The following is a 92,306-nucleotide window of genomic DNA, read 5'->3' as shown; positions in this document are numbered from 1 at the left end:
GAAAGACTATTTATAATGTCAAATACTGTTTCATAATCTAAATTAGACAAAATCAGGCTTTAAATATTGAAATGCTGAAATATTTTGCTATGTAATACTGCTGGTGCTTTAAATGCTAATATTAAGTTTGTTGATCTATAAATGACTTAACTTATTTAACTTAAGAAAGAAAAAGTTCCGTTAGAGATATCAATTTGAAAACTAAAATCCAACGAAAGTGCCTTTTCACTCATATAAGGAGTGAGGTTAAGTATAAAAACGCTAAAATATGATTTAGATCAATAATTGAGGTGATTTTCGTTAAGTGTCCGGTTTTGTTAACTGAGATAAAAAATAATAAAGGTAAGACAAAATATATTTTACCTTAAGGTAAATTAAATGCCCTATCCAAAATGGCACTTTACTCTTTAGTTAAATGGATGCTTTGTTAGAAAAATATACTGCTTTATAAATATTTGTCCGAAAAATTAGCGATCTTTTTATGATGCTCGTTTTGTTATCTTCATATTGTCATCGAGTGATGAATAGTTTCTTTTTGTTAGCACATATCAATTTTATTAAACAAAAAATCAAAAAATAATCTCATTTTTTTCTAGAAATAAAAGACTGGGAAGAAAATATGGATTAATTTTATACAATCAACGAGCTATAAGAGAAACAGATCTACGGAATGGGCTGATAAAAGCATCAGTAAAGGGCATGAAAAGGAAGAAAATAAAAGAATAAAGCCATTATCTTTCGTGTTTTTTCGATAAGATAATGGCTTTATATCAAATTAATTGAAGTAGGTGGATTATAATCCACCGACTTCTCTAGGCGTCGCTCGCATAGAACTGCGGATTGTATTACCCATCATGTCCACTCTTGCTTGGAATGGTGGGAATGGCAGTGGAATACCATGTTCTGCAAAGGCTAAAAGAATATTTTGATGAATTTCATGTCTTGCTGGCATTCTGTGTCCCATCTCAGCTGCATAAACACGCAATTCGAAAATTTGAATGCCTTGTTGTAAATCGACTAAATAAACCTCAGGTGCCGGGTTTTCTAAAATCATCGTAGAGCGTTTTGATGCTTCTAATAAGACATTGGTGACGTGTTCACTGTTGCAGTCTGCAGGGGCAGGAATGGTCATCACAATACGGGTAACGGAGTCTGATAGCGACCAGTTAATAAATTGTTCTGTAATAAAGGCTTTATTCGGTACGATAATTTCTTTTCTATCCCAGTCGGTCAACGTAGTCGCTCGTGTGTTGATCTTAGAAATATTCCCCGTCAAATTACGAATGGTTACGGTATCGCCAATACGGATTGGTTTTTCAAATAAGATCATCAGCCCTGAAATAATATTGGCAAAAATTTCTTGTAAACCAAAGCCTAGCCCAACACCCATTGCTGCTACTAACCATTGTAATTTTGACCATTCAATCCCTAATAAAGAGAAGCCTACGATGCTACCAATTAGAGTGATGCTGTATTTAGTCATGGTAGTAATGGCGTAGCCTGTCCCTGGTGTTAGATCTAAATGTTGTAAAATAGCCAGTTCAAGTAAAGCGGGTAAGTTTCTCACCAATTGCGTAGTGATAATAATCACCAGGATCGCCACTAAAATAGAGCCCATGGTAATGGGTTGTATGGTGTTAACGCCATTCACCGATGAGGTTACATCCCAAAGACGAATATTATCGACAAAGGAAAATGCGGTGTTTAATTCAGACCACAATAAGATCATCGATACTAATGCAATCATGGTCAGAATAGAGCGAACTAAACCAATAGATTGCGCACTGATTGCATCAAGATCTATTTCTTGAGCCTCAATTTCAAGCCCTACTGTACTCTCACCACTACTGCCTACTATGGTATTTTCATCTTCGCCTTTTGCACGTTGAGCGAGAATTTCAGCTCGTTTCTGTTTTGCGCGTTCAAAGGCTAATTTACGACGTTGAATAAGCATCCACCGCTGAATAATGTGATAGATAATCAGTAAAGCAAACCAAATTGCTACTGACATTTCTAAACGGCCAAGCAAAACAATCGAGGTAGAAAGGTAACCTAAAACAGCGGCTAAGCCTGCAATAACAGGGGCAAGAAGTAAGAACCACCATAAGATGGTGTTTATTGCATTATCACCAGATCCATGTTTATCAAGATAAAGGGGAACATGGGCTTTTTTAAGGCTCGAAGTTATAAAACTTAAGGCAATACAGAGTAATAAGAAGCAGAAGCGACCGACCGTCGGTGCAAATTCTCTATCACTATAATATTCAAAGGTAATTAATGACATCATCAGCGGAACGATGACAAAAATAGAAAGCTGGTAAAAGCGCATTGCTTTTTTGACTCTGCTTTCTTTCCATTTAAATTGAGCGATAAATAAACCGTTATGACGTGCGAAGGTTGCACTGATCATAAATAGCCACAATACGGGAGCTGCTGCAGTTACACCATAGCCAATTGCGCCGGCCATTGGATAACGCCATTCAACACTTTGTAAGCCATAACCGACTGCAGACCATAACAGAGGTAACGGTAACGCAATTAAAATAGACCAAAAAACGGTGCGTATTGTCAGTGAAAAATGATCTTGAGTGACTTTACCTATACGGTTACTGACTCTTTCAAGAAAGGCGTTGTAGTGTTTTCGAGTGCGAAGGCTAAAACCAACAATTGATAAGGTAACAAACAGGAATAGGAATGTATCTTGGTTTTTAAGCATGCTAACAGCAGCATGGCCTAATTGTGAAAAGGTATCTAGCGAAAGTAGTCGAGTGATATCTTTGACTAATAAAACCGGATAATTGAACTTAATAGGGCTAATATCGGCAACCCAGAACATATAACGGTTTGTTGCATCTTTTGTTTCTTTTAAAGCATCCGCTAATTGTGTTGTCGCAACTTTCAGTTTTGTTAATTCAAGAATTTGAGAATCATAGCCTGATAGCAATGAGTTCAGTAATTCATGGCGTGCTTGAATAAGTGAATCAAAGATATATTGTTGAGCCTCTGGCAATTTAGAACCATCGGCGGTCTCTGGTGGCTGGATCTTATTTAAGTTCTCCAGCATATCTTCATAACCTAAACGTTCAACACGTAATTGAATAATATCTCTATCAAGTTCTTGTGAACGAGGCATCTCAGGTAAACGAGAAAGTTGTGTTCTTAATGCTTCACCTAATGCTGTTGATCCACTTAACCATTGTGCCTGCTCTCGAATAGTTGTTAGTGTTTGGCGGACTTGTTGTGTTTGTTGGGTGGTGATGCGCTGTTTTTCTGATAGCTCACTCATTTCCTGAGTCTGCTTATTCAGGATTTGCGAAAGTTCACGATTAGTTTGGATCTGTTTTGTCAGAAACTCAGGCAATTCACCACCTTGTTCTGCCAACATCTCTGTTTTTTCTAACGCAAGATCAGCTACTTCTTGGCGTTTTATATTCAATAAACTACGTAATTGTTGTAGTTGTACATCAAGGCGTTGATAGCGTTTTTTAAATAACTCTAAGCGAAGACGTGCGATTTCTTGGCGATTATTAGCTGACAGCTGTGCCATTTCTAGCTCATTAACCATCGCCTTACGTGCTGTGACTTCCGCTTGAGTCAGCTTATTTTGAGCTTCTGTTAACGGTGTTGTTGATGCACTGACAGAGGCTAGTCTTGCTGTTGCATCACTCAATAAACGACGTGCTTCAGAGAGTTGTTGAGGCAATAAATTTAAAGATTCACTAATTTCACGGCTTTTGTCTTGTTCTTGTTGTTGAAGCCTTGCTTGTTCCATTAGTTGGCTACTGACTTGAATAATTTTCTGTTCTAAATCAGGAATGCTAATTTTTTCTGGGATAGTTGGAACTGTATGGCTTTCTTCAAGAAGCTTAGTTCTGAGTTCTTTTGTTATTTCTGGGTAATCATCAATGGTTTTTTGATAGTTATCAGCATTTGTTTGTGCTTTTTCACCATCATTAATCCAGTTGATAGTACCTTGTAGCGCCTGAATAGCCTCAATATCTTGAGGATTAGTACTTCCTTCAAGTTGTTTAATATCTTGACGTAATTTCTCCACATCTGCTGATATTGCGGACGTGCTTAACGAAAAAGTCAAAAAGAGCGAGAAGAAAAGACAGGTTATCAGGCGCACAAAGGTTACTCCGAATTACGTATTATTCACTGATGGCGTTAGCGTCATTGCCAGCAACATTGATGATGGAACCTAATTGTTCCCCCATTAATGTAACGGAGCCATTCATAAGATCTTTATTCAATTGAACGGTATTTTCAGGGAAAAGGTTGATGACTGTTGAGCCTAACTTAAATCGGCCCATCTCCTCACCTTTTTTCAAGAATATCGCGCCTGCTTTATCTGCTTGAGGATAAGTCCAACGCTTAATAATACCTTCACGAGGTGGTGTTACCATGCCACTCCAAATGGTTTCAATACTACCGACAATGGTTGCACCTACCAGAATTTGTATCATTGGACCAAATTGTGTTTCAAAAAGACAAATAATGCGTTCATTACGTGCAAATAAGTTAGGTACATTGGCAGCTGTTAATGGATTAACAGAGAAAAGATCACCAGGAACATAAATCATCTCTTTTAATAAACCATCGCAAGGCATGTGAACACGATGGTAATCGCGAGGCGAAAGATATGTCGTAATAAACTGACCATTACGGAACTTATCTGCCAACATAAAATTACCGGCAAGTAATGCTTCAAGCGTGTAGTGGTGTCCTTTGGCTTGCAGAATTTGATCATCTTGAATAAGACCAAGTTGGCTAACAGCACCGTCTGCGGGTAATGCAAGTGTGTCATTACCTTCAACAATAGGACGCACGCCGTCTTTTAAAGCCCGAATAAAGAACTCATTAAATGTTGAATAAGCTTGGAATTGGCTGTCTTTCGCTTCATTCATATCGACTTTGTAGGCTTTTGCGAAGGCTTTGATAACAAACTGGGTGATTGCGCCCGCTTTTTTGTTTGCAAACCAACCTGCTAGCTGTGTGAGCCATAATTTAGGCAATAAATACTGTAGTTTAATTTTTAGCTTGTCCAAAATGGCAACCTCTGGGATTAAACGATAAAAAATAGACAAAAGGGGTCTATTGTACCCACCCTTAATAGGGTTGTCAGTGAATCAATTATTAAGAGTCTAAATTAATGTTCTTACGAACTTTCACCTGACTCATACTTTCTAAAATACGATGGTAGTTTTCAAAGCGTGTTTCTGATATTTCACCATTCTTTACGGCTTCACTGATTAAGCAACCAGGATCGTCTAAGTGTTTACAATCGCGGAATTTACAACCCCCAAGGTACGGTCTAAATTCAACAAACCCTTTTGTCACTTGATCAGGCGTTAAATGCCATAAACCAAATTCACGCACACCCGGAGAATCAATGACATCCCCGCCTTGTGGGAAATGGTAAAGGCGCGATGCTGTTGTTGTATGTTGGCCTAAACCAGAGTTATCAGAGACTTGATTAACAACTATACTTTCTTCCATTGGTGGTAAGAGGGTGTTGAGTAAACTTGATTTACCCACACCAGATTGCCCTGCAAAAATAGAAATACGGCCGATAAGTTCTTGCGTGAGCGCTTCTAGCCCTTCTTTAGTATAGCTAGAGACTTCAAGAACACGATAACCAATATCTTTATAAGTCTGCATCCATTCGCTTACTGTTTTACGGTTTTGTGCATCTAACATATCGATTTTGTTGAGTACAATCAGTGGTTCAACATTTAGCGTTTCACAAGCGACGAGGTAACGGTCGATAATATTTAAAGAGAGTTCAGGCAAAATGGCAGAAACAATAATAATTTGGTCAATATTGGCCGCAATAGGTTTAATGCCATCATAATAGTCAGGGCGTGTTAGCACGGAGGTACGCTCATGCACCGCTTCAACAATACCATTCACACGGACATTTTCTTGTGTTTGTAGTGCAGGGCGCCACACAACTTTATCACCCGTAACTAGGGATGAAATTGTGCGTCGGATATTGCATCGGGTAATCGTACCATCAGTCGCTTCGATATCCGCATGTTGACCGAAACGGCTGATGACTAAACCTTCGGAAGCTTCGCCTAATTGCGTATCGTCTAATTCAACGTGGTTTTTTTTCTCTTTGCTCTGCAAACGCTTTTTATGGTTTTCTTGTACTCGACGCTGCTGGCCTTTAGATAATTTACGTTTTGTCACCGATCCTCACTTGTATTATTCGGTTAGATGTTCTTCTGTCGTGCTTATTGAGTAAACGCGCTATGATAAACGCTAAAATATCATGTCTCACACTTAGAAACAGCTAGGATATATTATGTCAAAAAGCGAGAACAATCTGATCTGGATAGATCTGGAAATGACCGGTCTTGATCCTGAATGTGACCGTATCATCGAAATTGCCACCATTGTGACAGATCCTCAACTTAATATTTTAGCCGAAGGTCCGGTAATTGCTGTACACCAATCTGATGAACAGCTGAGTTTAATGGATGAATGGAATACACGTACTCATACAGGTAGTGGTTTAGTTGAGCGTGTGAAAGCCAGTCAATATGATGATAATTCAGCACAAAAAGCGACAATTGAATTCCTAGAAAAATGGGTACCTAAAGGGGTATCACCTATTTGTGGCAATAGTGTGGGCCAAGACCGACGTTTTCTGTACCGTTATATGCCAGATCTAGAGCAATATTTTCACTACCGCTATCTTGATGTAAGTACATTAAAAGAGTTAGCGCGCCGTTGGAAGCCTGAAATTTTAGATGGCTTTGAGAAAAAAAATACTCATCAAGCATTAGATGATATTCGTGAATCTATTGCAGAGCTAGACTATTATCGTAAAACCTTTATTAAAGAGTAAAAAATATGCATTCATGATTGATATTGCATCATTGTGATGATTTTATCGGCATGCAATCAAAAAAACGCATTTTTTTGTTGATAAGGGCTTGCGGTTAAGCATTTTTCTCGTATAATGCGCTTCCCGTACCGATGAAGAATTTTATTTGTACGGGCGTAAGAAAGACGCGGGAATAGCTCAGTTGGTAGAGCACAACCTTGCCAAGGTTGGGGTCGCGAGTTCGAGTCTCGTTTCCCGCTCCAAACTTTCTTAGGCAATTATTAGTAGTGTTATGCGACGCGGGAATAGCTCAGTTGGTAGAGCACAACCTTGCCAAGGTTGGGGTCGCGAGTTCGAGTCTCGTTTCCCGCTCCAAATCTTTCACTAGTAATTGTCAAAACTTACCAAATGCGGGAATAGCTCAGTTGGTAGAGCACAACCTTGCCAAGGTTGGGGTCGCGAGTTCGAGTCTCGTTTCCCGCTCCAAGTTTTTCTCTTCTGTTTCACCAAATCTTATCTTTAATCTCCATAAAGAAAATTTTAAGTTTTTTCTCTCGCTTTTTTAAATATCGACTACACTATTTTAGGATCACAAATTAAGGAATTTTACTTAATACACGTAAAAAGAGTGTGGATGATTATTGCGCAAAAAAAGAAATGTCGTTAATACATGTAAGATCAAGCTATTTTTTTGTGATCTATCCATGATCTTTGCTTGCTTTTCTATTTTGACAGCACTAGAATGTGCGCCTTTCCTCATTTAAGGGGAAAATAAAAGGCGAGATCATTTTTTCTATTTTAGGCCTTTATTCTGTTAAACACGCACTGAATAGTATTTTAGAAAAAAGAAAGGTTTTTTAGCGCTTTTCTTTAAAAAAATGTAATAAATATTCTACTATTCTTAAAATCTTCCTAAATCGATTTATCCACAGTTAGATGCTAATAACCACCGCATCTAAGCACTATTTATTTTTTTACTGCACAGAGTTATCCACAGATACCTATCATTAAGAGATAAGGATATTGTTCTCTTTAATAAATTAATTGGATTTTATATCTAATTGATAATTAAGCCTATTTTAATTTTTTTAAATTTGAGTCTTAGTTCGCTTGAATTTTTTTTTCATGTTGATAGGCAAGGAGTTTTTATTTTATTCACAGATGAAATTAAAGATTACTCATTATATATTTATTCTGTTAAAAACTAAGCATCTCTCGGTAATCCTTTAGTTATTGCTCTTACTAGGCGTTTTTGTTGTGAAGTCTGTATTTTTACCTCTTTTTCATTTCGCTTTGCTGTCTGCTGGGCTATCGCCCAATTCAAATGTTCATCTAAAACATCACCTAATCCAACGCGTTCTTTTAAGGCAAGTATAATTTTATCTTGATAAGGTGCATTTCCTAATGCCACACTAATATTTCTAAGCCAACGTAAGTAACCGATACGACGGATCGGTGAACCTTCTGTTATACGAAGGAATTTTTCTTCACTCCATTTAAAAAGATCGAGTAATTCAGGTGTATGGAGTGCCCGACGGGGAGAGAAATCCTCTTCATCTGTTAACGATGAAAAACGATTCCAAGGACAAATAAGCTGACAGTCATCACAGCCATAGATACGGTTACCCATTAATGGGCGAAATTCTTCAGGGATCGCGCCATCAAGTTCAATAGTAAGATACGAAATACACCGCCGTGCATCGATAGTATAAGGATCGACAATGGCGCCAGTCGGGCACGTTGTCATGCAGGCGACACATTTACCACATTGTTCTTCGACAGGGTTATCTGTGGGTAAAGGTAAATCAATAAGTAATTCACCTAGAAAGAACCAAGAGCCAGCTTGATTGTTGATAACAAGTGAGTGTTTACCAACCCAACCAAGTCCAGCTTTAACAGCTAAAGGGCGTTCCATTATAGGCGCTGAATCAACGAAAGGGCGAAAATTGACGATCCCTTGATATTCATATTGTTGGCAATAATGTGTAATTTTTTCACCGAGCTTTTTAAGACGCTGTCTTAATACTTTGTGATAATCTCGGCCTAGCGCATAACGACTAATATAGCCTTGTTCTGGGTTATTTAATGTCCGTGCAAAAGCAGCATCTGTGGGAAGATAATTCATTCTCACGCTAATAACCCGTAATGTGCCGGGCACAAGTTCATGAGGTCTTGCGCGTGTCATACCATATTTGGCCATCCATGCCATTTCGCCATGATATTGCTTATCTAACCATGCTTGTAAACGAGGCTCTTCAAGTGATAAGTCAGTATCACATATCCCTGTTTGTTGAAAACCTAGCTCAGAACCCCATAATTTAATGTTTTGAGCAAGAAGATTAAGATCAAGTGATGACATGAATAAACCGAATCAATAGGTAAGAGGTGAGTCCTAAGAGCGCGCAGTGTATCATAGTGAGGCAATAGGAAAAATCCTCGCAATAAATAGATTTATGGTATGGTTATTTGGTAGTGATTTCGATAACTATTTGCCTTAAGAAAATATAAAAAGCTTAGCATTTGATGTTTTCCAATGATTTCACTTTACTAAGCCGTTATAACTTAACAATAGATTATATAAATATGAAAGAATGGGTTGTTAGATTAGAAGATGAAGCTGCAACAGTTGAACTTGGGCGCGCTGTTGCAATGGCGACTAACCAGAGTGGGTTGATCATTTATTTATATGGCGATCTGGGTGCTGGAAAAACAACCTTTAGTCGGGGTTTCTTGCAAGCTCTTGGCCATAAAGGTCATGTGAAAAGTCCAACATATACATTAGTTGAGCCTTATATGCTCTCACCAAATCCGGTTTATCATTTTGATCTCTATCGTTTAGCATCGGCTGAAGAGTTAGAATTTATGGGAATACGAGATTATTTTGAGCAAGACGCGTTATGCCTTATTGAATGGCCATCGCAAGGCGAAGGCTTTTTACCTAACGCCGATTTAGAACTTCATTTAAGCTATGAAGATGAAGGTCGAAAAGCGCGTTTTGTTCCCCTTTCACAACGAGGGAATACTGTTTTATCCCATATTCAGTCTGCATAAAGGAATATTGATTATGTCGAGTCTCATCACCATTGTGAGTCAAAGTCAGCGCTATGTTGTTGTCTTTCTGTTGGTTGTTTTATCTTTTTTCTTTGTGCAAATAGCGCAAGCTGCCACTGTGACAGAAGTAAAAGTAGAAAATGGCAGTTCAGTAACAACCCTCACATTCTCTTTTAGTGATGGGAAGCCTAGCTATCGATATTATTCATTAAAAAGTCCTGACCGTTTGGTGATGGATTTTAAACAGAGCACAAAAATAACAGGGTTACCTGCAATATTAGGCAACGGGCAGTTAGTTCATAAAATTCGTGCAACACAATCAAAAGATAACCAATACCAAAGTATGGTCTTGGAACTTGCCCAGCCAATTGTTGTGACTGAAAGTCTAATGAATATAAGTGGTAGTTATAAGTTAGTGCTCACTATCAAACCAATAAATGCACGACAAAATAATCACTCTCAACCCACAGTGAATGTGGTCGCTTTATCACCGACAACAATGGCAGCGTCAACTTCAAATACAAATAGGGAAATGGCACCTTTAACCATGACACCTAAAGCTGAGGTTGCCCCAATTGCTCCTATTGTGAAACCACGTACCACTCCATCAAAACCACAAGCGGGCTCTCGTCAGATTATTATTGCGATAGATGCGGGTCATGGTGGACAAGATCCCGGAGCGATCGGTCAGAAAGGTAATCGTGAAAAAGATGTCACTTTAAGTGTGGCAAGAAAATTAGAAGCTCGTTTACATAACGATCCGATGTTTAAACCTGTATTAACGCGTAATGGTGACTATTTTATTTCCGTTGCAGGGCGTTCGGAAGTTGCCCGCAAGCAAAATGCGAATATGTTAGTTTCTATCCATGCAGACTCTGCACCTAATCGCAGTGCAAGAGGAGCTTCTGTGTGGGTGCTTTCTAATCGTCGTGCAAACAGTGAATTAGGTAAATGGCTTGAACAAAGTGAAAAGCAATCTGAATTACTTGGTGGTGCAGGTGATGCTTTATCTGATGGGGCTGATCCTTATTTAAGTCAAACGGTACTTGATTTGCAGTTTGGTAATTCACAGCGTGTGGGGTATGACGTTGCTGTTGCTGTGTTATCTGAGTTGAGAAAAGTAGGTTCTTTGCATAAAAAGACACCAGAACATGCAAGTTTAGGCGTGTTACGTTCACCAGATATCCCTTCAATTTTAGTTGAAACGGGTTTTATTAGTCATGCAGCCGAAGAGCAATTACTGATTTCTGATGCTTATCAAGAGAAACTCGCGGCATCGATTCACGCGGGTTTAAAAAATTATTTTCTGGCTCACCCTTTACAAAATGCGCCTAATTGATTGAGTAAAATGGAATAAAGGTAATGGCGATAAATTTATTACCTCCTCAGCTTGCAAACCAAATTGCCGCAGGGGAAGTTGTTGAAAGACCAGCCTCTGTCGTTAAAGAGTTGCTGGAAAACAGTTTAGACGCAGGTGCGACCTCGATTGATATTGATATTGATAAAGGTGGCGCCAAACTCATCCGCATTCGTGATAATGGGTGTGGTATCAATCGTGATGATTTGAAGTTAGCACTTGCTCGTCATGCAACTAGTAAAATATCAAGTCTCGATGATCTCGAAGCCATAATAAGTATGGGATTTCGTGGAGAAGCATTGGCCAGTATTAGCTCTGTTTCTCGTCTAACGCTGACCTCACGTACCCAATCTCAAGATGAAGCGTGGCAAGCTTACGCTGAAGGCCGAGATATGGCCGTTATCGTTAAACCTGCAGCTCATCCTGTGGGTAGTACGGTTGAAGTTCTTGATCTGTTTTATAACACGCCGGCAAGACGTAAATTTTTACGCACTGAAAAAACAGAATTTGCACATATTGATGAGGTGGTTCGTAGAATTGCGTTATCGCGCTTTGATGTCTCTATTAATCTTACCCATAATGGCAAACGTGTTCGTCAATACCGCGCAGTAAAAGATGAAAGCCAGCAAAACCGTCGTTTGAGTACGATTTGCGGTAATAACTTTGTCAATCAATCAATGCATTTATCGTGGGAACACGGTGATTTAGCAATAAAAGGTTGGATAGAACACCCATTATCGCCAGTACAATGCAGTGACATTCAATATTGCTATGTGAATGGACGAATGATGCGTGATAGGTTGATTAATCATGCTATTCGTCAGGCTTATGATGGGTATCTGCAAGGAGAACAACAGCCTTCTTATATCCTCTATTTGAGCGTTGATCCTCATCAAGTGGACGTTAATGTTCATCCAGCTAAACATGAAGTCCGTTTTCATGAATCACGTTTGGTACATGATTTTATCTATCAAGGTGTGTTGAGCGTTTTACGACAAGCCACACAGGCGCCTTTATCACAGACTTTAGATAAAGACGAAGATAATGAAATCGCGTTGAGTTTTCCTGAAAATCGTCAGGTAGCAGGTGAAAACGTATTTTCACAGCCTTATCAAGCGCCAATTAGTCAAAGCTCCCCTAATAGAGTCCAGTCACATCAAGTTAATGAACGGGATATTCATCATCAAAAACAACCTCGTCAATTCGGTGAAAATCGTCAGTTTGGTGAAAGCTATCAACGTACACAAGGCATACTTTATCAAAAAATGATGCAAGAAAGTGCTTCTACATCAAACGATAAAGAAAAAATACCATTATTTCCTGAGCGTGCCCCATTGAATTTAGATGAAATCGTTCATACAACTAATAATGTTGAAGAAAATGTGATTTCGGTGATGCCTCGTTCTGTCAATGCGAAAGAAGGGCAAACTGATTATACTTTTGGGCGAGTATTGGCAATTTATCAGCAGAAATATGCGTTAATAGAATCTTCACAAGGTCTTGGGCTGTTATCATTGGAACAAGCTGATTTTCTGTTAAAATGTGCGCAATTATTGCCTAAAGATGAAACATTGAAGCCCCAACCTTTGTTAGTGCCTTTAAAATTAGCATTGAGTAAAGAAGAAATTAATGTATTCAATCAGTTTCACGCATTAATCAGTGATTTTGGTATTACTATTGAAATTTCACAGGGTAAAGCAACAATATACGCAGTCCCATTGCCTTTGCGTCAGCAAAATTTACCCGTGTTATTGACCGCTTTATTAGCGTATTTATCGATTGAAAAATCATGTACAAAACAACAAATTGGGCAGTGGTTTGCAAAACAGATAAGCGCAGAGCAACCAACATGGTCACAAGCTCAAGCGGTCGGGTTATTGGCAGATATTGAAAGACTTTGTCCTCAAAATGTCAGACAGCCAGCAAAAAACTTATTACAATTAATAGAATTACAACCGGTGGTAGCGGCATTAAATAATGAGCGATGTAAACACACAAATAAAACCTAAAGCTATTTTTTTAATGGGGCCTACAGCGTCAGGTAAAACAGCATTAGCAATAGCACTAAGACAAAAACTACCTGTAGATATTATTAGTGTGGATTCTGCTCTTATCTATCGTGGTATGGATATCGGAACAGCAAAGCCAGATGCGACAGAGCAATCGCTTGCGCCACATCGATTAATTGATATTCTAGACCCGGCATTACCTTACTCAGCAGCAGATTTTCGCCGAGATGCATTAAGTGCAATGGAAGAAATTACAGCTGCTGGGCGAATTCCACTATTAGTCGGTGGGACTATGCTATATTTTAAAGCGTTACTTGATGGTCTATCGCCTTTGCCTAGTGCCAATTCTGATGTTCGTGCTGAAATAGAGAAAAAAGCAACAGAGCAAGGATGGGAGGCGATACATAAAGAGCTTGCATTAGTTGATCCCGTTGCTGCGCAACGAATACATCCTAATGATCCTCAACGGCTTTCTCGTGCGCTAGAAGTTTACCTGATTTCAGGTAAGACAATGACCGAATTGACAAAAATATCAGGCGAATCTTTGCCCTATGATGTTTACCAATTTGCGATTGCTCCGAAAGACAGAAATGTTCTTCACCAACGCATTGAAGCACGTTTTAAACAGATGTTAACGTGTGGATTTGAAGATGAAGTAAAATCATTATATGAACGGGGTGATTTGCATGAAGATTTACCTTCTGTACGTTGTGTCGGTTATCGCCAGATGTGGTCATATTTATCAGGCGAAATAGATTATGATGAGATGGTTTATCGAGGGATCTGTGCTACCCGGCAATTAGCGAAGCGACAAATCACCTGGTTAAGAGGCTGGAATGATATTCACTGGCTTGATAGTGAAGATCCGAAACAATCTCTTGACACTGTTTTGCAGGTAGTTAGTGCATAGATGGTAGGTTTGTGTAAAATTGATAGTTGCCAAAGCGCAATTTTTGAGTAGTTCATTTTTCGAACCAATTGGGTTCTAATATAAAACAACAAAATAAGGAAAACATAGAATGGCTAAGGGGCAATCTTTGCAAGATCCTTTCCTGAACGCATTACGTCGTGAAAGGGTTCCCGTTTCTATCTATTTGGTAAACGGTATTAAATTGCAGGGTCAGATCGAATCTTTTGACCAATTTGTTATTTTGCTGAAAAACACAGTAAGCCAGATGGTATATAAACATGCTATCTCTACCGTGGTACCTTCACGTCCTGTTTCTCATCATAGCAACACAGGTACGAACCAAACTGGTACAGGCTATAGCGGTAGCGCTACTCAGCAGGATGATGTTGCAGAATAATTATCCATTATTATTCTTGATATAAGAAAAACATAGGTAGGGAGACTTTACCTATGTTTTTTCCTGTTTTTATAAAGTCCAAGAGGTTTCGCCTTTGTTTGATCGTTATGAAGGTGGCGAACTCGCCGTCTTAGTGCACGTCTTCTTTTCTCAAGAAAAGGATGTTGATGATTTGCAAGAATTTGAATCCTTGGTGACATCTGCGGGTGTTAAGCCAGTTCAAATTATTACAGGAAATCGTAAAGCGCCTCATCCCAAATATTATGTGGGTGAAGGTAAGGCAGAAGAAATTGCCGAGGCTGTAAAAGCAAGTGGTGCAGATGTTGTTTTATTTAATCATGCACTGACACCTGCACAAGAACGAAATCTGGAAAGACTTTGTGAATGTCGTGTGGTTGATCGCACGGGAGTTATTCTTGATATTTTTGCTCAAAGAGCAAGAACTCATGAAGGAAAGCTACAGGTAGAACTCGCCCAGTTACGTCACTTATCAACTCGTTTAGTCAGAGGGTGGACTCACCTTGAAAGACAAAAAGGGGGGATAGGGTTAAGAGGACCAGGTGAAACTCAGCTAGAAACAGACCGCCGCTTACTTCGAGGTAAAATTAGTCAAATTCTAATGCGATTGGGTAGGGTTGAGCGTCAGCGTGAACAAGGAAGACAAGCGCGGAGTAAAGCTGATATTCCAACATTATCCCTTGTTGGTTACACAAATGCAGGGAAATCGAGTTTATTTAATCATATTACCTGTTCTGATGTGTATGCGGCAGATCAGTTGTTTGCAACATTGGATCCTACACTAAGACGTATTCAAGTTGATGATGTAGGAACGGTTGTTTTGGCTGATACCGTTGGATTTATTCGACATTTACCTCATGATCTTGTTGCTGCTTTTAAAGCGACTTTGCAAGAAACACGAGAAGCAACCTTGCTTCTTCATGTTATTGATGCAGCAGATAGCCGTTTTGAGGATAATATTCATGCAGTTGAAAGTGTATTAGAAGAGATAGATGCTCAAGAAATACCGACACTGCATGTCATGAACAAAATTGATCTTCTTGAAGACTTCACTCCAAGAATTGATCGAAATGAAGAAAACTTACCCGTTAGGGTTTGGGTTTCGGCACAAACAGGCGAAGGTATTCCTCTGTTATATCAGGCGTTGACAGAACGTCTTTCAGGTGAGATCGCACACTTTGAATTACGTTTACCGCCAGAAGATACAGGGCGCTTGCGTAGTCGTTTTTATCAATTACAGTCAATAGAACGTGAATGGATTGAAAAAGACGGTAAAGTTGGGCTAATCATACGTATGCCTATGGTAGACTGGCGTCGCCTTTGCAAGCAGGAACCCAATTTATTGGATTACGTGGTCTGATATTCGGCCATAAAAAAGAACATTAACTGAGAGCTGGTGACGAAATCGGCTCTTAAGCCTGATAAATCTAATCATAATAATGGAGCTAGAACATGGCGTGGAATCAGCCCGGTAACAACGGACAAGACCGCGACCCGTGGGGTAACCGAAACAGCGGCAATAATAATGGCGATGGCAACGGTAACTCCAACGGTAATCAAGGAGGTCGGAATCGTGGAGCATCAGATCTCGATGATATGTTCCGTAAACTGAGTGAAAAACTTGGTGGTTTCGGCGGTAAAAAAGGTGGGAACTCCTCTTCTGGGCAAAATGGCGGGCCTCGTGGTAATGCTGGAAATCTTTTGATTTCTCTTGCATTAGGTGCGGTTATCGTAGTTTGGGCTGCAAGTGGTTTTTATACCATTAAAGAAGCAGAACAGGGTGTCGTGACTCGTTTTGGTAAATTTTACCAAATCGTTGAACCTGGCCTGAACTGGAAACCGACTTTTGTTGATGAGGTTCAGCCTGTTAACGTGAAAACTATCCGTGATTTAACTACGGGTGGCATGATGTTAACGTCAGATGAAAATATGGTTCAAGTTGAGATAAACGTGCAGTATGTTGTCTCTGATCCAGAAACATTTCTGTTTAACCTTACAACACCTATTAACAGCTTAGGTCAAGCAACTGACAGTGCTGTACGTGGTGTTATTGGTCGTTCAGAAATGGAAAAAATTCTGACTTCAAACCGTTCAGAAATTCGTGACCAGACGCGTCAAGAATTAGAAGAGACTATCCGCCCTTATAATATGGGTATCTCTATTGTGGACGTCAACTTCCAAGTTGCGCGCCCACCAGAAGCTGTAAAAGCGGCATTTGATGACGTAATTGCGGCTCGTGAAGAAGAACAAAAAACAATTCGTCAAGCTGAAGCTTATAAAAACGAAGTGTTACCGTTAGCTAAAGGTAATGCACAACGTATGATTGAAGAAGCAACAGCGTATAAAACCAGTGTGGTGATGAGAGCAGAGGGTGAGGTAGCTAGCTTTGCTAAAATCTTACCTGAGTACCGTGCAGCTCCTGATATTACTCGTGAACGTCTTTACATTGAAACGATGGAAAAAGTGCTATCGAAAACACGTAAAGTCATTGCAAATGATAAAGGTAACAGCATGTTAGTGCTACCTTTAGAGCAAATGCTACGTCAGCCATCTCAATCGGGAGTATCAAATACCCTTGAGGCGCCGACTCGTATGCCCGCACCTGCTCCAACTGTAAATCCAACACCGACACAAAAACCAGCAACAACGACTTATGGTAATGGTGGATATGGTAGTAATAATGGCGGTTATGGTCAGCCTTACGGCAATAATCAAGGAGGACAATAATCATGCGTAAAGTTATCGCTGTTGTTGCAGTTATTATTTTAGCGTTGTTGTACTCCTCTGTATTTGTCGTTCAACAATATGAGCGTGGTATCATTTTACGCTTCGCAAAAGTTGTGCGTGATGCTGAAAATAAACCTGTTGTTTATGAGCCGGGTCTTCATTTTAAAATCCCATTTATTGAGAATGTGAAAAAACTGGATGCGCGTATTCAAACTATGAATATCCAGCAAGACCGTTTTTTATCAGGTGAGAATAAAGACTTATTAGTCGACTCTTATCTAAAATGGCGTATCAGTGATTTTAGTACTTACTATCTGGCAACAGGTGGTGGTAATACAACGCAAGCTGAAACTTTACTGCGTCGTAAATTCAGTGACCGTTTACGTTCTGAAATTGGTCGTATGAGCGTAAATCAAATTATTACAGATTCTCGTGGTCGTTTAACCATTGATGTCCGTAATGCACTGAATGAAGGTACACCTTCTCGTGATACGAGTGCTGCTGATGATGCTATTGCCATTGCAGCGAAGAAAGTGGCTGAAGAAACTAAAGGCCAAGCTCCTGCTATCAATATGAACAGTATGGCGGCATTAGGTATTGAAGTGATTGACGTTCGAATCAAGCAAATCAACCTACCTATGGAAGTTTCTGAGGCGATTTATCAGCGTATGCGTGCAGAGCGTGAAGCGGTTGCTCGTCGTCACCGTTCACAAGGTCAAGAGCAAGCGGTGAAAATTCGTGCAGCAGCGGATAAGACAGTAACAGAAACATTAGCTGAATCTGAGCGTGAATCTTTACGTCTTCGCGGTGAAGGTGATGCACAAGCAACAAAACTATTTGCTGATGCATTCAACCAAGATCCTGACTTTTATGCATTCATTCGTAGCTTACGTGCTTATGAGAAGAGCTTTAATCAAGACGGCAATGACGTCATGGTGTTAAGCCCAGATAGCGATTTCTTACGCTATATGAAAGCACCAACAAAAGCGCGTGCGATTGAAGAGTAATTAAAACGCGTTAGGTTGAATAAATAATAAAAATCCTCCACCTTAATAAGTGGGGGATTTTTTTTGATATCAATAAGATAAAAAGAATTACTTAGTAGAAAAATAAATAATTGTGCTGATTAAGATGAAAAATTACCCTTAATGGTTTCCAAAATGGCTTTAGCTGGGATAGTATAAAGTGAAAATTGCATTTCAAGATTAACCTTCGGCAATTCCGAAGCGTCTTCTTCGCCATTTTCACTTTTATGTCACTCTGCTTCCTATTTTTGCGATCAAAACTGTTGATAAAAGTCACAATACTTTTGTGGTGCGGATTTTTCGGGCAAAAATATTGACAATGGCAAGATAATCTATTGCTTAAAAGCGGGGATGACATAATTAGATAAAATCTACTGTAACTCTTGATTTGAGATGGTAGAATCCTTTTTTAAGCAACCGAGTGTATTTTGAAATGAGTAATAACGTTGTCGTATTGGGCACCCAGTGGGGTGACGAAGGCAAAGGCAAGATAGTCGATTTGCTGACAGAACGCGCTAAATATGTTGTTCGCTACCAAGGTGGCCATAACGCGGGTCACACTCTAGTCATCGACGGTGAAAAAACCGTTCTTCATTTAATCCCATCAGGCATTCTCCGTGAAAATGTTGTTAGCATCATAGCAAACGGTGTCGTTTTATCGCCAGAAGCGCTGATGAAGGAAATGACCCAACTTGAAGATCGTGGTATTCCTGTTCGCTCTCGTTTACTTCTGTCTGAAGCTTGCCCATTAATCCTTCCTTATCATATCGCATTAGATAATGCGCGTGAGAAAGCGCGTGGCGAGAAAGCTATCGGTACAACAGGTCGCGGTATTGGTCCTGCTTACGAAGATAAAGTTGCTCGTCGTGGTTTACGTGTTGGCGATCTGTTTGATAAAAAAGCGTTTGCACAAAAACTCAAAGAAATCATCGAATACCATAACTTCCAACTGGTGAACTACTACAAAGTTGAACCGGTTGATTACCAAAAAACCTTAGACGATATCATGGCAATCGCTGATATTTTGACAGGTATGGTTGTTGATGTTTCTGACTTACTGTACAAAGCAACACAAAACGGTGAGTTAGTGATGTTTGAAGGTGCACAAGGTACTTTATTAGACATCGACCACGGTACTTATCCGTATGTAACCTCTTCAAACACCACAGCAGGTGGCGTGGCAACAGGTTCAGGTTTAGGCCCTCGCTATGTTGGCTACGTATTAGGGATCATCAAAGCATACTCTACTCGTGTCGGCGCAGGTCCATTCCCAACTGAACTGTTTGATGAAGTGGGTGACTTCCTACGTGAGAAAGGCCAAGAGTTTGGTGCAACCACGGGTCGTAGCCGTCGTACTGGTTGGTTAGATATCATCGCTATTCGTCGCGCTGTTCAAATCAACTCACTGTCTGGCTTCTGCATGACTAAACTGGATGTATTAGATGGTCTGAAAGAAGTGAAACTGTGCGTAGGTTATCGCTTACCAAACGGTGAAGTGATTGATACAACACCTTTAGCTGCTGATGATTGGGAAGGTATCGAGCCTATCTATGAATCAATGCCGGGTTGGAACGAAACGACATTTGGCGTGAAAGATCACGCTCAACTGCCACAAGCAGCACTAAACTACATCAAACGTGTAGAAGAGTTAACTGGTGTTCCTGTTGATATCGTTTCTACAGGTCCAGATCGCTCAGAGACTATTATTCTCCGTCATCCATTTGATGCTTAATTTGCATTAAATAGGCTTGATGTGAAAATCGTCCCTGAAAATGACAGGGGCGATTTTTTCGTATCTGTTTGTTGGTGAATTAAAGATAAAAATACTTGTTACACAATAAGATAAGACAGCTTTACACTCGGTTTTGCTTCTGTTTTATCAGTAATGAGTAAAAACAATAAGACAATGTTATTGTTGTAATGGCAGAAATAGAAAAGCGATCTGTTGAAAATCGACAGTATCGCTTTTTCTTTGCCTGTGATGTCGCTATTATTTTGTTAGTAGTCAAGTGAGGGACGGAAATAACCCACTTTTGAGCATATCTTTGCTAAATGTCCAAAAATTAAACATAATATTGCTTAATAAAATGATATTCTCATTACTAATTACTTATCCCTTAACAAATTTAATAGGGAAAACCACTTTTCAGAGGTCATTGTGCAATTAACCAGTTTTACAGATTATGGATTGCGAGCATTGATATATATGGCTTCACTGCCAGAAGGCAAAATGACGAGCATCACAGAAGTGACGCAAGTTTATGGTGTATCGCGTAACCATATGGTGAAAATTATTAATCAACTGAGCCATTTGGGGTTTGTTGAGGCTATTCGTGGTAAAAATGGAGGGATCCGTTTAGGCAAGCCTGCAACAGACATCATTGTTGGCGATGTTGTTCGTGCTTTAGAGCCACTTTCATTAGTAAACTGTAGTGCTGAGTTTTGCCACATTACCCCAGCTTGTCGATTAAAACTGGTTTTAAATCAGGCGATTGAGCAGTTTTTGAAAGAGTTAGACCGTCACACACTCGCAGAGCTAGTTGAAAACAATAGCTCCTTATATAAATTGTTATTAGAAGATGTTTGAGTCTACTATTTCATCAAATCTGATAGCTTGGAGGTCATAATGTCAAAAGATCCTTTTCAAGATAGAGAAGCAGAGAAATACGCCTCTCCAATTGCTAGTCGCGAATATATTTTAGAAGAAATGAAAAAGCGCACGGCCCCCATGAGCCGTGAAGATTTAGCGCAGGCGTTAAAAATTTCTGGAGAAGAAGACCTAGAAGCGTTACGCCGCCGTTTAAGAGCGATGGAGCGTGATGGTCAGTTAGTTTTTACCCGTCGCCAATGTTATGCGTTACCTGAGCGCCTTGATTTATGGAAAGGTAAGGTAATTGGTCACCGGGATGGTTATGGTTTTTTACGTGCAGAAGGTCAAAAAGATGATCTTTACCTTTCACAAGATGAAATGAAAAAAACTATGCATGGCGACGTTATTCTAGCCCAACCTTTGGGTATGGATAGAAAAGGTCGCCGTGAAGGTCGCGTAGTGCGTGTTATTGAGCCAAGAAATAACCAAATTGTAGGTCGCTATTTTATTGAAGCTGGTATGGGATTTGTTGTACCTGATGATAGCCGTTTAAGCTTTGATATTCTTATTCCTAAAGAAGATATCATGGGTGCGCGTATGGGTAATGTGGTAGTGGTTGAAGTCACTACAAGACCAACTCGACGAACTCAGGCTGTAGGTCGTATTGTCGAAATTTTAGGCGAAACAATGGGAACGGGTATTGCAGTAGAAATCGCATTACGTACTCATGAAATTCCTTATACTTGGCCTGCAAAAGTTACAAAAGAAGTCGCTGATTTAAAAGAAGAAGTGCCTGAATCTGCCAAAGAAGGCCGTGTTGATTTACGTGGCTTGCCTTTAATTACAATTGATGGTGAAGATGCGCGAGATTTCGATGACGCCGTGTACTGCCAACGTAAAAAAGGTGGTGGTTGGCGTTTATGGGTCGCAATTGCTGATGTTAGCTACTATGTGCGTCCACAAACGGCATTAGATACAGAAGCGCGTAGTCGAGGAAACTCCGTTTATTTCCCTTCTCAAGTTGTCCCTATGTTGCCAGAAGTTCTGTCTAATGGACTGTGTTCACTAAACCCACAAGTTGACCGTTTATGTATGGTCTGTGAGATGACCGTTTCTGAGCAAGGTCGTCTCTCTTCTTATAAATTCTATGAAGCGGTGATGAGTTCTCATGCACGAATGACCTACACCAAAGTGTGGAAGATTATTCAAGGCGATGAAGAGTTGCGTGAACACTATAAACCTATCGTTCAAGATATTGAGCATCTGTATGAGTTATACCAAGCTCTTGATAAAGCACGAGAGCAACGTGGTGCAATTGGGTTCGAATCTGAAGAAGCGAAATTTATCTTCAATGCAGAGCGTCGTATTGAACGTATCGAGCCTGTTGTTCGTAACGATGCACACAAATTAATTGAAGAGTGCATGATCTTAGCGAATATCGCCGCAGCTCGTTTTGTTGAGAAGAATGAAGAGCCTGCGTTATACCGTATTCATGATAAACCGAAAGAAGAAAGTGTCCTGAATTTACGTTCAGTCTTTAATGAATTAGGTTTAACATTGCCAGGTGGACTAACACCAGAGCCAGCAGATTATGCGCGTGTCATGAAAGAGGTTGAAGACAGACCTGATCGTGAAATGCTACAAACTATGATCTTGCGTTCCATGAAACAGGCGATTTACGATCCTGAAAATCGTGGACACTTTGGTTTAGCATTGAAGTCTTATGCACACTTTACCTCGCCAATTCGTCGTTATCCTGATTTAGCCTTACACCGAGCAATTAAATATCAAATTGCCAAACAAGAAGGTCATGGATCACAGCGTTGGACCCCAACAGGTGGTTACCATAGTGATATGGACACCATGTTGCAATTAGGTGAGCACTGTTCTTTGACGGAGCGCCGTGCTGATGAAGCAACCCGAGATGTGGCTGATTGGCTGAAATGTGACTTTATGCTGGATCAAATTGGTCAACAATTTACCGGCATTATCACCAGTGTAACGGGCTTTGGTTTCTTTGTTCGCTTAAATGATCTATTTATCGATGGTTTAGTGCATGTTTCTACATTAAATAATGATTACTATCAATATGATAATGTGGGGCAACGTTTAATTGGTGAGTCTTCAGGACAAGTCTATCGCCTTGGTGATGAAGTAGAAGTTAAAGTTGAAGCAGTCAGTATGGATGAACGTACTATCGACTTCTCCTTAATTTCAACAACACGCACAGCGCGTAACCCGGGTAAAACAGCACGAGTTCGTGGGTTAAAAGGTGAGAAAGATAAGAAAAATGCAAGTTCTAGTAAGTCTCGACGTCGTGATGCAAGCAAAGATAAAAACTTTGAGCCAGATAGTGCCTTTAAAAAAGGAAAATCAGCTAAAGGTAATGCAAACAAAGACAAAGCTGTAAAAGACCAAGTCGCTAAAGATAAAGCGAGCAGTAAACGTAAGAAAGCATCATCACAAACCAAAAAGATAGAAGCAAAGCTTAAAGCTAAGCGCGCAGCTAAACGCGATAAAGCATAAGATTTGTTTTCTCGTTCTTTTTTAAAAGACGGAGTCTCCGCCTTTTATCTGTTTTGTGCCTTTTATTTTTTAATGAGTAAGCACCGCTATGAGCGAAGAAATTATTTATGGTATTCACGCAGTAAAAGCATTGCTTGAGCGTGATCCTGCACGTTTTAAAGAAGTTTATGTATTAAAAGGGCGTGAAGATCGCCGTTTAACTCCCGTCATCCATGAATTAGAAGCTCAAGGTATTTTAGTTCAAGTGGCTAATCGTCAGTGGTTAGATAGTCAAACGGAAGGTGCTGTTCACCAAGGTATCATTGCAAAAGTGAAACCTGGCCGTCAGTACCAAGAACAAGATTTACCCGACTTATTAGCTAAAGTCGGTACACCTTTCTTATTAGTGTTAGATGGTGTAACAGATCCACATAATTTAGGCGCGTGTTTACGTAGCGCAGATGCAGCTGGTGTACATGCTGTTATCGTTCCCAAAGATCGTTCTGCACAATTAAATGCAACAGCAAAAAAAGTCGCATGTGGTGCGGCGGAAAGTGTTCCTTTAATTAAAGTGACTAACCTTGCTCGTACATTGCGCTTTTTGCAAGAAGAGAACGTTTGGATTGTCGGTACTGCAGGGGAAGCCGACCATACTTTATATCAAAGTAAGCTCACCGGTCCTATGGCTTTAGTGATGGGCGCTGAAGGTGAAGGAATGCGCCGTTTAACGCGTGAGCATTGTGATGAACTTATCAGTATCCCAATGGCGGGTACGGTGTCTTCATTAAATGTCTCCGTAGCAACAGGAGTCTGTTTATTTGAAGCAATGCGTCAGCGTATTATTGTGAAATAAGAGCGTAAAATAATCGCTTAGTTTATTTTATTCTCTGTACTCCCTTGAGTTTTATTGACTGCGGGGGTATAGTTACGCGTCAATTTTTTCAGTCACAACTTAAACAAGTTCCTTGCCTCCATGGGTGGTGACTGACCCTGACAGGAGGCTGATAAATCCGTAAGGAGCAATATCAAATGCGTCATTACGAAATCGTTTTTATGGTTCATCCTGACCAGAGCGAACAAGTTCCGGGCATGATCGAGCGTTATAAAACCGCTATCACTAATGCAAATGGTCAGATCCACCGTCTAGAAGACTGGGGTCGTCGTCAATTAGCTTATCCAATCAACAAACTGCATAAAGCACACTACGTTCTGATGAACGTTGAAGCTCCGCAGGAAGTGATTGATGAACTGGAAACTACTTTCCGTTTCAACGATGCCGTTCTCCGCAACATGATCATGCGTACTAAACACGCAGTAACTGAAGCTTCTCCAATGGTTAAAGCAAAAGACGAACGCCGTCGTGATATCGCTGATGACCTCGATGAAGAAGATGAAGTTGATGATGTAGCAGAGGATTCTGAAGAGTAATTAGTGCTGTGACGGCTAATAATCATTTGGTGCTAACTGGCACAGTGTGCAAGGCATTAATTCGAAAAGTTAGCCCCGCTGGGATCCCGCACTGTCAATTTGTTATTGAACATCGTTCAATGCAAGAAGAGGCGGGATTAAAAAGACAATCATGGTGTCGAATGCCCATTATTGCTAGCGGGAAAGCGTTACAAGCAGTTACTCACAGTATAACGGTCGGCAGCCAAATCACCGTTTCAGGATTCATTAGTAGCCATCAGGCGCGAAATGGATTGTTTAAATTGGTGCTTCATGCCGAGCAGATTGAATTGATAGATTCTGGAGACTAGCCATATGGCACGTTATTTCCGTCGTCGTAAGTTCTGCCGTTTCACAGCAGAAGGCGTACAAGAGATCGATTATAAAGATATCGCTACGCTGAAAAACTATATCACTGAAAGTGGTAAAATTGTACCAAGTCGTATCACCGGTACTCGTGCAAAATACCAGCGTCAGCTGGCTCGTGCTATCAAGCGCGCACGCTACCTGTCTTTATTACCTTATACTGATCGTCATCAGTAATAGGTATATAGTCCATTAATGACTTGTAGAGGATAAGGTAATGCAAATTATTCTGCTTGATAAAGTAGCGAATCTGGGTAGCCTGGGTGATCAGGTTAACGTAAAATCGGGCTATGCTCGTAACTATTTAATCCCACAGGGTAAAGCTGTTTCTGCGACTAAGAAAAACATCGAGTTTTTCGAAGCGCGTCGTGCTGAGTTAGAAGCTAAATTAGCTGAAACTTTAGCAGCAGCTGAAGCTCGTGCAGCGAAGATCAATGCACTGGGTTCTGTCACTATCAGCTCTAAAGCGGGTGACGAAGGTAAACTGTTTGGTTCAATCGGTACTCGTGACATCGCTGATGCAGTAACTGCAGCTGGCGTTGAAATGTGTAAGAGCGAAGTTCGCCTGCCAAATGGCGTTCTGCGTACTACTGGTGACCACGAAGTTCACTTCCAAGTTCACAGTGACGTATTCGCTGAACTGAATGTTATCATCGTTGCTGAATAATCTTTGATTAAACAGTTAATGTTGATAAAGAAAACGCCAGCTTAGCTGGCGTTTTTTTTGAATGAATTTAATCTTTTTACCTTAATTTCTATGGAGTGCGGTAATAACTTCCATCACTTAAGCGTGTGTAAGTAATGACAGTACCTGCACTGTTTGTCACTTCCAGCATACTAACATCGCCTTGTGGATTGCGTTGTAATCGAATTGCCTGCCCTGAACGTAGTTGGCTTAATGATTTTTGTTGATCTTCAGATTTTGCCATAGAGAAAGCATCATTTACTGGCAGTTGATTATCTCTAAAGAGTTGCGCTAAGGTTTGCCCTTCTTTAATAGTATATGTTTGCCATTTTTGTGCAGATGTTGAAGTGGGCTCTTGTGGTCGCGCTGTTTGATCAATGTCTTCATCTATGTTGTTTGTCGTTGATGAATTCTCAATAGAAAGCTCCGTTCCTTGATCGGCGTTTAAGCTATCCTGTGCTTGAGGGATCGGTGCTTGATAAATTGGATCTTCGTTAGTGACTGATGGTGCAATTGGTACAGGAAGATCTTGCGTCGATGATGACGGTTGAGGTGGCTCACTATTATTTTCACTTGTTGGCCAAAAAAATAAGACCAACAAAACCACGGCAATAACCAGTATTGCTCGACGATGTAAGCCAGGGAATTTGCCCATATTCACCTCGTTATTGATCTGTGAATCAGTATTATGAATTGCTGTAACATCTTTTTTATTCCTTGTAGCCATACTAGCACGAACCATGATCCTAACCTGCTCCCTGAATTCTTTTCAGAATTATCTATTCGCTCTAACCATTAATGTTCTTCATTTCCTTGATGGTTAACTAAAAATAGCTTTATACGTTGATAAGCATTTTTATCGGTTTCTATGGTTAAGGCTTGTGTTAATTCAGCATAAAGATCATGAGGCAATAATGTATCAGACCAAGTTGAAAGAACATTCAGCGCCATATTTCTATCACGCAATGTTGGGCTACGTAACTGCCGTTTGATGAGTGACCAGCCGATACCGGGAAAACCACCAAGATCTTGCATAATGTATTCAACGGCATGATGAGGCTGATATTCAGAGTCAGTAGCTATTAATGGATCATTTGTACTATTTAATTGTGTTAATTCAATTTGTTGTTCTGCAAGTTTGACTACTCTTTCTATTTTATGAGAAGCATCTGTTTGCATTAACTGATGCCACCAGTCTGCATTGGGATTATCTTTTTGCAGTGAAAACAGCAATTCCCAAATATCAAGACGAAGAGATTTTGCTACTAAACTTGCTTGGTAATTTTTTGAGCGAGAAGGATGTTGTAATGCTTCAATAATGAGTGTTGACCACTCTGGTTTTTGAATAATATTTTGTGAGACAGACATAATTTGCTGTTGACCATGGTCATTCCACCCTAACGTTTCGAGTAATAACCAATCTTCACCACTATTTTGTACAAAATCAGCGATTTCGCAGACACAATGAAGCAATCTTAGCTCTTTGGGTGGCAATGCATCGACTTGTGAAATAAATGCTTTGCAAACTTGAGCACCTTCAATGTAATCATAAATATCTTTTGCTGGGCCACCATTAAGCAATGCACGCAATAAATCACTACAACCTAGTAGCAGTGTGTTATCTAAAGGATGCGTATGTAGCATTTCTAATAATTTGCCTTTTGTTACACAGTCATAAGCGACATATTCTGTCATTACATTATTTTTATAGCCTTTAGTGAGTAACCAATAACGATTATTTACCGAAAGTGTTGTTGGCAGAAATTCAATAAATTGAATACGTCCCCAGCCCTTAGTACGTTGGCCAAGTGAATATAAAAAAGGCTCAAATTCTTCACAAGAAAGGCGTTTTTTTAGTGAACGAATAGCATAGAGTGTAAATTCAGGATGAAGAGCAAATAATAAAAGCAAACGCTGAGAAGTATTATCATGAAATGATCCTAACAATCCTAAAGCAATTTTAACGGGATTCTTATCAGGACTCAGTTTTAATATCCATAAGATCAATTGAAAATAGATCTCATTTTCAAACAATGCTTCATCTTGTTCTATTTGGTCAATCAAATGGGAAAGATAAGTTATCGGGGCGAGTTTATCCTGACAGGCTATTGCATAAAAAGAAGTGACATGATCTTTATCGGGTAAAAGCACAACATGTTTGATTGCGTTATAGAGTGATAGGACGAATTCCTCACACGATTGTTGTGACGGTTGTTGTTCAATCGCGCGGCCTATCCGTTGATGCAGAATAATGCCTTCGCGAGCTCCTGCTGACCAACTGAAAGGAATAGACTCATTGTTTGATTTATCTTTTAAATGGCTTTCTGACAATAGATTTAATTCATCAGGTAAAGGCATATCGCCTATTTCATAAGGAACTAACAGTGAAAAAAGCGAAGGGGCAGAAGCGGGAAAAACGTTAGGAAAGTCTATATTAAGATCGATAGACAGAGGTGACTTATTGAAAAGCTTATCACGCCAATTAGTCATAATATGTCCTATTTGTTTTGCCGTCTTAGTATAACTCTAGCGGAAAATAGAAAAATTGGATAAAAAAAGGCCAGAAAATCCACTTATATCACTTAAAAAGTACACACTTAAAACAGCCTCCTTTTTCTTAAGATAAAAAATAGACTAAAAAAAACTGGTCAATGAAATTAAAAAACGTTACATTACTGTGATTCAATATTGTTATATTATAACATTACATTATAGAGTTGGGGTTTTATATGAAACCAGGCATTCATCCACAATATCGAACTGTCATTTTTTATGACACAAGTGCAGATGCTTACTTTAAAGTAGGTTCAACCATCAAAACGGAAAAAACGATAGAGTATGAAGGGGCAACTTACCCTTATGTCACGTTAGATGTTTCTTCTCAATCTCATCCATTTTATACCGGTAAGCAAAAAACACATTCTCAAGAAGGTAATGTGGCGCGCTTTAATAAACGTTTTGGCCGTTTTGTTAAGTAAAAAGGAAAGAAAAATGCAGGTATTAAGTTCATTAAAAAGTGCAAAACAGCGTCATCCTGATTGTAAGATTGTGCGTCGCCGTGGTCGCCTTTATGTGATTTGTAAGTCAAATCCGCGTTTTAAAGCAGTTCAGGGGTAAAATCATGCAAAGACCGATACTTTCTTGTGTTTTGATTATGGGATTGTTGAGTAGCACGATGTCTGTTTTAGCTCATGGGCATCATCATGAAAAAGTACAAACACAAGCACAAAGAGATGCTGCTAATGGTATTTTTGAGGACAAGGATGTTCTCGATCGTCAACTTAGTGATTGGGAAGGAGTATGGCAATCCGTTGAACCTTATCTTCGTAGTGGCGAATTAGATGAGGTTTTACAGAAAAAAGCAGAAACTAAAAAAGATAAAACGATTGAAGAATATCGTGCTTATTATACTCAAGGGTATAAAACAGACATTGATATGATTGGTATTGAAAATAATATCATTGAATTTCATCAAGGTGAAAAAGTAGAGCGTTGTGAATATCACTATGATGGCTATCGTATTTTACATTATGGATCAGGTAAAAAAGGAGTGCGTTATCTTTTTCGCTGTGATGATGCCAAAAGCCAAGCACCAAAATTTATTCAATTTAGCGACCACATTATTGCGCCAGAAAAAGCGGAACACTTCCATTTATATATGGGTAATACATCGCAAGATGAATTACTTAAAGAGCTAAGTAACTGGCCAACTTACTATCCTTATTCTATGAAAGCAGATGATATTGTTCATGAAATGCTTTATCACTGATTTAAATAAAATAAATAGAAAATGAAATAATAAAAATCTTCAGCAAAGGAATGCTGGATTTTTTAAATTAATTACGTGATATAAAAAAATTGAAGATATATAAATCTGATTTCATATCTTTATATTAAATAAAGGATTTTTAATATTTTTTAATAATAAGAAAAAATAGCAAGGGAAAAAGCAGTAGCATCCATGCTGACTTACTTTTATGAGTGGAGTAAAGATTATTTATAATCCTTGGCAGAGATACTTCATCTCCATATAGTCTTCAATACCATGTTCGGAACCTTCACGGCCTAAACCTGACTGTTTAATACCACCGAATGGCGCCACTTCATTGGAAATTAATCCCGTATTAATCCCCACCATGCCGTATTCTAGATTTTCGGCAACGCGCCAAATACGCTGTGGATTTTCACTATAAAAATAAGCGGCTAAGCCATAAATGGTGTTATTGGCTAAATGCACCACTTCATCTTCATTTTCAAAAATAACTAAAGGTGCGACAGGGCCAAAGATCTCTTCTTCAAGAATATGGCTATCAGCGGGCACATTGCCGATAACAGTAGGTTGGAAAAAGTTTTCACCCGCTTTATCACTTTCTCCACCACAAAGCAGTGTTGCACCCCGTTTGAGTGTATCGGCAAGCAATGATTGTGATTTCTCAATAGCTTTACGGTTAATCAGAGGCCCAATAGTGACACCTTCTTCAAAACCGTTACCGACTTTAAGTTTTTTAACAGCGACGACAAAACGCTCACTAAATTGTTGGTAAACATCTTTATGGATATAGAAACGGTTAGCACAAACACAAGTTTGTCCTGCATTACGGAATTTAGCACCCATGGCACCTTCAACCGCTTTATCAATATCTGCGTCGTTAAATACGATAAATGGCGCATTACCGCCTAATTCTAAAGAGACTTTTTTTACGCTATCAGAACATTGACGCATTAATAAACGTCCAACACCCGTAGAGCCAGTAAAACTTAATTTGCGAACACGATTATCAGAGGTAAAGACCTCACCAATTTTAATAGCATCACCAGTGACAATATTAATAACACCAGCTGGAATACCCGCTTGAGTTGCTAATTCAGCTAAAGCTAGAGCGGTATAAGGTGTTTCATTGGCCGGTTTAATCACCATAGTACAACCCGCAGCTAATGCAGGTGCGGCTTTACGGGTGATCATTGCAGCAGGAAAGTTCCAGGGCGTGATGGCGGCACAAACACCAATACCTTGTTTAATCACCATCAAACGTTTATCAGCAGAAGGTGAGGGTATGATTTCACCGTTGGTTCTTTTACCTTGTTCAGCAAACCACTCAATAAAAGAAGCTGCATAAGTAATTTCGCCTTCAGCTTCAGCAACAGGTTTTCCTTGCTCAAATGTCATTAATTCAGCAAGTTTTCTCTTGTTTTCAGTGATTAATTTAAACCAATTTTGTAATAATACGCTACGTTGATGAGCTGTTAGTGCACGCCATTGGGGTAAGGCTTTTTGTGCAGCATCAACTGCCATTATTGCTTCTTGCGTTCCCATATTAGGAACAGTACCCAAAAGTGTGCCAGTTGCGGGATCAATGACATCAACCGTGTCGTTATTTTTAGCGTTACACCAAAGGCCATTAATATAGCCTTGTTCGCGGAAATAGGGGTTTGTCGTTATCTTCACTTAATACCTCTCTGAACACATCGATACTTGTCATACTTCAAGCCACAGGGGATTAACTATGCTTAGCGAGTCGAGTGACATCGCTTTATATGCCTCTCCGCCTGACTATAACTTGAATTATTTAGAGTATATATATTGATATTTATAGATTTAGACAGTTTTATGCCTACTTATAAGTATATGCTTGTGTTGCGATGTTGTGAAAATAAGTATGGCAAATCACACTAAAAAAGTGCTAAAAACAGGATAACTAGAGTCAATTGTTTAGGTTTTTAACGAATAATTCCCATTACTCAAGACAGAAGGTTTACGCTGTACCTTACCACTGTTATTCTTGGGATTAACTTTCATAAAAAACGGTATTTTTCATGTCAAAACCATCATTTGATTCTATCGAATCACAGGCAAGTTACGGTATTGGTCTGCAAGTCGGTCAACAGCTGACTGAATCAGGTCTTCAAGGATTAGAGCCCGCAGCACTGTTAGCTGGCTTGACCGATGCATTAGAAGGTAATGCGCCTTCTGTACCTGTTGAAACATTACACAATGCCTTACGTACTATGCATGAGCGTGCTGAAGCTGTTCGCCAAGAACGCCAAGCAGAACTGGCTGATGCAGGCAAAATTTTCTTAGAAAAAAACGTAAACAATGAAGGCGTTCAAGTTACTGAATCAGGTTTACAGTATAAAGTACTGACAGCGGGTGAAGGTGCTATCCCTGCACGTACTGATCATGTTCGTGTTCACTACACAGGTCGTTTAATTGATGGCACTGTATTTGATAGTTCTGTTCAACGCGGTCAGCCAGCGGAATTCCCTGTAAATGGCGTTATCGCAGGTTGGATTGAAGCATTAACATTAATGCCAGTAGGCTCTAAATGGGAATTATATATTCCTTATCAATTAGCTTATGGCGAACGCGGAGCAGGTGCGGCTATTCCTCCATTCGCAACATTAGTATTTGAAGTAGAATTATTAGAAATTTTATAATTTCTTATTCTGCGGTAAATAAGAGTAAAAAATAGCCGGTTTTGCCGGCTATTGTTGTCTCTATACTAAAATAACGAGATAGTAGGGTAATTGATTTTTATAAGAGAAGTGATCATGCTTATAGAAATAAGAGAGGTGCATTATGTTAGAACAAGTCAGCAAATTAGCCCGCCAAGCCGGTATGGCGATAATGCAGATTTATCAGCAATCCGAGCCGATCCAAGTGCAGGAAAAAAGTGATAATTCACCTGTTACAGAAGCAGATTTAGCCGCTCATCAAATTATCAAACAAGGACTTGCTTCTATTGCTCCTGATATACCTCAATTATCTGAAGAAGATCCACCTGAATGGGAAGTTCGCCGTCATTGGGATCGGTATTGGCTAATTGATCCATTAGATGGTACTAAAGAATTTATCAGTAAAAATGGTGAGTTTACGGTAAATATCGCCTTAATCGAAAAGGGTATTCCGGTTTTAGGGGTAGTTTATGCACCAGTGCAAAATGTGTTATATGCGGCTGCCAATAAAAAAGCGTGGAAAGAGGAGTGTGGCCAGCGATTACCCATTCATGCAAGTCGGGCAGAACCCCCTGTGATAGTGATCAGCCGTTCTCATCAAGATGATGAGTTAAAAGAGTATTTATCACAGCTAGGTGAACATCAAACGGTCGCCGTCGGCTCATCTCTAAAATTTTGTCTTGTTGCAGAAGGTAAAGCCCAGCTTTATCCTCGTTTTGGACCCACGCATACGTGGGATACGGCGGCAGGTCATGCCATAGCGATTGCTGCTGGCGCACATGTCACAGATTGGAAAGGGGTAACGCTAGATTATTCCCCAAAAGAGTCGCTGATAAATCCAGGATTTAGAGTATCTATATTTTAGCATGTAGAGAGGCGGTCGGAGCCTTTTGTTTAATAAAGGCTCCGATATCTCACATTATTCTTTAATTAAATCATTGATAAGATTGATAGCTGTGGTTATCTCAGCACCACTTAATACACCTTCTTTCACAAAACGTACTTTGCCTTGTTTATCAAGTACAACAATCGCTGAGTTCTCTTTTTCTAACCCCCAGCCTTTTAATGCTGCACCATCGGCATCAACAATAAATTGTGACCAAGGAAACTCTTTTTTACTGTCTTCAACACTGCCACGTACAAAGGGACCTGTACCAAATACTGCATCATCTGTATTAATGATTGTCGTTGTTTGATAACCCGCTTGCGGGAATTTGGCCAATTTAACGGCTTCAATAAACGGCGCATTCATCTCTTTTGCCTTACTACGTCCTGCTATATGCTGAACCGTACGTACTTTTCCACTAAGCTGACCACTGTTCCAATTTTGGTAGCTAAACTTATCTTTGGCTGTGTCATAAAGTAGTTCACCTTTGTCATTAATGGTGACGGCTGGAAGTACGGTATTTTCAGTGATGTTATGGGCAAATACCCATGTTGATGTGCTAAGTAAAAGTGCAGCTAAGGTGAGTTTGTGCATAGCCATAGTCCTATTATTGAGATGACGTTAGGTTCTATTTAAGCATAGAAGCTAGTGAAGAATAATACCGCATTTTTGATACATTTATTTAACATTGAGAGGGTAAGATATTGCTTACGTTATCTTGATTTACATTCTTTTCTGTCAATAAATGTAAAAATAGATAAGAAAATTAAATAAGTTGAACCTAGTACTTATTATTAGGTCTTTAAATTTGATATATAAAGATAAGTCTTTATGACTTATTAAACTCAACAACGAGCATGGGAGACTAACTGAAAGATGAAAATCTTCAATCGCTATAACCCTGAAAAAATTGCTCTCTACGTTAAGACATTATTTCGTGGACGGTTTTACATCAAAGGAATGGGTGCATTTGAATTTGATTACGGCAAAATTTTACTGCCAAAAATAAAAGACAAGCTACATTTTAATGTTATGAGTGAGGTAAACCAGCAGGTTATTTTACTTAAGGCTGAAATGGGTTAACTTTTATCTGATAGATAACTGAGTCTTTCTCTTTGAATTTTCAGATAAGACTCAGTTATTAATTTCGCTCAGTTACTAACTAATCAGCAATTTTATTCTCATCTTTTTTGATTTCGACTTCCGTAGTTGTTGTCTGTGTAACAGGAACATACTCCTGTAAGACAGGTTTAACGGGAGGAATATCATCAATCTTTGTCACAAGTAATTGATCAATTTTATAATTATCAATATCGACAACTTCAAACTTATACCCTGAAAACTTCACATAATCTGTGCGTTTGGGGATTTTGCGTAAGCGAAACATCATAAAACCAGCAATAGTTTCGTAGTTACTTGAATCAGGGAAATCATCAATATCAAGTGCACGCATCACATCATCAATTGGTGTACCACCTTCAACTAACCATGAATGCTCATCACGACTGACAATTTGCTCTTCTTGTCCTGGTCCAATCAAGTCGCCCATCAATGTTGTCATCACGTCATTTAGCGTAATAACACCCATTACCATGGCGTATTCATTGAGGATAATGGCAAAATCTTCACCTGATGTTTTAAAGCTTTCTAACATATCTGAGAGTGTTAATGTATCAGGAATAATGAGCACTTTGCGGATATGAACGCCTTCATTGAGGTTTAGGCTTTGTCCATTGATAACTCGATTAAGAAGCTCTTTAGAATCTACATAACCAATAATATGGTCGATATCACCTTCACAAACTAAAAATTTAGAGTGAGGCTGGGTGGCAATTTTTTCTTTAATATCGTTTTCAGTTTCTTCACGATCAAAATAAACCACATCTTCTCGAGGGGTCATTGCAGAAGGAACGGTGCGTGATTCTAATTCAAAGACATTTTCAATGAGTTCATGTTCTTGTTTACGTAAAACCCCGGCAACAGCCCCTGCTTCTACAATGGCGAAGATATCATCAGAAGTAATATCTTCATTTCTGACCATCGGGATTTTAAATAGTTTGAAGATGAGATCAGCCATGCCATTAAATAACCATACCAAAGGGCGGAAAAAGGCAAGGCAGAAACGCATTGGATTAACGATTCTTAATGCGATGGCTTCAGGCTTAATCATACCAATACGTTTTGGTGTTAAGTCAGCCAGTAAAATAAACATTGATGTGACAATAATAAAAGAGCAGATAGATCCAAGTTGCTGCGCTAGAGGCTCTTCAAAAAATTGTAGGTAGAAACTTTTTAGTGAAGGAGAGAATGCAGACTCGCCGACGATACCCGCCAAAATGGCAACAGCATTTAATCCAATTTGAACGACAGTAAAAAACATGCCTGGCATTTCTTGCATTTTTAAGACGCGGGCAGCGTTAATATTGCCTTCATCAACGAGTTGTTTGAGTTTAATTCGACGAGAAGCGGCAAGAGAAATTTCAGACAGCGAAAAAAAGGCGCTGATAGCACAAAGCAAAAGCACAATGAGTAAACTATTAAGCATATAAGGCTCACATCACCCCAAGTATTTAATCCAAAGGGCAATACTAGAGTGTTAAAAATAGAAGATAAATCAATATATTGTGATGGATTTGTTCACAAAAATAGATAAGAGGACGAAATTATATCATCGCCCTGCTATTTTCTGCTAGTGTTACTTTTCAGGAGGAAAACAGATACCTATCCCACCTAATCCACAATAGCCTTGTGGGTTTTTGTGTAAATATTGCTGGTGGTAATCTTCAGCAAAATAAAAAGGGCCAGCTGGCTGTATTTCTGTCGTAATTTCCGCTGTTGCGCCTTGAGCATTCATTGCTTGTTGATAACGTTTTTTTGACTCAATAGCTTGCTCATATTGCTCTGTGTTAACAGTATAAATGGCAGAACGATATTGGCTGCCAATATCATTACCTTGGCGCATACCTTGTGATGGATTATGATTTTCCCAAAAAAGAGCCAGAAGTTGTTGGTAGCTAATTATTGCAGGGTCAAAAACAACTCTCACCACTTCACTATGGCCAGTTAAACCTTGGCAAACTTGTTGGTAAGTTGGATTTTCTGTTACACCACCGCTGTAACCGGCGCTTGTTGAGTACACACCGGGTTGTTGCCAAAACAGACGTTCAGCGCCCCAAAAGCAACCCATGGCAAAATAAGCGATACTCATCTTTTCGGGAGTGTTATTAATGGAATGCCCATTTACTGCATGATTAGCAGATATTTCTAATGGTGTCGAGGTACCCCTTAAGGCATTCTCTGGTTGGTAAGCTTTATGTTGCAAGGTAGACTCCATTTTTTATATTTGTAAACGCTTTACTATGGTAAAGGCTTAATATTGTTATAAACTAAATCTACAATAAAGCTTAAAACAGTTTTTCGTCAATTCATCACATGGATTAAATCATATTGAGGAGAAAACGTGCCGAGATACTCCGTTATCTACGTTCTCTGTCTGTCTTTTATCGCGCCTGTTACCTATGGGGCAAGTTTGCGTTTAAAAGTAGAAGGTTTAGAAGGGCAACTCGAAAAAAATGCGCGAGTCCAGCTATCAAACATTACAACAGAAGAAGTTGCACCTGACGGGCGTTTTCGTGCGCGTGTTGAAAAAGCAATTCAAGAAGGACTTCGACCTTTAGGCTATTATCAGCCTAGTGTGACATTTTCTTACCAAGAAAATACACCGCCAACACGTTCTGTATTAACCGCTAAAGTTGAACCTGGTATTCCTATTTTACTCAAAGGGGTCGATATTGTTCTTGAAGGTGGTGCGAAAACCGACGAACAATATGCTAAGGTAATTAAAGAAAATACGCCCCCTCTTGATAGTGTTTTAAACCATGGTGATTATGAAAAGCTCAAAGGCTCATTAACAGGGCTTGCTATCCGTCGTGGTTACTTTGATGCAGAAATGGATAAAAGTCAGTTAGGTGTTTCTTTAGATAACCATGCTTCGTATTGGGATTTTGTCTTTAATAGTGGAGAACGTTATCGCTTTGGCAAAGTGAATTATACTGGCTCCCAAATCCGTGAAGACTATTTACAAAATATTGTTCCTTTTAAAGAAGGGCAATATTACGCGTCTGAAGATCTTGCTGAATTTAACCGTCGTTTAGCAGCTACGGGATGGTTTAACTCTGCGGTTGTTACTCCTGATATTGCAAAAGCACGAGCCGAAGGCTCTCATCTTTTACCGATGAGCGCTGTTGTCACTCCGCGTTCTCGTAACTATGTAGAGCTTGGTGGTGGTTATGCCACTGACGTTGGCCCTCGCCTTAATATGCAGTGGGATAAACCATGGATGAATTCGCGTGGTCATAGTTTAACTTCCAACATTAGCGTTTCGCAACCTGAACAATCTATTGGTGCAAACTATAAAATTCCACTTAAAGTCAATCCATTAGAGCAATATTATGGTGTTCAAGGTGGTTTTAAACGTACCGATTTAAATGACACTCGTTCTGATACCACAACATTAAATGTGTCTCGTAATTGGGATATGTCTACTGGCTGGCAATACAGCGTGAATACACGTTGGAGCCTCAGCCACTTTACCCAAGGTGAAGTTACAAATACCACTATGTTGCTTTATCCTGGTGTTACAGCCAGCCGTGTGCGTCAACGCGGTGGCATGATGCCTTATTGGGGAGATAGTCAACGTTATACATTAGACTACTCTAATAAAATGTGGGGCTCTGATGTCGAATTTGTTGCATTTCAAACACAACATGTCTGGATCCGTTCACCTTGGGAAGGACATCGCTTTGTTGTAAGAGGTAATTTTGGTTGGATTGAAACGAATGCTTTTGAACAAGTTCCCCCAGAGTTACGTTTCTTTGCTGGGGGGGATAGAAGTGTTCGTGGCTTTAAATACCAAAGTATTTCACCAGAAGATAGCAAAGGTAATTTAACCGGGGCATCAAGGATGCTCGTTGGATCGGCAGAATATCAATATAACGTCACGGGTAATTGGTGGAGCGCTGTCTTTATTGATAGTGGTGAAGCCGTTAATGATTTTACTCGTAGTGATTTTAAAACAGGTGCAGGTGCAGGTGTGCGCTGGGCATCACCTGTTGGGCCAATTAAATTTGATTTAGCACTACCAGTGAGTGACGTTGATAAACGTAGACTCCAGTTTTATATCGGGTTAGGAGCAGAGTTATGATAAAAAAGTGGTTGAAATGGATTGCGTTAACACTCCTTATCATTATTTTGCTTACATTTGGCGCTGTAGCGTGGATCTTAGGAACACAATCAGGTTTACATTTTGCCATTAATAGCGCTGCACGTTGGGTGCCGGGTTTGGCTATTAAAGATGTAAATGGTGGTTGGCAAGATCTACGTTTAACGGGTGTTGAATATCAGATGCCCGGTGTTGATGTTAATGTTGGTGAATTATCATTAGGATTACGTTTAGCGTGCCTGACGGATAAACAAGTTTGTGTTGATACATTAGGGACACGCGATGTGATTGTTAATGTTGATACAAGTGCTTTCCCTCCATCTGAAGAAACTCCACCATCAGAGCCTTTAACTGAGCTTAATGCTCCGTTACCTATCTTTTTAAACTCGCTTTCATTAGAAAATACACATGTGAAGATTGACGATATGGCAATCTCGCTGGGCGAGTTTAAAACAGGTGCACAGTGGGAAGGTCGCCAAGTTACATTAAATCCAACCGTTATTAATGATTTGCTGGTGGCGTTACCCAAAACTCCGGAAGAAGGCAGTATTGAAGGCGTTGCCCAAGATGCAAAAGAAGTCGTAAGTGCGAAACCTCAAGCTGAACCTAAAACACCAAAAGAAAAAGAGCAGGCAATAGCAGACACAATTAAAACGATTTTTGCTAAGCCATTATTGGCTGAGTTACCTGAAATTATTATTCCTGTAGATATCAATATTGAAGGTATTGAAGGTAAGCAATTACAAGTGAGTGGGGATGCTCCAGTTACTATCAATCAATTATCTTTTGAGGCAAAGACTCAAGGTAAGCAAATTAATCTCACTCAATTGCGTGTTGATGCGCCAGAAGGTGAAGTCAGTTTAAATGGGGGGATCACGCTTGATAAACAATGGCCTGTTAATTTAGATATCAACGCAACCATTCGTGATGTTGCGGGGCTTGAAGATTTTAAAGATCAAAAAGCGACACTTTCTTTGCAAGGTGCGTTACTTGAAGAGCTTAAATTAGCTCTCTCGTTAACCGGAACAGTAACAGCTACACTTGATGCACAGGCTGAGCTCGCCAAGCCACATCTTCCATTAAAATTAACCCTAGAGAGTCAAAAAGTACGTTGGCCATTAACTGGGGATGTACAGTATCAACTTAATGACACTCGATTACGTCTCAATGGTCAGACGGATAATTACGATCTTTCATTGCGTTCTGATATCCAAGGTCAGGAGATCCCTCCAGCCAAATTAATGTTGGATGCAAAAGGTAACGAAGAAAAAATAGAGTTAACACGTCTGCGTTTAGCAGCATTACAAGGTCATGCTGATATCACGGGTGTTGCTGATTGGAGTAAGGCAATTAGTTGGAATGCATTGCTCACTATTTCAGGAATTAATACCGCAAAACAGTATCCTGATATGCCAGCCAAATTAGATGGGCATATCGCTACAACGGGAAGCCTGTATGGTGGAAGTTGGCAATTACGTGTTCCTGACATCACTTTAGATGGCAATATTAAAAATAATCTTATCAAGGCGAGAGGGAATGCCTATGGTAATGATTCTGGACAATGGAATATTCCTCAATTAAATCTGATACTGGGTAAAAATAAGCTTGATATCGAAGGACATCTTGGTGACAAGTGGGCATTAGATGCCAATATTAATGCACCAGGATTAAATGGTTTAGTGCCAGGACTCGCAGGCGTTGTAAAAGGTAAGGTGAATATTCGAGGTGATATTAATGCACCGAAGATTATTGCTGATATCAACGCTCAAGGTATTAAATGGCAAGATCAAGTGAGTGTTGAATCTATTACGATTAAAGGCGATGTTCAGTCTGATAAAGAGATTGGTGGTAAACTGGCGATTACTGCACGCCAGTTAAAACAAGCTGATTTAATTATCCGTAATTTAACGTTAGATGCAGCAGGTACAGAAAAACAACATAAACTCACGTTGAAAATGGATGGTGAGCCTGTTTCCGGTGGGCTGACATTAGCGGGCTCATTCGATAAAGAGAAACAACAGTGGAAAGGAACGCTAAATAATACGGCTTTTGATACCCCTGTGGGTGAATGGCGTTTAAATAAAGCAATGGCACTGAATTTGCTGGCAGAAAAGCAAGAGATTACGATTGGTTCTCATTGCTGGGTGAACCCAAATGCACAAGTCTGTGTTCCTAACGCGATAACTGTGGGTGAAAGTGGAACGGCCGCAATTACGTTAGCACGTTTTGATTTAGCAATGATAAAGCCGTTCTTACCACCTGAAACTTCTGTTCGAGGTGTATTTACAGGGGATGCCACTGCAACATGGAACTCAAAAGGCGGATTACCGAAAGCATCTGTCAATCTAAAAGGGCAAGGTGTTGCGGTAAAACAGAATATTGAAGGAACGATTTTACCTATTGATTTCGATGTCATTACCTTAAATGCGGGGATGAATAATGGTAAAGCAACATTGCAATGGCTGATTAGCATTGCGGGTAATGGTAACTTTAAAGGTAATGTGCATGTTGCCGATCTTGAGAAAAAGCGCCAACTATCAGGTACGGTTGATATTGATAATTTGACATTAGATTTAATCAAACCGTTCTTAGGTAAAGGTGAAATTGCTCAAGGGAATATTGGTGCTCAATTACGTTTAGGGGGAAGTGCTCAATCACCACTGTTATTTGGTCAATTCGGGATTAATCAATTAAAAGTGGTCGGGCATTGGATCCCATTTGATATTACTAAAGGTAATGTTGATATTCGATTTAATGGAGCAACATCGGACTTAGGTGGCAGAATTGAAACCCCAGAAGGTTACTTAAATCTTACTGGAAATGCAGATTGGCGTAAGTTAGATGAATGGCGCGCAGTGGTGGCCGCTAATGGTAATAAACTACGAGTATCATTACCTCCAATGGTGCGTATTGATGTTAATCCTGATCTCGTTTTTGAGGCTAGTCCTCATTTACTGAAATTAGATGGTCGTATTGATATCCCTTGGGCTCGTATTGTGGTTCAAGAATTACCGGAGTCAGCGGTATCAGCATCTTCTGATGAAGTGATGCTAGATAAAAACTTGCAACCTATAGCACCAAAAGAGACATCGATTCCAATTCAAAGTAATTTAGCGATTAATATTGGTGATGATGTGACGCTGGACGCATTTGGACTTAGCGCCCGATTGACGGGAACACTTAAAGTCAATCAGAATAAACAAGGGCTAGGTTTAAATGGGCAAGTTGATATTCCAAGAGGGGCATTCAAAGCCTATGGACAAGACTTACAAGTACGTAAGGGGCAAATCTTGTTCTCTGGACCTGTTGATCAACCTTACTTAAATATCGAGGCTATTCGTAACCCAGATAATACTGCAGATAATGTGATTGCGGGGGTTCGAGTAACAGGGCTTGCTGACCAGCCTAAAGTGGAAATTTTCTCTGAGCCGGCTAAAACACAACAAGAAGCATTATCTTACTTGTTAAGAGGCGAAGGTCTAGACAGTGGCGATGCTGATTCATCACAAATGACAGCAATGCTGATAGGATTAGGCGTTGGTCAGAGTGGTCAGCTTGTAGGGCGCATAGGTGAAACCTTTGGTGTTTCGGATTTAGCGCTTGATACACAAGGTGTGGGGGACAACTCACAAGTCGTGGTCAGTGGTAAGATAACGAACGATCTACAAGTGAAGTATGGAGTGGGTATATTTGATTCGCTAGCGACGTTAACCTTACGTTATCGCTTGATGCCCAGGTTGTATTTACAAGCAGTGTCTGGTATGAATCAGGCAATAGATCTGCTTTATCAATTTGAGTTTTAAATTATATGCGAATTATTGTTTATGGTAGTTTACGGCAAAACCAAGGTAACCATCACTGGATGACGTATGCGCAACTTTTAGGTGAGCATAAGTTAGTGGGGTACAAACTCTATGACTTAGGGTTTTACCCTGCGGTTATTGAAGGCGAAGGAGAGATAGAGTGCGAAGTCTATCGGATAACCCCCTCTATCCTGACAGAGCTTGATGAATTGAAAAAGAACGATCAGGATTACAAGCGACAACTGATTTCAACGCCTTATGGCAGTGCTTGGATCTACCTTTATCAAAAGCCTGTGGATGGTTTACGTGAAATAAAATGTGGTGATTGGCTAAAGCGCCACGAAGAAGAGTAATCAGTTATTACCCTTTTACTCAATATTATACAAAAACGGCTTGATAGAAATATTGAGCCGTTTTTATTTTTATAAAAAAAGAGAACATTTTTAATAGAAAATAGTATTTTTAATTAATCGTTGTTTAATCTAATAAAATAACTTAGTGATTTATACATTAATGGTAGTTGCAATTACTCTCACATTGATAGGTGATGGATTGCTTGTAATGAGCTTGAAACAAGGAGCAACGTCATCATAAAAAAAGCCCTTCAATAAAATGAAGAGCTTATTTATCAGTTAGTTATTCTGATAATGTCAGAATTATTTTTTAGCGCGTTCGAAAGAAGACAAAATTTCAGCTTTAGCGGCTTCTACATCTTCCCAACCGTCAACTTTAACCCATTTGCCAGCTTCTAAATCTTTGTAGTGCTCAAAGAAATGTTTGATCTGTGCTTTTAGCAGTTCTGGTAGATCAGTCACATCTTTAATGTGATCGTATTCTTTGCTCAGTTTAGTGTGTGGTACTGCAACCAGTTTCGCATCTTCACCTGATTCGTCAGTCATTTTCAGTACGCCAACAGGACGGCAACGAATAACTGAACCTGGTTGTAATGGGTATGGAGTTGGAACCAGAACGTCTACTGGGTCACCATCTAAAGATAATGTGTTGTTGATGTAACCGTAGTTGCATGGGTAGAACATTGCGGTTGACATAAAACGGTCAACAAACAGCGCACCACTTTCTTTATCAACTTCGTATTTGATAGGATCAGCATTTGCTGGAATTTCAATAACAACATAGATATCTTCTGGTAGTTCTTTACCAGCAGGAACATGATTCAGGCTCATAAAAAATTTCCTATAAAAAAATTAATTTTACGTGGCCTGTAGTATAGCGAAAAGTTTTTAACAATACCCGTTTTTTGCCGAACATGTTGCGTTCTGACGTAAAAATAAGCAGTAAATAAAAAGAAGTTCTATTTTCAAAGATGAAAAAACCGGACGAAAAAGAAGCCCGGTTTATCTATCTTGGTGCTAGACCAATGAATTAATCTTCGTCTGGATATTGTGCCATAAAGCTTTCAGCTTGCTCAACCATCGATTTAGTACCTACAAAGAAAGGCATACGTTGGTGAAGCTCTTTGGGTTCGATATCAAGAATACGTTCTTTACCATTACTCGCTTTACCGCCAGCTTGTTCTGCTAAAAACGCCATTGGGTTACATTCATAGAGTAAACGTAATTTACCAGTAGGGTGGCTTGCTGTGCTTGGATAGATATAAATGCCCCCTTTTAGTAAGTTACGGTGAAAATCAGCGACTAAAGAGCCAATATAACGTGTGGTATAAGGGCGATTAGTGGCTGCATCTTGTTCTTGGCAATACTTAATGTATTTTTTAACACCCAATGGAAATTTGATGTAGTTGCCTTCATTGATAGAGTACATATTTCCTGTTGGCGGAAAATGTACACTTTCATGAGATAGGCAGAACACACCCAAAGAAGGGTCATAAGTAAAGGCATGAACACCACAACCTGTAGTATAAACTAACATGGTTGATGAACCATAAACGACATAGCCCGCAGCAACTTGACGATGACCTGGTTGTAAGAAGTCATCTAATGTTACAGATTGGCCAATAGGTGTAATACGGTGGTAAATAGAGAAAATTGTCCCGACGGAAACGTTTACATCAATATTCGACGAACCGTCTAAAGGATCCATTAGTACAACATACTTAGCATTTTCAGCACGATCACCTTCAAAGATTACAATGTCATCTTCTTCTTCTGATCCGATACCCGCAACTTCACCACGTGCTTTTAATGCCGCTTTTAGTTTCTCATTCGCGTAAAGATCCAGTTTCATCTGGGCTTCACCTTGAACATTAGAAACGCCGTTAGTACCCAGAATATCGACTAACCCTGCTTTATTAATATCACGGTGGATAATTTTAGCCCCAAGCTTAATTGCCGAAAGTAATGCAGTAAGTTCGCCAGTTGCATGGGGAAAATCTTGTTGTTTCTCGACGATAAATTCGCCTAATGTTTTCATGACGCAGGTCCTGAATGTGAGTGGGTAAAGTAAAAAAGGAGGAAAATCTCCTTGGTGGTGGCAAGTTTAGCCAAAGAATCGAATGATTCAAAGGTTAATCCGTTCCTTATCTGCTTTTTGATCGTTAGAATAGTGACCAACTTCATGCTATTGGACAGAAATTCATGCACATTCATATTCTTGGTATTTGTGGCACCTTTATGGGAAGCCTTGCTATTTTAGCTCGAGCAAAGGGACATAAAGTCACAGGCTCTGATGCTAATGTCTATCCACCAATGAGTACCTTATTAGAAAATCAGGGAATTGAACTGATTGAGGGATATGATCCTAAACAATTAGAACCTGCTCCTGATATGGTGATTATTGGTAATGCAATGACGCGAGGAAATCCTTGTGTTGAAGCTGTACTTGAAAAAGGTTTGCCTTATACTTCAGGCCCTCAATGGTTACATGATTATATTTTACCGGAACGTTGGGTATTAGCGGTTGCAGGAACCCATGGCAAAACAACAACTGCAGGTATGTTAGCTTGGGTTTTAGAAGATTGTGGTTATAAGCCGGGTTTTTTAATTGGTGGTGTGCCCGGTAATTTCAAAGTTTCAGCGCAATTAGGTGAAAGTCCTTTCTTTGTGATTGAAGCCGACGAGTATGATAGTGCTTTCTTTGATAAGCGTTCCAAATTTGTGCATTACTCGCCTCGTACACTGATTTTAAATAACCTTGAATTTGATCATGCCGATATTTTTGATGATTTAGCGGCAATTCAAAAACAATTCCATCATTTAGTTCGTATCGTTCCAGGCAGTGGAAAAATCATCATGCCTGACAACGATATGAATTTAAAACAGACCATTGGAATGGGATGTTGGAGTGAACAAGAATTCACGGGTGAAACAGGCGATTGGCAGGCCAAAAAGCTCACTAATGACAGTAGTCATTTTGAGGTGTTTCATAAAGGTGAACGAGTTGGAGAAGTATGTTGGGGGCTTTCTGGTGAACACAACATGCAAAATGGCTTAATGGCAATAGTTGCAGCGCACCATGTCGGTGTTTTACCCGCAGATGCTTGTGAAGCATTAGATAAGTTTGTTAATGCGCGTCGTCGCTTAGAGTTACGTGGTGAAGTTAACCAGGTCAGTATTTATGACGATTTTGCACATCATCCTACGGCAATTTTAGCAACGCTTGAAGCGTTACGCAGTAAAGTTGGTGGAACCGCGCGTATTATCGCGGTGTTAGAGCCTCGTTCAAATACCATGAAAATGGGAATTAGTAAGGATGATATCGCTCCAGCATTGGGCCGTGCTGATGAAGTCTTTTTATTCCAGCCACCGAATATTCAATGGTTAGTGAGTGATATTGCAGAGCATTGTGTACAACCCGCTCGTTGGAGTACCGATCTTGATACATTAGTGGATATGATTGCGAAAGAAGCGCAAGCGGGCGATCATATTTTAATTATGAGTAATGGTGGTTTTGGCGGGATACATGAAAAGTTGCTTAAAAAATTAGCTCAGCCTAAAGGATCAGAGAATCAATATTAATAATAAATAAAAATAAGCCACTGAATGTTTAGTGGCTTATTTTAGGACGCTAGAGAAAAACGATTATAATTCCTGATCAAACAGGTTTAGGATTGCATCTCGCAACTCTTCTGTTGAAAACCCTGGCGCTGGTGTTGAGAAAATGGTGTCATCACCTGCAATACTGCCGAGGATCCCTTCTGCTTTGCCTAATGAATCTAATAAACGTGCAATAAGTTGTGCTGCACCTGGACTTGTTCTTATCACCACAACCGAATGGTTATGGTCGATATCAAGTACCAGATTTTTTAATGGGCTACTTGCTGTCGGCACGCCAAGTTCAGTGGGTAAACAATATACCATTTCCATTTTGGCGTTTCGGGTTCTTACTGCACCAAATTTTGTTAGCATACGAGAGATTTTGGATTGATTAATATTATCAAATCCAGCCTCTTGTAATGCGGTCACAATCTCGCCTTGTGAACTGAATTTTTCTTCTTTCAGCAGGGCTTTAAACGCTTTAACCAAGTCTTCTTGCTTAGAAGGAACGCGCATAGTTCACCTTTAGTGAGTTATCAATAACCTGCGTATTATGCAGAGAAGTGAATTTTTATGCAACAAAAGACGATGAAAGTTGAGAGGTAGTCTACTGAAAATTGTAAAGTAGAATATACTGCAAAAAAATTTTATTTATCGACTTTGAATGTGATAATTTAAGAAAGTAAAATATTTGTTAAATAAATGATAAGCTTAAATGATTATCATAAGGAGATAGAGCCACTTAACATTTTACCCAATTTATTGGAATTATTTATCAAAAGAGTGCCCACTATCTCATTAACAGATAAGCAATTTGTTTAGAATAACCAAAGTATTATTTTCCACTGTAAATGCCTTATTATGCAATATTGCTGTTAAATAATTGTTTTTTAAAAGGTGTATTGCGTAATAGTGAGTCTCTCTAAGGCGTTCCACTATCTCGTAACTAAGGAGTATCAGAATGAAAGTAGCAGTTCTCGGTGCAGCGGGTGGTATTGGTCAGGCACTGGCACTTCTTCTTAAAAACCAGCTTCCTGCTGGTAGTGAACTCTCTTTATATGATATCGCTCCCGTCACACCGGGCGTCGCAGCTGACTTAAGCCATATCCCAACCCAAGTGACTGTAAAAGGTTTTGCCGGCGAAGATCCATCTCCTGCACTAAAAGGCGCTGATGTTGTTTTGATTTCTGCAGGTGTTGCTCGTAAACCAGGCATGGATCGTTCAGATCTTTTTAATGTTAACGCAGGCATTGTGCGTAATTTAATTGAAAAAGTAGCACAGAACTGCCCTAAAGCACTGATTGGTATCATAACTAACCCTGTGAATACGACAGTTGCTATTGCCGCTGAAGTACTGAAAAAAGCGGGTGTTTACGATAAAAAACGTCTTTTTGGAATTACGACACTCGATATCATTCGTGCTAATACTTTTGTTGCTGAATTAAAAGGCCAAGATCCTCAAAAAACCAATGTTCCTGTCATTGGTGGCCATTCTGGTGTCACTATTCTTCCTCTGCTTTCTCAAGTTGCTGGCGTATCATTTACAGATGATGAAGTCGCAGCACTGACAAAACGTATCCAAAATGCAGGTACTGAAGTTGTAGAAGCAAAAGCTGGTGGCGGATCAGCAACATTATCAATGGGACAAGCCGCTGCGCGTTTCGGTCTTTCATTAATTCGCGCTTTAAATGGCGAGAAAAATGTTATTGAATGTACTTATACAGAAGGTGACGGAGAATATGCCCGTTTCTTTGCCCAACCTATTCTTTTAGGTAAAAACGGTGTAGAAGAATATTTATCTATTGGTAAATTAAGTGATTTTGAAAAACAATCTCTTAATGGCATGTTAGATGTATTGAAAAAAGATATAATTCTTGGTGAAGAATTTATTAATAAATAAAGAAATACTTTTTTTGCTATAAAAATAATGCAAAATTAAATAAAAACCGCTGATATAGTATCAGCGGTTTTTTTTATTAATTATAATGTATGTAATTATTAGTTAATTATTAGTTTTGTCACGAATCTTTCGTTCAAGTAATTCTCCTGTTTCAGGATGAAAATAACGGCTTGGCCAAATTTCAGAAGGGGCGACACCAAGATAATCAGCAATGATTTTTTCTCCTTTAGGCCAAGGGCGTGACAGTGCATTAGCGAGTGTTGAAGAGCTTAACCCTGCTTGGCGAGAGATGGCAGCAAGTGTTGTTCCTCGTTTTCTAAGTGCGGCAATAATATCGGCAGGATGCCAATCAGATTTCCTTGAAATCATTTTTAATCCTTTTTCTATAAAATTAATTGCTGTGTTAGTGGTATAAATAACAGTTTATTAGAAATGTCCTAAAGCATTTAAACTGATTATTTAGAAAATAAAATAACATTATTTTTCTAAAAAGATTTCTGATTTTTTTCTTAATAATTTCTTTTTTGAAGTTGATAACAATTTTAGAGAAACATAATGAAAAAAGAGTGGTATACGGCAAAGGAATTGACGGGTATAGGTGGATTACCTAAATCACCACAAGGCGTAAATGCAAAAGCTAAACGTGAATTTTGGCAAAAACAAAAGATAAAGAATAAGCAAGGTAATGGTGTTGAATATCATTATTCTTGTTTACCAGATAAAACTTTAATTGCTCTGGAACTTTATGAACCATTAGCACATTACAAACTAAATAAAAAAGAGGAGCCACTCGTTATCTGGGTGAAAGCATTCCAACAACTAAATGATGGTGAACAAAAAACATTAACAGAGCTGATATTGCGGGATGGTATTAGAAGTTTTTTAGAAAAACTCGTCAATGATTAGGCGATTTTAAAGAATCTATTATTGCGTTATCCGCAACAGATATCTATCTGACTAACCTCTTAGTTGAATGTGAGATGAGATCATGAAAAAAGAATGGTATACAGCGAAAGAATTAGTGGGGCTTGCGGGGTTACCTAACTCACCGCAGGGAGTGAACTTGATGGCGCGTCGTGAAGGGTGGGAAAATCGCCGTAAACGTGGTGTGCAGGGGAAAGCTGTCGAGTATTCAGTGAAAAGTCTACCTGATGAGGTCATTGGCGTATTAGCCGCACATGAACCTCCCGCAGAGTATTTATCAAAGCGTCAGGATGCTTTTTTGATTTGGGTAGAAGCGTATTATCAATTAACCAAATCAGAACGTGAAAAAATTGTGAAGTTTGTGCTTCGGGAAGGGTTAGCAAAGCTCATTAGTTATATTGATGCTGATAATCAAGATGCAATCGAGCGAGAAAATGAAGAAGTGCTCAATAAATTAAAAAACCCACCAGAGTCGACATAGTCGCTCTGGCGGGCTTTTCTATACCATTAATGGGGTAGTATTATTAGGATTACGATTGACGTTGTACAGCAACGTGAGCAAGCCCAATAAGCGCTTCTTTATAAGGTGAATCAGGTATGATAGATAAAGCTTCAATTGCTTTGTCTGCTTCTTCTTCTGCTTTTTGGCGGGTATATTCCAAAGATCCACTTTGTTTCATGGTATTTAAAACGGTATCCAATAAATGGCGACCATTACCTTGCTCAATAGCTTGGCGAATTAATTGAGATTCTTCTTCATTACCATTATGCATGGCATGAAGTAATGGCAACGTAGGTTTGCCTTCATCAAGATCATCGCCAGTGTTCTTACCCAACTGACTATTGTCAGCATCATAATCAAGCAGATCGTCAATGAGCTGGAAAGCAGTACCAAGATAACGTCCATAATCTTGGAATGCTTTTTCTTGCTCAGGCGTTGCACCAGAAAGGATGGCTGACGCATGAGAAGCCGCTTCAAATAGGCGCGCTGTTTTACTGTAAATAACTTGCATATAGTCATCTTCAGAAATGTTAGGATCGTTACAATTCATTAATTGTAAGACTTCACCTTCAGCGATCACATTGGTAGCGCTAGACATTAATTTTAATACACGCATTGAATCAAGATCCGTCATCATCTGAAAAGATCGTGTATAGATAAAGTCACCAACAAGCACACTTGCTGCATTTCCAAAGACAGCATTTGCCGTTTGTTTTCCTCTGCGCATATCAGATTCATCAACAACATCATCATGTAACAACGTTGCAGTATGAATAAACTCGATAAGCGCTGCGACCGAGATATGTTTGTCACCTTGATAGTCCAACGCTCGCCCAGTGAGCACTGCGATCATTGGTCGGATCCTTTTACCTCCACCACTAATGATGTAGTAACCAAGTTGGTTTATCAAAGAAACATCTGAATTAAGCTGGTAAAGGATTGCCTCATTTACCGCAGCCATATCAGCGGATGTTAGTTTTATAATAGATTCTAAATTCATGTTTTTTCGACTTTGGCTCGCCAATGAGCGCGTTATTATTAATAAAAAATGATCATGCCATAGATTTTACTCTCTTATAATTTAGATTGTACTTTAAAAATGGCTGAAATAAATATCGCATAAAAAACTCTTTTTTTTAACGCTAGTTTGCGATCTGTGCTTGTCATCGGCACTAAATTTGCGTAGAATTCGCGCCCTATGTGAATATTTTAATTGTGCACTCAAATTATACATATTGGGAGTGTGCGGAAAGCGGAGTTTATATGTACGCGGTTTTCCAAAGTGGTGGTAAACAACACCGAGTCAGCGAAGGTCAAACTATTCGTTTAGAGAAACTTGAAGTAGCTACTGGCGAAACAATCGAGTTTGACACTGTAATGATGGTCGCTAATGGCGATGATATTCAAATTGGCGCTCCAATCCTTGCGGGCGTTAAAGTTAAAGCGGAAGTGGTTGCTCACGGTCGCGGCGAGAAAGTTAAGATTGTTAAGTTCCGTCGTCGTAAACATAGCCGTAAACAACAGGGCCACCGTCAGTGGTTTACTGATGTTAAAATCACTGGTATCGCTTAAGGTTTAGGAGAGTAGTTCAATGGCACATAAAAAGGCTGGCGGCTCGACTCGTAACGGTCGTGATTCCGAAGCAAAACGTCTGGGTGTTAAACGTTTCGGTGGTGAAGCTGTATTAGCAGGTAGCATCATCGTTCGTCAACGTGGTACTAAGTTCCATGCAGGTACTAACGTTGGTTGTGGTCGTGATCACACCCTGTTTGCATTAGCTGACGGAAAAATTAAGTTCGAAGTTAAAGGTCCAAACAACCGTAAATTTATCAGCATCGAAGCTGAATAATTACCGGTCCTTTAATCACCGAGTCAAAAGCCCTGCAAGTCTGTTGCGGGGCTTTTTATATTTAAAAAAGGCCATCTCTGGGTAATTTCGGCCATCCAGCACGTTAATGGCTACTATACGGAGTAAAATCATGAAATTTGTTGATGAGGCCAAGATCCTGATCGTCGCGGGCGATGGTGGTAACGGCTGTGTGAGCTTTCGTCGCGAAAAATATATCCCTAATGGGGGACCAGACGGTGGTGATGGTGGTGATGGTGGTGATGTCTACATGATTGCAGACGAAAACCTCAACACTCTAATTGATTACCGTTTTACAAAATCTTATCGCGCAGAACGTGGTGAAAATGGTCATAGCCGTGACTGCACCGGTAAACGTGGTCAAGACATTACAATTAGTGTTCCTGTTGGAACGCGCGTCCGTGATTTAGCCACCAATGAAATCATTGCTGACTTAACTGTTCACGGCCAAAAACAGATGGTCGCTAAAGGTGGCTTTCACGGTTTAGGTAATACTCGCTTTAAATCTTCGGTTAACCGTGCTCCACGCCAACGTACTATGGGTACTCCAGGTGAATCTCGAGAAGTTCTCTTAGAACTAATGTTATTAGCCGATGTTGGTATGTTAGGTATGCCGAATGCGGGTAAATCAACGTTTATTCGTGCAGTATCAGCGGCAAAACCTAAAGTTGCCGATTATCCTTTTACCACCTTAGTACCGAGTTTAGGTGTAGTACGTATGGATAATCATCAAAGCTTTGTCGTTGCTGATATTCCTGGATTAATCGAAGGCGCTGCTGATGGTGCAGGTCTTGGGATCCAATTCTTAAAACACTTAGAACGCTGCCGTGTGTTATTGCACTTGATCGATATCGATCCTATTGATGGATCAGATCCTGTTGAGAACGCACAAATTATTGTCTCTGAATTAGAGAAGTACAGCGAAAAATTGGCACAAAAACCACGTTGGTTAGTGTTCAATAAAGTGGATCTTCTTGACGAAGAAGAAGCCAAAGAGAAGGCAAAAGCGATTGTTGAAGCACTGGGTTGGGATGAAAACTATTATATGATAGCCGCCATCAACCAAGAGGGTGTGAAAAAACTTTGCTGGAACATCATGGAATTCCTGAACGTAACGCCACGTGAACAAGATTTAGTGGCGACAGTTGCAGAGCCTGGAAAAGTTGACTTTATGTGGGATGATTACCACAAAGAACAGCTTGAAAATCCTGACTTTGAAGAAGATGACGATGATGATTGGGATGAAGAAGATGATGATGGTATAGAGTTTATCTACCAACGTTAATTATCATCCTTATCATGAAAAAATAAAAAACGCCTGATTAATCAGGCGTTTTCTTTTTATCTAGATATCGTAACTTTAACGGTTATTGTACATATCTTTATACAGGTTAGTTTCAAAACGTACTAAATAGGCGCGCCCTGCATTACGATTTTGCGTTGGAGGCGAATATGCTGAGACATACTGAACAAAAGCAACTTTTTGTCCATTAGCTGTCGTCATAAAGCCTGCAAGATTATAAACCCCTTTTAGTGACCCCGTTTTGGCAGAAACTTTGCCATCTACACCCGCTTCATGAAAACCACCACGGTATTGTAATGTTCCATCGTGCCCAGAAAGGGGAAGCATGGTAATAAAGTTGAGTTCACTTTCATGTTGGCCAATATATTGAAGGACTTGCATCATTGTTGCAGGTGAAATGAGGTTATGGCGAGAAAGACCTGAACCATCAACCATAACTGTATTGCCTAAGTCAATTCCTGCTTTTTGTTTTAAAATCGCACGAGTTGCTTCTGCGCCTGAACGCCACGTTCCGGCAACACCATAATATTCACGTCCAATGGTTCTAAATACAGTGTCTGCAATCATATTGTCAGACTCTTTTAACATTGTAGTAAGCAAGTTATGTAAGGGCTTAGATTGTGTTTGCGCTAATACAGTAACAGGTGCTTTAACGTAAGAACGACGTTTTATATAGCCATCAAGTTCAATATTGGCTCTTTGTAACTCTTCTTTTAAAATTGTACCTGCCCAATGCGCGCCGTCTTGAATAGAAAACATTAAAGGCACTGCATCGTCACGTTTAGGTATACACCCTGTTATTACATAGGTATTTAAATCACGGACAGTGACATCTAATTCGCAAAAACGAGTACGTGTTGAGCCTTTCTCATAAGTTTCAACTTCGCTTAAAACGGTAACTGGGTAAAACGAAGCTTTGCGTATTGTTGCAATATCGCCATCTTTATTGCCACTTTGCAATAAGACGGAAAAACAGTTTTTATCAACAATTGCGGCACTAGGTGGTGCACTAAAACATTGAGTCATATCATTCCAAACCCAACCTGGTGCTTTGTCATGACTCGAAAAAGCAGAAGTATCAATCAGCAAATCGCCATGGACTTTAGTGACTCCGGATTGTTTTAATACAGCGACCATTCCTCTTAACTGTTGGCGAGTTAAAGTTGGATCACCGCTGAAACGAAAGATCAAATCTCCATTAAGTTGATCATTTTTTATTTTGCCTTCCGTCTCCATTGTCGTGGTGAATTGGTAATCACCCCCTAATTGAAGTAATGCAGCCAAGGCTGTGACCACTTTTTGAGTACTGGCAGGAAGTGCTAATTGATCTGCATGATAATTGAGATTAGGAGAAGCTGCGCCCACAGGCTGGGTAATCAAACCTACTTGTGTTCCTTCAGGAAGAAGAGATGTATATTTTTCAACGGGTATTGCCTGGATTGAAAAACTGATGATACTTAATGTGTAAAGTATCCGTCGAAATGTTGATAATAAGCGCATAATTTCTCTGTCCGTGACTATAGCGTACTAACGTTACAGTATTGATTGCCAGAGACTAATACTAAAGGGCAATGAGGGCAAAAGTAAACGATATAACGAGTGATTACTGCATTATCAGAAAATATCTGTTTATTGATTTATAAAGAGAGATAAGGCGTGAAGCAATGCGTCTGTTGTGTTAGATTTAGTTTTAGGTCTGGGGGGCTAAGTTTGTTTCCCAACAACATGAATAAGGGAATAAACGTCTTCCCTTATTCACCGAACATATGTAGAGACAGGCCCGATTTAAGGTTGCCTGTGTCTTTTTTTGTCTTGAGAAGAGTAAATAGATCCTTTTCTCTGTGTTGTTAGTATAAAAAATCAGGATGATACCTATTTTTTATTAGGAATAGTATTGAGGTATTAACACATGAATCAGATCCCTATGACCGTTCTTGGTGCAGAAAAACTACGCGAAGAGCTGGAATATTTAAAAAGTGTTCGTCGTCCCGAAATTATTGCGGCTATTGCAGAGGCGCGTGAGCACGGAGACTTAAAAGAAAACGCAGAATATCATGCAGCAAGAGAGCAACAAGGTTTCTGTGAAGGACGAGTACAAGAAATTGAAGCAAAATTATCAAATGCTCAGGTTATTGATGTTACTAAGATGAATAACAATGGCCGTATTATTTTTGGTTCAACGGTGACATTGTTAAATGTTGAAACTGAAGAAGAGCAGACCTACCGCATCGTGGGTGATGACGAAGCAAACATTAAAGTTAACTTAATCTCTGTAAATTCACCGATTGCGCGTGGATTAATTGGTAAAGAGTTAGATGATGTTGTCGTTATCACAACACCAGGTGGACAAGTTGAGTACGAAGTTTTAAACGTAGAATATATTTAATTTATAATTTTACGTTTCTATAGAAAACTAGGCTGCTATCCTGTGGTAATATAAAAAAGGCCTTAAAAGGCCTTTTTTGCCATAGAGTTACTTATGGCATTTTTATATAAAGATACAAGTATTATTTCGGTAAAATAATCTTGCGTGCTTCTGAAGGACGATAAAGAACAAGAATTTTTCCGATTACTTGTACATTCTGAGCACCGCTTTCGCGTACAATCGCTGCCACGATCAAGTTTTTAACATCTCGATCTTCGCCTGCGATTTTGACTTTGATAAGCTCATGGTGTGCCAGAGCGAGTTCAATTTCTGCAAGAACGCCTTCAGTCAACCCGTTGTTACCAATCATAACGACTGGATTCAGGTGATGAGCGAGCCCTTTCAGGTGTTGAATTTGTTTTTTGTTAAGAGTCATCATTAATTTTTGCTTTGTTGGGATTGAAAACACACTATTCTAACGCCATCTCTCACTTATCACCATAAAATGTCGTTAAGACGAGGTTAAATGAGTGAAAGAGTAAAAATTTTGATAGCTAAGTGTATGATAGTTGGAAAACGCAATGGCCAATAAGAAACGTTCTGCAAGCTCTAGTCGCTGGTTACAAGAACATTTTAGTGATAAATATGTTCAGCAAGCAAAGAAAAAAGGGTTTCGCTCTCGTGCTTGGTTTAAACTGGAAGAAATTCAGCAAAGTGACAATATCTTTAAACCAGGTATGACCGTTGTCGATTTAGGAGCAGCCCCAGGTGGGTGGTCTCAATATGTTGTACAGCAGTTAGGAAGCAAAGGTCGAATCATCGCATGTGACCTTTTACCTATGGATCCTATTGTCGGAGTCGATTTCCTTCAAGGCGATTTTCGTGATGAACTTGTGTTGAAGGCATTGCTTGATAGAGTAGGTGAAAATAAAGTCCAGGTTGTCATGTCTGACATGGCTCCAAACATGAGCGGTACACCCGCGGTCGATATCCCTCGATCCATGTATTTAGTAGAGTTAGCGCTTGATATGTGTCGTGATGTACTGGCTCCCGGGGGAAGTTTTATTGTCAAAGTGTTTCAGGGAGAAGGCTTTGATGAATACCTGGGGCAAATACGCTCCCTGTTTACGAAAGTGAAAGTTCGTAAACCAGACGCTTCGCGGTCTCGTTCTCGTGAGGTATATATTGTAGCCACAGGGCGTAAACTTTAGTACCCTAAAGCTATTTGTTAACACAGTTGTAATATGAGGTTAATCCCTTGAGTGACATGGCGAAAAACCTGATCCTCTGGCTAGTTATTGCAGTCGTTTTGATGTCATTATTCCAGAGCTTCGGACCCAGCGATTCGAATAGTCGTAAGGTGGATTACTCTACCTTTATCAATGAGTTAACTAATAACCAGTTACGCGAGGTCAGCATAAGTGGTTATGATATTAATGTAACTAAAACAGATAACTCAAAGTACAGCACGTATATGCCTATGCGTGATGACAACCTGCTGACCACTTTAATGAACCGTAATGTAAAAGTAACGGGTGAACCACTTGAAGGCCAAAGCCTTCTGACTCAAATTTTTGTGTCTTGGTTCCCAATGCTATTACTTATTGGTCTTTGGATTTTCTTTATGCGCCAAATGCAAGGTGGTGGCGGTAAAGGTGCGATGTCTTTTGGTAAAAGTAAGGCTCGCATGTTGACGGAAGACCAAATCAAAACAACCTTTGCTGATGTTGCAGGTTGTGATGAAGCAAAAGAAGAAGTAAGCGAATTAGTTGAATATTTACGTGATCCGGGTCGTTTCCAGAAATTAGGGGGCAAGATCCCTAAAGGCATTCTGATGGTGGGGCCTCCTGGTACAGGTAAAACGTTATTAGCGAAAGCGATTGCAGGCGAAGCAAAAGTTCCATTCTTCACCATTTCAGGTTCTGATTTCGTTGAAATGTTTGTGGGTGTTGGTGCTTCACGTGTTCGTGACATGTTCGAACAAGCTAAAAAAACAGCGCCTTGTATCATCTTTATTGATGAAATAGATGCCGTAGGGCGTCAGCGTGGTGCTGGTTTAGGTGGTGGTCATGATGAACGTGAGCAAACACTGAACCAAATGCTTGTTGAAATGGATGGTTTTGAAGGAAATGAAGGGATTATCGTTATTGCGGCAACTAACCGCCCTGACGTTTTAGACCCTGCATTACTCCGTCCTGGCCGTTTTGACCGTCAAGTGGTTGTAGGTTTACCTGATGTCCGTGGACGTGAGCAAATTCTTAAAGTCCATATGCGTCGCGTACCTTTATCACCAGATGTTGATCCTGCAATTTTAGCACGCGGTACACCAGGTTTCTCTGGTGCAGACTTAGCTAACTTAGTTAATGAGGCTGCTTTATTTGCTGCTCGTGGTAATAAACGTGTTGTTTCAATGGTCGAGTTTGAAAAAGCAAAAGATAAGATAATGATGGGTGCGGAACGTCGTTCGATGGTGATGACGGAAGAACAAAAAGCATCAACAGCTTATCATGAAGCCGGTCATGCGATTATTGGACGTTTAGTACCAGAACATGATCCTGTGCATAAAGTGACGATTATTCCTCGCGGGCGTGCATTAGGTGTGACTTTCTTCTTACCTGAAGGTGATCAAATCAGTGCTAGCCGTCAGAAATTAGAAAGCCAAATTTCAACACTGTATGGTGGACGCTTAGCAGAAGAGATCATTTATGGTGTTGAGCATGTTTCTACTGGTGCATCTAACGACATTAAAGTAGCAACCAATATTGCACGCAACATGGTGACACAGTGGGGTTTCTCTGAAAAATTAGGACCATTACTGTACGCAGAAGAAGACGGTGAAGTATTCTTAGGTCGTTCTGTTGCGAAAGCGCAACATATGTCTGATGAAACAGCTCGTACTATTGATGAAGAAATTAAAGCTATCGTTGATCGTAACTACGTTCGTGCTCGTCAGATCTTAATGGATAACCTTGATATTCTTCACTCAATGAAAGATGCACTGATGACTTATGAAACTATCGATGCGCCTCAAATTGATGATTTGATGAATCGTCGTGATGTTCGCCCACCTGCAGGTTGGGAAGGCAGTAATGGCAATAGTAATACAACAACTACTGCCCAGCCGACACAAACGCATGTGGCAAGTGAGCCAAAAGATAAGCCTGAGTCAGAAAGTGATGCGCCTTCTGATAAAAATACTCACTAATCCTTATTGGGTTATACATATTGAGTAAGCTATAAATACAAACCCCAGGCTTCTGGGGTTTTTTTATGAAGGTATCAATGTAATGAAATTAATTGCTAGAGGAAGAGAGCTCAATTTATCAACACCTCAAGTTATGGGGATTTTGAATGTCACTCCGGATTCTTTCTCTGATGGTGGCACTCATAATTCGCTTAATGATGCGGTTAACCATGCGGCAAAATTAATTGCTGAAGGGGCTTCTATCATCGATATAGGTGGTGAATCGACAAGACCCGGCGCAAATGATGTCTCTATAGATGAAGAGTTACAGCGTGTTGTTCCTGTTGTTGAAGCTATTCGTCAGCGTTTTGATGTTTGGATTTCTGTTGATACATCCAAAGCTCAAGTGATTACTGAATCAGCAAATGTAGGTGCTTCAATTATCAATGATATTCGCTCTTTACAAGAGCCAGGAGCACTTGAAGCTGCAGCTAAAACGGGTTTACCTGTGTGTATTATGCATATGCAAGGTGACCCTAAAACTATGCAACAATCACCACATTATGAGAATGTGATGATAGATGTAGATTGTTTTTTACGAGAAAATATTCAACGTTGCGTTGATGCTGGCATTGAAAAAAATCAAATTATTCTTGATCCAGGGTTCGGCTTTGGTAAGAATTTAGCGCATAATTACCAATTATTAGCACACTTAAGTGAACTTCATCACTTTGGTCTACCTATACTTGCCGGGATGTCACGTAAATCAATGGTTGGACAACTATTGAATGTGCCACCACAAGAGCGTGTTGCTGGTAGCGTGGCCTGTGCTGTCATTGCAGCAATGCAAGGCGCACAAATTATTCGTGTACACGATGTTAAAGAGACTGTTGATGCGATGAAAGTCGTACAAGCGACTCTTTCTGCAAAGGAAAATAATGAATGAGCGAACGTAAATACTTTGGAACAGATGGTATCCGTGGAAAAGTAGGTGATAGTCCAATTACACCTGATTTTGTATTAAAACTGGGTTGGGCTGCGGGCAAAGTATTAGCACGTCATGGCTCTCGTAAAATCATTATTGGTAAAGACACACGAATTTCAGGCTATATGCTGGAATCTGCATTAGAAGCAGGTTTAGCGGCTGCGGGATTATCAGCTTCATTTACAGGGCCAATGCCAACACCTGCGGTTGCTTATTTAACACGTACATTTCGTGCGGAAGCAGGGATTGTAATTTCAGCTTCTCATAACCCTTATTACGATAACGGGATCAAATTCTTCTCTATTGACGGCACAAAATTACCAGATGAAGTAGAAGAAGCCATTGAAGCTGAAATGGAAAAACCAATTACCTGTGTTGAATCAGCAGAGCTGGGTCGAGCAAACCGTATCGTGGATGCTGCAGGTCGTTATATTGAGTTCTGTAAAGGCACATTCCCTAATGAAAACAACCTTAATGGCTTAAAAGTGGTTGTTGATTGTGCACATGGCGCAACATACCATATTGCACCTAATGTATTTCGTGAATTAGGCGCAGAAGTTATTACGATTGGTTGTGAACCAACGGGTATTAATATAAATGCTGAATGTGGTGCAACCGATGTTCGTATGTTGCAACAACGTGTACTTGAAGAAGGTGCAGACGTTGGTTTAGCATTCGATGGTGACGGTGACCGTATTATTATGGTTGACCATCAAGGCTTAAAAGTTGATGGTGACCAAATCCTCTATATTATTGCGAGAGAAGCGTTGCGCCAAGGCCAATTACGTGGTGGTGCGGTTGGTACACTGATGAGTAATATGGGCTTGGAAATTGCACTTAAGCAACTGGGTATTCCTTTTGTACGAGCTAAAGTGGGTGACCGCTATGTGCTTGAAAAATTACAAGAGAAAGGCTGGCGTTTAGGTGCTGAAAACTCAGGCCATATTATTTTACTAGATAAAACGACGACGGGTGATGGTATTGTTGCCGGCTTACAAGTTTTAAGTGCAATGGTTCGTAATCATATGAGCTTACATGATTTATGCAGTGGCATGAAACTATTACCTCAAATTTTAGTGAATGTTCGCTTCACAGGAAGTCATGATCCATTACAAACACCTGAAGTTCAGAAAGTCGCTAAAGCAGTTGAAGAAGAACTTGCAGGTAAAGGGCGTGTACTGTTACGAAAATCAGGCACAGAGCCTTTAATTCGAGTGATGGTTGAAGGCGAAAATGAAGAGCAAGTTACAGCGATGGCTAATCGTATTGCTGACGCCGTGAAGCACGTAGGCTAATTGATGCTTTTTTCTTCAATCAATCACTTTGTAGAAAAATAACCTTGCTTGTCAGTTCAGCTTTGGTTAGTATTCACACCCGCTTAGTAAGGTCTTGAACTAAAGCGGGTGAAGCAATCGAAGGTTATCGTTAAGACGATAAGTTCCATAGAAAAGGTAACGCAAATGTATACGGCACTCATTGTTATTCTTATCATTGTAGCAACAGGGCTAGTTGGTCTGATCCTGTTACAGCAGGGTAAAGGTGCTGATATGGGCGCTTCTTTTGGTGCAGGTGCTTCCGGTACAGTATTTGGTTCAAGCGGTTCAGCTAACTTTATGACCCGTATGACCGCTGTTTTAGCAACAGCTTTTATTGTACTTGCCCTTATTTTAGGTAATCTAAGTGCCAATAAAACTGTGCGTGAAGACAGCAAATGGATGTCTATCGAGCAGACTACAGAAGAAGCTAAAAAAGCTGAGCAATTAGCAGCGCCTGTAGCGCCAGCAAATACAGATATTCCGCAGTAAACTAAGTAAAGATTTAAATGAGATTGTTAATATTTACGCAATAACAGTCTCATTAAAGTGCCGAGGTGGTGAAATTGGTATACACGCTACCTTGAGGTGGTAGTGCCTATAAAACGGGCGTACGGGTTCAAGTCCCGTTCTCGGCACCATTATTCCAGATAGCTTGCGTTTTGCTTGTTATCAGCGTAAAATTTGCCACGTTTTTCGAACGCGGGGTGGAGCAGCTTGGTAGCTCGTCGGGCTCATAACCCGAAGGTCGTCGGTTCAAATCCGGCCCCCGCAACCACTTCTAACAATACAGCACTTTTCTCATTAATCATCTTTTTGAACCGATTATGATCCTGAGTGGAATGTGCCGTAAGAAGAGGTTATTCTCGAATGGCAAGTTACAGGGTCCAGTTGCATAAAGCCCCGAATTTCGGGGTTTTTTGTTATCAGAGAATAGAATACTGGGCTATAGGCCCTTTTTTTATGCCTTGGGGGTGGGTTTGTCCACATTAGAGCAAAAATTAACAGCGATGATTTCAGCACCAGTAGAAGCATTAGGCTTTGAATTTGTCGGTCTTGAGTTTATTCGTGGCCGAGAATCAACATTGCGCATCTATATTGATAGTGAAGACGGTATCACTGTTGATGATTGTGCTGATGTTAGCCACCAGGTCAGTGCTGTACTGGATGTTGAAGATCCAATTCAAACAGTTTATAACCTTGAGATTTCGTCTCCTGGTTTAGAACGACCTTTATTCACTGCAATGCATTATGAGCAATTTATCGGCGAAGAAGCCGCTATCGTATTACGAATTGCAATGCAAAACCGCCGTAAATGGCAGGGCATTATTAAGTCTGTCGCTGGCGAAATGATCACGGTTACTGTGGATGGTAAAGACGAAGTGTTCGCACTGAGCAACATCCAGAAAGCTAACCTGGTACCCCACTTTTAAGTTTTGAAGAGGCAACTAGGATGAACAAAGAGATTCTGGCTGTTGTGGAAGCGGTCTCTAACGAAAAATCTCTTCCTCGTGAAAAGATTTTTGAAGCACTGGAAACCGCACTAGCGACAGCAACTAAGAAAAAATACGAGCAAGAAATTGATGTTCGCGTATGTATCGACCGTAAAACCGGTGATTTTGATACATTCCGTCGTTGGGTTGCTGTAGATGAAGTGACTCAACCTACTCGTGAAATTACACTTGAAGCTGCTCAATATGAAGATCCTAGTATCGAACTAGGTGGCTATATTGAAGATCAGATCGAATCTGTTACTTTCGACCGTATTACAACACAAACTGCAAAACAAGTTATCGTACAAAAAGTACGTGAAGCTGAAAGAGCAATGGTTGTTGATCAATTCCGCGAACAATTAGGCGAAATTATCACGGGTGTTGTGAAGAAAGTAAACCGTGAAAACATCACCCTAGACTTAGGAAATAACGCAGAAGCCGTTATTTTACGCGAAGATATGTTACCGCGTGAAAACTTCCGTCCAGGCGACCGTTTACGCGGTGTATTATACGATGTACGTACAGAAACTCGTGGTGCACAACTTTTCGTGACGCGTTCTCGCCCTGAAATGCTGGTTGAACTTTTCCGCATTGAAGTGCCAGAAATTGGCGAAGAAATCATTGAAATTAAAGCTGCAGCGCGTGATCCAGGTTCTCGTGCCAAAATCGCAGTAAAAACTAACGACAAGCGTATTGACCCTGTGGGTGCTTGTGTTGGTATGCGTGGCGCACGTGTACAAGCCGTTTCCAGTGAACTGGGCGGCGAACGAATTGATATTGTTCTGTGGGATGATAATCCTGCACAATTCGTGATTAATGCAATGGCTCCGGCAGATGTTGCTTCTATTGTTGTCGATGAAGACAAATGTACAATGGATGTTGCAGTTGAAAGCAGTAACCTTGCTCAGGCGATTGGCCGTAATGGTCAAAACGTACGTCTGGCAGCTCAGTTACTGAAAAAACATCGTGGTGATGACAAGTGGGAATTAAACGTCATGACCGCTGATGAACTGAATGCAAAACATCAGGCAGAAGCAAACGCAGCCATTGAAATATTTACTAAGCATCTCGACATTGATGAAGACTTCGCAACTGTTTTAGTTGAAGAAGGTTTCTCTACCCTTGAAGAGTTAGTTTATGTGCCAATCAATGAATTGCTGGCTATTGACGGATTAGATGAAGACACCGTTGAAGCTCTACGTGAAAGAGCAAAAGCAGCACTAACAACGATTGAATTGGCTCAAAAAGAAAGCCTAGGCGATAACCAGCCAGCTGAGGACTTATTAGCTCTCGAAGGCTTGGAGCGCTCTTTAGCATTTGATCTAGCTGCCCGTGGTATCTGCACACTGGAAGATCTTGCCGAACAGGGTATCGACGACCTAACTGATATTGAAGGTTTAAATAGTGAGCGCGCAGGCGAACTCATTATGGCCGCACGTAATATCTGCTGGTTTGGGAATGATGCGTAACAACTGAGCAGGAAGGAACAGAATGACAGATGAAACAGTAAAATCACTGGCAGAAGAGATTCAGACACCGGTTGAACGTTTGGTACAGCAGTTTGCTGATGCCGGTATTAAGAAGACCGTCTCTGATCCTGTCTCCCAAAAAGAGAAAGAAACCTTACTGGCTTGGTTGAATCGTGATAAAGACGTATCAACCAACCAACCAGAAAAGTTAACGTTACAACGTAAAGTACGTAGTACGTTAAGTGTTCCTGGTACAGGTGGCAAAAGTAAATCAGTAGCCATCGAAGTCCGCAAAAAACGCACTTATGTGAACCGTGACGCCGTTGAAAAAGCGCAAGCGGATGAGCAAGCTCAGCGTGAAGCGGAAGAAAAGGCGCATCGCGAAGCCGAAGAAAAAGCCCAGCGCGAAGCACAAGAGAAAGCACAGCGCGAAGCTGAAGAAAAAGCAAAACGTGAAGCTGAAAAGGCAAAGAAAGACGCCGAAGAAAAAGCGAAACGTGAAGCTGAAGAAGCAAAACGTGAAGCAGCGGAATTAGCTAAGCGCGAAGCAGCGGAAAAAGATAAAGTGAAACAAAACGATAAACCAAAAGCTGATAAAGCAGCAGATCAGGAAAAAGCACGTCGCAATGCTGAACAGGCTGAACTCAAGCGTAAAACGGAAGAAACACAGCGCCGTAAAGCGGAAGAAGAAGCACGAGTTGCAGCAGAAAAAGCACGTCTTTTAGCTGAAGAGAATGCTGAAAAATGGACTGCTGAACCTAAAGCACCAGAAACTGAAGGCTCAGACTATCATGTAACAACATCACGTTATGCTCGTGATGCAGAAGATGAAAGTGATGCTGAAGTTGAAGGTGGCCGTGGCCGTGGTCGCAATGCTAAGGCTCCTCGTCCTAAGAAAAATAACCGCCATTCTGAAAAAGCAGATCGTGAAGAAGCGCGAGCTGCTGGTCGTACTAACAAGAAAGGTAAACGTAAAGGTAGTTCATTACAACAAGGCTTTAATAAGCCAGCAGCTGTTGTAAACCGTGATGTTATTATCGGTGAGACTATTTCTGTTGCTGAACTTGCTAACAAAATGGCAGTAAAAGGGTCTGAAGTTATCAAAACTATGATGAAAATGGGTGCTATGGCAACCATTAATCAGGTTTTAGACCAGGAAACTGCACAGCTTGTTGCTGAAGAAATGGGTCATAAAGTTATCTTACGTCGTGAAAACGAGTTAGAAGAACAAGTCATGAGTGATCGTGATACTGGTGAAGAAAGTGCCGTATCTCGCGCACCTGTTGTGACTATCATGGGTCACGTTGACCACGGTAAAACATCATTACTGGATTACATCCGTTCAACAAAAGTTGCATCAGGCGAAGCAGGTGGTATTACCCAGCATATCGGTGCTTACCACGTTAAAACAGATAAAGGTGAAATCACCTTCCTAGATACCCCAGGTCACGCCGCGTTTACATCAATGCGTGCTCGTGGTGCTCAGGTAACAGATATCGTCGTTCTGGTTGTTGCGGCAGATGATGGTGTAATGCCACAAACTATCGAAGCAATTCAACACGCAAAAGCTGCAAACGTACCTGTTGTTGTTGCTGTGAACAAAATCGATAAACACGAAGCCGATCCTGATCGTGTTAAAACTGAACTGTCTCAATATGGCATTCTGCCAGAAGAGTGGGGTGGTGAAACTCAGTTTATGCATGTATCTGCAAAACAAGGTTTAGGTATTGACGAACTGCTGGATGCGATTCTTTTACAAGCTGAAGTTCTTGAACTGAAAGCAGTTAAAGAAGGTATGGCAAGTGGTGTTGTTATCGAATCTTACCTCGATAAAGGCCGTGGCCCAGTGGCAACTATCCTTGTTCGTGAAGGTACGCTAAATAAAGGCGATATCGTTCTGTGTGGTTTCGAATACGGGCGTATTCGTGCAATGCGTAACGAATTAGGTCAAGACGTTCAATCTGCTGGCCCATCAATGCCAGTTGAGATTTTAGGTCTGTCTAACGTTCCTTCTGCGGGTGATGAAGCGACAGTTGTTCGTGATGAGAAGAAAGCGCGTGAAGTTGCATTATACCGTCAAGGTAAATTCCGCGATGTTAAACTGGCTCGTCAGCAGAAATCTAAACTGGAAAACATGTTTGCTAACATGGAAGAAGGTAAAACTTCTGAACTGAACATTGTTCTGAAAACAGACGTTCAAGGTACTTGTGAAGCAATTACTGATGCATTAGTTAAACTGTCTACCAATGAAGTTAAACTGAAAATCATCGGTTCTGGCGTAGGTGGTATCACCGAAACTGACGCAACATTAGCGGCTGCTTCTAACGCAATCATTCTTGGTTTCAACGTTCGTGCAGATGCATCTGCTCGCCGTATTATTGAACAAGAAAGTGTTGATTTACGTTACTACTCCGTTATCTATAGCCTGATTGATGAAATCAAGCTGGCAATGAGCGGTATGTTGGCACCTGAATATAAACAAGAAATCATGGGTCTTGCAGAAGTCCGTGATGTGTTTAAATCACCTAAATTCGGCGCGATTGCGGGCTGTATGGTGGTTGAAGGTAACATCAAACGTAATAACCCAATTCGTGTTTTACGTGATAACGTGGTTATCTACGAAGGCGAACTTGAGTCACTGCGTCGCTTTAAAGATGACGTCAATGAAGTGCGTAACGGCATGGAATGTGGTATCGGTGTGAAAAACTACAATGATGTTCGTGTTGGCGACATGATTGAAGTCTTCCAAGTTATCGAAATTAAACGTTCTATTGATTAATCTAGTACGTCTTGTTTTAAAAGGGAGCTTAACGGCTCCCTTCTTATTCCCTTCTTTGTTGTATTCTCTTTTATTTTCCTCTTCATTTTTCAATATAACCGAAATAGATTGGCTTTCAGTAATTTATGAAAGTGAGATAACAGAGTAAAATAGCAACAAAGAAATATTGTATTTCTAAAGAAAGAAATCAGAGAAAGCGGTTGTTAAATACCACTTCATGTATACTCTTTAGATATCATTGATTTTAGATCTGAATTAATAGTGACAATCAGGGCAATACCCTATTGTCAGGGAGAGATAAAATGGCAAGAGATTTTAGCCGTAGTCAGCGTGTTTCTCAGGAAATGCAAAAAGAAATCGCCATCATTCTACAACGTGAAGTGAAAGATCCACGTATTGGAATGGCCACTGTATCTGGTGTTGAAATTTCTCGCGATTTGGCTTATGCCAAAGTGTTCGTCACCTTTTTAAACTTATCGGGTGGTGAAAAAAGCGAAGAAGAGATGGTTGCTGATGGCTTAACGGCTTTGAATGAAGCGGCAGGTTTTATTCGTTCATTATTAGGTAAAGCAATGCGTTTACGTATTGTGCCTGAACTGACATTTGCTTATGACAACTCATTAGTTGAAGGTATGCGTATGTCTAATTTAGTTTCTAATGTCGTTAAAAACGACGAAGAGCGTCGTCACAAAGAGGAAGAATAATGGGGCGTCGTCGTAAGGGGCGAGAGATTAACGGCGTATTGCTACTCGATAAACCCCAAGATATTTCCTCTAACGATGCACTCCAAAAAGTCCGCCGTATGTTTAATGCCAGTAAAGCAGGACATACGGGGGCATTGGATCCTTTAGCAACAGGTATGCTACCTATTTGTTTAGGTGAAGCGACGAAGTTTTCACAGTTTCTATTGGATTCGGATAAGCGTTATCGTGTTATTGCCCGCTTAGGTCAACGAACAGATACTTCTGATGCTCATGGTGAAGTTATTCAAGAGCGCCCAGTGCAATTTACGCAACAAGCTTTAGACGATGCCTTAGAGAGCTTCCGAGGTGAAACATTGCAAGTTCCTTCAATGTATTCTGCTTTAAAGCATCAAGGTAAACCGCTCTATGAATATGCAAGACAAGGCATAGAAGTTGAGCGAGAAGCAAGACCGATTACCGTTTATGAACTCCAGTTTATTCGCTGGGAAGGTGACGAATTAGAACTAGAAATTCATTGTTCTAAAGGAACGTATATTCGCACTATCATTGATGATCTTGGTGAGAAATTACAATGTGGCGCTCACGTTATTTTCTTACGCCGATTAGAAGTTGCTGATTATCCTAAAGAACGGATGGTTACATTAGAACAACTCAGAACATTGATAGATAACGCACAAACAGCACAAGAGGATCCGTTCTTGGCGCTTGATGCCCTGTTATTGCCAATGGACACGGCGGTTGCTCATTTCCCTGTTATTAACCTCACCACGATCATTGCGAGTTATCTAAAACTAGGTCAGCCTGTTCGTGTTAATCATGAGATTAATGAAGGTGAATGGGTTAGAGTAACGGAAGGTGATGAAAAAAAATTTATTGGCCTTGCTATCATTAAAGAAGGGTTAGTTGCCCCGAAAAGAGTTGTTGTCGATTATAGTGGCCAAGATAACACTTAATAGCAATCTTGCGCTAAAAGTGTTTGAAGCGTAGAATAATGCGGCTATCTGTTTAGGTGGCTGAGTTGGGTAGCTGAATTAGAGATTGGCTGCCCTAAAAATTTTAATTAAATTGGAGTTTATTATGTCTCTAAGTACTGAAGCGAAAGCACAAATCGTTGCTGAATTTGGTCGTGATGCTAACGATACTGGCTCAAGCGAAGTTCAGATTGCACTGCTGACTGCAGAAATCAACCACCTGCAAGGTCACTTTTCAGAGCACAAAAAAGATCACCACAGCCGTCGTGGTCTGCTGCGTAAAGTTTCCAGCCGTCGTAATCTGCTGGACTACCTGAAACGTAAAGATGTTGCTCGTTACTCTGCACTGATTGAACGTTTAGGTCTGCGTCGCTAATCAAGTGAGTTTCAGTGGAAAGGGGCCTGTTGGCCCCTTTTCTACTAGAAAGTGCTATTTTTAATATTAGTCGTTATGTTTTAATGTGGTGATTGTTATTTAGTCTCTCTAGTTACGACAATTCGCGCGGCTAATGAAAGTATTTATTGCTAATAAGTGGTCAATATTTTCATTAGTCGCGAGGGGACGTAGCGGAGAAAAGATCATTCATCGTCGCTAAACATCTGGCGACAATAAGATAAAGGATATTATTTTGCTGAATCCTACAGTTCGTAAATTTCAATACGGTCAACATACCGTTTCAATCGAAACGGGTATGATGGCTCGTCAAGCAACAGCTGCTGTTATGGTTGACATGGACGGCACTGCTGTTTTTGTTACTGTTGTTGCAAAGAAAAAAGTTAAAGCTGGTCAAGATTTCTTCCCATTAACAGTGAACTACCAAGAGCGTTCATACGCTGCTGGTCGTATCCCAGGTAGTTTCTTCCGCCGCGAAGGTCGTCCTGGTGAAGGCGAAACGTTAATTGCTCGTTTAATCGACCGTCCTTTACGTCCATTATTCCCAGAAGGTTTCTTAAACGAAATCCAAATCGTTGCTACCGTTGTTTCTGTTAATCCACAAGTTAACCCAGATATCGTTGCAATGATTGGTGCTTCTGCTGTATTAGCACTATCAGGTGTTCCATTTAATGGTCCTATCGGTGGTGCTCGTGTTGGCTTTATTGATGGTCAATATGTTCTTAACCCAACCGTTGATGAGCTGAAAGTTAGTAAATTAGACTTAGTGGTTGCAGGTACTGCGGGTGCAGTACTGATGGTAGAATCAGAAGCTGATTTATTATCAGAAGAAGAAATGTTAGGTGCAGTGGTATTTGGTCATGATCAACAACAAGTTGTGATTGAAAATATCAATGCATTAGTTGCAGAAGTCGGTAAAGAAAAATGGGATTGGGCACCTGAAGCCGTTAACCAAACTTTACACGATCGTATTGCAGAATTAGCACAAGCGCGCATTGGTGATGCTTACCGTATCACTGAAAAACAAGAGCGTTATGAACAAATCGAAGCAATTCGCGATGAAGTTGTTGCAACGTTATTAGCTGAAGATGAAACCTTAGATGAAGGTGAAATCAACGATTTATTCTCTAGCTTAGAGAAAAACATTGTTCGTGCTCGTGTATTAGCAGGTGAGCCTCGTATCGATGGTCGTGAAAAAGACATGGTACGTGCATTAGATATCCGCACAGGTTTATTACCACGTACTCACGGTTCAGCGCTGTTTACACGTGGTGAAACACAGGCTTTAGTGACTGCGACATTAGGTACTGCGCGTGATGCTCAAACTATTGATGATATCATGGGTGAGCACACTGATACCTTCTTACTGCATTATAACTTCCCTCCATACTCTGTTGGTGAAACAGGTATGATGGGCTCACCAAAACGTCGCGAAATTGGTCATGGCCGTTTAGCAAAACGTGGTGTGTTAGCGGTAATGCCGACTATTGAAGAATTCCCATATACTGTTCGCGTGGTTTCTGAAATCACTGAATCAAATGGTTCATCTTCAATGGCGTCTGTATGTGGTGCTTCTTTAGCACTGATGGATGCGGGTGTGCCAATTAAAGAATCTGTTGCTGGTATTGCAATGGGTCTGGTAAAAGAAGGTGACAACTTTGTTGTTCTTTCAGATATTTTGGGTGATGAAGACCATTTAGGCGATATGGACTTTAAAGTTGCGGGTAGCCGTAACGGTGTCAGCGCATTACAAATGGATATCAAAATCGAAGGTATCACACGTGAAATCATGCAAGTTGCGTTAAACCAAGCAAAAAGCGCACGTCTGCATATTTTAGGTGTGATGGAAGATGCTATTAGCCAACCTCGTGCTGATATTTCTGAATTCGCACCGCGTATTCATACTATTAAAATTAATTCAGACAAAATCAAAGACGTTATCGGTAAAGGTGGTTCAGTTATCCGTGCATTAACGGAAGAAACGGGCACAACTATCGAAATCGAAGATGATGGTACTGTGAAGATTGCTGCAACAAGCAATGAGCAAGCTAAAATGGCAATTGCTCGTATTGAAGAAATCACAGCTGAAGTTGAAGTGGGCCGTATCTACAACGGTAAAGTAACTCGTATCGTAGATTTCGGTGCGTTTGTTGCTATCGGTGGTGGTAAAGAAGGTCTGGTTCATATTTCTCAAATCGCAGATAAACGCGTCGAGAAAGTGAGTGATTACTTGGAAATGGGTCAAGAAGTTCCAGTTAAAGTGCTGGAAATTGACCGTCAAGGCCGTATTCGCTTAAGCATGAAAGAAGCTCAAGCTAATCAGCAGGAAGCAACAGAAACTTCTTCTGAAGATTCTGCGAATTAATGATATTCTACTACCGATATCTAGACATAGGTATCGGTAGAGACTTATTATGATTGACAAGTAGGACGTCCAGAACGCTTTTTGTTGAAAGGTCTGACTTTGGGAGTGAGAAATGAAAACATTTCTGCGCGGTTGTTCTATTGCTGTTTTCATCTTTATTTCCGGATGCAGCACTAGTCCAGAATGGCGTCAGAATGCGATTTTCGCCACTCCATTACAACCTTCTTTACAACAAGAAGTGATATTGGCTCGTATAGAACAAATTCTTGCGAGTCGCTCATTAACCGAAGATGAATACGCACAGCTTTTATATGAGCGTGGTGTGCTGTATGATAGTCTTGGTTTACGAGCTTTAGCGCGCAATGATTTTTCAATGGCGCTATCAATAAGACCAGATATGCTGGAAATTTTTAATTTTCTAGGTATCTATTTTACGCAAGCAGCGAACTATGATGCTGCTTATGAAGCGTTTGATTCTGTTTTAGAGCTTGATCCAACTTACAATAATGCGCGTTTTAATCGTGGTATCGCTTTATACTACGGTGGCCGATTGAAATTGGCGCAGGATGATCTGCAGGCGTTTTATCAGGTCGATCCAAATGACCCCATTCGTTCGCTCTGGTTATATCTTGTCGACAAAGAGATAAACACTGATTTGGCTAAACAACAGCTGAAACAGCGATACCAGCAGGCGGATAAAACGGGGCAATGGGGATGGAATATAGTTGAGTTTTATTTAGGCAACATTAATGAAAAAGCATTAATGTCAAAACTACATGAAGCCTCAACCGATAACACTTCGCTCGCTGAGCATCTTAGTGAAACTAACTTCTATTTAGGTAAGTATTACCTAAGTCTGGGGGACATGGATAGCGCAGAAGCGTTATTCAAGCTGACGGTTGCCAACAACGCACATAACTTTGTTGAGCACCGCTACGCATTGTTGGAATTAGCACTGTTAGGCCAACAAGAAGACCTAGCGGAATCGGACCAGCAATAGCTGACGAACATTTCTCTGATCAGTTTGAAAGCCATCATCTGTATAGGATGAGGGCTTGTTTGTTCGTTTAATAATATAATTTGAGCCAGTTCACATTTTAGATGATAAAGACCGACAAACCATGCGGTATGTTATGTCAACTGGCTGCCATAATGAATGAGGCACAGTGACATGACTACTGAAACCGATATGACTTTTGCTGATCTAGGTTTATCAGCACCTATTTTGACTGCACTGAATGACTTAGGCTACGAGAAGCCTTCTCCAATTCAGCAACAATGTATTCCTTTCCTTTTAAACGGTAATGATGTTTTAGGTATGGCACAGACTGGTAGTGGTAAAACCGCTGCATTTAGCCTGCCGTTATTACACAATCTCGATGAATCATTAAAAGCACCACAAATTTTAGTTCTAGCACCAACTCGTGAGCTTGCTGTTCAGGTTGCTGAAGCCATCGAAGATTTCTCTAAGCATTTACCAAAAGTAAATGTAGTTGCACTGTATGGTGGTCAGCGTTATGACGTTCAATTGCGTGCATTACGCCAAGGGCCACAAGTAGTTGTAGGTACACCTGGTCGTTTATTAGACCACTTAAATCGTGGCACATTAGATTTATCTAAACTGAAAGGTTTAGTTTTAGATGAAGCTGATGAAATGTTACGTATGGGCTTTATTGAAGATGTTGAAAATATCTTAAGTAAGATCCCAGCGGAACACCAAACTGCGCTGTTCTCTGCAACAATGCCAGAAGCTATTCGCCGTATTACACGTCGCTTTATGAATGATCCGAAAGAAGTTCGTATTCAAAGCAGCGTAACAACTCGCCCAGATATCAGCCAAAGCTATTGGATGACATTTGGTGCACGTAAAAATGAAGCATTAATTCGTTTCTTAGAAGCGGAAGATTTTGATGCAGCTATTATTTTCGTTCGTACTAAAAATGCAACATTAGAAGTTGCGGAAGCATTAGAACGCAATGGTTATAACAGTGCGGCATTAAATGGTGACATGAATCAGTCACTGCGTGAGCAAACGTTAGAGCGTCTGAAAAATGGTCGTTTAGATATTTTAATCGCGACTGATGTTGCTGCTCGTGGTCTTGACGTTGACCGTATCAGCCTTGTTGTGAACTATGATATCCCAATGGATTCAGAATCTTATGTTCACCGTATTGGTCGTACTGGCCGTGCTGGTCGTGCTGGTCGCGCAATTTTATTCGTTGATAACCGTGAACGCCGTTTACTGCGTAATATCGAACGTACAATGAAGATGACTATTCCTGAAGTAGAACTGCCAAATGCAGAACTTATCAGTCAACGTCGTCAGGAAAAATTTGCACAGCAAATCGCTCAGCAATTAGAAACAAGCAACCTTGACCAATATCGCGCTCTGTTACCTAAATTAGCTCCACAAGGTGAAGAAGCGTTAGATATGGAAACACTGGCTGCGGTATTACTGAAAATGGCTCAAGGTGAGCGTGCGCTTATCCTGCCACCAGATCCAGTTCGTCGCCCTCGTCGTGAGTTTAACGATCGTGATGATCGTCGTCGCGGTGATAACGATCGTGAACGTGCTCCTCGCCGTGAACGTCGTGATGCTGGTGAAATGGATTTATACCGTATTGAAGTGGGTCGTGATGATGGTGTTGAAGTTCGTCATATCGTGGGCGCAATTGCTAACGAAGGCGATATCAGCAGCCGTTACATTGGTAATATCAAACTGTATGGTTCTCACTCAACTATCGAGTTACCAAAAGGTATGCCAACTGACTTATTAGGTCACTTTACACGTACACGTATCATGAACAAACCACTGAATATGCAATTAGTGGGAGATGCTCAATCTCAACCTTTCCGTGAACGTCGTAATAACAGCCGTCGTGATGGTCAGCCACAAGGTGGTCGTCGTTTTAACAATGGTGATCAACCACAACGTCGTGGTAATAACGACCGTGGTGGCGAACGTAGTAACGATCGTGGTGGCGAACGCGGTAACTTCCGTGGTCGTAGCAACGAAAGTACTCCACGTCGTCGTAGTAACTCTCATAACCAATAAGAGCCTACAATCAACTCAATGTTAAATTGAGCTGATGATAAAAAAAATCGAAACCAGTCAATGAACATTGGCTGGTTTTTTTATGCTTATTTTAATGGTATAAAATTTACGATATCGAGTTTTTATTAATATAAAAAATAGACATATTTATGAAAAGTAATTGGCTAGAATTACACTGTATTCAACAAAACAATGATACTCAACGTGCTGACTTTAATTTTTATATTGATGGCAAAGCGCTTGATGAATGGCTTGGGTTTGATAAACAAACGGATTTACGCTTTTCAGACTTTGATTTAGACCTTGTTGTGGTGGATAAAGTTCGTTTTCCTAATTACGATCGCCATAAAATTATTCGTAGCAAAATAGAGCAGTTTTTAGGTATTAAACCTATTTATACTCAATTAGATAATAATCGTTTAGTACTATATCGTTGCCATTGTGGTTGTGATTATTGCTCTGTGATTTCTTGTGAGTTAGACATTACGAAAGATCATGTAAAGTGGAATAATATTGCTTATGAAGATGGATTAGATAGAGAAGATGCCCTAGAACTTGATGAACATGGAATTATCCCTATTAAACAACTTATTTTTAATCGTGAGCAATATCAGGACGTTTTTAATGAGTATTTAAAACAGTATTTATAATTTCTTAAATACCCAATTTATTTTTATTATTAGACTTTATTAATTAACTCAATCACCTCAACATCCATAAGAGGTGTTTGTTTTTCACTGATCACAATTTTCTTATATTTACGATTAAATCCACTTATAATGATTTCGTTAAATAAACGAATCTCCACTTTTGATAATCCATCTTCTATTTTTTCCAAAGGATGGATAACCACATTTCTTTTTTTATAAAATAAAGAGAATGGATTAATACCGTGATCTTTTAGAGCGATATGAATGGCTTCAACCGCAGGATAGAAATCCCCAATTAACATTCGACTATGAGAGAAATTACGCGCTACGGACGCTTCTTTTTGGGTGTGAATATCACGAATTTCAATGCGGTTTTTATAAACTTTAATATAAATAGGTTCCATCCTATTTTCTCCTTTATAAATAATTAGCTTAATCCAATCGCTTCTTTTAACGGTTTTAGATATCGCCGACTAACAGGAATTTGGCTGTTATTGTGTAATATCAATTCAGCTTGGCCATTATCGCCAAAAATAATCTCATTAACATAATCCATATTTACTAAATATTGGCGATGGCAACGAACTAATTGTGTGCGTGTTTCTAATGTACGTAGTGTTAATTCAGTAAAACCTTCTTGGCCTTGATTATTCGTGACATAAACACCACTGAGTCTTGATGTGGCAAATATGGCTTCATCAATAGGCATTAACCAAATACGGCTATGTCCGGTACATGGAATGCATTTTAAGCGTTCTTCTGGAGGGGTTAATAAATCAATATTTTGCTTATTACCTTGGCGTAAACGGTTTAATGTTTTTGTGAGACGTTCTTGCTCTAAGGGTTTGAGTAAATAATCAAAAGCATGTTCTTCAAAGGCTTGGATCGCATATTCTTCAAATGCAGTTAAAAAAACAATATAAGGGCGATGTTCAGGATCAAGCATCGTGACCATTTCAAGTCCAGTAATGCGAGGCATTTGAATATCAAGGAAAACAACATCAGGTTTTTTACGATGTATTTCTCCTATGGCTTCAATAGCATTACTGCATTCACCAACAATATGAATATCCTTTTCAACTTCAAGTAAACAACGTAAATTTTCACGAGCCAGTGGCTCATCATCAACGATTAATATATTCATTGTTATGCAACGTTATCCATGCTTTTTTCTAGAGGTAAGCAAATTTTCACCTTTGTATATTCATCAGCTTGGCATTCGACTAAAACACCATAAAGTTCGCCATAGCGTAATTTTAATCGCTTATCCACCAGCCTCATGCCTAATCCTAATTCATGAGAAGGACATTGAGGTCGATAAAGCCCCGCATTATCACAGATTTCAATAATGATCAGATGGTGCTCTTGGTGCGCTCTAATTGTAATCTTTCCGGTGTCTAATAACTGTGATGTTCCATGTTTAATTGCATTTTCGACCATTGGCTGAAGCGAAAAAGCAGGTAAACGTGCATTGGCTAACGTTTCTGGAATGTGAATATCAATCTGTAAGCGATCTTGAAAACGGGCTTTTTCAATTTGCAAATAGGCATTTACATGTTCGATTTCATCACTTAATGTCACAACCGCTTCAGGTCTTTTTAAGTTCTTACGAAAGAACGCAGAAAGAAATTGGACCAATTGTTTTGCTTGTTCACTATCACGGCGAATAACTGCTTGTAATGTATTTAACGCATTAAAAAGGAAATGTGGATTTACTTGCGCATGTAGAAGTTTAATCTCTGATTCTAAAAGTGATTGCTTATTTCGCTCATATTGCCCGGCCAGAATTTGCGCAGATAATAAACTTGCGATGCCTTCTCCTAAAGTACGATTGATTGAACTAAATAGGCGATTTTTAGCTTCATAAAGTTTTATTGTCCCAATGACCTGGTTATTTTCACCTCTTAAAGGAATAACTAAGGTGGAGCCGAGTTTACAATGAGGGGAAAGCGTGCAACGGTAGGGAGTTTCATTACCGTCCGCATAAACAACTTCATTATTATTAATTGCCTGTTTTGATTGTTCTGATGAAATAGGTGTACCAGGTAAATGGTGATCCGCGCCAATACCAATAAAGGCGAGCAGTTTTTCTCTATCAGTAATAGCAACAGCACTGACTCTTAATTCTTGATAAATGACTTTCGCAACTCGAGTGCTATTGTCTTGATTAAATCCTTTACGCAAAATACCTTCGGTGCAAACGGCAATTTTTAATGCTTGTGTTGAGAAAGCGCTGGTGTATTTTTCAAATATTGCCCGCCTATCTTGTAATATTCTAATAAACATTGCAGCACCAATGGTGTTTGCAACAATCATTGGTGCTGCAATATCCTTAACTAAGGCAAGAGCTTCATTAAAAGGGCGGGCTAATAATAAAATAATACTCATCTGTATTATTTCGGCAAAGAAAGTCACTGCAGCCGCAGTCCATGGATTAAAAATTCGATGCATTTGTCCGCGTTTGACATAATAGCGGTGAACTAATCCACCAATTAATCCCTCTGCGATAGTTGAAACCATACAACTCAGTGCAGTCATGCCTCCGAGAGAATAACGATGTAATCCTCCTGTAAAGCCAACAAGAAAGCCGACATATGGGCCACCGAGTAATCCCCCTAAGACGGATCCAATCGCGCGTGTATTGGCTATAGAGTCATTAATATGCAATCCAAAATAGGTACCCATAATGCAAAAAATAGAGAAAATGACATAGCACATCAATTTGTGAGGGAGCTTTATCGTGACCTGTAAAAGTGGCGTAAATAGAGGTGTTTTGCTTAAGAACCAAGCAATAATTAAATAAACGCACATTTGCTGTAATAACAGCAAAATAAGATCAAATTCATACATAGGTATTGAGTACCATTCTCTTTTTTATCTGATTAATATAAAAAGTGCAGATAAAACGGGGCTATTAATTAGGTGATAAAGTTTGATATAAGAGTAACTTAATCGCATTTTCAAAGAAAATATTCCTTTGCGTCAGTGATCTGGCGCACAAAATTCTTAAAGAAATTCTGAGTTATTGTGTAATATAACTCTGTCAGTGAGTGTTCTACTTCACTATTAAGGTCTAATCGTTATATGAAAAAAAGAGCCATTTATCTTATTTTATTAATGCTAATTCTAATTGCATTAGCCATACTTTTCCGCGCGCACAATCAATATTTATTACTGCAAGGGGAAGTCGATGCACCAGAAGTGATTGTTGCCTCAAAAGCTAAAGGTCGTGTTATTGAGCGCCATATAGAACGAGGTGATGATGTCAAAGCCGGGCAATTAATGATCACATTAGAAAGCCCTGAGCTTAACGCACAAGTTGCGGCACTCGAAGCTGCCAAAGCACAAGCACAAGCACAATTAGATTTGTCGCTGCATGGCACAAGAGAAGAGAGTATTCGTAATTTAGAAGCAGTGTTATCTCAAACAAAAGTAGATGCCAGTAATGCGACACGAGATTATCAGCGTATTAGTGCGGTAGCTAATAAAGGTTATGTCTCAGCAACCGAACTGGATAATGCACGCCGTAGTCGTGATGTTGCATCACAACGAGTAAGAGCTGCCCAAGCAGAATTAGATGAAGCTAAAAATGGTGATCGCATTGAATTACGTCATAAATATATGGCTGCGGTACAACAAGCAGAGCAACAACTTATCGAGCTGAAGATCCAACAAGACGATTTACAAGTTAAAGCGCCTGTTGATGGTGAAGTTGGGCCTATTCCGGCAGAAATAGGTGAGCTTTTTAATGCCAATAGCCCACTCGCGACACTCATTCGTATTCCTGATGCCTATTTTGTTTATAACCTTCGCGAAGATATTTTAGCGGATATTCGCAAAGGTGATCGCATTACTATCATGGTTCCTGCTCTGGGCAATAAAGAAGTTGAAGCAGAAATTCGCTATATCGCCCCAATGGGTGACTACGCAACAAAAAGAGCGACAAGAGCAACCGGTGATTTCGATTTAAAAACGTTTGAAATTCGACTGTATCCTGTGACGCCAATTGAGGGACTACGTCCTGGTATGAGTGCGTTATGGCGCTGGGATAAATAAGGGCGAATAATGAGAGTAAAAGCAGCTTGGCGTGGCTTTAGTAGCGCATTTTCACGAGAAACTCATATGGCCGTTCGTAGCCCCGTTTTTCACTGGCTAAGCTGGCTATTTCCATTGATGTTATTCACGTTAATTAGTGCTAACTTTTCTGAAGGCACATTGCTGAATTTGCCAGTTTCAGTGATTAATAACGATAATAGCCCATTATCGAGAACACTGATCAGAGACTTAAATGCAGGCTCTCATGCGCAATTAAATACATTAGATGGCAACCCTCGTACAGCAATGGAACGACTCGGTAGTGCAAAAGATTACGCGATACTTACGATACCTCGCCATTTTGAAAGCAACGTATTAGCAGGAAAGCAACCTACCACACGTATGTATTACAACGGGTTATATTATGCTGCTGGGAGCTACGCAATACAGGACTTTAGTGGATTAATTGCAGAGCTTAATGCGCAATATCGTACTGTATTGGCACAAGAAATGAATAAACCTGTTCCACCATTAGCAAAAGTAACGCTCTCTTATGATAGTTTGTTTAATGCCAGTGGCAGTTATATTTATTATCAGCAATTTGCAGCAACGATCCATATGCTTCAATTATTTGTCGTGACCTGTACAATTTATTCGTTGTCGCGCGGTAATATGCTATTGAATATTAAGCCTTTTACATTTGCACTTATTGGTAAACTTACACCTTACACACTGTTTTTCTTAACCTTATTAATTGTTGAATTAGCGGCATTAGTGCATTTTTCCGGGGCAAAGGTAAACGGTAATCCGCTATATATGGTGTTGGTGGGATTCTTTTATATTATTGCGGCTCAAAGTGTGGGGTTATTGCTTTTTGCGTTTACCAATAGTGCGATCACTGCATACAGTATGATAGGTATGTTGGTGAGTATTGCATTGGCATTTTCAGGTATGGCTGTACCTGAGCTTTCAATGATATTACCTGCACAAATTATCTCGAATCTAGAACCATTAACACACGCTTTAAATGCGATGTTTGATATCTTCTTAAGAGAAGTATCACTACAAGGTATTTTGTATGTTTGTTCACTCTTGCTGATTTATCCTTTTGCTATCGCCTTTTTAGTTCGTAAACGTATTTTTAAACGATTGGAATTACAGGTAGGTGTTGCATGATGCAGATGTATTTCCAAACGTTTAAACGCGTTCTACTGGGCATGTTAGAAAAACCTATGTGGATGTTGTTAATTGTTTCTTTATGTGTGATGAGTTTGGTTTATGCCAAACCTGTTTTATGGGATCTACCTGTCGCTGTTATCAATCAAGATCACAGTCCTGCAAGTTATTCACTTATTCGCGCATTAAACTCGACACCTAAATTAAGCATTAAAAATTATGATAATTTAGATGAGGCACGCCACGATATGATTATGCGTGAGCTTTTTGCCATCATTATTGTGCCAACTGATTTTGAGAAGAAATTACTCAATGGTAAAGATGTCACTGTTCCTGTTTTTGGTGATGCTACAAACCGTCTTGCTAGTGGACAAATCCAGCAGGAATTGATGTTGGCTTATCAACAGTTATTAGATTCTTACAATGATCGTATTTTACAAAATGCCGGCTTTAGTGGTGAGCAATCGAAAATCCTGTTAAAGCCCATTCAAGGTGAAACCATTGCGATGTATAACCCTGGTGTAAGCTTTGCAGCGATTATTTTTCCCGGGTTATTAGTGATGTTATTGCAACACTCACTCTTAATTGCTTGTGTCCGTGTCAGTATTGCAGTGAGAAGTACGCCGAAAGGAAAACCACCGCTAGCTGTTTATTTAGGGGCATTATCTGCACTTATTCCGATTTGGTTATTTTTGTCGGCGGTATTCTTTGCATTATGGCCTTGGGTATTAGGCTATCGCCAAGAGGCTCCACTTTATCAAGTCTGGATGCTGACATTTCCATTCTTATTAGCAGTCTTAGGGTTAGGTAAATTAATTACAGAATGCTTGCGTAGTGTTGAGATGATTTATTTGACACTGGCATTTGTCACAACACCTGTGTTCTATATTTCTGGCACGATTTGGCCACTACAAGCAATGCCTGATTGGGTATTTGCCATTTCATCTGCATTACCTTCTACATGGGCTGTAAACGCCATGGCTGGCATAAATCAAATGGGATTATCATTCCAAAGTATATTGGGTGATATCGTGATGATGTTGGTTTTAGGTGTGATTTATACTGTATTAGGTGTGCTGGTAGGGATGTTACGTAATGGTGAGTTAAGACATATTACGCACCAATTTAAACATTGGTTACATCAGCGCGGATCTAAATAGATTATAATTCGAGAAATATCTTAATATTTATTTAATGAAAAACTTGCTAACTCTAATAGGGTTTTGATTAGAACACGACAATGTAACTCCCCCTTGAGAAGAATAAATCCACTCTATCATTAGATTAAAATAGAGTGGATAAAAAAGCCTTATTCAACCAACTCCAATCCAGCTAACTTACGCCAATAGCCATTACAGTCATGGTGATGAACTGTCGTCAGTGGTTGTTGACCTTGTTCATTTTGGCGAAATTGTTGCAAGGTATCAAAAATAGCGTCAGATTCAGGAGATAAACGGATAATATCCACTAAACCTGCCATTGATGTTTGATCGTTACCCAAGTTATAACAATAGCCACTTTGTGTTTGAATACCATTGAGCACAAATACTTGCTGATTTTCTTGAGATAATACTTCACGACCTTGAGGGTATTTTTGGCAACAAGTTTCACAATCATCTTTAGAGCGATTTTCAGAACGGGCAGTAAAACAACGCGCTGAATAAGCTAAAGGAAGATGCCCATAAGCCAAGACTTCGACTTCAAATTTATCCTTAATACCCAATGCTTCACATTGGTTTAGAAGATGACTTAGCCACTCACGAGAAAGTTCTACAGGCATACACCAACGCATCATTCCTTGTTTATGCAATAAACGTAGCGCATAAGCGTTGTAGCAATTTAATCCGTGACCCGCAACAAAAGGAAGATTACGCTCATGAAGCATATTGATAACGCCAAAATCATGAGCTTCAACTAAAAACTCGCCGTTATCAACCAGCTTAGCAATTTCTTTCAATTCAGAAGGAGCTTGTAATAACGCCAAAGTAGAAAGAACCACTTGTTTGCCACTTTTAGCGACTTCTTTGGCGAGATTAATCCAATCTTGAGGTTTAGTTTCTCGACGTTTACTGCAAACTGTTTCGCCTAAATAGATAATATCAGCATCACATTGTTTTGCTTTTTCATAGAACGCTTCGAGTGTCGCTTTTTGCCAATAATAAAGTACAGAGCCTAATGCATATTTCATTTTCTTATCCTTATTATTGCCATTTACGGTGATAAGCACCCAATGTTGTTTGTGTTCCTTCTGAAATTTTTCCTAACGCATTCATCCAACGAGGATCAGTGCTAAAGCCTTGAGGATCTTTCTTACATTGATCAATTGCTGTTCTCCAAACTCTTGCGACTTCAGTGACATAAGCAGGGCTACGCTGGCGACCTTCAATTTTGACAGAGGCAATATTCATTGCCATTAATTCAGGTAATAGGGAAAGGGTATTTAGGCTAGTGGGCTCTTCTAATGCATGATAACAATGGTCATCAACAAAATAGCGCCCCTTACATAGTGTTGGGTAGCCCGCATTTTCATCAGGTGCATAGCGATCTATCAGGACATCATTAAGGCGAGATTCCATCCCTTGTGGTGTTTGTTGCCAGCGTACAAAACGCGCAGGAGAGCAAGCACCTACCGTATTGGGTGATTCACCAGTTAAATAGGAAGAAAGATAACATCGACCTTCAGCCATAATACACAAGCTACCAAAGGCAAAAACTTCTAAAGGTACTGGGCTAGTTTGTGCTAATTGTTTAACTTGATGAATAGATAGAACACGAGGAAGAACAATACGGGCAACATCAAAATTGCGTTGATAAAACTCAATTGCCTGTGTATTGGTTGCTGAGGCCTGTACAGAAACATGACGTTCAATATGAGGATAACGCTCAGCCGCATATTCTAGCATTGCGATATCTGCTAAAATGAGCGCATCAGCACCCAAAGATGCCGCCATATCAACGGCCTTTTGCCAGCGTTCAAATCCATTAGGGTGAGCGAAGGTGTTTATCGCAATATGTAATTTTCGCTGGTGGCGATGAACATAATTAACTGCTTCTTGTAACTTTTTTTCTGTGAAATTTAAACCTGCAAAATGTCTTGCATTCGTATCATCTTTTAAGCCGATATAAACGGCGTCCGCACCATTATCTATGGCTGCTTTTAAGGCAGGTAAATTACCTGCAGGGCACAGCAATTCCATCTTCACTTCCCTTTAGAAATTAAGAATGATCGGAAATTGTAATGAGCAAGATAAAAAAAGGTTTTGATTTAAGGCAGAGAAGTTTGTTTTTTACTTAAGTAAAATCAAATAACTCAAAAAGTGAACAATGGATTAACAGAATATTGATATAGGATCGCAGAATATCTGTTCATTTCTGGCACAATAGCCCCTAAATTTATTTATAGGAGTCCGAACGTGTTTAACAAAATTCGTACCCATTTGGTAAAAGAGGGGCCTCGTTTTTTGCGTTACCCTTTACAAGTTACCCCATTTGCTTTGCAACGCGATATTTTAGAACAGTTTTTAAGTTGGCAGTTTCGTGAATCCCTTGCAGAAGGTGATTTACACTTCTTAGAAGATAAATGGTTAAAAGTTGAGATAAGAGACTTACATTTACAGTGGTTTATCAGTGTTCGTGATGATAAATTAGTGGTTAGTCGCTTAGAAAAAGAAGATGTCAGCTTTAGTGGTAATGCTAATGATCTTATTTTAATTGCAGCTCGCAAAGAAGATCCTGACACCTTATTTTTCCAACGCCGTCTACAGATTGAGGGTGATACAGAACTCGGGTTATATGTTAAGAACCTGATGGATGCAATTGAATTAGACTCAATGCCATCTGTGTTGCGTTTTGGTTTATTACAACTGGCTGAATTTGTAAAAAGTGGACTTCAAGAAGAAACTGAAGACAAAATGCACAGCCATGAACTGAGCTCAACTTCATGCTAATACGTGTTGAAATTCCCGTTGATATTCCTGCTATTGATAGTCTTTTACGCCAAGTGTTTCCGACAAGCGCCGAAGCTGATTTAGTCGGGCATTTACGTGAAGAAGGTCTATTAACATTAGGTATGGTGGCTATTAGCGATGAAGGCCAATTAGTTGGCTATATCGGTTTTACACCAGTTGATGTTGATGGAATAGATTGTCAGTGGGTTGGTCTTGCGCCACTTGCTGTTGCACCAGAGTTCCAAAACCAAGGTATTGGACGCCAATTGATTAATGAAGGGCTAGATAGCCTAAATGAATTTGGGTATGGCGCAGTCGTAGTGTTGGGAGATCCAAATTACTATCAAGTATCGGGTTTTATTCCTGCTAAATCTCAAGGTTTGCATTGCAAATGGCCTGATACAGAAGGTAGATTTCAGCTTTATGCGTTAGATAATGGCAATATTGATGAGATCCACGGTTTAGTCAACTACTCACCTTTGTTTGACCAGTTTAGTTGATCCGCTTAACTCAATTTATTTATCCTGTATTAAATACAGTGCAATGTCTGAAGGCTGGTCTGTGATCAGCTTTTCTTTTTGCTTTTTTTTTAACTGCTTTAATTGGTATTCAAGCTGAGATGCTCGTTGCCTATCGCCTATCTGACAATGAAATTCTAATAACAAAGGTCCTTTTCCTTTTAAGGCTTTCGCGCCAGTTCCATTCTGATGCTGTTGAAAACGGCGTTCAACATTTGTTGTGATCCCAGTATAAAGAGAGCCAAGGCGATTTCTAACAATATAGAGTGACCATATTGTGTCAGCCATCATTTTTTCCTTTTCGTGCTACTTTTTCTTTTGATAAATAATATTTCTTAGTTTTTAACGTGAGTAATTTAAGGCATATAAAAAATAAATCTATTAAGCATATCAATATGTTGAGAAATATTTGTGACAGTAAAATTTATAATTTAAAGAATAACATTCAATTTTTTTGAAAATGAACAGCAATTATTGCTAATTTTAAAGTTAAACTAAAGCGCATAATATGATCCATATCACAGAGACACACTCCGCGATACCTAACAAAATTAGAATTAAATTGGAGCTTATCATGAAAAAATCTACATTAATCGCTGCAACATTAGCTTTAAGTGCTATTTCATTCGGTTCAATCGCATCTGATAGCGTATCAAAAAGTCCTTCTATTAATGGTGAGTATATCACAATCACAGGCAGTGATACTTTAGATGGCTTAACAGCTAAAATTGCTCAAATCGCAAAAGATGAAGGGGCAAAAGGCTTTAAAGTTGTTGGCGCAACTGGTGAAGATTACCTCACTGTAAATGCTGAAATTTATCGTTAATTTTAACTATTTTCGATAAATAACCTGTAATAAGAGACACGCGGTAAGACGCTCGTTTTGATGATATAATTATCATCTAAACAGCGTCTCTTTTTGTTTCTATACAGGTGTATTATGTCTTCTCTAGACTCAATCAAAATAATTAAACAATATATATGTAATAACCATGTGTTTACCTTATGTACAACATGTTCATTAGATGATATTTGGTGTGCTAATTGTTTTTATTGGTTCGATGAAACTCAGATGAGGCTGGTTTTCCTTTCTGAAAAGAAAACTCGTCATGCTAAAATGATGCAGGAAAATTTATTAGTCGCAGGAAGTATTAGCACACAAGAAATTGTTGTGTCCAATTTACAAGGCATCCAATTTACTGGCGCTGTTTCTTTACTAACAGGTAAAGATGACTTCAATGCAAGAAAACATTATTGCTTACGTTTTCCAGTCGCATTAGCCGCCATCCATGTGCCTTTATGGGAATTACAATTGCAAGAAATTAAGATGGTGAATAATCAGCTGGGATTCGGAACTAAACTTTATTGGCAACGTAATTAAGCTTCTTTTTTTAATTATCTATTATTCCCAAAAATAATGACTTTTTTGTTCCCATCCTTTTAAAGACATACAAGAGGTGTAGAAAGTTTTTCTGTCTTCTTGATTAATGTCTTCAACATAACTTTCTGTCATTGGAACACGCTCAGTGTAGGTTTTTTTATCCCCGCAGTGGTCTTTATCATCTTTGCGACACGTCTTTTGCACATCACGATAAACGGTACGTTGTAGCACTTCTTTGCGAATAGGGTAGCGAGTATTCGCATCAAGTTCACAAAGCATTTTAGCTTCTTGTAATGTGTAATCTGATGCACCTTTAGATTCCCAAGTACTGCTACAACCAGAAAGTAAAATTATTGAAAAAAAAGGGAAAAATGTTATTTTCATATCAAATGTCATCATAAAAAGAATAGTAAAGAGCATTAATAATAAAACAAAACTAATCACTTTGACTATCATTTTTGAAAATGATTCGCATTTGATAACGGAGGTAATTAAATGAGAATGATGAAAGTAAAAATCTCATAATAAAAATGGGCTTCTAGATATTATTTCAATTTATGTATTACTTGGTTACTACTACCACGCCATAGTAATGCGGGATCATAAAGTTCTTGTACGAACTTCCCATCAATTAGTACGTTAATATAACTAACGACCTCTTGCTGTTCTGGGGTTAAGTCTGCCAGCAAATAACCGCTCCAAACCCAAATATCTTTTTCGGGACATTCAGTTTTGACTCGTTTCACCAGATGCAAAATTGTAGATAAGTTTTGTGGATGTAAAGGATCACCTCCTGAAAGCGATAATCCTTGTCGTTTAATACGACTATCTTGAAGATCAGCAATGATCTGATCTTCCATCTCTTGTGTAAATGGCTTGCCTGACGTTAATGACCACGTTGATTTGTTATAACAACCTCGGCATTGGTGTATGCACCCTGAAACAAACAGGGTGCAACGAGTACCAGGGCCATTTACAACATCAACAGGGTAATATTGATGGTAATTCACTTTCTTAACCTAACTGACCATTTGCCAGATGTTTTACTCGACGTTTAACTTCTTCTTGCTTACCCGCATTAAATGGACGTGAATCTGGGCTACCTAAATATCCACATACACGGCGAATAACTGAAACTCTTGCTGGGTTGTGATTGCCACAACGTGGGCAAGTAAAACCTTTGCTAGTACAAGAGAATTCACCGGTATAACCACAGTCATAGCACTCATCAATTGGGGTGTTTGTGCCATAGTAAGGAACACGGGTATAGCTGTAATCCCAAACATCTTCTAGTGCTTTAAGATTATGTTGTAAGTTTGGATATTCGCCATAACAAATGAAACCGCCATTTGCTAATGGTGGATAAGGTGCTTCAAAATCTAGTTTGTCGTATGGATTTACTTTTTTCTCAACATCTAAGTGGAAGCTATTGGTGTAATAACCTTTATCCGTTACACCGGGTAAAATACCAAATTCAGCCGCATCTAAACGACAGAAGCGATCACATAAATTTTCACTTGGTGTGCTGTAAAGGCTAAAGCCATAGCCTGTTTCTGCTTTCCATTGATCGGTTGCCTCACGTAGGCGATTAATAATCGCTACAGCTTTTTCTCTTAAGGCTTCATCATCAAAAACATGTTTTTGAGTACCAAACAGTGCATTGATGGTCTCATGAACACCGATATAACCTAATGAGATCGACGCTCTACCATTTTTAAAGATTTCAGACACGTTATCGTCTGCTTTTAAACGCACACCACATGCACCTTCCATATAAAGAATAGGGGCAACACGCGCTTTAACGTTTTCTAAACGTGCAATACGTGTCATCAGCGCTTTTTTCGCTAATTCAAGACGATCATCAAGCAGTGACCAGAATGTAGCTTCGTCACCTTGAGCTTCAATGGCAATACGCGGTAAGTTCAGACTGATAACACCTAGGTTATTACGGCCTTCGTGGATCATTTTGCCATTTTCTTCATAAACACCTAAGAAGCTACGGCAACCCATTGGGGTTTTAAATGATCCCGTTACTTTAACCACTTGGTCGTAATTTAAGATATCCGGATACATGCGTTTACTTGCACATTCAAGCGCAAGTTGTTTGATATCGTAATTAGGATCACCAAATTTATGGTTTAAGCCATCTTTAATGGCAAAAACAAGTTTAGGGAAAACAGCCGTTTTACGGTTTTTGCCTAAACCAGCCATACGATTTTCAAGGATAGAACGTTGAATTAGACGTGCTTCTTTTGATGTACCAAGGCCAAAGCCGAAAGTAACAAATGGCGTTTGTCCATTAGCCGTATGCAGTGTATTGACTTCATACTCTAAAGATTGGAATGCGTCGTAACACTCTTTTTCAGTACGCGCATTGGCGTAGGCTTCTTTATCAGCAATTTGCCATTCTTGTGCGACTTTATAGTGTTTGTCATAACTTGATTTTACAAATGGCGCTAATACTTCATCGATACGATTTATCGTTGTACCACCATAAATATGGCTTGCCACTTGTGCAATAATTTGTGCTGTTACTGCTGTTGCTGTTGAAATAGATTTAGGGGGTTCTATTTCCGCATTTCCCATTTTAAAACCATTGTTTAACATGCCCTTAAGGTCAATTAGCATACAGTTAAACATAGGGAAAAACGGTGAGTAATCGAGATCATGATAATGAATTTCACCACGCTCATGAGCGAGTACCACATCTCTTGGCAGGATATGTAATTTTGCGTAATGTTTAGCCACAATACCCGCAAGTAAATCACGTTGGGTAGGGATAACTTTACTGTCTTTATTCGCATTTTCATGAAGAATAGAGACATCACTTTGTTCGATAAGACCTCGGATTTCCTGAGTTAATCTTCCGCGTTGTTCACGGGCAACATCTCGGTCGTGACGGTATTCAATATAGGCTCTGGCGACATCTTTATGCTCGCCAGCCATCAGCTGATTTTCTACGGCGTCTTGGATCTCACGGATATCGACATTCGAACGTCCTGCGAGAGATTGTGAAACGGATTGCGCGACAGAATCGCAATAATCATCATCAGTGATCTCACAAGCTACGGCGGCTCTTTTGATAGCATCGCTGATGCGGGTTTGGTCAAAAGAGACTTTACATCCGTCTCGTTTTATCACTATGGTTTTCACAATCTTGCTCCTTAACTATTTATCCACAGGCTCAAATCCCATAAAAACAGGTGATGGCACAGCATTCAGGCTTATTGTGGATAAGATGTGTATAATTACTATATGTTGTATGTCGGTATGTATTAAAGCACAATATATAGTTATTGAAAGGGAAATAATCTTCATTAAAACTGATCTAAATCAAGGTATTTTTGCTACATCAGGCATCAAGAGGGGTTAGCTGATTTGTAAATATGTGCCAAAAATAGATGCGATAAATTATTCATCAAAAAATGAGAACATAAAAAAAGCAAAGTGCTCATAAAGAGACCTTTGCTTTTTTATGACCTATTCTTGAAATGAAATTAACGGATAGCGATAACTTCGATTTCTACTTTTGCATCTTTTGGTAAACGAGCAACTTCAACACAAGAACGAGCTGGGAATGCTGCATTATGCTCTTTAAAGAAGGCTTCATAAGCGGCATTAATGGTACCAAAATCATTTAAATCTTTTACGAAAACAGTGGTTTTGATGATATTAGCAACAGTTAAACCCGCTTTTTCGATAATTGCTTTTACGTTTTCTAAAGATTGACGAGCTTGTTCTGCTGCATTATCAGAAACAAATTCACCTGTAGCCGGATCAACAGGTAATTGACCTGAAGTGATCACTAAATTACCTAAATCAACGCCTTGTACATAAGGGCCAATTGCTGCAGGGGCTTTATCGGTATTAATTTCGTAAGACATGTAGAACTCCTGTTTTTATAAGATTAAGGCTAACGCTTGATTAGCACGGCGCTATTATAGCCAGCGCTGTAGGTTAGCAATATGACAGATATCAGGCTTTATCATAAAGTCTGCAAGTATAAAAAGAAAATGAACTCATACAATTGCCCCTCATTAATTCCTATTTTTATCACTATATATTCGATTGTTAGAGAATTTTTTTTTACAAAAGGTGGTTTATGTATAAATTCTATTTTTTACAAATATCTTCTTTATGATTTTAGGGGGTAATTATTCTATAATGAAAAATAATTAGCTCAGATATATGTAACATACCTCAAAGAATGATCAGTGGGATCATGGCAAGTGCCTGAGTGCCACTTAAACTGATAATAAGTAGATAACACAAAACAATATTGGGTAAGTCATCGTTGTTTTAACTATATTTCGCTGTAGATAGTGACTGAAAATAAAATATTATTAATAACTAATAAAAAACTCTCTGCCCTTGCGAGCAAAGAGTTAAAAAAATTAACGAATAACCGCGTGGCGTTCGAACTCTTTTTCACAGTACTTGCAGGTTAATACAACATCTGAGGCCAGTTTTTTGACACGGAAACTACTTTGTACTGGTTCGTTATGACTAATACAGTTGCTATTAGGACAAGGAACCACATCTTCAAGCAATTCAGGTAAGCTTAACGCCATCTTATTAACCACTTGATAATCATCGATAATATTGACTGTGGCTTGTGGCGCATACATTGCTAAACGGTTTGCTTGCTCTGAGGTTAAAAAGACATTTTCGATTTTAATTAAGTCTTTTTTACCTAAATTTTCTGAAGGTAAGTTAAAACCTACGGTTATTCTTTCATCAGTTTCAGTTAAACGGAACAGTGAAAGAATTTTAAAGCCCACCTGCGCTGGAATATGATCAATAACAGTCCCACGTTTGATGGCTTCAACTTTTAGTTTGTGATCATGTGTCATGGTGTGCTCCTTATTAAAGAACTAAGTTTTTATTCAGAACTAAGGCAAGTAATGCCTGACGTGCGTAGATACCATTTCCAGCTTGTTGGAAATAGTAAGCATAAGGCGTTTTATCTACATCTGTTGTGATTTCATCAATACGTGGTAGTGGGTGTAAGATCTTGAGGTTATCTTTCACATTCACTAAATCAGCACTAGTTAAAACAAACTGTGCTTTAACATTTGCATATTCAGAAGGATCTAAACGTTCTTTTTGTACGCGTGTCATATAGAGAATATCCAGCTCTGATATGACTTCATCTACTGTTTCATGTTGGCTATATTCAACACCATTTTCTTCCAGCAAGTGAAGAATATGCTCTGGCATTGCGAGTACTTTCGGGGCGATAAAATAGAGATGATTGCCTTTAAATTTTGCTAATGCTTGTGCCAGTGAATGCACAGTTCGACCATATTTTAGGTCACCCACCATTGCGATATTGAGATTATCTAAACGGCCTTGTGTCTCTTGAATGGTAAACAAATCCAGTAAAGTCTGCGTTGGATGTTGATTTGCACCATCACCTGCATTGAGGACAGGAATATCACCAGCAAACTCAGAGGCTAAACGCGCTGCACCTTCTTGAGGATGGCGAATAACAATAGCGTCAGCATAAGTGCGTAGAACAGAAATGGTATCCGCCAATGTCTCACCTTTTTTCCCCAGAGACGTGTTGCTTCCATCAGAGAAGCCGACAACAGATGCGCCAAGGCGGTGGATCGCTGTTTCAAATGATAAGCGAGTTCGTGTCGATGCTTCAAAAAAGCAACTCGCTATCACTTTGTCTTTTAACAATTCGTTATTAGGTTGCTGTTTTAATTTATCAGCAACGTGAAGAACAGCTTCCAAATCTTCCCTGTCCAGATCATTGATGGAGATAATATGCTTTTGGTAGAGCGGATTAGTCATTAGAGTTCTCCTTTAGCGATGAATTGTGCGATAAGTGGTTTTTTATAGGCCAAAAAAAACCCCTCAATAAGAGGGGTTTTAAAAAATTGGGCTATTGGAAAAAAGTGAATGCGCTTGCGACCTGTTAAGGTGCGATTTTTTTTAACACATTGGAATAGGCGCTGTTTCATCTTTCCTCCTGACAAATTGTGGCGCATTATACGCATCTTGGATTTACACGCAAGCGTTTGCTTTTGTTTTTTTCAAAAAAAATTTTTTTGATTTAAAAATCAATCAGCTTGAGATCAAACGAAGAAAACCCCTATTTTTTCGCGATTAAAAAATAGGGGTTTTGCATGATTATGTATTTCAGAATGGATCGGCAAGGGTGGCAACCATCACTGCTTTTATGGTGTGAAGACGGTTCTCAGCTTCATCAAATACAATGCTGTGTTTTGATTCGAACACCTCATCAGTAACTTCAAAACCACCATATAGGTTAAACTCTTCAGCTAATGCTTTACCCATTGTGGTTTCTTCATCATGAAAAGCAGGTAAACAGTGGAGGAATTTGACTTCTGGATTTCCAGTTAATTTCACAACGTCCATATTGACCTGATAAGGCTTAAGTAACGTAATACGTTCTTTCCAAACTTCTTTTGGTTCGCCCATAGAAACCCATACATCGGTGTAAAGAAAATCAGCATTTTTAACGCCTTCAGCTACATTTTCAGTGAGTGTGATTTTTCCACCATTTTTGTTAGCAATATCTTGGCATTGAGTAACTAAACTTGCTTCGGGCCAACATGCTTTAGGCGCCACTAAACGTAAATCCATACCTGTTAACGCGGCTGCTTCCAGCATAGTATTTCCCATGTTATTACGAGCGTCACCAAGGTAAGCAAATACGGTTTCTGATAACGGTTTAGTTTGATGTTCTGTGATAGTTAGTAAGTCTGCTAATAGCTGTGTTGGGTGAAACTCATTGGTTAAGCCATTCCAAACAGG

At 39.7% G+C, this 92,306-nt stretch carries 87 protein-coding genes and 5 tRNA genes (1 of these 92 cut by a window edge); 61 read left to right on the top strand and 31 right to left on the bottom strand.

From position 1 onward, the window contains the following. Nucleotides 1-793 precede the first annotated feature (793 nt). From mscM to rsgA, 3 genes are all read right to left on the bottom strand, one after another. Nucleotides 794-4,129, bottom strand: coding sequence for a miniconductance mechanosensitive channel MscM (gene mscM, locus JEP40_RS05620; protein ID WP_198622784.1), 3,336 nt, complete (start codon nucleotides 4,127-4,129; stop codon nucleotides 794-796). 22 nt (nucleotides 4,130-4,151) lie between these two features. Next, nucleotides 4,152-5,048: an archaetidylserine decarboxylase gene (gene asd / locus JEP40_RS05615; protein WP_198622783.1), complete on the bottom strand. Its 897-nt coding sequence runs from the start codon at nucleotides 5,046-5,048 to the stop codon at nucleotides 4,152-4,154. 88 nt (nucleotides 5,049-5,136) lie between these two features. Next, complete coding sequence (rsgA, locus tag JEP40_RS05610) at nucleotides 5,137-6,195, bottom strand: small ribosomal subunit biogenesis GTPase RsgA (protein ID WP_198622782.1); 1,059 nt, start codon at nucleotides 6,193-6,195, stop codon at nucleotides 5,137-5,139. A 115-nt stretch (nucleotides 6,196-6,310) separates the two neighbouring features. Between rsgA and orn the strand changes: the two genes are divergently transcribed. The 4 genes from orn to JEP40_RS05590 all read left to right on the top strand — a co-directional run bounded on the left by orn (nucleotide 6,311) and on the right by JEP40_RS05590 (nucleotide 7,321). After that, nucleotides 6,311-6,856: an oligoribonuclease gene (gene orn, locus JEP40_RS05605; RefSeq protein ID WP_198622781.1), complete on the top strand. Its 546-nt coding sequence runs from the start codon at nucleotides 6,311-6,313 to the stop codon at nucleotides 6,854-6,856. Between the two features lie 166 nt (nucleotides 6,857-7,022). Continuing rightward, nucleotides 7,023-7,098, top strand: a tRNA-Gly gene (locus JEP40_RS05600). A gap of 36 nt (nucleotides 7,099-7,134) precedes the next feature. Then, nucleotides 7,135-7,210: transfer RNA gene (locus JEP40_RS05595), tRNA-Gly, on the top strand. Nucleotides 7,211-7,245: 35 nt separating this feature from the next. Continuing rightward, nucleotides 7,246-7,321 (top strand) — tRNA-Gly (locus tag JEP40_RS05590). Between the two features lie 718 nt (nucleotides 7,322-8,039). On the opposite strand, the gene queG is transcribed toward JEP40_RS05590, so the two are convergent. Next, a complete protein-coding gene (gene queG / locus JEP40_RS05585; RefSeq protein ID WP_198622780.1) occupies nucleotides 8,040-9,194 on the bottom strand; it encodes a tRNA epoxyqueuosine(34) reductase QueG in 1,155 nt (384 codons plus the stop codon). Nucleotides 9,195-9,418: 224 nt separating this feature from the next. On the opposite strand from queG, the gene tsaE reads away from it, so the two are divergent. From tsaE to rplI, 16 genes are all read left to right on the top strand, one after another. After that, nucleotides 9,419-9,886: a tRNA (adenosine(37)-N6)-threonylcarbamoyltransferase complex ATPase subunit type 1 TsaE gene (tsaE, locus tag JEP40_RS05580; RefSeq protein ID WP_198622779.1), complete on the top strand. Its 468-nt coding sequence runs from the start codon at nucleotides 9,419-9,421 to the stop codon at nucleotides 9,884-9,886. 13 nt (nucleotides 9,887-9,899) lie between these two features. Next, nucleotides 9,900-11,225, top strand: coding sequence for an N-acetylmuramoyl-L-alanine amidase (locus tag JEP40_RS05575; protein WP_198622778.1), 1,326 nt, complete (start codon nucleotides 9,900-9,902; stop codon nucleotides 11,223-11,225). A 23-nt stretch (nucleotides 11,226-11,248) separates the two neighbouring features. Next, nucleotides 11,249-13,252, top strand: coding sequence for a DNA mismatch repair endonuclease MutL (gene mutL, locus JEP40_RS05570; protein ID WP_198622777.1), 2,004 nt, complete (start codon nucleotides 11,249-11,251; stop codon nucleotides 13,250-13,252). Next, entirely contained in the window at nucleotides 13,221-14,162 is a 942-nt protein-coding gene (miaA, locus tag JEP40_RS05565; RefSeq protein ID WP_198622776.1) for a tRNA (adenosine(37)-N6)-dimethylallyltransferase MiaA, read from the top strand. Before mutL ends, miaA begins: the two co-directional genes overlap by 32 nt. Nucleotides 14,163-14,271: 109 nt before the next feature. After that, nucleotides 14,272-14,559, top strand: a complete 288-nt coding sequence (gene hfq / locus JEP40_RS05560) for an RNA chaperone Hfq (protein WP_072069604.1) — start codon at nucleotides 14,272-14,274, stop codon at nucleotides 14,557-14,559. Between the two features lie 94 nt (nucleotides 14,560-14,653). Then, nucleotides 14,654-15,937 carry a ribosome rescue GTPase HflX gene (gene hflX, locus JEP40_RS05555; RefSeq protein WP_198622775.1) on the top strand — a complete coding sequence of 428 codons (1,284 nt, stop codon included), beginning with the start codon at nucleotides 14,654-14,656 and terminating at the stop codon, nucleotides 15,935-15,937. A gap of 92 nt (nucleotides 15,938-16,029) precedes the next feature. Continuing rightward, nucleotides 16,030-17,304, top strand: coding sequence for an FtsH protease activity modulator HflK (gene hflK / locus JEP40_RS05550; RefSeq protein ID WP_198622774.1), 1,275 nt, complete (start codon nucleotides 16,030-16,032; stop codon nucleotides 17,302-17,304). Nucleotides 17,305-17,306: 2 nt separating this feature from the next. Beyond that, nucleotides 17,307-18,311 (top strand): protease modulator HflC, encoded by a 1,005-nt coding sequence (gene hflC / locus JEP40_RS05545; protein WP_069369876.1) that lies wholly within the window; start codon nucleotides 17,307-17,309, stop codon nucleotides 18,309-18,311. A gap of 451 nt (nucleotides 18,312-18,762) precedes the next feature. After that, nucleotides 18,763-20,061: an adenylosuccinate synthase gene (locus JEP40_RS05540; protein ID WP_072069601.1), complete on the top strand. Its 1,299-nt coding sequence runs from the start codon at nucleotides 18,763-18,765 to the stop codon at nucleotides 20,059-20,061. 426 nt (nucleotides 20,062-20,487) lie between these two features. Continuing rightward, nucleotides 20,488-20,916: a nitric oxide-sensing transcriptional repressor NsrR gene (gene nsrR, locus JEP40_RS05535; RefSeq protein WP_036939470.1), complete on the top strand. Its 429-nt coding sequence runs from the start codon at nucleotides 20,488-20,490 to the stop codon at nucleotides 20,914-20,916. 39 nt (nucleotides 20,917-20,955) lie between these two features. Continuing rightward, on the top strand, nucleotides 20,956-23,445 hold the full coding sequence (gene rnr / locus JEP40_RS05530; RefSeq protein WP_198622773.1) for a ribonuclease R: 2,490 nt from the start codon (nucleotides 20,956-20,958) through the stop codon (nucleotides 23,443-23,445). A gap of 88 nt (nucleotides 23,446-23,533) precedes the next feature. After that, nucleotides 23,534-24,277: a 23S rRNA (guanosine(2251)-2'-O)-methyltransferase RlmB gene (gene rlmB, locus JEP40_RS05525; protein WP_006535748.1), complete on the top strand. Its 744-nt coding sequence runs from the start codon at nucleotides 23,534-23,536 to the stop codon at nucleotides 24,275-24,277. Between the two features lie 176 nt (nucleotides 24,278-24,453). Beyond that, nucleotides 24,454-24,852, top strand: coding sequence for a 30S ribosomal protein S6 (gene rpsF, locus JEP40_RS05520; RefSeq protein WP_072069598.1), 399 nt, complete (start codon nucleotides 24,454-24,456; stop codon nucleotides 24,850-24,852). Between the two features lie 8 nt (nucleotides 24,853-24,860). Then, entirely contained in the window at nucleotides 24,861-25,181 is a 321-nt protein-coding gene (gene priB, locus JEP40_RS05515) for a primosomal replication protein N (RefSeq protein ID WP_036939458.1), read from the top strand. Between the two features lie 4 nt (nucleotides 25,182-25,185). After that, entirely contained in the window at nucleotides 25,186-25,413 is a 228-nt protein-coding gene (gene rpsR, locus JEP40_RS05510) for a 30S ribosomal protein S18 (protein ID WP_000135199.1), read from the top strand. 40 nt (nucleotides 25,414-25,453) lie between these two features. After that, a complete protein-coding gene (gene rplI / locus JEP40_RS05505) occupies nucleotides 25,454-25,903 on the top strand; it encodes a 50S ribosomal protein L9 (RefSeq protein ID WP_023583606.1) in 450 nt (149 codons plus the stop codon). A gap of 88 nt (nucleotides 25,904-25,991) precedes the next feature. Here the strand turns inward: rplI and JEP40_RS05500 are convergent, their stop codons facing one another. Together JEP40_RS05500 and JEP40_RS05495 are read right to left on the bottom strand one after the other, a co-directional pair. Then, nucleotides 25,992-26,663 carry a LysM-like peptidoglycan-binding domain-containing protein gene (locus tag JEP40_RS05500; protein WP_198622772.1) on the bottom strand — a complete coding sequence of 224 codons (672 nt, stop codon included), beginning with the start codon at nucleotides 26,661-26,663 and terminating at the stop codon, nucleotides 25,992-25,994. 53 nt (nucleotides 26,664-26,716) lie between these two features. Beyond that, the gene (locus JEP40_RS05495) at nucleotides 26,717-28,411 is read right to left on the bottom strand and encodes a hypothetical protein (RefSeq protein ID WP_198622771.1); all 1,695 of its coding nucleotides are present in this window, start codon (nucleotides 28,409-28,411) and stop codon (nucleotides 26,717-26,719) included. A gap of 239 nt (nucleotides 28,412-28,650) precedes the next feature. Here JEP40_RS05495 and JEP40_RS05490 point away from each other — a divergent pair, with 239 nt between their 5' ends. The 3 genes from JEP40_RS05490 to zinT are packed head-to-tail and all read left to right on the top strand — an operon-like array spanning nucleotide 28,651 to nucleotide 29,690. Next, nucleotides 28,651-28,899 carry a type B 50S ribosomal protein L31 gene (locus JEP40_RS05490; protein WP_198622770.1) on the top strand — a complete coding sequence of 83 codons (249 nt, stop codon included), beginning with the start codon at nucleotides 28,651-28,653 and terminating at the stop codon, nucleotides 28,897-28,899. 13 nt (nucleotides 28,900-28,912) lie between these two features. Then, nucleotides 28,913-29,038 (top strand): type B 50S ribosomal protein L36, encoded by a 126-nt coding sequence (ykgO, locus tag JEP40_RS05485; protein ID WP_198622769.1) that lies wholly within the window; start codon nucleotides 28,913-28,915, stop codon nucleotides 29,036-29,038. A 4-nt stretch (nucleotides 29,039-29,042) separates the two neighbouring features. Beyond that, entirely contained in the window at nucleotides 29,043-29,690 is a 648-nt protein-coding gene (zinT, locus tag JEP40_RS05480; protein ID WP_198622768.1) for a metal-binding protein ZinT, read from the top strand. A 228-nt stretch (nucleotides 29,691-29,918) separates the two neighbouring features. Here zinT and JEP40_RS05475 read toward each other — a convergent pair whose 3' ends face one another. Continuing rightward, complete coding sequence (locus JEP40_RS05475) at nucleotides 29,919-31,367, bottom strand: NAD-dependent succinate-semialdehyde dehydrogenase (RefSeq protein ID WP_198622767.1); 1,449 nt, start codon at nucleotides 31,365-31,367, stop codon at nucleotides 29,919-29,921. A 368-nt stretch (nucleotides 31,368-31,735) separates the two neighbouring features. Here JEP40_RS05475 and JEP40_RS05470 point away from each other — a divergent pair, with 368 nt between their 5' ends. Beyond that, the gene (locus tag JEP40_RS05470; protein ID WP_198622766.1) at nucleotides 31,736-32,356 is read left to right on the top strand and encodes an FKBP-type peptidyl-prolyl cis-trans isomerase; all 621 of its coding nucleotides are present in this window, start codon (nucleotides 31,736-31,738) and stop codon (nucleotides 32,354-32,356) included. Between the two features lie 142 nt (nucleotides 32,357-32,498). Next, nucleotides 32,499-33,239: a 3'(2'),5'-bisphosphate nucleotidase CysQ gene (cysQ, locus tag JEP40_RS05465; RefSeq protein ID WP_006535732.1), complete on the top strand. Its 741-nt coding sequence runs from the start codon at nucleotides 32,499-32,501 to the stop codon at nucleotides 33,237-33,239. Nucleotides 33,240-33,293: 54 nt separating this feature from the next. On the opposite strand, the gene JEP40_RS05460 is transcribed toward cysQ, so the two are convergent. Next, on the bottom strand, nucleotides 33,294-33,854 hold the full coding sequence (locus JEP40_RS05460) for a YtfJ family protein (protein ID WP_198622765.1): 561 nt from the start codon (nucleotides 33,852-33,854) through the stop codon (nucleotides 33,294-33,296). Nucleotides 33,855-34,136: 282 nt separating this feature from the next. Between JEP40_RS05460 and JEP40_RS05455 the strand changes: the two genes are divergently transcribed. Beyond that, complete coding sequence (locus JEP40_RS05455) at nucleotides 34,137-34,343, top strand: DUF1107 domain-containing protein (RefSeq protein WP_036939412.1); 207 nt, start codon at nucleotides 34,137-34,139, stop codon at nucleotides 34,341-34,343. 79 nt (nucleotides 34,344-34,422) lie between these two features. Here the strand turns inward: JEP40_RS05455 and JEP40_RS05450 are convergent, their stop codons facing one another. Both JEP40_RS05450 and msrA read right to left on the bottom strand, forming a co-directional pair. Continuing rightward, entirely contained in the window at nucleotides 34,423-35,805 is a 1,383-nt protein-coding gene (locus JEP40_RS05450; protein ID WP_198622764.1) for a hemolysin family protein, read from the bottom strand. Nucleotides 35,806-35,955: 150 nt separating this feature from the next. After that, nucleotides 35,956-36,594 (bottom strand): peptide-methionine (S)-S-oxide reductase MsrA, encoded by a 639-nt coding sequence (gene msrA / locus JEP40_RS05445; protein WP_198622763.1) that lies wholly within the window; start codon nucleotides 36,592-36,594, stop codon nucleotides 35,956-35,958. Nucleotides 36,595-36,720: 126 nt separating this feature from the next. Here msrA and tamA point away from each other — a divergent pair, with 126 nt between their 5' ends. From tamA to JEP40_RS05430, 3 genes are read left to right on the top strand one after another with little or no spacing between them, the layout of a single operon-like run. Beyond that, entirely contained in the window at nucleotides 36,721-38,463 is a 1,743-nt protein-coding gene (gene tamA / locus JEP40_RS05440; RefSeq protein WP_198622762.1) for an autotransporter assembly complex protein TamA, read from the top strand. After that, nucleotides 38,460-42,284, top strand: a complete 3,825-nt coding sequence (tamB, locus tag JEP40_RS05435; protein WP_232799160.1) for an autotransporter assembly complex protein TamB — start codon at nucleotides 38,460-38,462, stop codon at nucleotides 42,282-42,284. The genes tamA and tamB overlap by 4 nt, the downstream gene beginning before the upstream one ends. 5 nt (nucleotides 42,285-42,289) lie before the next feature. Beyond that, on the top strand, nucleotides 42,290-42,637 hold the full coding sequence (locus JEP40_RS05430; protein WP_023583593.1) for a gamma-glutamylcyclotransferase family protein: 348 nt from the start codon (nucleotides 42,290-42,292) through the stop codon (nucleotides 42,635-42,637). A 303-nt stretch (nucleotides 42,638-42,940) separates the two neighbouring features. Here the strand turns inward: JEP40_RS05430 and ppa are convergent, their stop codons facing one another. Continuing rightward, nucleotides 42,941-43,468 carry an inorganic diphosphatase gene (gene ppa, locus JEP40_RS05425; RefSeq protein ID WP_166540294.1) on the bottom strand — a complete coding sequence of 176 codons (528 nt, stop codon included), beginning with the start codon at nucleotides 43,466-43,468 and terminating at the stop codon, nucleotides 42,941-42,943. Nucleotides 43,469-43,667: 199 nt separating this feature from the next. Continuing rightward, a complete protein-coding gene (fbp, locus tag JEP40_RS05420; RefSeq protein ID WP_198622761.1) occupies nucleotides 43,668-44,675 on the bottom strand; it encodes a class 1 fructose-bisphosphatase in 1,008 nt (335 codons plus the stop codon). 164 nt (nucleotides 44,676-44,839) lie between these two features. Here fbp and mpl point away from each other — a divergent pair, with 164 nt between their 5' ends. Further along, nucleotides 44,840-46,219 carry a UDP-N-acetylmuramate:L-alanyl-gamma-D-glutamyl-meso-diaminopimelate ligase gene (gene mpl, locus JEP40_RS05415; protein WP_198622760.1) on the top strand — a complete coding sequence of 460 codons (1,380 nt, stop codon included), beginning with the start codon at nucleotides 44,840-44,842 and terminating at the stop codon, nucleotides 46,217-46,219. 63 nt (nucleotides 46,220-46,282) lie between these two features. Here mpl and argR read toward each other — a convergent pair whose 3' ends face one another. Next, on the bottom strand, nucleotides 46,283-46,753 hold the full coding sequence (gene argR, locus JEP40_RS05410) for a transcriptional regulator ArgR (RefSeq protein ID WP_006535714.1): 471 nt from the start codon (nucleotides 46,751-46,753) through the stop codon (nucleotides 46,283-46,285). A 445-nt stretch (nucleotides 46,754-47,198) separates the two neighbouring features. On the opposite strand from argR, the gene mdh reads away from it, so the two are divergent. Continuing rightward, on the top strand, nucleotides 47,199-48,137 hold the full coding sequence (gene mdh, locus JEP40_RS05405; RefSeq protein WP_072069578.1) for a malate dehydrogenase: 939 nt from the start codon (nucleotides 47,199-47,201) through the stop codon (nucleotides 48,135-48,137). 102 nt (nucleotides 48,138-48,239) lie between these two features. Here the strand turns inward: mdh and JEP40_RS05400 are convergent, their stop codons facing one another. Continuing rightward, complete coding sequence (locus JEP40_RS05400; RefSeq protein WP_072069577.1) at nucleotides 48,240-48,506, bottom strand: helix-turn-helix domain-containing protein; 267 nt, start codon at nucleotides 48,504-48,506, stop codon at nucleotides 48,240-48,242. Nucleotides 48,507-48,692: 186 nt separating this feature from the next. Between JEP40_RS05400 and JEP40_RS05395 the strand changes: the two genes are divergently transcribed. Next, nucleotides 48,693-49,043, top strand: a complete 351-nt coding sequence (locus JEP40_RS05395; protein WP_072069576.1) for a DNA-binding protein — start codon at nucleotides 48,693-48,695, stop codon at nucleotides 49,041-49,043. Between the two features lie 82 nt (nucleotides 49,044-49,125). After that, nucleotides 49,126-49,542, top strand: a complete 417-nt coding sequence (locus JEP40_RS05390; RefSeq protein ID WP_036939375.1) for a DNA-binding protein — start codon at nucleotides 49,126-49,128, stop codon at nucleotides 49,540-49,542. Nucleotides 49,543-49,591: 49 nt separating this feature from the next. Here the strand turns inward: JEP40_RS05390 and ispB are convergent, their stop codons facing one another. After that, on the bottom strand, nucleotides 49,592-50,563 hold the full coding sequence (ispB, locus tag JEP40_RS05385) for an octaprenyl diphosphate synthase (protein WP_109408495.1): 972 nt from the start codon (nucleotides 50,561-50,563) through the stop codon (nucleotides 49,592-49,594). A 263-nt stretch (nucleotides 50,564-50,826) separates the two neighbouring features. Here ispB and rplU point away from each other — a divergent pair, with 263 nt between their 5' ends. The 3 genes from rplU (at nucleotide 50,827) to cgtA (ending at nucleotide 52,715) form a co-directional block, all read left to right on the top strand. Beyond that, the gene (gene rplU / locus JEP40_RS05380; protein ID WP_036939370.1) at nucleotides 50,827-51,135 is read left to right on the top strand and encodes a 50S ribosomal protein L21; all 309 of its coding nucleotides are present in this window, start codon (nucleotides 50,827-50,829) and stop codon (nucleotides 51,133-51,135) included. A gap of 19 nt (nucleotides 51,136-51,154) precedes the next feature. Then, nucleotides 51,155-51,412 carry a 50S ribosomal protein L27 gene (rpmA, locus tag JEP40_RS05375; protein ID WP_006535706.1) on the top strand — a complete coding sequence of 86 codons (258 nt, stop codon included), beginning with the start codon at nucleotides 51,155-51,157 and terminating at the stop codon, nucleotides 51,410-51,412. 130 nt (nucleotides 51,413-51,542) lie between these two features. After that, nucleotides 51,543-52,715 carry an Obg family GTPase CgtA gene (cgtA, locus tag JEP40_RS05370; RefSeq protein WP_198622759.1) on the top strand — a complete coding sequence of 391 codons (1,173 nt, stop codon included), beginning with the start codon at nucleotides 51,543-51,545 and terminating at the stop codon, nucleotides 52,713-52,715. A gap of 75 nt (nucleotides 52,716-52,790) precedes the next feature. Here cgtA and dacB read toward each other — a convergent pair whose 3' ends face one another. Next, entirely contained in the window at nucleotides 52,791-54,233 is a 1,443-nt protein-coding gene (gene dacB, locus JEP40_RS05365) for a serine-type D-Ala-D-Ala carboxypeptidase (protein WP_198622758.1), read from the bottom strand. Nucleotides 54,234-54,642: 409 nt separating this feature from the next. On the opposite strand from dacB, the gene greA reads away from it, so the two are divergent. Next, nucleotides 54,643-55,119: a transcription elongation factor GreA gene (gene greA, locus JEP40_RS05360; RefSeq protein ID WP_198622757.1), complete on the top strand. Its 477-nt coding sequence runs from the start codon at nucleotides 54,643-54,645 to the stop codon at nucleotides 55,117-55,119. A 121-nt stretch (nucleotides 55,120-55,240) separates the two neighbouring features. On the opposite strand, the gene yhbY is transcribed toward greA, so the two are convergent. Further along, nucleotides 55,241-55,534 carry a ribosome assembly RNA-binding protein YhbY gene (gene yhbY, locus JEP40_RS05355; RefSeq protein ID WP_036914752.1) on the bottom strand — a complete coding sequence of 98 codons (294 nt, stop codon included), beginning with the start codon at nucleotides 55,532-55,534 and terminating at the stop codon, nucleotides 55,241-55,243. Between the two features lie 145 nt (nucleotides 55,535-55,679). Between yhbY and rlmE the strand changes: the two genes are divergently transcribed. The 17 genes from rlmE to JEP40_RS19045 all read left to right on the top strand — a co-directional run bounded on the left by rlmE (nucleotide 55,680) and on the right by JEP40_RS19045 (nucleotide 74,460). Further along, nucleotides 55,680-56,309: a 23S rRNA (uridine(2552)-2'-O)-methyltransferase RlmE gene (gene rlmE, locus JEP40_RS05350; protein ID WP_036939360.1), complete on the top strand. Its 630-nt coding sequence runs from the start codon at nucleotides 55,680-55,682 to the stop codon at nucleotides 56,307-56,309. A gap of 47 nt (nucleotides 56,310-56,356) precedes the next feature. Then, complete coding sequence (gene ftsH / locus JEP40_RS05345) at nucleotides 56,357-58,303, top strand: ATP-dependent zinc metalloprotease FtsH (RefSeq protein WP_198622756.1); 1,947 nt, start codon at nucleotides 56,357-56,359, stop codon at nucleotides 58,301-58,303. Nucleotides 58,304-58,385: 82 nt separating this feature from the next. Next, the gene (gene folP / locus JEP40_RS05340; protein ID WP_115351212.1) at nucleotides 58,386-59,228 is read left to right on the top strand and encodes a dihydropteroate synthase; all 843 of its coding nucleotides are present in this window, start codon (nucleotides 58,386-58,388) and stop codon (nucleotides 59,226-59,228) included. Then, entirely contained in the window at nucleotides 59,225-60,562 is a 1,338-nt protein-coding gene (glmM, locus tag JEP40_RS05335) for a phosphoglucosamine mutase (RefSeq protein WP_109408500.1), read from the top strand. Before folP ends, glmM begins: the two co-directional genes overlap by 4 nt. Before the next feature lie 165 nt (nucleotides 60,563-60,727). Further along, nucleotides 60,728-61,072, top strand: a complete 345-nt coding sequence (gene secG, locus JEP40_RS05330) for a preprotein translocase subunit SecG (RefSeq protein WP_036914692.1) — start codon at nucleotides 60,728-60,730, stop codon at nucleotides 61,070-61,072. Between the two features lie 59 nt (nucleotides 61,073-61,131). After that, nucleotides 61,132-61,221, top strand: a tRNA-Leu gene (locus tag JEP40_RS05325). Between the two features lie 60 nt (nucleotides 61,222-61,281). Then, nucleotides 61,282-61,358: transfer RNA gene (locus JEP40_RS05320), tRNA-Met, on the top strand. 202 nt (nucleotides 61,359-61,560) lie between these two features. After that, nucleotides 61,561-62,013 (top strand): ribosome maturation factor RimP, encoded by a 453-nt coding sequence (gene rimP, locus JEP40_RS05315; protein WP_196554270.1) that lies wholly within the window; start codon nucleotides 61,561-61,563, stop codon nucleotides 62,011-62,013. A gap of 20 nt (nucleotides 62,014-62,033) precedes the next feature. Beyond that, complete coding sequence (gene nusA, locus JEP40_RS05310; protein WP_198622755.1) at nucleotides 62,034-63,542, top strand: transcription termination factor NusA; 1,509 nt, start codon at nucleotides 62,034-62,036, stop codon at nucleotides 63,540-63,542. Nucleotides 63,543-63,564: 22 nt separating this feature from the next. Continuing rightward, a complete protein-coding gene (gene infB / locus JEP40_RS05305) occupies nucleotides 63,565-66,321 on the top strand; it encodes a translation initiation factor IF-2 (RefSeq protein WP_198622754.1) in 2,757 nt (918 codons plus the stop codon). Between the two features lie 302 nt (nucleotides 66,322-66,623). Beyond that, a complete protein-coding gene (gene rbfA, locus JEP40_RS05300) occupies nucleotides 66,624-67,025 on the top strand; it encodes a 30S ribosome-binding factor RbfA (RefSeq protein WP_198622753.1) in 402 nt (133 codons plus the stop codon). Beyond that, complete coding sequence (gene truB / locus JEP40_RS05295) at nucleotides 67,025-67,978, top strand: tRNA pseudouridine(55) synthase TruB (protein WP_198622752.1); 954 nt, start codon at nucleotides 67,025-67,027, stop codon at nucleotides 67,976-67,978. The genes rbfA and truB overlap by 1 nt, the downstream gene beginning before the upstream one ends. A 124-nt stretch (nucleotides 67,979-68,102) precedes the next feature. Beyond that, nucleotides 68,103-68,372, top strand: a complete 270-nt coding sequence (gene rpsO, locus JEP40_RS05290; RefSeq protein WP_023583571.1) for a 30S ribosomal protein S15 — start codon at nucleotides 68,103-68,105, stop codon at nucleotides 68,370-68,372. A 253-nt stretch (nucleotides 68,373-68,625) separates the two neighbouring features. Beyond that, nucleotides 68,626-70,755: a polyribonucleotide nucleotidyltransferase gene (pnp, locus tag JEP40_RS05285; protein ID WP_166540301.1), complete on the top strand. Its 2,130-nt coding sequence runs from the start codon at nucleotides 68,626-68,628 to the stop codon at nucleotides 70,753-70,755. Between the two features lie 112 nt (nucleotides 70,756-70,867). After that, nucleotides 70,868-71,755, top strand: a complete 888-nt coding sequence (gene nlpI, locus JEP40_RS05280) for a lipoprotein NlpI (RefSeq protein ID WP_198622751.1) — start codon at nucleotides 70,868-70,870, stop codon at nucleotides 71,753-71,755. A gap of 171 nt (nucleotides 71,756-71,926) precedes the next feature. Continuing rightward, nucleotides 71,927-73,810 (top strand): DEAD/DEAH family ATP-dependent RNA helicase, encoded by a 1,884-nt coding sequence (locus JEP40_RS05275; RefSeq protein WP_198622750.1) that lies wholly within the window; start codon nucleotides 71,927-71,929, stop codon nucleotides 73,808-73,810. A 149-nt stretch (nucleotides 73,811-73,959) separates the two neighbouring features. Beyond that, entirely contained in the window at nucleotides 73,960-74,460 is a 501-nt protein-coding gene (locus JEP40_RS19045) for a hypothetical protein (RefSeq protein WP_232799159.1), read from the top strand. Between the two features lie 29 nt (nucleotides 74,461-74,489). Here the strand turns inward: JEP40_RS19045 and JEP40_RS05265 are convergent, their stop codons facing one another. The 3 genes from JEP40_RS05265 to JEP40_RS05255 are packed head-to-tail and all read right to left on the bottom strand — an operon-like array spanning nucleotide 74,490 to nucleotide 77,310. Beyond that, nucleotides 74,490-74,864, bottom strand: a complete 375-nt coding sequence (locus tag JEP40_RS05265) for a YjaA family stress response protein (protein ID WP_198622749.1) — start codon at nucleotides 74,862-74,864, stop codon at nucleotides 74,490-74,492. Nucleotides 74,865-74,887: 23 nt separating this feature from the next. Continuing rightward, nucleotides 74,888-75,604: a two-component system response regulator BtsR gene (gene btsR, locus JEP40_RS05260; RefSeq protein WP_036939320.1), complete on the bottom strand. Its 717-nt coding sequence runs from the start codon at nucleotides 75,602-75,604 to the stop codon at nucleotides 74,888-74,890. A gap of 2 nt (nucleotides 75,605-75,606) precedes the next feature. Beyond that, nucleotides 75,607-77,310: a sensor histidine kinase gene (locus tag JEP40_RS05255; RefSeq protein ID WP_198622748.1), complete on the bottom strand. Its 1,704-nt coding sequence runs from the start codon at nucleotides 77,308-77,310 to the stop codon at nucleotides 75,607-75,609. A 234-nt stretch (nucleotides 77,311-77,544) separates the two neighbouring features. Here JEP40_RS05255 and JEP40_RS05250 point away from each other — a divergent pair, with 234 nt between their 5' ends. From JEP40_RS05250 to JEP40_RS05240, 3 genes are read left to right on the top strand one after another with little or no spacing between them, the layout of a single operon-like run. Further along, a complete protein-coding gene (locus JEP40_RS05250; RefSeq protein WP_198622747.1) occupies nucleotides 77,545-78,516 on the top strand; it encodes an HlyD family secretion protein in 972 nt (323 codons plus the stop codon). Nucleotides 78,517-78,525: 9 nt separating this feature from the next. Further along, nucleotides 78,526-79,671 (top strand): ABC transporter permease, encoded by a 1,146-nt coding sequence (locus JEP40_RS05245; protein WP_036939313.1) that lies wholly within the window; start codon nucleotides 78,526-78,528, stop codon nucleotides 79,669-79,671. Further along, on the top strand, nucleotides 79,671-80,831 hold the full coding sequence (locus tag JEP40_RS05240) for an ABC transporter permease (RefSeq protein WP_198622791.1): 1,161 nt from the start codon (nucleotides 79,671-79,673) through the stop codon (nucleotides 80,829-80,831). Before JEP40_RS05245 ends, JEP40_RS05240 begins: the two co-directional genes overlap by 1 nt. Nucleotides 80,832-80,980: 149 nt before the next feature. Here the strand turns inward: JEP40_RS05240 and JEP40_RS05235 are convergent, their stop codons facing one another. Together JEP40_RS05235 and ubiU are read right to left on the bottom strand one after the other, a co-directional pair. Continuing rightward, nucleotides 80,981-81,859 (bottom strand): U32 family peptidase, encoded by an 879-nt coding sequence (locus JEP40_RS05235; RefSeq protein WP_198622746.1) that lies wholly within the window; start codon nucleotides 81,857-81,859, stop codon nucleotides 80,981-80,983. Between the two features lie 13 nt (nucleotides 81,860-81,872). Next, complete coding sequence (gene ubiU / locus JEP40_RS05230; RefSeq protein ID WP_198622745.1) at nucleotides 81,873-82,868, bottom strand: ubiquinone anaerobic biosynthesis protein UbiU; 996 nt, start codon at nucleotides 82,866-82,868, stop codon at nucleotides 81,873-81,875. Between the two features lie 216 nt (nucleotides 82,869-83,084). On the opposite strand from ubiU, the gene ubiT reads away from it, so the two are divergent. Together ubiT and JEP40_RS05220 are read left to right on the top strand one after the other, a co-directional pair. Beyond that, nucleotides 83,085-83,618, top strand: a complete 534-nt coding sequence (gene ubiT / locus JEP40_RS05225; protein ID WP_072069553.1) for a ubiquinone anaerobic biosynthesis accessory factor UbiT — start codon at nucleotides 83,085-83,087, stop codon at nucleotides 83,616-83,618. Continuing rightward, entirely contained in the window at nucleotides 83,612-84,118 is a 507-nt protein-coding gene (locus tag JEP40_RS05220; RefSeq protein ID WP_198622744.1) for a GNAT family N-acetyltransferase, read from the top strand. The genes ubiT and JEP40_RS05220 overlap by 7 nt, the downstream gene beginning before the upstream one ends. A gap of 15 nt (nucleotides 84,119-84,133) precedes the next feature. On the opposite strand, the gene JEP40_RS05215 is transcribed toward JEP40_RS05220, so the two are convergent. Next, nucleotides 84,134-84,424, bottom strand: coding sequence for a GIY-YIG nuclease family protein (locus tag JEP40_RS05215; protein WP_198622743.1), 291 nt, complete (start codon nucleotides 84,422-84,424; stop codon nucleotides 84,134-84,136). A gap of 286 nt (nucleotides 84,425-84,710) precedes the next feature. Here JEP40_RS05215 and JEP40_RS05210 point away from each other — a divergent pair, with 286 nt between their 5' ends. Both JEP40_RS05210 and JEP40_RS05205 read left to right on the top strand, forming a co-directional pair. After that, nucleotides 84,711-84,962, top strand: a complete 252-nt coding sequence (locus tag JEP40_RS05210; RefSeq protein WP_198622742.1) for a YdgH/BhsA/McbA-like domain containing protein — start codon at nucleotides 84,711-84,713, stop codon at nucleotides 84,960-84,962. Between the two features lie 114 nt (nucleotides 84,963-85,076). After that, entirely contained in the window at nucleotides 85,077-85,517 is a 441-nt protein-coding gene (locus tag JEP40_RS05205; protein WP_198622741.1) for a YhbP family protein, read from the top strand. 21 nt (nucleotides 85,518-85,538) lie between these two features. On the opposite strand, the gene JEP40_RS05200 is transcribed toward JEP40_RS05205, so the two are convergent. The 8 genes from JEP40_RS05200 to argF all read right to left on the bottom strand — a co-directional run. Then, nucleotides 85,539-85,901 (bottom strand): hypothetical protein, encoded by a 363-nt coding sequence (locus JEP40_RS05200; RefSeq protein ID WP_232799158.1) that lies wholly within the window; start codon nucleotides 85,899-85,901, stop codon nucleotides 85,539-85,541. 161 nt (nucleotides 85,902-86,062) lie between these two features. Then, nucleotides 86,063-86,527, bottom strand: coding sequence for an anaerobic ribonucleoside-triphosphate reductase-activating protein (nrdG, locus tag JEP40_RS05195; RefSeq protein ID WP_198622740.1), 465 nt, complete (start codon nucleotides 86,525-86,527; stop codon nucleotides 86,063-86,065). A gap of 4 nt (nucleotides 86,528-86,531) precedes the next feature. Next, entirely contained in the window at nucleotides 86,532-88,670 is a 2,139-nt protein-coding gene (gene nrdD, locus JEP40_RS05190) for an anaerobic ribonucleoside-triphosphate reductase (RefSeq protein ID WP_198622739.1), read from the bottom strand. Nucleotides 88,671-89,014: 344 nt separating this feature from the next. Continuing rightward, the gene (locus JEP40_RS05185) at nucleotides 89,015-89,401 is read right to left on the bottom strand and encodes a RidA family protein (protein ID WP_006535650.1); all 387 of its coding nucleotides are present in this window, start codon (nucleotides 89,399-89,401) and stop codon (nucleotides 89,015-89,017) included. A 510-nt stretch (nucleotides 89,402-89,911) separates the two neighbouring features. Beyond that, nucleotides 89,912-90,370 carry an aspartate carbamoyltransferase regulatory subunit gene (pyrI, locus tag JEP40_RS05180; protein ID WP_006535648.1) on the bottom strand — a complete coding sequence of 153 codons (459 nt, stop codon included), beginning with the start codon at nucleotides 90,368-90,370 and terminating at the stop codon, nucleotides 89,912-89,914. Nucleotides 90,371-90,383: 13 nt separating this feature from the next. Further along, nucleotides 90,384-91,319, bottom strand: coding sequence for an aspartate carbamoyltransferase (pyrB, locus tag JEP40_RS05175; RefSeq protein ID WP_198622738.1), 936 nt, complete (start codon nucleotides 91,317-91,319; stop codon nucleotides 90,384-90,386). Continuing rightward, nucleotides 91,319-91,489: a hypothetical protein gene (locus JEP40_RS05170; RefSeq protein ID WP_198622793.1), complete on the bottom strand. Its 171-nt coding sequence runs from the start codon at nucleotides 91,487-91,489 to the stop codon at nucleotides 91,319-91,321. The genes pyrB and JEP40_RS05170 overlap by 1 nt, the downstream gene beginning before the upstream one ends. A gap of 178 nt (nucleotides 91,490-91,667) precedes the next feature. After that, nucleotides 91,668-92,306, bottom strand: the 3' portion of a protein-coding gene (gene argF / locus JEP40_RS05165; RefSeq protein ID WP_198622737.1) for an ornithine carbamoyltransferase. 366 nt of this gene lie beyond the right edge of the window; 639 of the gene's 1,005 nt are visible here — the last part of the coding sequence; the start codon falls outside the window, past its right edge; it ends in the stop codon at nucleotides 91,668-91,670.

Source organism: Proteus vulgaris, assembly GCF_016239305.1.
In the GTDB taxonomy this organism is placed as follows: Bacteria; Pseudomonadota; Gammaproteobacteria; order Enterobacterales; family Enterobacteriaceae; genus Proteus; species Proteus vulgaris_C.
Note: the sequence above shows the minus strand (reverse complement) of the source record. Positions and strands in the feature narration are given on the sequence as shown.

Excerpts from the sequence above, each read along its gene's own strand:
- orn (WP_198622781.1), top strand. The coding sequence starts at position 6,311 with ATGTCAAAAAGCGAGAACAATCTGATCTGGATAGATCTGGAAATGACC.
- queG (WP_198622780.1), bottom strand. The coding sequence starts at position 9,194 with ATGTCATCACTTGATCTTAATCTTCTTGCTCAAAACATTAAATTATGG.
- tsaE (WP_198622779.1), top strand. The coding sequence starts at position 9,419 with ATGAAAGAATGGGTTGTTAGATTAGAAGATGAAGCTGCAACAGTTGAA.
- JEP40_RS05575 (WP_198622778.1), top strand. The coding sequence starts at position 9,900 with ATGTCGAGTCTCATCACCATTGTGAGTCAAAGTCAGCGCTATGTTGTT.
- mutL (WP_198622777.1), top strand. The coding sequence starts at position 11,249 with ATGGCGATAAATTTATTACCTCCTCAGCTTGCAAACCAAATTGCCGCA.
- miaA (WP_198622776.1), top strand. The coding sequence starts at position 13,221 with ATGAGCGATGTAAACACACAAATAAAACCTAAAGCTATTTTTTTAATG.
- hfq (WP_072069604.1), top strand. The coding sequence starts at position 14,272 with ATGGCTAAGGGGCAATCTTTGCAAGATCCTTTCCTGAACGCATTACGT.
- hflK (WP_198622774.1), top strand. The coding sequence starts at position 16,030 with ATGGCGTGGAATCAGCCCGGTAACAACGGACAAGACCGCGACCCGTGG.
- hflC (WP_069369876.1), top strand. The coding sequence starts at position 17,307 with ATGCGTAAAGTTATCGCTGTTGTTGCAGTTATTATTTTAGCGTTGTTG.
- JEP40_RS05540 (WP_072069601.1), top strand. The coding sequence starts at position 18,763 with ATGAGTAATAACGTTGTCGTATTGGGCACCCAGTGGGGTGACGAAGGC.
- rnr (WP_198622773.1), top strand. The coding sequence starts at position 20,956 with ATGTCAAAAGATCCTTTTCAAGATAGAGAAGCAGAGAAATACGCCTCT.
- rlmB (WP_006535748.1), top strand. The coding sequence starts at position 23,534 with ATGAGCGAAGAAATTATTTATGGTATTCACGCAGTAAAAGCATTGCTT.
- rpsF (WP_072069598.1), top strand. The coding sequence starts at position 24,454 with ATGCGTCATTACGAAATCGTTTTTATGGTTCATCCTGACCAGAGCGAA.
- rpsR (WP_000135199.1), top strand. The coding sequence starts at position 25,186 with ATGGCACGTTATTTCCGTCGTCGTAAGTTCTGCCGTTTCACAGCAGAA.
- rplI (WP_023583606.1), top strand. The coding sequence starts at position 25,454 with ATGCAAATTATTCTGCTTGATAAAGTAGCGAATCTGGGTAGCCTGGGT.
- JEP40_RS05500 (WP_198622772.1), bottom strand. The coding sequence starts at position 26,663 with ATGGTTCGTGCTAGTATGGCTACAAGGAATAAAAAAGATGTTACAGCA.
- JEP40_RS05495 (WP_198622771.1), bottom strand. The coding sequence starts at position 28,411 with ATGACTAATTGGCGTGATAAGCTTTTCAATAAGTCACCTCTGTCTATC.
- JEP40_RS05490 (WP_198622770.1), top strand. The coding sequence starts at position 28,651 with ATGAAACCAGGCATTCATCCACAATATCGAACTGTCATTTTTTATGAC.
- ykgO (WP_198622769.1), top strand. The coding sequence starts at position 28,913 with ATGCAGGTATTAAGTTCATTAAAAAGTGCAAAACAGCGTCATCCTGAT.
- zinT (WP_198622768.1), top strand. The coding sequence starts at position 29,043 with ATGCAAAGACCGATACTTTCTTGTGTTTTGATTATGGGATTGTTGAGT.
- JEP40_RS05470 (WP_198622766.1), top strand. The coding sequence starts at position 31,736 with ATGTCAAAACCATCATTTGATTCTATCGAATCACAGGCAAGTTACGGT.
- cysQ (WP_006535732.1), top strand. The coding sequence starts at position 32,499 with ATGTTAGAACAAGTCAGCAAATTAGCCCGCCAAGCCGGTATGGCGATA.
- JEP40_RS05460 (WP_198622765.1), bottom strand. The coding sequence starts at position 33,854 with ATGCACAAACTCACCTTAGCTGCACTTTTACTTAGCACATCAACATGG.
- JEP40_RS05455 (WP_036939412.1), top strand. The coding sequence starts at position 34,137 with ATGAAAATCTTCAATCGCTATAACCCTGAAAAAATTGCTCTCTACGTT.
- JEP40_RS05450 (WP_198622764.1), bottom strand. The coding sequence starts at position 35,805 with ATGCTTAATAGTTTACTCATTGTGCTTTTGCTTTGTGCTATCAGCGCC.
- msrA (WP_198622763.1), bottom strand. The coding sequence starts at position 36,594 with ATGGAGTCTACCTTGCAACATAAAGCTTACCAACCAGAGAATGCCTTA.
- tamB (WP_232799160.1), top strand. The coding sequence starts at position 38,460 with ATGATAAAAAAGTGGTTGAAATGGATTGCGTTAACACTCCTTATCATT.
- JEP40_RS05430 (WP_023583593.1), top strand. The coding sequence starts at position 42,290 with ATGCGAATTATTGTTTATGGTAGTTTACGGCAAAACCAAGGTAACCAT.
- ppa (WP_166540294.1), bottom strand. The coding sequence starts at position 43,468 with ATGAGCCTGAATCATGTTCCTGCTGGTAAAGAACTACCAGAAGATATC.
- fbp (WP_198622761.1), bottom strand. The coding sequence starts at position 44,675 with ATGAAAACATTAGGCGAATTTATCGTCGAGAAACAACAAGATTTTCCC.
- mpl (WP_198622760.1), top strand. The coding sequence starts at position 44,840 with ATGCACATTCATATTCTTGGTATTTGTGGCACCTTTATGGGAAGCCTT.
- argR (WP_006535714.1), bottom strand. The coding sequence starts at position 46,753 with ATGCGCGTTCCTTCTAAGCAAGAAGACTTGGTTAAAGCGTTTAAAGCC.
- mdh (WP_072069578.1), top strand. The coding sequence starts at position 47,199 with ATGAAAGTAGCAGTTCTCGGTGCAGCGGGTGGTATTGGTCAGGCACTG.
- JEP40_RS05400 (WP_072069577.1), bottom strand. The coding sequence starts at position 48,506 with ATGATTTCAAGGAAATCTGATTGGCATCCTGCCGATATTATTGCCGCA.
- JEP40_RS05395 (WP_072069576.1), top strand. The coding sequence starts at position 48,693 with ATGAAAAAAGAGTGGTATACGGCAAAGGAATTGACGGGTATAGGTGGA.
- JEP40_RS05390 (WP_036939375.1), top strand. The coding sequence starts at position 49,126 with ATGAAAAAAGAATGGTATACAGCGAAAGAATTAGTGGGGCTTGCGGGG.
- ispB (WP_109408495.1), bottom strand. The coding sequence starts at position 50,563 with ATGAATTTAGAATCTATTATAAAACTAACATCCGCTGATATGGCTGCG.
- rplU (WP_036939370.1), top strand. The coding sequence starts at position 50,827 with ATGTACGCGGTTTTCCAAAGTGGTGGTAAACAACACCGAGTCAGCGAA.
- rpmA (WP_006535706.1), top strand. The coding sequence starts at position 51,155 with ATGGCACATAAAAAGGCTGGCGGCTCGACTCGTAACGGTCGTGATTCC.
- cgtA (WP_198622759.1), top strand. The coding sequence starts at position 51,543 with ATGAAATTTGTTGATGAGGCCAAGATCCTGATCGTCGCGGGCGATGGT.
- dacB (WP_198622758.1), bottom strand. The coding sequence starts at position 54,233 with ATGCGCTTATTATCAACATTTCGACGGATACTTTACACATTAAGTATC.
- greA (WP_198622757.1), top strand. The coding sequence starts at position 54,643 with ATGAATCAGATCCCTATGACCGTTCTTGGTGCAGAAAAACTACGCGAA.
- yhbY (WP_036914752.1), bottom strand. The coding sequence starts at position 55,534 with ATGACTCTTAACAAAAAACAAATTCAACACCTGAAAGGGCTCGCTCAT.
- rlmE (WP_036939360.1), top strand. The coding sequence starts at position 55,680 with ATGGCCAATAAGAAACGTTCTGCAAGCTCTAGTCGCTGGTTACAAGAA.
- folP (WP_115351212.1), top strand. The coding sequence starts at position 58,386 with ATGAAATTAATTGCTAGAGGAAGAGAGCTCAATTTATCAACACCTCAA.
- glmM (WP_109408500.1), top strand. The coding sequence starts at position 59,225 with ATGAGCGAACGTAAATACTTTGGAACAGATGGTATCCGTGGAAAAGTA.
- secG (WP_036914692.1), top strand. The coding sequence starts at position 60,728 with ATGTATACGGCACTCATTGTTATTCTTATCATTGTAGCAACAGGGCTA.
- nusA (WP_198622755.1), top strand. The coding sequence starts at position 62,034 with ATGAACAAAGAGATTCTGGCTGTTGTGGAAGCGGTCTCTAACGAAAAA.
- infB (WP_198622754.1), top strand. The coding sequence starts at position 63,565 with ATGACAGATGAAACAGTAAAATCACTGGCAGAAGAGATTCAGACACCG.
- rbfA (WP_198622753.1), top strand. The coding sequence starts at position 66,624 with ATGGCAAGAGATTTTAGCCGTAGTCAGCGTGTTTCTCAGGAAATGCAA.
- truB (WP_198622752.1), top strand. The coding sequence starts at position 67,025 with ATGGGGCGTCGTCGTAAGGGGCGAGAGATTAACGGCGTATTGCTACTC.
- rpsO (WP_023583571.1), top strand. The coding sequence starts at position 68,103 with ATGTCTCTAAGTACTGAAGCGAAAGCACAAATCGTTGCTGAATTTGGT.
- nlpI (WP_198622751.1), top strand. The coding sequence starts at position 70,868 with ATGAAAACATTTCTGCGCGGTTGTTCTATTGCTGTTTTCATCTTTATT.
- JEP40_RS05275 (WP_198622750.1), top strand. The coding sequence starts at position 71,927 with ATGACTACTGAAACCGATATGACTTTTGCTGATCTAGGTTTATCAGCA.
- JEP40_RS19045 (WP_232799159.1), top strand. The coding sequence starts at position 73,960 with ATGAAAAGTAATTGGCTAGAATTACACTGTATTCAACAAAACAATGAT.
- JEP40_RS05265 (WP_198622749.1), bottom strand. The coding sequence starts at position 74,864 with ATGGAACCTATTTATATTAAAGTTTATAAAAACCGCATTGAAATTCGT.
- btsR (WP_036939320.1), bottom strand. The coding sequence starts at position 75,604 with ATGAATATATTAATCGTTGATGATGAGCCACTGGCTCGTGAAAATTTA.
- JEP40_RS05255 (WP_198622748.1), bottom strand. The coding sequence starts at position 77,310 with ATGTATGAATTTGATCTTATTTTGCTGTTATTACAGCAAATGTGCGTT.
- JEP40_RS05250 (WP_198622747.1), top strand. The coding sequence starts at position 77,545 with ATGAAAAAAAGAGCCATTTATCTTATTTTATTAATGCTAATTCTAATT.
- JEP40_RS05245 (WP_036939313.1), top strand. The coding sequence starts at position 78,526 with ATGAGAGTAAAAGCAGCTTGGCGTGGCTTTAGTAGCGCATTTTCACGA.
- JEP40_RS05240 (WP_198622791.1), top strand. The coding sequence starts at position 79,671 with ATGCAGATGTATTTCCAAACGTTTAAACGCGTTCTACTGGGCATGTTA.
- JEP40_RS05235 (WP_198622746.1), bottom strand. The coding sequence starts at position 81,859 with ATGAAATATGCATTAGGCTCTGTACTTTATTATTGGCAAAAAGCGACA.
- ubiU (WP_198622745.1), bottom strand. The coding sequence starts at position 82,868 with ATGGAATTGCTGTGCCCTGCAGGTAATTTACCTGCCTTAAAAGCAGCC.
- JEP40_RS05220 (WP_198622744.1), top strand. The coding sequence starts at position 83,612 with ATGCTAATACGTGTTGAAATTCCCGTTGATATTCCTGCTATTGATAGT.
- JEP40_RS05215 (WP_198622743.1), bottom strand. The coding sequence starts at position 84,424 with ATGGCTGACACAATATGGTCACTCTATATTGTTAGAAATCGCCTTGGC.
- JEP40_RS05210 (WP_198622742.1), top strand. The coding sequence starts at position 84,711 with ATGAAAAAATCTACATTAATCGCTGCAACATTAGCTTTAAGTGCTATT.
- JEP40_RS05205 (WP_198622741.1), top strand. The coding sequence starts at position 85,077 with ATGTCTTCTCTAGACTCAATCAAAATAATTAAACAATATATATGTAAT.
- JEP40_RS05200 (WP_232799158.1), bottom strand. The coding sequence starts at position 85,901 with ATGAAAATAACATTTTTCCCTTTTTTTTCAATAATTTTACTTTCTGGT.
- JEP40_RS05185 (WP_006535650.1), bottom strand. The coding sequence starts at position 89,401 with ATGTCTTACGAAATTAATACCGATAAAGCCCCTGCAGCAATTGGCCCT.
- pyrI (WP_006535648.1), bottom strand. The coding sequence starts at position 90,370 with ATGACACATGATCACAAACTAAAAGTTGAAGCCATCAAACGTGGGACT.
- pyrB (WP_198622738.1), bottom strand. The coding sequence starts at position 91,319 with ATGACTAATCCGCTCTACCAAAAGCATATTATCTCCATCAATGATCTG.
- JEP40_RS05170 (WP_198622793.1), bottom strand. The coding sequence starts at position 91,489 with ATGAAACAGCGCCTATTCCAATGTGTTAAAAAAAATCGCACCTTAACA.